We start from the raw sequence: 112,453 nt of genomic DNA on the forward strand, positions 1-112,453 counted from the left end.
CAAGGGTTTCATCGGCAAAGTCCTCGACCGTGAAACCACCGAACGTGCCTTCGGGACTGCGGCAACCGTGGCGCTTGCAGTAGCCGACGGCGCCTCAATTTTCAGAGTTCATGACGTACGGGAGATGCGTGATGTCGTGGATATGGCCTTTGCCATAACGAGGCAGATGACACCTCCACACTAGTCATGAGAGGCAAATTATTTTCTGGTGGAACGAATGACCGAGATACTGCAAAATTCCGGGTGGCTCTTCGATCTACTGGATGTGGCTGTGGTGGCTTTTCTCATCTACAAGTTCCTCCTTCTCATCAGGGGAACTGTCACGTTCCGGCTGGTCCTCGTTCTCGGGTTGTTATTCACACTTTACGCCTCGTCGCAGATCACCGGGCTAAAGACTCTCGGCTGGTTGCTCAACAACCTTTTTTCCTCCGTAATTCTCGTCCTGGTCATCATTTTCCAGCATGACCTGCGTCGTGCTCTCGTCACCATCAGCCGGAAACAGTCAAACCGCGGTGGAGATGAGGGGGGCGAAGTCATCGAGCAGCTTGTGAATGCGGCACAGGCGCTTTCCGATAAGAAGATCGGCGGCTTGATGGTGCTTGAGAGAGAGATGCCTCTCGACGGCTTCCTGGAGGTAGGTACCGAGATTGATGCCAAAGTGACTTCAGAGATCATAACCTCGATATTTCTGCCCTATTCTCCGATCCACGACGGGGCTGTCATTATTCAGAAGGGGAAATTGACCAAGGCCGGATGCTTTCTTCCGCTTACCCAGAACCCGGAGATCAGCAAGACACTTGGAACCCGCCATCGCGCTGCCATCGGGCTCACCGAAATTGTCGACGCAGTTGTCATCGTTGTTTCGGAGGAGACCGGCAAGATATCGGTGGCGATAGGGGGTGGGGTTCTGCGAGATCTGGAGCCGCCCCGCCTTCGCAAGGTGCTCCGGCAACTACTTGAGGGGAGGTGGCTGAAATGAACCTCCCGGCTCGTCTGCCTAAGAATTCCGGGCTTATTGTACTGTCGCTTTCACTCGCGTTTGTGTTGTGGCTGTTCGTTAATTATGATAGAGAATCCGAAACGGAGATGACCGTACCTGTTCGTGTAGTTAATGTCCCGCAAGGGCTGGACGTGACCAACCAGCTCCCCCACCATCTCGTAGTTCGGGTTGCGGGGCCGCGGATACAGCTGATGCGGCTGGTGCCCGAGCGGTTGACCGTTTCTCTCGATCTGGGGAATCTCCGTGAGGGGACTGTTGCCTTTCCGGACCTCGGGAATGCTGTGCCCGTTCCGCGAGAACTTCGGGTTACCAGGATCTATCCCTCGATGATAGAGATCGAGCTCAGGAAGGCGGGGCGACTCCGCCGGAATTAAAACCTCTTCTGTTGCGCGCGCAGCCTGAAGACAAGGAGAGAGTAATGAAGAAGCTTTTCGGGACCGATGGCGTTCGCGGTGTCGCCAACGTCTACCCGATGACAACTGAGATGGCGATGCAGCTCGGAAGAGCAGCGGCGTACATGTTCCGCAACGGCCACAGACGGCACCGTATCGTTATCGGTAAAGATACGAGACTTTCAGGCTACATGATAGAAAACGCCCTTGTGGCCGGTATCTGCTCCATGGGGGTCGATGTTCTTCTGGTCGGTCCACTGCCGACGCCCGGAATTGCCAATATCACTTCCTCCATGAGGGCCGATGCGGGGGTTGTCATCTCCGCCTCACACAACCCGTTCCAGGATAACGGCATCAAGTTCTTTTCACGAGACGGGTTCAAGCTGCCGGACGAGATGGAACTGAAAATGGAGGATCTGATATTCTCCAAGAAGATCGACTCTCTTCGTCCGATTGCGACCGAGGTCGGTAAGGCCTATCGGATTGACGATGCCGCGGGACGTTACGTAGTCTTTTTGAAGAGCACGTTCCCAAAGGATCTCGACCTCGCCGGTATGAAGATCGTCCTGGACTGCGCCAATGGAGCTGCCTACAAAGTCGCGCCGGCGGTTCTCGAGGAACTGGGAGCGGAAGTAATCACCATCGGAGCTAAACCGAACGGAACAAACATCAATGCCGGGTGTGGATCACTTCATCCCGAGGTTATCAGCGAAGCAGTGAAGGAGCACAGGGCGGACCTGGGAATTGCCTTGGATGGAGACGCAGACCGGGTCATCTTCGTGGATGAGTTCGGCAACGAGGTCGATGGGGACCAGATCATGGCTATCTGCGCCACCGAGATGATCCGGCAGAAGAAGCTTCGCAAGAACACAGTAGTAGCTACCGTGATGAGCAATATGGGACTCGACATCGCAATCAAGAAAGCGGGCGGAAAGATCGTCAAGACCGCGGTCGGCGATCGCTATGTAGTTGAGGAGATGCGCAAAGGGGGATACAACCTGGGGGGAGAGCAGTCCGGGCACATGATATTCCTGGATCACAACACTACAGGGGACGGGATGCAGTCGGCGCTCCAGGTTTTGGCCATCATGCGACGCAGGAAACAGACGCTCGCGGAGCTGGCGGAGGTGATGATTCCGCTCCCTCAGGTGCTTGTCAATGTGCGGGTGCCCGAAAAAAAGGACATCATGACCCATCCCGAGATCGCCAAACTCGTGAAGGACATCGAGGCAAAGCTGAAGGACGAAGGTCGCCTGCTGGTGCGTTATTCGGGTACCGAACCGCTTCTGCGCATAATGCTAGAAGGTCAGGACAAGTACCAGATAACCGGCTGGGGCAAAGAGATCGCCGATCTCGTCGAAAAGAAGCTGGGGGGAAAGTAAATGGCGAGACTGGGAGTAAATATCGATCACGTAGCAACGATCCGTCAGGCCCGGGGGGGACGCGAGCCGGACCCGGTCACGGCGGCCGCTATTGCAGAACTGGCGGGTGCTGACGGAATCACCCTCCATCTGCGAGAGGACCGGCGTCATATTCAGGAGCGGGACCTGAAGCTTCTGCGCAGGACTGTCCAGTCACGTCTCAACCTGGAGATGGCTACTGCCCCCGAGATCGTGCAGATCGCACTTGCGGTCAAGCCTGAAATGTGCACCCTGGTACCGGAGAAACGTCAGGAACTTACGACCGAGGGGGGCCTCGATGTGCGGCTCAATATGGAGCAGGTGGTCGAGGCTGTGGACCGGCTTCAGGACGGGGGCATCGCAGTCAGTCTTTTCGTAGACCCAGATCCTGCCCAGGTGAAAGCAGCCCACAAGACCGGGGCTGATTACATCGAGATCCACACCGGTGCCTATGCGGAAGCCGAGACGGCGGAGGAGGAGAACCGGGAGCTGGCGAAGATCGAGGCAGCCATCAAGCTCGCGACGAAGCTCGGCCTCGGGGTCAATGCAGGGCACGGTCTCAACTACCGGAACATCAAGAAGGTAGCCGCACTGGGCGGGATCGAAGAGTTCAATGTAGGTCATTCAATCATTTCACGCGCTGTACTCGTCGGGCTCGACCGGGCCGTGCGGGATATGGTCGAACTGATAAAATATGCCTGACTGGACCTGACATGAGCAAGCCCGTGATTCTCCTCGTCGATGATACGAGGTTGTTCCTGACTCTCGAGATGGAGCTGCTCAAGCAGGCCGGGGCAAACGTCATCACAGCGGACGGTGGCTGTGAGGCGGTGGCAATGGCACGCCGGTACCGACCTGACCTCATATACCTCGACTTCGACATGCCGGGGATGAGTGGTCCGGAGTGCTGCGCAACGCTGAAAGCCGACCCGGTACTGCGTAGAGTGCCGGTGATCATGGTAACGACCGCCGGAAGTGATGACGACGTTGCAGCGGCTCGCAGCGCTGGGTGCGACGCCTGTCTCAGTAAGCCCCTCGACCGTGCCACCTTCCTTGAGGCCGGACGCCGGTTTCTGGCTCAGATCGACCGCCGCGAGATGCGCATCCACTGCCGCATCAATGTCGTCTTCAGAATGAACTACGAGAACTTTTCAGGCACCTGTAACAATCTCGGCATGCGAGGAATGTACATAGGTTTCGATGGGGACGTGGTCAAGGGCGCGCCGGTGGAAGTGAGCTTTATCCTGTCGGGCAGCAATTCCTCACTAATCGAGGCATGGGGGAAGGTCGCCTGGGTCAACAGCGGAGAGCATCGCAACAAACAGGATCTTCCCGAGGGCTTTGGGGTTGAATTTCTCGATATGACCGAAGAATCCCGTGTTCTTATAAGGAACTTCATAGAAAATTGTTCCTGAGGCGTCATGGAGTCAAGCGAGGAGAGATAATGGACTATCAGATTGGTGAAACCGGAAGGGTGGTTGTCGTCCGTTTCTCTGATGGGGATGATTTGCTCGGAGGGCTGGCGGTGCTTGCGAGGAAGGAATATATCAGAGCTGCTGTTATCCACCTGGTGGGAGGGATTCGACGCGGCAAGTTCGTCGTGGGGCCCCGGGGGGAGGAGATGCCCCCGGAACCGGTGTGGCGCGAGCTCGAGGAAAGCCACGAAATGCTCGGTGTCGGCACGCTGTTCTGGGAAGGTGACGAGCCGAAGGTCCACATCCACGGCTCCTTCGGTAAACACGATTTCGTCAAGACAGGGTGCCTGAGGGATGACAGCGAGGTTTTTCTGGTTCTGGAGGCGATTGTGACGGAGGTAAGGGGAGTGAGCGCGGTCCGGCAGCTCGACCCTGTTTCCGGCCTGTCGCTTCTCAAGCTCCGAAACGATGATCATGCGGCGGCGTAGCTTCTGCCTACGGGGAAATCAATGATCTTCGGGACCGGAGTCGATATCGTCGATATCAGCCGCTTCGAGCGTTTCGTTCGGGAGGATAACCAGCCCCTGCTGCAACGGATTTTTACTCCGCGGGAGCACGAATACTGCGTGGCCCGAAAGCAGAGTGCTCAGCACTACGCACTGCGATTCGCTGCGAAGGAAGCATATCTTAAAGCCCTAGGTACCGGACTTAGAGACGGTATATCCTGGCGGGACATGGAAGTCGTAAACGACCACCTGGGCAAGCCGGAGCTTCTTTTATCCGGAAGGGGGGCGGAGGTGTTTCGGGAGCGCGAATTGTCCCGCTGCCATCTTAGCCTCTCTCATGACGGAAATTTCGGTGTAGCCATGGTTATACTGGAGCAGCTGCCATGAAAGTAGTCACAGCCGAGATCATGCAGCAGGTGGATCGGCGGGCGATAACCGAGGCGGGCATTCCGGGGCTTCAGCTCATGGAAAATGCGGGGCGGTGTTGCGCGGCTGAGATCATCTCCCGCTACGGTTCCTCGGGTCGTGCAATCATTGTGGCAGGTAAAGGAAACAACGGTGGTGACGGGTACGTAATCGCGCGGTATCTGCAGGAAGCAGGGTGGCGCACAGATGTCTGTGTCGTGGCGGAGCGGGCGGATATCGCTGGGGATGCCCTTGCCAATCTGGAGCGGCTTGGTAAAGGTTGCCTGAACTTCTGTCCGAATGAAGCGGCGCTTGCCGCGGCAGCCCGATCATGGCGCGAGGGGACCCTGGTCGTGGATGCCCTGTTCGGTACCGGACTCAATACCGACGTCGCCGGCAAACACCTTGCTGCCATCAGGTTGATCAATGGCTCAGGTCTTCCTGTTGTTGCCGTGGATATACCTTCCGGGGTCAACGGGACTACTGCCCGGATCATGGGCGAGGCGGTCATGGCTGATTTTACGGTGGCCTTCGGTTTTCCCAAGCTCGGTCATGTTGTTTATCCGGGCGCAGAGAATTGCGGGGTCGTCGTTACGGTGGATATCGGCATACCCGCGAAAATCCTTGCGGAAACACCCGGATATGATTATCTGGACGCCGCTGCTGCAAGGTCTCTGATCCGCCCTCGCTCTCCTGTTGCTCACAAGGGAAGCTTCGGTCATACATTCATCATAGCGGGGTCCACCGGAAAAACGGGCGCCGCTGCGATGGCGGCCAACAGCGCTGTCAGGGGAGGGAGCGGCCTCGTCACTCTGGCAGTGCCGGCGTCTCTTCACCATATCCTGGAAGTGAAGACGACCGAGTCGATGACGGTCCCGATTGATGACGATGCTACCGGAAGACTGACTGAGGGAGCCTGCGGCGCCCTGATGGATGCAGCAGCTGGGAAAGATGCCGTAGCCCTCGGGCCGGGAATAGGATGGCATCAGAGGACTGCAGGGCTGGTACGCATTCTTTCCGCCGCTCTTTCCAACCCGCTGGTTATCGATGCCGACGGGCTTAACGCACTTTCCGAACAACCGGAAGTGTTGCTGGATCGGTGCGGACGGATAACGGTGCTTACGCCTCATCCGGGGGAAATGGCGAGATTGACCGGCCTTGCTACTACAGCTGTCGAGGCCGACCGCATCGGCGTGGCTCTTAAATTCGCCCGGCAGTATGGTGTGTGGCTGGTGTTGAAGGGTGCCCGGACGGTCGTTGCTGCACCTGATGGACGGCTTGCCATCAACAGCACCGGAAATCCCGGCATGGCGTCCGGCGGCATGGGTGATGTGCTTACGGGTCTTCTGGCTGCACTCCTCTCCCAAGGGTACGAGCCCTTCGATGCCTGTTGTATAGGGGTTTACATCCACGGCCATGCCGCCGATATTGTAGCCGCGGATAAGGGCGAAACCGGTATCTCGGCGGTGGATGTGCAGGAGCGGATACCGTATGCCTTCAAACTCTTGCAGCAGGGTAGCTGACAGTGTTTCGATCTTTCCGTACATGTGTCCCAAACTAAAGAGGAGGCAGTATGCTCAAAGTTGCCGATGTGATGACGACACCTGTCATAAGTGTTCGAAAGGAGCAGAATATCAGGGAGTTGGCGGAGCTGTTTGCTCGTCATCGGATCAGCAGCCTCCCTGTTGTGGATGAAGAGGGAAGGCTCATTGGAATCGTAACCGAAACCGACTTGATAGAGCAGGACCGGAACCTGCACATACCGACGGTGGTCTCCATTTTTGATTGGGTCATCTACCTCGAGAGCGACAAGAAATTCGAGCGAGAGTTGAAGAAGGTAACCGGTCAGACCGTTGAGGACATATACACTGCCGAGGTGGAAGCCGTTACCCCCGAAACGCCTGTAAGCATAGTCGCCGACATGATGAGCAGCAAAAAGATCCATGCCATTCCCGTGGTTGACGGAGACCTCCTGGTGGGTATGGTCGCGCGCATCGACCTTATACGGTCTATGATCCAGCCCGTATGACATCGTGGACTGTCACGAGCCGAAGCTGCTCTGAAACGGTTCTGCTGGGTGAGAGACTCGGCATGCTGGTGGAGCCGGGAGATTTCGTCGCGCTCATAGGGGATCTAGGCGCCGGCAAAACAGAGTTCGCTAAAGGAGTGGCCGCTGGTCTCGGTGTTGACCCGTCAGTTGCAGTCACAAGCCCGACTTACATTCTGATGAACATCTACGAGGGTCGGCTGAAACTCTACCACTTCGATCTCTATCGGTTGTCGGGTGATGAAGACTCGGAAGCCCTTGGATTTCATGAGTATTTTGAAGGAGAAGGTGCGTGCCTGGTAGAATGGGCGGACCGGCTTGATGAGGAATTGCCGGTGGAGCGGCTGGCGGTGCAGATAATATATGAGGGAGAAAAGACCCGTACTCTCAATTTTTCCGCTACTGGAGCGCGCTATGAGGGGCTTCTCGCCGCCCTTGCGGCGCAAGAACTGTAACTGCCAGGCAAGCCTGCTGAAAATGTCACATTGTCATAAAAAAATGTTTTGACGGTACACGAGATTCTTGATAGTAAAAACTATTTCTGCATCCCATTAGTCACTCCCAACTGAAAAAATATTACCCGTTCCAAAGGAGGATTCCAGATGGCTCTCGTGGTCCAAAAGTATGGCGGCACCTCGATGGGTACGATCGAACGCATCCGTAACGTCGCCAAAAGGGTCATCAAGACCTATGATGCAGGCAACGACATGGTGGTCATCGTATCGGCAATGTCGGGAGAGACCAACAAGCTTGTAGCTCTCGCCAACGAAGTGACAGAGTTTCCCGACAATCGTGAGTATGATGTTCTCGTAGCTTCCGGAGAGCAGGTCTCCATTGCGCTACTGGCTATGTGCCTCAAGTCGATGGGTTACAAGGCGAAGTCGTACCATGGGTGGCAGATTCCCATCATCACGGACAATGTGTTCAGCAAGGCTCGTATAGAGGAGATCGACGACAAGAAGGTCCGTGCGGATCTGAAAGAGGGCACTATCATTATTGTGGCCGGTTTTCAGGGGGTTGACCGTGAGGGAAACGTCACGACGCTTGGCCGCGGAGGTTCCGATACGTCTGCAGTCGCCATGGCTGCCGCATTGAAGGCAGATGTCTGTGAAATCTACACTGATGTTGACGGCGTATATACCACTGACCCGAACATCTGTACGGATGCACGGAAAATCGAGAAGGTTTCCTACGACGAAATGCTGGAAATGGCGAGCCTCGGTGCAAAAGTGCTCCAGATCCGCTCGGTGGAGTTCGCCAAGAAGTACAACGTCGATATTCACGTCCGTTCCAGCTTCAACGACAATCCAGGAACTATGGTTACCAAGGAGGATAAGGATATGGAAGCAGTTCTCGTGTCAGGAATCGCCTATGACAAAAATGAAGCCAAGATCGCCGTTATGCGGGTGCCGGACAAACCGGGCATTGCAGCCAAGATACTATCTCCCCTTTCAGAAGCCAACATTTCGGTGGACATGATCGTACAGAACGTCAGCGAGGACAGCTTTACCGACTTCACCTTCACCGTTACTAAGGCTGATTTTAAGAAAGCGCTTGCAATCACCAAAGAGTCGGCCAAGGAAGTGGAAGCCAAGGATGTGATGACTGATGAGAACATCAGCAAAATCTCCATCGTTGGCGTGGGGATGCGCAGCCACGCCGGGGTCGCGACGAAAATGTTCGAGACGCTGGCAAAGGAAGGCATAAACATACAGATGATCTCTACATCGGAGATAAAGGTGTCCGTGGTCGTAGATGCCAAATACACTGAACTGGCTGTCAGGGTACTCCACGATGCTTTCGGTCTTGCCGGCGCTGCTGCCTGATCCGTTCATCCTCAAATGAAAGCAGAAGGTGAAGATATATGAGTCTTGTACGGATTTACGATACCACTCTGCGGGACGGCACCCAGGCAGAAGACATCTCCTTCCTCGTCGAAGATAAAATTCGAATTGCCCATAAGCTCGATGAAATAGGAATTCACTACATCGAGGGGGGGTGGCCGGGGAGTAACCCGAAGGATGTAGCGTTCTTCAAGGACATCAAGAAGGAGAAGCTGCAGCAGGCGAAAATTGCCGCATTCGGTTCCACCCGACGTGCCAAGATAACTCCGGACAAAGACCAGAACATCAGAACATTGGTTCAGGCTGAGCCGGATGTGGTTACTATTTTCGGGAAAACCTGGGACTTTCATGTGCACGAGGCGCTACGGATTTCTCTGGAAGAAAACCTGGAGCTGATTTTCGATTCACTGGAGTACCTCAAGTCCAGGGTTCCGGAGACGGTCTACGATGCTGAGCATTTCTTCGACGGGTACAAGGCTAACCCACAGTATGCGATCAAGACCCTGCAGGCCGCAGAATCCGCCAAGGTAGATTGCATTGTTCTCTGCGATACCAATGGAGGAACCCTTCCTTTCGAAGTGGCGGAAATAATCAGAAATGTTCGAAAGCACATCAAGACCCCTCTCGGCATCCATACCCATAATGATTCCGAATGTGCCGTTGCAAATTCACTGCACGCAGTAAACGAAGGAGTGGTCCATGTGCAGGGGACCATCAACGGCTTCGGTGAGCGATGCGGTAACGCCAATCTCTGCTCCATCATCCCGGCGCTGAAGCTCAAAATGAAGAGGGAGTGCATCAGCGATGAGCAACTGCGGAAGCTGCGGGATCTCTCAAGGTTTGTGTATGAGTTGGCTAACCTTTCGCCGGCCAAGCATCAGGCATATGTAGGCAATTCCGCTTTTGCCCACAAGGGGGGGGTTCACGTCAGCGCAATTCAGCGGCATCCCGAGACTTATGAGCATATGCGTCCGGAAGTAGTGGGGAACACCACCCGAGTTCTCGTTTCCGATCTTTCGGGCAGATCGAATATTCTGGCCAAGGCTGAAGAATTCGACATCAACCTCGACAGCAAAGATCCGGTAACGCTCGAAATTCTGGACAACATAAAAGAGATGGAAAACCGGGGTTATCAGTTTGAGGGCGCGGAAGCTTCCTTCGAACTCCTCATGCGGCGCGCTCTCGGTACTCACCGGAAGTTTTTCTCCGTGATCGGGTTCCGGGTGATAGATGAGAAGCGTCATGAAGACCAGAAGCCCATCTCCGAAGCTACGATAATGGTAAAGGTCGGAGGCAAGATCGAGCATACTGCCGCCGAAGGGAACGGCCCGGTCAACGCTCTCGACAATGCTCTGCGAAAGGCGTTGGAGAAGTTTTATCCGAAACTGAAAGATGTCAAGCTGCTTGATTACAAGGTGCGGGTTCTTCCTGCTGGACAGGGGACGGCGTCAGCGATCCGTGTTCTTATCGAATCCGGTGACAAGGGGACCAGATGGGGCACTGTCGGCGTTTCCGATAACATAGTTGATGCTTCCTATCAGGCCTTGATTGACAGCATCGAATTCAAGCTTCACAAGGAGGACGCCGAGGTAGCGAAAAAGTGAGCGATCGGGCACAGCGCCTGGTACTTCTGCTGGTTGCGGCGATTTTGCTTGTTTCAGTAATAGGCCACGGGACATCTTTTAAACAGATGCCCGTGGCCTTTGTTCGTTCATCCTCCGAAGAGGTGCTAGTGCGGGTAAGTGGTGATCTTCGGGAAGGCATCTATAAAATTCCTGACGGTACTACGGTAGCTGCCGCCATAAAAATGGCGGTCCCTAAAGTTCCTTTCAGTTCTGCCGATATGCCGGTGCTCAGTAGAAAGATATCGGCCGGCGAAATCATCCTCGCGGAATGGAATGACTCTAAACATATGGAAATCAAGGTAGTTAGGATGGGGGCGCGGGAGCGTATGCTTCTTGGGCTGCCCCTGCTCCCGAACGAGATGACCAGGCAGGAATGGGAGGAATTGCCGTCGATCGGGCCTGCTCTCGCACGTGCGATAATGAATCACCGTCAATGTAATGGCGATTTTCAGGGGGTGGCTGACCTTGTCCGGGTACCGGGGATCGGGCATGGCACGCTGGGTGTAATAATGGAAAAATTTTAATCAGATGTAAATGCACGATTTTAAACCGCAACCTCATTTTATTTCTAACTTTCTCTCTAATCCCTTCCCGGTTCTCCCTATTGGCATGCATGGTGAAATCCCTCTCGCTAACCTAACGAAAATAACCATCGAGTGGAGGGATAGTCATGAAATGTCCGAAATGCAAAGGCCGTATGTTCGCTGAAAAATTCTACGACTTCGTCAGATCGTTTGATGCTTGGAAGTGTACCTGCTGCGGCGAGCTCCTCGACCCGACCATCATTGCAAACCGGGCGCGGAACAATAACCTCTTTATCGGCTGAATTGAAAGGGTGTGAAGGAATGGGAGGGGCGGCATCGCCCCTCTTTTTTTTCATGAATAATCTTGAGTCGTCTTGCGCTACAGATACAATTGTAGAATGGCACCAAATATGAGGGGACTGGCAGGAGGAGTCGTTGACAAGTGAGTTGATCGCAAAGTCACGTAAATTTACAGACGATTTACTGGTATGGCTGAGGGGAAGAGGAAAAATCCTCATCATTGTACATGACAATCCCGATCCTGACTGTCTGGCTTCTGCAATGGCCCTGAGGCATCTGTTCGTCATGAAGCTAAACCGGGATGCCACGATTGCCTTTTCGGGAATGATCGGCCGCAGCGAAAACCTTGCGATGGCCAAGAAGCTGGAGATTCCTCTAACTCCCTTTGCCCTTATCGACATCAGCGACTATCAAGTCATCTGCATGTTAGATACGCAACCTGCAACAGGTAACAACTCACTCCCCCCCGGCGTGAAAGTGGATATCGTCATAGATCACCATCCTCCGCGTCCTGCCACCCAGAGCAGCCGATGGGCTGACATAAGGGATGAATACGGAGTTACCGCGACAATTCTATACGAATATCTCCAAGCCCAGGAGGTCATTATCGGCACCAAGCTGGCTACCGCTCTTTTTTATGCAATCAGGTCGGAGACACAGGATCTGGGGCGTGAGGCTAACCAGCCGGACAGGGAGGCTTACCTCCGTCTCTTTCCTCTTACCAACAAGAAGCTGCTCTACGAGATTTCATATCCTAAACTCCCGATAGAATATTTTCTCACAATAAACAGCGCCCTTGAACATTCCCGCATTTATGGTCCGCTTCTCGTGATGAATCTTCAGGAGATAATCTTCCCCGAAGTAGTTGCCGAGATGGCAGATTTCCTCATCAGGCTGGAGGATATAGAGACTGTCCTCAGCATGGGGCAGTACAGTAACGAAATGATCCTGTCCATCCGTACCATTCGCCATGACCTAAATGCAGGTGAAATCATCAGGAGTATAGTCGATGGTATGGGGGCTGCTGGTGGGCATGGCATGATGGCAGGGGGAAAAATAGACAACGTTCCTGCGGATCGGGACGTAATTGAGCGTGTAGAGCGAGAGTTGACTAAACGTCTCCTGCAGGCGTTGGGGATGGAGCAGATCAGGTCCAGGGACCTCATAGGTAAATCCGCTTCGAGACATTGACAATAAGGTCTCGCTGCTATATAAACGCGTTTACCAAACTAATCGGGAGCTTCATGCGAATAGACGGTCGTACTTCAGATCAGCTGAGAGAGATACGCATCACCAGGAATTATGTGAAGCATCCGGAAGGATCGGTTCTTGTTGAATGTGGTGACACCAAGGTGATATGCACTGCTTCCGTAGAAGAGACTGTACCTCCCTTTCTGCGCGGAAAGGGTTCCGGCTGGGTTACAGCGGAATACGCCATGCTGCCGAGGGCTACGCATACCCGCTCTCCCCGCGAGTCTTCCCGGGGCAAGGTAACAGGCCGAACCCATGAGATACAGAGGCTCATCGGACGCTCGCTTCGAGCAGTTACGGATATGTCGCTTCTTGGAGAGCGCACTGTTCTCATCGATTGTGACGTGATTCAAGCCGATGGAGGAACCCGGACTGCTTCTATCACCGGTGCTTATGTTGCTTTGGCAGATGCGCTGAGGTTTCTGCAGGAAAAAGGAGCTGTTGCTGCCTCTCCGCTTAAGGAGGCTGTTGCGGCCATCAGTGTCGGAATCGTAGGAGGGGTGCCGCTGCTCGATCTGAACTATGAGGAAGATTCGGCAGCGGATGTCGACATGAACTATGTCATGACAAGCTCCAGCCGCTTCGTCGAGGTTCAGGGCACAGCCGAGGCGGCCCCCTTTTCAATCGCCGAGATGGATGCCATGAGATCGCTGGCGATCCGAGGGATTTCCCGCCTTCTCGAAATTCAGGCGGAGGCCCTCTCGCGGTGAGGGAGCTTGTTGTCGCTACTGGAAATCAAGGTAAGCTACGGGAGCTTGAGCTTCTTCTGCACGGCACTGTGGAGCATCTGTATTCGCTTAGGGATTATCCGGGAATACCACCTGTCCTTGAGGATGGTATAACGTTCGAAGAAAATGCCATAAAAAAAGCCCGTACGGTTGCAGTTGCTACCGGCAAGCCGACTATTGCCGACGATTCGGGGTTGGTTGTCAATGCTTTGGATGGGCAGCCGGGGGTTTATTCGGCGCGGTTTGCCGGCGAGGATGCCACTGACGATGATAACAACAGAAAGCTTCTTGCGCTGATGGCAGATGTTCCCGATAACTGCAGAAGCGCTCGCTTTCAGTGTGTTATTGCTTATTGCCTTCCTGATGGCGCTTGCCGAAAGTTTTCGGGGGAACTGAGAGGCGTTCTCCTTAAGGAGCCTCGTGGAAAGGATGGATTCGGTTACGACCCGCTCTTTCTCGTGCCGGAGTACGGTAAGACTTTGGCGGAGCTTCCGTTGCACCTGAAGAACCGGGTCAGTCATCGAGGTTGTGCATTGGGTGAGTTTTTGTCCTATATAAAAGAAGCTGGTTGATCTTAAGAAGCTGCACCGTTGATAAAAAGTAGTTGCAAGGGTGCAGATGCTGTGCTATAAGAGGCATTTCCATCGGGGTGTAGCGCAGCCTGGCTAGCGCACCTGCCTTGGGAGCAGGGGGTCGGAGGTTCGAATCCTCTCACCCCGACCAATATGCGCCTGTAGCTCAGCTGGATAGAGCAACGGACTTCTAATCCGTAGGTCAGAGGTTCGAATCCTCTCAGGCGTGCCAGTTTGGCCTTTATGGTGGCTATGGTGAAGCGGTTAACACAAACGACTGTGACTCGTTCATACGTGGGTTCGAATCCCACTAGCCACCCCATGTAACAGCTAAGCCCCGTCAGACAACGGGGCTTATTCATTATCGTTTATAATCGCGAGAGTGGCGGAATTGGCAGACGCACTGGACTTAGGATCCAGCGGGCAACCGTGGGGGTTCAACTCCCCCCTCTCGCACCAGTCAAGCACATCCCGCATGGCTTCTCTCCAGAATAACTTCCGATTGTTCCCAAAGAACATTGCATTCAATTTTCAGTGAGGTCCGAGATGCAGATTACCGTCGAAAAACTCAGCAGCGTCAAAAAGAAAATCAATGTTGAAATACCTGCAGACCGTGTTGGTGCGGAGATCGACAAGGCTTACGATCGAATACGCAAGCACGCCGCAATTAAGGGATTTCGCAAGGGCAAGGTCCCACAGTCGTACCTTGAGAAGTACTATAGCGAGCGGATGCAGGAGGACGTGCTCAAGAACATTGTGAATGACACTTATTTTCAGGCGCTCATGGATCAGAAGATCTATCCTGTATCTCACCCGATGATTGAAAGCGATGACCTGAAAAAGGGGGAAACGTTCAAGTACTCTGCAATTGTAGAAGTTTTTCCTGAGATAGAAGTGAAAGATTACCTGGGCTTGGAGGTTAAGAAGGAAGAGTTTGTTCCTTCTCCGGAGGCGGTAGAAAAACGCTTAACGGAAATGCGTGAGAGCCTTGCACAGCTTAAACCCATAGAGGAAGCGCGTGCTGTGGCCTCTGGCGACTTTGTCACACTTGATTTTACCGGATTTGTAGACGGTGCGCCTATCGATAAGGGATCTGCCGAGGATTTTGTGCTGGAGATCGGTTCCGGCAAGTTCATCCCTGGTTTCGAAGAGCAACTTATAGGCATGGACCGGGGGATCGAGGGGAATATTAGCGTAAACTTCCCCGAGAATTACTCCGCCGCCGAGCTTAGTGGCAAGGAGGCTACCTTTGCTGTTCGTATCAAGGAGATAAAGGTAAAGGAACTCCCTTCTTTGGATGACGACCTAGCCAAGGAATTCGGTGAATATGAGACTCTTGAGCAGCTGAAGGATAAGATTGCCGAACTCTATGAAAAACAGGAGAAGGGTCGGATCGAGGGCGAGTTCCGTGAGCAATTGATTAGAGCGTTGATTGAGAGAAATGATATAGAGGTTCCGGAGGCGCTCGTTGAAAAGCAGGTGCAGTTGATGCTCGACAATGCAAAGAGCCGACTCGCCTCTCAAAATCTCTCTTTAGAAATGATGGGGCTCGACGAAAAGAGGTACAAATCTCAGTTTCGTGGGATTGCAGAGAATCAGGTGAAGGGTTCGCTGCTGCTTGATGCAGTCGCCAAACAGGAGAATGTCAAGGCGGAAGAGAGCGATCTTGATGAAGAGATCACAAAAATCGCCACCGAAAACAACCAGGATGTTGATAAGATCCGTAACTATTTCCAGAGCAATGAGCAGGCGCGGGAGAACCTTCTTGGGCAGATCAGAGAAAACAAGGCGGTTGAATTTCTGATAGCAAAGGCGAAGGTCAGCCTTATGCCCCGCGAGAAGATGACTGAGCAACAGGCCTGAAACAGCTACGGATGACAATTCGAGGGGGCATGCTATGCTTGTACCAATAGTGGTGGAACAGACGGGGAGGGGAGAGCGGTCTTACGACATCTACTCCCGATTGCTGAAAGACCGCATCATCTTTCTCGGCGGCCCGATAGACGACCATATATCGAACCTGGTCGTCGCGCAGCTCCTTTTTCTTGAGGCCGAAGACCCTGACAAGGATATTCATCTCTATATAAATTCTCCGGGAGGAGTTGTCACTTCCGGGATGGCTATTTACGACACGATGCAGTACATCAAGGCTCCGGTTTCTACCATATGTGTCGGACAGGCCGCCTCCATGGCCGCACTGCTTCTGGCTGGTGGAGAACCGGGAAAGCGGTTCGGACTTACGCATTCGCGCATTATGATACATCAGCCGCTTGGTGGATTTCAGGGGCAGGCGACAGACATTCATATTCACGCCCAGGAAATACTCCGCATGAAAAAGCGGCTCAACGAACTGCTTGCCCAGAATACGGGAAAGCCGCTGGAGAAGGTGGAAGCCGATACCGAGCGCGACTACTTTATGTCTAGCGAGGAGGCCAGCGCGTATGGTATCATCGACTCCATTATCAGCAGAAATGCTGCGCCGGGAGGCACCCGATGAGTAGACGCGAAGACCGGACCGACAATCTCATTTGCTCCTTCTGCGGAAAGAGCCAGGATGAGGTGAAAAAGCTTATTGCCGGGCCGACGGTTTACATCTGCGATGAATGCATCGAGTTGTGCAACGACATAATCGCAGAAGAAACCAAGCTTGAAGAGGCAATAGGCCCTGACATCAAGAAGCTGCCGAAACCGCACGAAATCAAGGAAGTCCTGGATGAATACGTTATAGGACAGGACCGTGCGAAGAAGACATTGGCTGTTGCCGTATATAACCATTACAAGCGAATAGAAGCCATGGGAAAGCCCGGTGACGTGGAGATGCAGAAGAGCAACATCCTTCTGCTGGGTCCTACCGGGTCAGGAAAGACGCTCTTGGCCCAGACCCTTGCGAGAATTCTGAGGGTTCCATTTGCCATGGCTGATGCTACGAATCTCACCGAAGCCGGATACGTCGGTGAGGATGTGGAAAATATCATTCTCAATCTGCTGCAAGCTTCCGATTACGATGTGGAGCGGGCACAGAAGGGAATCATCTATATCGACGAGATCGACAAGATTGCCCGCAAGTCTGATTCCCCTTCTATTACCCGCGATGTCTCGGGAGAGGGCGTTCAGCAGGCGCTTCTCAAGATTATCGAGGGGACGGTTGCCAGCGTACCGCCGAAGGGGGGACGGAAGCATCCGCAGCAGGAGTTCCTGAAGGTCGATACGACAAATATTCTTTTTATCTGCGGGGGCGCTTTTGCAGGCCTGGAAAATATCATCCAGCAGCGGATTGGCGTGAAAACCCTTGGGTTTGGGGCTGATGTAAAAAAGCGTATCGAGAAGCGGGCAGGAGAGTTACTTGCGGAAGTAACTCCTGAAGATCTTCTGAAGTTCGGGTTCATTCCTGAGTTTATCGGTCGTCTGCCGGTACTTGCCACCCTCAGCGAACTTGATGAGGAAGCAATGGTTCAGATACTCAAGGAACCGAAAAATGCCCTCGTCAAGCAATACATGAAGCTGTTCGAGATGGAGCACGTCAAACTCAAATTCACGGACGGATCTCTTGTTGCCATTGCAAAAGAGGCTCTGAAAAGAAAGACCGGCGCGCGTGGTCTGCGCTCCATCCTCGAAAATGTCATGCTCGACATTATGTACGAAATTCCCTCGCAGACTATGGTAAAGGAAGTGGTAATAAACGACGATGTGATCATCCGGAAGGAAAAGCCCATCATCGTCTATGAGAACGTGGCTGAGTCCGCCTGAACAGGAAAGAAATGAGCATACGACAACCGAAGACCGGCAAGACTGGAGGGAATCTGCAAAGATTCCCTCTTTTACCATTGAGAGACATCGTTGTATTCCCGCACATGGTAGTGCCCCTCTTTGTAGGGCGTGAGAAATCCGTTCTCGCTCTTGAGGCTGCCATGAATGTGGACAAGACTATTTTTCTAGCCGCTCAGAAAAATGCTCGTACCGAAGATCCCGCACCTGAGGAGATTCACCGCTCAGGAACCATCTGCACGATACTCCAGCTTCTGAAGCTTCCGGACGGGACGATTAAGGTTCTCGTGGAAGGACAAAGCCGAGGTATCATCGCGAACTTTCTTTCAACAGCGGAATTTTTTAGTGTCGACGTTGAAGAAGTCTCCGAGCCTGTCTCTCCAAACCCCGAGATGAAAGCACTGGTACGTAGTGTTTTATCTACATTCGAACAGTATGGGAAACTCACCCGGGATATTTCCGATGAGGTGCTCAACGTGCTGACGGGGATAGATGACCCCTCCAAACTTGCTGACACTGTTGTGGGGCACCTCAATGTGAAGACCCCGGAAAAGCAGCAGCTCCTTGCCACTGCTGATCCTGCGGTGCGCCTGGAAAAGATTCTTTCACTTATGGAGGCCGAAATAGAAATCCTCCAGATTGAAAAGAAGATCCGCGGGCGCGTGAAAAAGCAGATGGAGAAAACCCAGCGCGAGTATTACCTGAATGAACAGATCCGTGCGATCCAGAAAGAGCTTGGAGCAAAGGATGACCTGAAGCAGGAACTAAAGGAGCTGGAAGAGAAGATCGAGAAGATTAAGCTGTCTCGGGAGGCAAAGCAGAAAGCTCTGGCTGAACTGAGAAAGCTGAAGCTTATGTCTCCTATGTCCGCTGAGGCTGCTGTTGTCCGCAACTACATCGACTGGCTCGTGTCGCTTCCCTGGGGGAAAACTACCAGCGAGAAGCGTGATATCTCTATGGCGGAAGCGGTACTTGATGAAGATCACTTCGGGCTTGACAGGGTAAAGCAGCGGATTCTTGAGTATCTCTCCGTTAATGCACTTGTCAAAAACAACAAGGGACCGATTTTGTGCCTTGTGGGGCCTCCAGGCGTAGGAAAGACCTCCCTTGCCCGCTCCATCGCCAGAGCGACCGGTAGGAACTTTGTCAAGATGTCACTAGGTGGTGTTCGTGACGAAGCAGAAATCCGGGGGCATCGGCGGACATACGTAGGCGCCATGCCGGGTAAGATAATTCAGAACCTGAAGAAATGCGGGAGCTGTAATCCTCTCTTTCTTCTAGATGAGATCGATAAATTGAGTTCCGATTTTCGTGGCGACCCCGCGTCTGCGCTCCTTGAGGTGCTTGACCCTGAGCAGAACCATATCTTCAACGATCATTTTCTTGATGTGGACTTCGATCTCTCAAAAGTGATGTTTCTTGCGACAGCAAACTCATTGCATTCGATCCCCCGTCCCCTGCTCGACCGGCTGGAAGTAATCAAGCTCGAAGGCTACACCGAGAACGAAAAGCTGAATATTGCCAGGCACTACCTGATCAAGAAGCAGATCATAGCAAACGGTCTGCAGGAGCATGATGTAACCTTCACCGACCGCGCCATTCAGGAAATCATCCGGCTTTATACGCGGGAGGCAGGGGTCCGAAACCTTGAAAGAGAAATATCAGGGGTCTGTCGCAAGATTGCCCATCGCATCGTCAAGGGAGGCAAGGGCAAGCACCTTGTGCAACCCAGGCAGGTGCGGGAATACCTGGGGGTGCCGAAATACCGGTACGGCATCGCAGGGGAAAAGGATGTTGTCGGGGTAGTGACCGGGCTTGCCTGGACAGAGGTAGGTGGAGAACTCCTCAATATAGAAGTAGCAGTTCTTCCCGGGAAGGGGAAGCTGACGATCACCGGAAAGCTAGGAGAGGTTATGCAGGAGTCTGCCCATGCGGCCATGACCTATGTGCGTTCCCGTGCACAACTTCTGGGACTCGACCGTGATTTTTATCAGAATCTCGACATTCACATTCACATTCCGGAAGGAGCCATTCCTAAAGATGGTCCCTCGGCTGGGATTACAATGGCGACGGCACTTACGTCGGCCCTTACCCGGAAACCGGTGCGTCGGGATCTGGCGATGACCGGAGAGATAACACTTCAGGGAAGGGTTTTGCCGATAGGCGGATTGAAGGAGAAGATTTTTGCTGCAAAGCGAGGGTTCATCAAGACGGTGCTCATACCAAAAGAAAACGAGAAGGATCTGGCCGATCTCCCGCGGGATATCGTGGCAGGTGTAAATATTCACCTTGTCGGGCACATGGATGAAGTCCTTTCCCACGCAGTTCTGGAGGAGCTATCCGCTGAAGGGCAACTCCCGCTGAAAGAGGGTGCAGCTGACGGGCAAAAGGATACAGTTGTGACTCATTGAGAGGGCGACAAAATGTGTTGACAGCCGACACGAAAGCCGGTATAAAGACAGCTTTCGCAGGCATGGTATAATTTTTCAATGGCGGTTATAAGGGGTCGTAGTTAAGTCGGTTATAACGCCGGCCTGTCACGCCGGAGGCCGCGGGTTCGAGTCCCGTCGACCCCGCCATTTAAAAAGGGCGAATAGCTCAGCTGGGAGAGCGCCAGCCTTACAAGCTGGATGTCGGGGGTTCGATCCCCTCTTCGCCCACCATTTAAGCAGTAAGGCAAAAGGTTAACCGTTACCGGTTAACCTTTTGTCGTTTAAAGGGCGGTTCCTGTGTTTTTTGCTTTATGTCATGCTATTTTCTGCAGTTCTGAAATCGCAGGCCCTTCTATGACTTCACCATCCCACCGGAACCGGCTTCCGTGGCATGGGCAGTCCCAGCTTTTTTCAATCCCGTTCCAGTGTACAATGCATCCGAGGTGAGTACAGAAGGGCGAAAGGGCTGTGGTGTTCCCATCTTTGTCCCGGTAAACCGCTACCTGCTTCCCTTCCATTCTCACTATTCCACCCTGTCCAGGTGCGATGTCTTTCAGGTCCACCACCTGTGCCTTCACCAAAAAATCCTTCACATACTGTTTTGCGACGTTGGCGTTTTCTTCGACCAGGCTCGCTCTCCCCTTCAGCGGAGCAACCCTCGTTGCCTTGTACAACTCCTCCCAGCGGTTCGTTTTTCCGCATATCTCATCGGCAATGATCGAAGCGGCTAGCGCCCCGTAGATGAGGCCGTCAGTTTCGAAGCCGCTGGCAATATAGATATCTTTTGATGAAGCGGTCCGGCCGATATACGGCAGGTGGTCGGCTGGACGATAGTGTTGCGCCGACCAGCGATACTCTATAGCGTTCACATCGAAATAGGTGCGTGTGAATTCCTCCACCCTTCCGAGATAATCGACTTCCGGATCATGCTGTCCCGTCTTGTGTTTTTCGCCGATTACGACAAGGTAATGTTTGCCGTTGTGCATATATGATCGAATCGAGTGCCCGGGCTTGTCCATGCTCCAGAAAATCCCGTCCGGGTACCGCTCCGCCTTTAGCGTTGCTGCAAGGCCGTATTCCCGATAGGGACCAAGCTCCGTCTGGATGAGGTTGAAGCCCTTCGGCGTGTGTGTAGCAAGTATTATCTTGCCCGCCTTTACTCTTCCTGCCTTTGTTGCGACCGCAAGTTTCCGCTCATCTATGTCCACTGCCTTTGAATTCTCGAAGATTCGGCACCGCTGGGAAGTGATACCCCGTGCGAGTCCTCGAACGTACGCCAGGGGGTGGAACTGCGCCTGGTTATCAACCCGCAGCCCATGCAGTGCCGGAAGAGGAATTGGGGGTACTGTAACAGCACTAACCTCGAATTCCGCTTCCCTCAACGCTTCATACTCCTTCTGCATCTCAGGAATCTGCGATCGATCCAGAGCGACGAGGTACAGAGGACAGTGCCTGTATCCGCAATCGATCTGAAAGCGAGCGGTATTTGTCTCGATACGTTCCAGCGCATACCGACGTGAGTGCGCGACATCCTTTGCCCGCTCTGGTCCCCACTTTTCACGAATCGGGTAAAGGTAGCTGTCGAGGTTCGCGTAGATGTTTCCTGTGGAGTAGCCGGTGGTTCCGGAGCCGACTGTCAAGGCTTCAAGCACGACTACGGATTTACCTGATTCGGATAGCTCCATGGCGGCAGTAATGCCGGTTATGCCGCCTCCGACAATCACTACGTCAGCTTCAGTCTCACCCGACAGGGAGGGGAAAGAAATGAGGGGTGCTGTTGCCGCCCACAATGATGAAGTCATCATACTGTCCTCCTGCAAAGCCGGATTAACAATACTTTGTAGAAAGCATACAACCAGCCTCGGGACATGCAATCGACACTTGGACTGAGGAACTCTCCGTTGATTTTGCTTCGGATGTGTAAATTCCTGTTGCCATCGACATCATTGTTGTTTTAGTAATGGTGTCTAATTCTAAATCCGTCAGTGATGTCGGGGCAGGGGCTGGGAAACCGCATGATCACCAGGCACATGAAACTCCTCACCGTAGCGCTTTCAGCATTTTTTCTTGTACTGATAGCGACCTATCTCTCAATGGAACGCCTTTACATCAAAAACGTAAACATGGTGGCGAGGGAGCATCTTCAGGAGTCCCAGGACCTGTTCAATGCCCATGTGGCCTTCGATACTGAAAAGCTCACTGCCGTACTGAGCATGTTTCTGGGTAATGAGGAGTTCAAGCAGCTTTTTGCAGAAGGTGACCGTGAGAAGCTCTACAAGAAAGGCCTGCCTCTATACACCATGTTGCACGAGAGGCATGGAATAACGCACTTCTATTTTCATCTTCCCGACGGCACGAATTTCCTTCGGCTGCATGACAGGCAGCTTTACGGGGATGAAATACGCAGGGAAACGCTCAAAACAGCCGTGGTTACCGGCAAGATGGCGGTCGGCATCGAACTGGGGAAAACATCTTTCGCATTACGGATCGTTTCTCCCTATTACCATGGTTCCCGTCTTATCGGCTATGTGGAGATCGGTGAAGAGATCGACCACTTTCTCGATCTCCTTCAAAAGCGCAAGAAAGATGTTTTCGCGATACTTGCGGAGAAATCGGTGCTCAGCCGGGACGAGTGGATCGCTTCCCAGAAGAGACGGGGGCTGCCGGCCGATTGGGACGTGCTCTCGCATCATGCCTGGGTGACATTCCCCGACCAGAAGTTTCTCAAAGGAAGGTACGTAACGGAAGCAGCCATCAAACCTTTTGAATACGAGCTTTCGATCGCTCCAGGGGCGGGGGATCGTGCAGGTGATCTGATCTTCGGCGGGTTTCCCCTCTTCGATATTCAGGGAAAGCATGTGGGGGTGGTGGTGACCCTGATGGACGTTTCGTCCCAGATGCAGGGCCTGGCCCAACTGAGGCTGATGTCGATGATCATCATTTCGGTCCTGCTATTACTTGTCATGGCGCTGGCTGGGTACTGTGTTCGGCGAAGGGGTGTAGGACGGAGGTGGGAAAGGGCGTGAGGTTCCTGGCAGAGGATATCTATGACTATACAGGCACGTCTTGCCTACCGGAACCATAGCCTCCGAGCATGACCATTGCAAACCCCCCTCCCCGTGATAATGTATAGTTGCTGCATTCCCTCCACTACAGCCGTTAAGGAGCGCACCCATGCGAGCCATATGGTCCGGTTCCATCAACTTCGGCCTCGTGAACATACCGGTTAAGCTGTTCAGCGGGTCGGAGAGCAATACACTTGATCTTGACATGCTGCGAAAGAGTGACCTCTGTCCTGTAAGGTACATGAAGGTCTGCAAGTACGATGGTCAGGAGATTCCAAACGCGGAGATCGTCAAGGGATATGAGTATTCCGACGGCAGGTATGTGGTGCTTACGGACCAGGATTTCGAGAGCGCCAACGTTGAGAAGACCCACACCATCGACATCCTCGATTTTGTAGAGGAGCAGGAAATCGACAGCAGATTCTTCGAGAAGCCGTACTACCTGGAGCCGGTGAAGACGGGCATGAAGCCGTACGCCCTTCTACGCGAGGCGCTCAGACAGTCGAAAAAGGTCGGCATTGCCTCGTACGTACTGCGGAACCGGGGTAACATAGGCGTCATCAAGACCGTCGGGGAAGCCATAGTCCTCAACCAGATGCGTTATCAGGAGGAGGTGCGGGGGTACGAAGTGCTGAATCTTCCATCATCGGATAATGTGCGAAAGCAGGAGGTTGACCTTGCCCTCATGCTGATCGACCAGTACACCTCCAAGTTCGATCCCTCCAAGTATAAAGATACATACGTGGAGGATCTCAAGAAGGTTATCGAGGCCAAGGCCCAAGGAATGGAAACCAAACCCGCCGGTAAGGAACCCCGGCCAGCCAAGGTTGTGGACATGATGACCCTCCTCAAGGAGAGCCTGAAGAAGCAGAAGCCGCGGGCAGCCTGATAGCCGACGCCATATTCGCGCCCTTCCGCCGCCGGCTCCTCCTCAGGCTCCTCGACGTAGCGCTGCTACGCCTGCGGGCCATCGATCGTCGCCGACGACGGAATCATCGCGAATCTGGCGCCGCTGACCGGGATTCGATTCAGCGCAGCGCTGCTACGGCTACGTGGGGCTTTCTGCGGGTGCTGACTCGGGCTGATCCGTTCGACAACTGTCAATGCCCTGCTATGCGAGGAGCCGATGGGGCTTGAGGAATATCAGAAGAAAAGAGATTTCGAACGCACCCCCGAGCCCGCCGGCCTGGTAGACGTCTCGGACAACCCGCTCCGCTTCGTGGTGCAGAAGCATGCCGCGTCGCACCTCCACTACGACTTCCGTCTCGAACTCGACGGCGTTCTCAAAAGCTGGGCCATACCGAAGGGGCCTTCCCTCGATCCTTCAGTCAAGCGTCTTGCGATGATGGTGGAGGACCACCCGTACGACTACCGGACCTTCGAAGGGGTGATCCCGAAAGGCAACTATGGCGCCGGCAACGTGATGCTCTGGGACGAGGGCACTTATGCACCCTACGAGAGCCTGGGACGGAAGGAGGACGAAGGGGCACTGCGCGAGGGGCTTCGCCGCGGTGACCTGAAGTTCGAGCTGCACGGGCACAAGCTCAAGGGGAAATTCGCCCTTGTGAAAATAAGGAGCGGGGGAGAGAACTCGTGGCTCCTCATCAAGAAGGAGGACGCTTTTGCCTCCAGGGAGGATGTGACCCGCTTCGACCGCTCGGTTGTCAGCGGCCGGACAATCCAGGAGATAGGCCTGGAGGGTAAGGCCGCCCGGTCGGCGGAGGAAGCGGAAGAGGCCCGGGAGACGGGGGCCGTTGAAGATGTCCGGTGTATACTCAATGCTGCTCCTGCCGGCCCCATGCCCCGCGACATGAAGCCGATGCTCGCCACGCTCACCGACGAACCCTTTGACGGCAGCGAATGGCTTTTTGAGATCAAGCAGGACGGTTACCGGGCCATCGCCGAGGTCTGTGAAGGGAAGGTAATTCTCCACTCACGCAATAACCTTCCATTCAACCGTAAGTTTCCTTCCATAATCCGGGCTCTGGAAGTTATACCCGAGGATGCGGTGCTGGATGGCGAGGTAGTGGTTCTCGACGAGAAGGGGCGTTCCAGCTTTCAGCTCATCCAGAACTATAGCGAGACGGGAAAAGGGGAAGTTACCTACTTTGTCTTCGATCTCATTTACTATGCAGGGAAAGACCTGCGCGAGCTTCCCCTGGAGCGGCGAAAGGAGGTGCTCCGGGCAATACTTCCTGATCACCCTCTCATCAGGTACAACGACCATATCCTACAAACAGGCATTTCATTTTTCAACGCCGCCCGAGACAACAGCCTGGAAGGAATCGTCGGCAAGCGTATAGACAGCCCCTACATCTCGGGTAAACGAACCCGGCAGTGGCTCAAGATCAAGACGAAGCTGCGGCAGGAGGCGGTGATCTGCGGTTTCACTGCGCCCAGGGCGAGTCGCAAGCGCTTCGGCACCCTTGTCCTCGGAGTGTACGAGCATGGGGAGCTCGTTCCCATCGGCCACAGCGGCGGCGGATTCGACGAACGGGCGCTGGAGCATGTTTACGAAATGCTGAAGCCCCTGGTGCAGCACCAATCGCCTTTCCGTGAGCGGCCGAAGACGAACATGCCGGTGACCTGGGTGAAGCCGGTGCTTGTATGTGAAGTTTCCTTCTCCGAATGGACCGATGAGGGGGTCATGCGTCAGCCGGTTTTCATCGGGCTTCGGGAAGACAGAAGCCCGCGAAGCGTCGTGCGGGAGCGGGCGGTCCATGCGGTTCCGAAGAGTTTGCGTCCGGAGTCTCAACCCCCTGATCAGGGGGGGGAGAAGGAGTTTCCGGTGGCGGGAAAGCGCCTCAAGCTCACCAACCTCCATAAGGTCTTCTGGCCCGAGGAGGGGTTCACCAAGGGGGATGTGATCGACTACTACCGGAAGATTGCCCCCTGGATACTCCCCCATCTGCGGGACCGTCCCGAGTCACTCTACCGCACCCCGCACGGCATCGAGGGAAAGGGATTTTTCCAGAAGGAGATCGGCGAGATCGTTCCGGACTGGATAGCTACCCACAAGGTCGACTCTGAATCCCTGAAGAAGTCGATAACTTTTCTCCTCTGTCAGGATGAGGCGGCTCTGACTTACCTCACCAACCTCGGGTGCATCGAGATCAATCCGTGGCTTTCACGGGTTCCGAGTCTCGATTATCCCGACTATTTCGTCATCGATCTTGACCCGGAGGAGATAGGCTACGATAAGGTGGTCGAAGCGGCACTTGCCGTTCACGAAGTGCTGGAGCGGGCAGGCGCGCCTGGCTATCCGAAGACGTCGGGAGCTACAGGCATGCATATTTATATCCCTCTCGGCGCCCGTTACGATTACGATACTGCTACCACCTTCGCCCATATCATCGCGATGTTTGCCCACCAGCTTGTACCGGACATCACGAGCCTGGAGCGGAGCCCCAGCAAAAGGCAGAAAAAAGTGTACCTCGACTACCTCCAGAACCGGAGGGGGCAGACCCTGGCGGCCCCATACAGCATACGTCCGCGAAAAGGAGCGACAGTTTCAACGCCACTTCGCTGGGATGAGGTGCGGGCGGGGCTTGATCCCGGCGAGTTCACCATTTCGACAATCCATCGGAGGGTAGAGAGGGTGGGAGACCTTTTCGCCGGAGTGCTGGGTGAGGGGATCGACATAGAGAAGTGCATCCAGCGGCTGGAGGGATAGCTATTGATGAAAGGTATTTTGCCGCCATAACATTTATAAAGAAATATGAATGATATGCCGAAGGGAAAGCATGAACAGACTCTTCCTCCCGACCTATCCCTGAGAGGCTTACCCGTATGGCAGCCACCCATGTTGCGCGTTGCATGCTTTGCTTCCTCCTCATCACTCTCTTTCCGACTCTCCCCTTAGCGGCATCGCCTGCCGAAAGGATCGTCCGGGTAGGTGCCTTCTCCTACTATCCAGCCATTTTCCAGGATCGCGACGGTTCGGTGAAAGGGTTCTATGTGGATACCCTTGAAGCCGTGGCGAAACGGGAGCATTGGAAGCTCCAGTACATATTCGGGAGCTGGTCGGATGGGCTTGACCGCATCCGTTCCGGGGAAGTGGACCTTCTAACGAGCGTTGCCTATACGGAAGAACGTGCAACGTTTATGGACTATGGAAAGGTGCCGCTTCTGACGGTATGGGGGGAACTGTACGTGCCCCGGCAATCTCCCGTAGTGGATATCCGGGACGTGCGCGGAAAGACAGTTGCCGTAATGAGCGGCGACTTCAATGGGAAAAATTTCCAGAACCAGATGAAGAGCTTCGATATCCCGTGTACATACAGAGAGTACGCCAGCTTCGATGAGGTTTTACAGGCGGTCCGTGACGGGAAGGCTGACGCAGGTGTCGTCAACAACACCTTCGGGTCCGCCATGAGCCATAATTACCAGCTGAAGAGCTCGGGGTTCATCTTCAATCCCTTCGACATCCACTTTGCGGTGGCCAAAGGGAAGAACGGCGACATCATGGCTACGCTAGACCGATACTTGGGAGCGTGGCGGCGGGTGGAAAAATCCCCTTATCACCTGGCTCGGGCAAAGTGGGGACACGGAAGCGCAGGGATGATGCCGGTGCTGCCCAACTGGCTGCCGTATGCCGTCGGAGCAGCCGTTCTGTTGGCCGGGGCGGCCATCTTCTTTATCGCACTTCTGCGCTATGAGATACGCAGAAAGACCTCGTCCCTTCGCAGGAGCAAAGAAGAGCTGGAACTCTTCTTCAATCTCGTTCCTGATCTCGTGTGCATAGCATCCCCGCAGGGGCATTTCCAGGCGGTCAATACTGCCTGGGAGAAGACACTTGGGTACACCCGGGACGAGTTGCTTCAACATCCCTTGATCGATTTCGTTCACCCGGAGGATCGCGGAAAGACGCAGACGGAGATGCAGCGGCAATTAGGCGGGGAGGAGACGATGCAGTTAGTCAACCGCTACCGCGGAAAGGACGGCACATACCGGTGGCTGGAGTGGGCCGCTTCGCCGGCTCTCGGTGGAGTCCTATATGCTGTAGCGCGTGACATAACTGACAGGATGAAGATGGAAGAGCGACTCCGCCACTCCCAGAAAATGGAGGCGGTGGGGCTTCTCGCCGGAGGGGTTGCGCACGATCTCAACAACATTCTCCAGATTGTGCTGGGCAACGCGTATCTCGCCAAATCAAAGCTCGATCATGCAGGGGCTGAGACCCACCACGTCGACCAGATCGCAAGCGCAGTGGAAAGGGGGACTACGCTCACGCAGGGGCTCCTGGCCTTTAGCCGTAAGCAGAACCTTGTCGTCAACCTTACCGATCTAAACACGATAATCAGGCAGAGCATCAGCCTTGGAAGGCGTCTCGTCGAGGAGAGCGTAAAGCTGAATCATAGGCTGGCAGATGAGCCTCTTCCCGTGCGGGCCGATGAGAACCTGCTCCAGCAGGTTATCTTCAATCTCATCACCAATGCGAGGGATTCACTTCCAGGATCGGGAGAAATAACGATCCGGAGCTGGAAAGAGGAGGTCGGCAGCACATTTCCTGAGTCGGGTGTCGTATTCCCGTCCACTCGTCCTGCAGGGTGGTATGCCGGGATCGGTGTTGCCGACAACGGTACCGGAATCCCTCCCGAGAGTCTGCCTAACATTTTCGAACCGTTCTTCACCACGAAGGAGGTAGGGAAGGGGAGCGGCCTCGGTCTTGCCATGGTCCACGGAACCGTAATTCAGCATGGAGGTTTTATCCTCGTCCTTTCGGTCCCCGCAGGTGGAAGTGAGTTCAGGGTCTATCTGCCGTTGCAGGAAGAGAGTGAGGATTGTTTCACTGAGGTTGCCGTCGAAAAGGGAGTGCCCGGGGGGAGAGGTACGATACTCGTCGCCGAGGATGACGCGGATGTCCGTAAGGTTGTGGTTGCTGCTCTTTCGGATGCCGGTTATCGTGTAATCGATGCGGAGGATGGCAACAGGGCCGTGGAGATTTTCCGGCAGCGCGGAGGGGAGATCGATTGTGTCCTGGTCGATGCCATAATGCCGGGACTTAACGGCAAGGAGACACTGGATACGATCAGATGTATCAGGCCCGAGATACCCTACCTTTTTCTCAGCGGCTATAGCCACCAGATACTGTCCAGCCACGGTGTAGGCAACAGCTATACGGTGGTAGCAAAACCGGTGCGAATCCCGGACCTTCTTGTGAAAGTTTCAGAACTGCTGAAATAGATCAACTTTCAGCGCCTTCCTGCCGTGTACTCGGTCACGGCTTCCATGACAATGCCACGTACCGTCCAGACGAAGCTGTCGTTGAGGTGGAGCAGGGTGTAACCTCGCTCGCACCCGGGGACTCCCTTGAGCAGATTCTGAAGCTCGTCGGTAGGTCGTTTTGCCACCCGCACAAGCTGGTCGGTTTCATAGATATCACGGTATCGGCAATAATGAATCAGGGCCACGCACAGATCCCGCGCGTGGTTGACCCAGAACGGGTCGGTGCTTGATGGAATTATCTGTGCCGCCAGGTCTGAAGGATTCATTTTCGGCAACTGTGCCATTGGATGCCCCCTCGTTTTGCAACAATTGCGGAGTAAATTCTCGCCCTGGTTGCCGGAGATTCAGCCGATGCTGCTCAGTCTATCGACTAATGGATAATAAAACTTGAGGGTGATCTGAGGCATTGGAAAAGAACAGGTCAGCAAGCGCGAGAACCGTGCCGGAGCAATCGCTCCGGCGGCTAGGCATCACATTTCGTTGTTCAGCGGTATCTCCCGATCATTCAAACGAGTAAGAAGTGAGGGCGCTGCCCCCGAGGTGCTTTCCCATCCTGTGTGGAGCCTGTGGCCGGCAGTGCCGGAGGGAGCGGGAAGGAGTCTGCCTGCGATGCCTGCGCCCATCGCCGTCAGACTCGGGAAGAGCGCATTGAGGTAGAAGAGGGCCTTGGCCGGGAAGGTTATGATGAGACGTGGCTGGCCGAACCGGCATGCCTGGATGATCTGCCGGGCGGCATGCCGCGGTGTAGTTGAGAGTAGCGGGTTTGCCTGGGAGATGCTGAACCATGCGAATTCTTTCCGGTACTGTCCCTTGAAGTAGGCATTTACGTGGGCACCGGTCCTCATCAGCCCGGGTGCAACGGTCGTCACCTTTATGCCGTCCTTGGCCAATTCCCCTCTGAGGCCGTCAGAGAGTCCTGTGAGTGCGAACTTTCCCATTGTGTAAGCCAGAAGGTGCGGGACTGCAACGACGCCGCCTATGGAGGAGATGTTGACAATGCGGCCGAATTTCTGCCGCTGCATGTGGGGCACGACCCGAGACACCAGGCGGAGTGGCCCCCATGCATGAACGTCCATTGATTCACGATAGTCCTCCGGGTCCAAATTCTCGAACGGAGCTACCTGAACGATCCCCGCATCGTTGATGAGAACGTCGATCCGTCCGCGCCGCCGCACTATGTCGTCAACAGTGGCGCTTACTTCTTCCTCGTCACGAATATCGCATTCATAGGTGAGTACATCAGCGCCCGATCTTGCCAGTTCCGCTTTTGCACGTTCAAGCTCCTTCGGGTCCCGTGCCAGCAGGGAAAGACGAGCTCCTTCCCCGGCCAGTTGCCGTGCAAGCTCAAGCCCCAGTCCTCGGGACCCTCCGCTGATGATAACGGACCTGTTACGAAAGTCGATGCGTCTCAACTGCCTCATCCCCTTGGCGAAGAGGACTGCTCCCGCTCCCAACATAAGCCAGGGTAGCGTGCCTCGTGTCGATCTTCCTTTCATGTTTGCCTCCATGCGACCCGGACTGCCGGTGTCGCCCGTGCAGGAGTATCACCTTTCTCAAAATGATATGATGAGCCCCCGGGAAGTCAAGCTGGTGGAGGGGGCGGTCAACCGTCTTGACGGAGACATGTGAGCCGGTGTAACGTGTTTCCCCTGGAAAGCAATCTGCCGGAAAGGTGGGAAACAAGATGCACCTGCTGTTCAAGATCGTCGCTGTAATTTTCGTGCTGTTCGTACTTATGTTCATCGCCATCGTAATCGAGGAATCCTTCCTGGGCGGGCGTCGGCGCAGGAAGCTCGAACGGCGAGCGCGGGAACTAAATCGCCAGGAGCAGTCGCCGGAAAGTCCATGATCCGCTTCGGCGGGTTAACCTAAACATCGTTTCTTCTTTGTTACCGGCATTTTTGTATTGCATTTTCGCGATACATCCCGTAGGGTGTCCGGCGACTGTTCAAATTCCACGGGCCATTCCGGCCCGTCAGACCCTCATCGCCCACTGTTTCTCTGCCTTCAGCCCCTTCTGCAGTGCAGCATCCCTGGTTGGCGACGATGTCTTAACGTGCCAGTCGGTGATGCCGCAAACCTCATGTTCTGCGGCCGCTCACAATTTTCTTCGTGCCGTTTCCCGGCGGGAGTCCGCTCCAGGGCGCTTTAGCGTCTGCGCGGTGCTTTGCCGGGAGACCGAAAGGATCATTATGACGTTCGCAGAACTGGAGCTTGCTCCGAAAATTCTCAAGGCCGTTGAAGCATGCGGCTACAACCAACCAACCCCGATCCAGGAGCAGGCGATTCCGCTGGCGCTGGCAGGCCGAGATCTTGTTGCAACCGCTCAGACCGGCACCGGCAAGACGGCGGCATTCGTCCTTCCTGCCCTTCAGCGACTTGCCGCTCCTTCGCCTGTTCGGAGCAGAGGCCCTCGGATTCTGGTGCTCACACCGACTCGCGAGCTGGCAGGCCAGGTAACCGACGCTGTGAAGACGTATGGGCGCTTAATGCAGGTCCGCTGCGGCGTTATCCTCGGAGGAATGCCGTACCGGGAGCAGCTGCAGCTCCTTTCTCGTCCTGTCGACATCATCGTTGCGACTCCGGGAAGGCTTATAGATCACCTTGACCGCGGTAAGCTGGACCTTTCCAGGGTCGAGGCGCTGGTTCTCGATGAAGCCGACCGCATGCTCGACATGGGATTCAGCGAGGATGTCGACCGTATCGCTGCAGCGTTGCCTGCGGGACGTCAGACGCTTATGTTCACGGCTACGCTCGACCGCGAAACCCTCCGCCTCGCCGCAAGGCTCCTCAATGATCCGCAGCGGGTGGAGATCGCGCCTGAGCAGGTAACTCACGACCACATCGAGCAGCGCCTCCATCTGGCCGACGACCTTTCCCACAAACAACGGCTGCTTCGCCACCTCATCGGCGACGGTGAAGTGCGCAAGGCAATAATCTTTTCCGCCACGAAAAGAGATGCAGACAGTCTTGCCCTCGCTCTCAAGGAGGAAGGACACTCCGCAGCCGCGCTCCATGGAGATATGAACCAGAGAGCGCGCAACCGGACCATCGACGCCATGAAGCGCGGCAAGATCCGGCTTCTCGTCGCCACCGACGTGGCGGCGCGCGGCCTCGACGTCTCAGGCATCAGCCACGTGATCAACTACGATCTCCCGAAATTTGCAGAAGATTACGTTCATCGGATCGGCCGTACCGGTCGTGCCGGCGCCTCCGGAGTAGCTATTTCCTTTGCTTCCCTTAACGAGCTCAATTACCTAGACCGGATCGAGAAGTACCTGGGACAGAAGCTTCCCGAACAACGTATCGCAGGGCTTGAGCCAGTGCGCTCCTTTCCGCGTCCCGGAAACCGCGGCAGTTCCGGACGATTCAGCACCTCCGAAAAGCGCCACTCCGGGTACGGCTCTTCTTCGCGGAAGAACGACGCTGCTCCTGCCGGCAAGAACCGAAAATGGGGAAAGCCGAAAGCCGCCAATGCGCCGGTTGTAGTTTATCGTCATGGTGCGAGGCAGGGAAGCCAGGCCTCCTGATTTCTCTTCCGTATTGCTGCCAACCGAGGGCCTTCCTGAAAAGGAGGGCCTTTTTTACGTTAATGCCTAAAGTGCCGCAAGCTCCTGCCGATATAAAGAAAAACCCTACCCGTAAAGTACCCGAGTTCCCTTTACAATGCGCCTGAATGTATCCGAAAATTTTCTCTTTGCCTCGCGCAACCAGACCGCGCACTCCCTTACGCGCAGCAAGGCGCTCGAACGTCTTGCCACCGGCCGGCACATCAATTCGGCATCAGACGATGCCGCAGGGCTCGCAATTTCGGTCGGAATGTCGGGGAGGATGCGCAGCCTCAACCAGAACATACGGAACATGAACGACGGAATCTCTCTTCTGCAGACTGCCGACGGTGCTCTCGAAGAGGTGGCCAACATGCTGGTCCGAGGCAGGGAGCTGGCCGTGCAGGCATCCACCGGTACCCTTTCCGCGTCAAACCGGGCCGCGGTCCAGACGGAGCTTGCGCAACTGCTCCAGGAGATAGACCGGATTGCGGAAGGAACTCAGTTCAACGGGATAAACATTCTGAATGCAGCCAAGGTATCTACTGAGGATATGGATGCTATTCTCACTGCTCTCAAGAGTTCCTGGCTGCAGGCAAGCGAGGCGCTCATCGCCGCTCAGTACGGCCTGACGGGGGACGGAGCTACGCTGAGGATCGTGCTCGACCAGAACCCCGGACCCTTCCTCGCCTATGTCAGCGGGTTTGCAGGGGCGGGCGGGAAGGTGGTTAACCAGGAACTTCACATCGACGTCCAGGATTTTCTTCCCGCGACGCTTCCCAACGGAGGAAACGCGCCGATGTACGACGACAGGATCATCGCCCATGAGATGGTACATGCAGTAATGGGGCGCACCATGAATTTTGTCGCGCTCTCCACCTGGTTCAAGGAGGGTGCTGCGGAATTCATTCACGGAGCCGACGAGCGGCTCGCGGCGGACATCACAAATGCCGGCGGTGGCGCCGCTGGAAGAAACGCCGTCGTCGCTGCCATAAACGGCCCCTGGGTCAGCGACAGTCGCCACTATTCCGCTGGTTATGCTGCAGTCAAGTACATGGATTCACAGATAGCCGGGGGAATTCAGGCGGTCCTCAACCACCTCAACACGAATGCCGGATCCACCCTCAGTCAGGCGCTGTCGGCTCTTTCAGGGGGCACCTATGCCGACGAAGCCGCTTTTCTCGCTGATTTCAATGCAAACGGCGCCGCATACATAGCCGGCCTGAATCTGGGTGATGCTGATACCGGTTCCGTTGGAGGGGGCACCGCCACCTCCGTCGTTCCCGATCTGGGCGGCCCGGCCACTGACGACCCCCTGACGGGCTTCACCGAGATTTGGCCCACAGCCGCCGCAACTCCGTCGACAGTTGCCGTTCAGATAGGCGCAGACAGTGGCGACACCTTCGAGCTCAGGCTGGCGGCTGCAGGGGCCTCGGATCTCGGCCTCTCGGGAGTAGATGTGACTGTCGATGCTCGTGATGCTATTGACCGGTTCGATGCAGCCATAAAAACACTGAGCAGCATCAGAGGCGACATGGGTGCCGACCTTAACCGCCTTGGCCATATGCTTGCCACGGCGATGAACGAATACGAGAACCTGGCTGCCAGCAACAGCCGCATTCTGGACGCGGATGCGGCCGAAGAGACGGCACGGCTTACCAGAAGCGACATACTTCTTCAGGCCAGTACGGCTCTCATGTCCAACATCATGAACGCTCCCCGGTACGCCCTTTCCCTCCTTGCAGCATAATCAGCACGCAGGCTGTGCAGAGGTGCGCGTAAAATAGGCACCCTTTGTTTTGTATTAGCTTTACTCCCCATAGTTTTCGAGTCAATGGGGCAATAGAACGTGGATTTCTTCTTGGCATGCCACGTGCTAATTCAATTACCTGAAGCATGTTACCGACTGGCAAAGGCGCCTTCACTTTCGTGGAGGCGCCTTTTTTTTCATTCGAGGATTCTACTATGGCCCGACCAGACTACTACGACGCTCCCGAGTGCGATACCCATCAGGAAAAGGGTGCACCGAAGTTCTGCAAGAAATCCGAGCCGGGTGAGGGGACGGAGCGCTCCTGCGCCTACGACGGGGCCCGCGTCGTCCTCATGCCCGTCACCGACGTCATCCATCTCGTTCACGGTCCCATCGCCTGCGCCGGCAACTCGTGGGACAACCGCGGCGCCCGATCGAGCGGCTCCCAGCTCTACCGCCGCGGATTCACGATGGAGATGCTGGAGAACGACGTCGTCTTCGGAGGCGAGAAGAAGCTCTACCGGGCGATCCTAGACCTGGCGGAGCGCTACCCCGAGGCCCGGGCGATCTTCGTCTACGCCACCTGCGTGACCGCCATGACCGGGGATGACATCGAGGCGGTTTGCAAGGCGGCACAAGAATTTATCAATAAGGATTTTTGTTCAGGCCAAGGCGGCGACGAGGAAGCGACGCAGGCGTACGCGGAAGTACGTCGAGGAGCTTCCGACGGAGCCAACGCCGGGATGGACGAAAAGCCGCCGTTGAGGGTACCGGTCCCTGTTATTCCAGTCAATACCCCCGGCTTCATCGGCGACAAGAACATCGGCAACCGCCTGGCGGGGGAGATCCTCTTCAAACGCGTGATCGGAACTGCTGAGCCCCCCATCCTCGGCGAATATCCGATCAACCTCATCGGGGAGTACAACATCGCCGGTGACCTCTGGGGGATGCAGCCCCTCTTCGACCGGCTCGGGATACAGATACTCTCCTGCTTTTCCGGCGACGCGAAATTCGAGGAGCTCCGCTACGCTCACCGGGCGAAGCTCAACGTGATCATCTGTTCGAAGAGCCTCACCAATCTCGCCAAGAAGATGCAGAAGAATTACGGGATGCCCTACCTGGAGGAGTCGTTCTACGGGATGACCGACACGGCGAAGGCGCTCCGCGACATCGCCCGAGAGCTCGACGACGCGGTTGGGGGGCTCGAGAAGCGGATCATGCAGGACCGGGTGGAGCGGCTCCTCGAAGAGGAAGAGGCGAAGTGCCGGGAGCGGATCTCACCGTACCGTGCGCGCCTCGAGGGGAAGCGGGCCGTTCTCTTCACGGGAGGGGTGAAGACGTGGTCGATGGTGAACGCCCTGCGGGAGCTGGGGGTGGAGATCCTCGCGGCCGGCACCCAGAACTCTACCCTCGAGGACTTCTACCGGATGAAGTCGCTCATGCACAAGGACGCCCGGATCATCGAGGACACTTCGACGGCGGGGCTTCTCGGGGTGATGCGGGAGAAGATGCCCGACCTGATCGTCGCCGGCGGCAAGACCAAGTTCCTCGCGCTCAAGACGAAGACCCCCTTTCTCGACATCAACCATGGCCGTTCCCACCCCTACGCCGGATACGAGGGGATGGTGACCTTCGCGAAGCAGCTCGATCTGACGGTGAACAATCCGATCTGGCCGGTGCTCAACCGCCCGGCTCCCTGGGAGAAGGAGGGGGGAATCGCGGCGGAAGCCGAGCAGGCCGCCTCTCATGCAGAAGCCTTCCTGGCTGAGGATATCTCGGCGTCCCGCGTGGCTGTTTCCACCAAGAAGGCAACGGTAAATCCGCAGAAGAATTCTCCCGCCCTCGGGGCCACCCTTGCCTACCTCGGCATCGACAGCATGCTGGGCCTCCTCCACGGGGCGCAGGGCTGCTCGACCTTCATCCGGCTCCAGCTCTCACGGCACTTCAAGGAATCGATCCCCCTCAACTGCACCGCCATGAGCGAGGACACGGCGATTTTCGGCGGATGGGAGAACCTCAAGAAGGGGCTCAAGCGGGTAATCGAAAAGTTCCATCCCGCTGTGGTCGGTGTGATGACCTCGGGACTGACCGAGACGATGGGGGACGACGTACGGAGCGCCATCGTCCACTTCCGCAAGGAAAACCCGGATCACGACGCGGTGCCCGTGGTGTGGGCTTCCACCCCCGATTACTGCGGATCGCTCCAGGAGGGGTACGCGGCGGCGGTGGAGGGTATCCTCTGCTCCCTTGCGGAGGGTGGAGAGACGATTCCCGGGCAGGTGAATCTCATACCTGGCGCCCACCTCACCCCTGCCGACGTGGAGGAACTGAAGGAGCTAGTTGAGTCGTTCGGGCTCGTACCGCTGACGGTTCCCGACATCTCCAATGCCGTTGACGGGCACATCGACGCCGAGGTCTCGCCGCTGGCCACCGGCGGTATTCCCGTGTCGGAGATCCCGAAGGCTGGAAGGAGCCTCGCCACCATTTACGTCGGCGATTCCCTCGCCAAAGCGGCCGTTGCGCTTCGCGAACGCTTCGGCATCCCCGCGTACGGGTTCACATCTGTCACAGGGCTTTCGGAGGTCGACCGGCTGATGGCGACCCTGTCCGAGATAAGCGGCCGGCCGGTACCGGAAAAGCACCTCCGCTGGAGAAGCCGGCTCATGGACGCGATGGTGGACAGCCACTACCAGTTCGGGACGAAGAAGGTCGCACTCGCCCTGGAGGCGGATCACCTGAAGGCGCTCTCCCGCTTTCTCGACGGGATGGGGTGCGAGATAACCGCCGCCCTTTCCGCCACACGGACCCGGGGACTCGACTCACTACCCAGCGGGAACGTGTTTGTCGGGGACCTGGAGGACCTGGAGACAGCAGGGAAGGGGGCGGACCTCCTCGTGGCCAACTCCAACGGACGGCAGGCGGCGGCGAAGCTCGGGATCAAGGCGCATCTGCGGGCGGGGCTCCCAGTTTTCGACCGCCTCGGTGCCCACCAGAAGGTGTGGGTGGGGTACCGCGGGACGTTGAATCTCGTATTCGAGGTGGCGAATCTGTTCCAGGCTAATGCAAACGAGGCACAGAAGCTGGCACACAATTAAAAAGCAGGTTCAGGTTGAGGTTAAGGTTTAGGAGAAAAATGCTTTCCCTCAACCTCAACCTCAACCTCTACCTGCCTCCGAAGGAGGCTTTATGAAAGTCGCATTTACATCGACGGACGGCCAGATCATCGACCAGCACTTCGGCCAGTGCAGCAGCTTCTTTGTCTGGGAGATCGGCGCAGATGAAGCTGGCTGCGTGGGGAAGGTGGATGCACTCACGACGGCTGAGGACGAGGAGGACCGGATCTCCGCCCGGGCCAATGCAATCGCCGACTGCGCCATCGTCTATACGATGCAGATCGGCGGCCCCGCAGCGGCGAAGCTGGTGGCGCGGAAGATACACCCGATGAAGACCGCCACGGAGCTTCCCGTCTCGGAGATCGTCGCAAAGCTCCAGGAGGTCCTCAAGGGGAACCCCCCGCCGTGGCTCAGGAAAGCGTTGCACAAGGAATCAGCCGGTTCATTTCTCGACGAGGAATAACGTTCGACACGACAACAACCTACTAGTTGTTGAATCACTAAGGTTGTTCAAAAGCAGACAGATCTTTGCACCCTCACGGGCGTAGCAGCAAGGTTCTTGTGTCTGGCAGCGGCGTCAGATTCGCGATGATTCCGTCGTCGGCGACGACCGATGGCCCGCAGGCGTAGCAGCGCTACGTCGAGGAGCCTGCGGAGGAGCCGGCGGCGGAAGGACGCGAATATGGCGTCGCATCCGAACAACAATCCTAAAGGAGGATCAGTATCATGGCTTACATCACCGGACTCAGAAGGAACAAGACGGAATACACCCCGGAATTCATCGTGGACATAGACATGGAGACCTGCATCGGGTGCGCCCGTTGCTACAAGGTGTGCGCCCACGACGTCCTCACCTTCGAGGAACTGGACGAGGACGATTCGGCGAAGATGTACATGAAGGTCGCCCGCCCGGACAACTGCATCGGGTGCCAAGCGTGCGGGAGGACGTGCAGCAAGAAGTGCTTCAGCTTCGCCCCCGTCGAACTTTGACGGCTGCGGCTTTTTGGCAATAGGTTCGTTGGCCTTCCTCCCTCCTTGTACGGCGTAGCGCTGCTACGCCTCCGCGTCGGGACTCGGCCGCCTGCCTCTTGCCGAAAAATCCACAGCCGTCAGGTCTTAACCGGCCGGGTGAAGAGTTTCGGGTTCTGGCAAGGCTTCGCAACGGACTCGGCGGAGGCGTGGCAGCGCCACGCCGCACAACGATGGACGGAAGCGAAACGCCGCCAGGTTCCGGAAATCTTCACCCGTAAAGGAGAAAGCTATGTTATTAGCTGTTGCTTCTAAGGATGGTAGAGAGATCGACCAGCACTTCGGTCATGCCGAGCGTTTCCTTATCTTCGACGTGGAGCCGGATGCGGTGAAGCTCGTGGACGAGAAGCACGTTGAGCGCTACTGCTCCTACGATGCCGACCATCCGCTCCGTGCCCATATCCTCCAGGGGATAGCGAAGGCCCTGGAAGGGTGCCGAGCCGTTGTGTGCGCGCAGATCGGGCAGGCGCCGCAGGTTGAGATGGAGCGGCTCGGCCTCGATGTCTTCGTCGCCGACGGGCCGATCAAGCCGGCCCTGCAGGAGATAGTGAAGATTCTGTAGCCCTCGCTCATTGCGAGACCGATCACAAAGAGGTGATGACTCATGGAGAATTCGGCCTTCAACCACTGCAATCTTCCTCCGTGGGTCATCGCCTCGCGCCACTTCAACGAAAACCCGCACCCCCTCGAGATCCAGGGGGTGCGCCAGGCGAACCATTTCCTCTTCGAGCGCCTTCGCACCATCGCGTCTGCCGAAGAGCGGGCCCACATCTTCAACGACTACATGTCGGTCAAGTTCCAGCTCCACCAGTGGGAGAGCCAGGCAAGCTCGAGCGCCCGCAAGAGCCTGCGCAACAGCTATTTACGGTTTCTCCGTGGCTGGATGATGGACTCCAACTCTGTCGAGGGCGCCGTCCTCAAGGGGTGGGTGGAGAGCCGGATAGGCATCCCCCCCACGTTCCACAGGATACGCATCCCGTCCATCCACTCCGAACAATACATGATCTTTGCCGTCGACCGCACCAAGGGGAGCGCCCGCACGAGTGCCATCAACTCGCAGCTCGACCTGCTCTACGAATACTGCCAGTACGAACTGGCGAGAAAGCTGCCTGAAGAGCGGCACGTGCGCCTTTTCCGCGGGACGAACGACGCCGACGACTACGAGGTTCTCGAGCAGGTGGGGAGGCGGGAGCAGATCGTTCGCCTCAACAACCTCGTCTCCTTCACTTCAAGCGAGGAGAGAGCGTGGGAGTTTGGCGATACGGTATGGGAGATTCGGGCCCCCCTCGTGAAGGTCTTCTTCTTCGGCGGGCTCCTCCCTCAGTCGATCCTGAAAGGGGAGGAGGAATTCCTGGTTATTGGAGGAGAATACCGTGTGCGGCGGATTATGTGCTAGAGCGACGCCATATTCGCGCCCTTCCGCCGCCGGCTCCTCCTCGGGCTCCTCGACGTAGCGCTGCTACGCCTGCGGGCCGTCGGTCGTCGCCGACGACGGAATCATCGCGAATCTGACTCCGCTGGTGGGCCATCTTATGCGCGCTCCGTGGCGCTTTCTGCGGGTGCGACGATCTGACTATTTTTGAACAACCTGGAGTTTTCCAACTACCTCCTTATCCTGAGAAAACAACGGCGAAAGCTTCACCAGGTCCTCCGCCAGCCGCTCCAGTTCGGCCACGAGGCGGCGGTCCATCTTTTTCAGCCACCGCTTCGGGAGCTCCGCCTCGCCGTAGTAGGCGCCGGCGAGGGCGCCCGCGATCGCCCCGGTGGTGTCGGCGTCCCCACCCTGGTTCACCGTCCCCACGACACATTCCTCGAAACTGCGCGATATGAAGAAGTGATGGAAGACCGTCTGGAGGGTGTCGACGACGTACCCGGTGGCAAGGCCGCGGTAGTGGTCGAAGGAAAAGGACGGATGTGACTGGATCAGCGTGTCGACCTCCCGCTTCAGCCTGTTTTTGGAGAAACCGAGGAGTGCAAGGTGAATCAGTCTCCCGAATGTGATGCAGGCGGCATCAGACAGAGGGTGGTTGTGGGTGAGCCTTGCCTGGGACAGGGCACACTGCTCGAGGAGGGTAGCGTCGCCTAGGCAGAAGAGGGCTGTTGGTAGCATCCGCATCACCGCGCCATTCCCGGCATCCCACTGGTTGAACGGTGCCTCCAGCTCACCCTTGAGCATGTAGCGGCGAATCCCCCTCCTGCAGGTCTCCCCAACGTCGACCGGCTTCGACCTGAGCCATGCTGCGAAGCTGTCGGCGATGCCGGTGAGGGACCACCCCCCGGCTGCCACTGTCGCCCGTGCGATGCACAACGACATCTGCGTGTCGTCCGTGACCTCGCCGGGCTTGAGACGTAGCCATCCCCCTCCGACGATGTCGTCGAGGCGGCCGTAGCGGCTTGTAATCTCCCCGGAGGTGAGGAACTCGGCGGGGGCGCCCAGGGCATCACCAAGAGCAAGCCCTACGAAGGCACTACGTGCCCGGGAAAGCATTTCAGTAGTTTGATTCATGTTCCCCGACGGTGCAATTACCGCACCCCGGCGGCCGCTGACCCGGAAGGCCGTGCATGAGTGAAAGGACCTCTTTTTTCGAAGCCGTGGCGCGGTGCAGGTGCACACTTTATAGGCAGACGCCGGAAATGAGGCAGTGCTTTGGCGGCGGAGGGCGGCAGCGCAGGATGTAATTTGCTGGTTATCAGGAGATTACGGAAGCTGGTCCGCGCTGGCATGGTTAATGCCATAGGTGGACAGAAGCATCGACAGTGGCAACGAAGCCCGACGCGAGGAGCGTCGGGCTTTTTTTTCGGCAAGGGCGCCGGGTGAATTTCATCCGGCGCCTTTCTCGTAAGGAGGAACGAATATGGCACACGCATGCGGTTCGGCTAAGAAGGTCCAGGGTCACCCCTGTTTCGGCGGCGATCACAGGAAAAACGGCAGAATGCATCTGGCGGTGGCTCCGAAGTGCAACATACAGTGCGGTTACTGCAGCCGCCGGCACGACTGCGCCAACGAGTCTCGCCCAGGTGTGACGAGCCGGATTCTCACGCCTCAGGAGGCGCTCGTCAAGGTGCGTGAGGTGATGGCGAGTCCGATCCTCGGTCCGATGATAAAAGTGGTGGGGATAGCCGGCCCGGGGGACCCGCTGGCCAACGAGGAGACCTTTGAGACGTTTCGGCTCGTTCGGGAGGAATTCCCCCACCTCATCGCCTGCATGAGCACCAACGGCCTCCTCCTGCCGCAAAAGATCGACCGGCTCGCTGAGCTCGGGCTCTGCAGTCTCACCGTAACAATCAACGCACTCGATCCCGAAGTCGCCGCCGCGATCTATCGCAGCGTGACATTTGGCGGGCACAGGTACACGGGGAGCGAGGGGGCGGCCCTCCTCATCGCGAACCAGCTCGAAGGGCTCAAGCTCGCGGCGCAGCACGGGATGACCATCAAGGTGAATACCGTCCTCATCCCGGGCGTCAATGACGGGGAGGTGCAAAGGGTCGCCCGGAAGGTAAAGGAGCTGGGGGCCCACGTCATGAATGTTCTTCCCCTCATCCCGCAGGCCTCCTTTGCTCACATGACGCCGCCGGACGAGGCGCTTCTTGACAAGATGCGCAGGGAGAACGAGGCTATCATCGGGCAGTTCAAACATTGCCGCCAGTGCCGCGCGGATGCGGTGGGGCTTCTCGATGGAGCGGCTGTTTCCGCCGCCGGTGCCGCGTAAGGAGGCAAATCTGGAGATAGCTCCTTTTAAGAAAGAAGATGCTGCTGTTTTTCTAGTCCATGCATGTGCGGAAGGCTGGTTATGCGAGCCGTGGGAAATTGATTTTCTCCTCAACGCCTTCCCTTCCGGGTGTCTCACCGCTCGGAAGGGGGGTGTTCCGTTCGCTTTCGTTACTGCTGTTTCCTATGGATGTCATGGCTGGATCGGGAACCTTCTGGTTCATCCAGCCGAGCGGGGAAGGGGGGTTGGGCTCACGCTGATGCAGAGAGCGCTGGCAGAACTTCGAAAGGTACGGACGGAAACGGTGTGGCTCACCGCTTCTGCCGCCGGCAGGCCCCTGTACGAGCGGCTTGGTTTCCGGGAAATAGACACGGTAAGGCGATGGGTGGGGGCCGGATGCGGAAACGCCCGAACTCTTCAGGGACAAGGGGACGTACCCGTTTTGCCCGCGGACCGTCTCGGCTGGGGGGAGCCCCGAACCCAACTGGTCGACGCGATTACCGCCCGTGCCGTTGTGTATTCCGGACCCGCAGGTTTTCTCATGGCGCAGCCTGCGGCCGGATATATCCAGATCGGCCCATGGGCTGGAGATAGTCTGCGCCAGACATTCCATCTGTTTGATAAGCTCCTTTCACATTTGGGGAAGAAGCGGGTCGTGCTGGACTCGCCTGCCGGCAATGATATCGAGGGGGATCTCCGCATGCGCAATTTTTATGCTACATCCTCTGCGAGTCTGATGTTCAGGGGGGAAAGGCCGGAGTATCGACCCCACACATCGGTGCCTTGGGCAGCCTCGGAAGCATGGGGTGAGGTCGCCAGTATTTACAGCGACAAAGAGTTGCGGTGAGGGTTAGAAGGGTGTAATCTTGCTTGTCGCATTCAGTATGAATAAAAAAAATTGACTAAAATTTAAGCAATTTAACGGTTGCCTGCTTAAAGAATAATCTGGTATCATTCGGCTGCTCAAAAAGTAGCCGTGGATCGCCAGTTCAGGGGTTCATGTTCTTTGCTGTTTCCGTTCTCCGTTTATCTCAATTTCAGTATCGAGGTTTCAAATGCTCATTGTGGCCTGCATAAAGCAGGTACCCGACACGACCCAGGTGCAGATCGATCCGGTTACCAATACCCTGGTCCGTGAAGGGATACCCTTCATCGTCAACCCGTACGACACACATGCCCTGGAGGAGTCGCTCCGGCTCAAGGACCGTTTCGGCGTGCGCGTGGCCGCCATGTCCATGGGACCTCCCAATGCGGAGGCCACCCTGCGAAAGGCGCTGGCCCTCGGGGTGGACGAGGCTATCCTGCTTTCCGACCGCGTCTTCGGCGGGGCCGACACCCTTGCCACTAGCAATGTCCTGTCCGCAGCCATCACCCGGCTGAACGAGCAGGAGGAGGTCGGTCTCGTCATCTGCGGCAAGCAGACCATCGACGGCGACACGGCCCAGGTGGGTCCCGGCATCGCCACACGTCTTGGTCTCACCCAGCTCACACTGGTGGACCGAATCGAGCATTTCGACCCGAAGGGGCGTACGGTAAGGGTGCGGCGAAAGCTGGAAGGCAGACACGAGATCGTCGAGGCGCCCCTTCCAGCGATGCTCACGGTGGTAAGGGAGCTTAACCGCCCCCGCTACCCGACCGTGCCGATGCGTCTTGCCTCTGCCGATTCCGAGGTCACCGTCTGGAACAATCAGGTCCTCAAGCTCGATGAAATGAGCATCGGCCTGAAAGGCTCTCCCACCTGGGTGAGCAGGATATTTTCTCCCGAGCGGGACAAGGGGGAAATCATCGGCGACGGGTTGAACGATCCGGAGGGAACTGCGAAGTTGCTTATCGACAAGCTTCTCGCCAAGGACCTGCTGGCTCTTTGACGGCTGCGGCTTTTGGCAATAGGTTCGTTGGCCTTCGCTCTTCCTTGTGCGGCGTAGCGCTGCTACGCCTCCGCGTCAGAGCTCGGCCGCCTGCCTCTTGCCGAAAGATCCACAGCCGAAGCTGATAGCTGCAACAATACCGAAAACCTGAAAAGGATTTCTATGACTGAACCGAAGAAGTTGAAGAAGCCCCGCGGCAAGGCGTGTCTCATCGAGGGGAAATGCATTGCCTGTGGTGCCCGTTGCGAAAGCTCCTGCCCTGTCGATGCGGTGACCATGAACGATGCGGGAGAGCCGATCATCGATGCCGAAAAATGTATCGGCTGCGTCAAGTGCGTCAAGGTCTGCCCCGCCCAGGCCATCGAAATGTTCTTCACCCCGGAGGAGCAGAAGATCCTTGACGAGATAATGAAGCAGGAGGGTGGGTCGGCCGAGGAGCCGGACGACGAAGAAGCCGCGCTGGCAAAGACCCTTTCTGCTTATACGGGTGTCTGGGTTTTTGTGGAACAGACCGAAGGGGAGGCCGCCAAGGTTTCGTGGGAGCTGCTCGGCAAGGGGCGGGAGCTTGCTGATGCTCTCGGCGTCGAGTTGTGTGCCCTGGTGGTGGGAGACAAGGTCGAGCATCTATGCAATGAGGCCTTCAGCTGGGGGGCGGACAAGGCGTATCTCGTCGACGCTCCCGTATATAGATTTTACCGCACGGAAACTTACCTTAAAGCTGTCTGCGCCCTCGTTAACAAGTACAAACCCGAAATAATTCTTATGGGTGCGACAGGTCTCGGCCGCGATCTTGCCGGCGCCGTCGCGACAGTTCTCAAGACGGGCCTCACCGCAGATTGTACCGGCCTCGGTATCGACGACAAGCGGAACCTCATGCAGACCCGTCCCGCCTTCGGCGGCAACATCATGGCTACCATCATGTGCGACAAGTTCCGTCCGCAGATGGCGACGGTGAGGCCTCATGTGATGGCGATGCCGGAGCGCAGAGAGGGGACGGGGGAGATCATCCGTGAAGAGTGCCCGGTGAGGGAAGAGGATGTCCTGGTCAAGGTTCTGGAGATCATCAGCGACAAAAAAGGGAAGGAACAGATAGATATCGCCGGAGCCGAGTTCATCATCTCCGGAGGCCGCGGCATGATGGGGAAGGAGAACTTCGCGCTTCTCCAGGAGCTCGCCGACGAGCTGGGAGGTGTTGTCGGAGCTTCCCGCAGCGCCGTGGACGCCGGCTGGATGCCCCAGGAACGGCAGGTGGGGCAGACGGGAAAAACTGTGCGTCCGAAGATATACATCGCCTGCGGCATATCCGGCGCAATTCAGCATCTGGTCGGAATGCAGGACTCCGATTTCGTCATCGCCATCAACCGGGACAAAGAAGCCCCGATCTTCGAGGTCGCAACCTACGGAATCGTAGGCGATCTCTTTCAGGTCGTACCGGCCATCATCAAGCGCGTACGGGAGCTGAAAGCAGAGCGCCAGAAGAACGTAGCCTAGGCAATGCCATAATCAGGTCGCTAAAAAACCAGGTTGCTCAAAAGCGGTCAGATCGTCACACCCGCAGAAAGTTGCCGCGGAGGCGTAGTACCCTCTGGGGCATAAACAGCGCTACGCTGCACAAGGCGGGCTTTCGAGGACGGTGGCGAGATGACTGGTTTTCAGCAACCTGCCGATTCGCAAGAGGTATACATGACACCCAACAACCCCGCAATCTTCGCCCCCCTTTTCATAGCCGCCCTTGTTTTTTTCGCCTGGAGCTGTTACCGGCGTTTCAGGCTCCTGTCGCTGGGACAGTCGGAAAACCGTTTCGAGCGCCCCGACCTGCGCATCTGGGACATGCTCCTCTACGCCTTCGGCCAGAAGAGGGTGGTGGAGAAAGCCTTCGGCATCAATCACTTCGTTATCTTCTGGGGCTTCGTCATACTCCTGCTGGCCAACGCGGATTTCCTGATTCAGGGGATGTTCCCCGGGGTCGGGCTGCATCTTCTCCCGGCGGGGGTGCACCACGCGCTTCTCTTTGCCTTCGATGCCGTTTCGCTCCTTACTCTCGTGAGCATAATGCTCGCTTTCGGACGGCGCATCTTCGTGAATCCGGACTACCTCAACACACCCTATGTCAAGGCCCGGAGCCCCGAAGCTTTCATGATCCTGTCCTTCATCGCTCTGCTCATGATCGCCTACTTCGGTCTTCATGGGGCCGAAATGGCGACGGGTAACGCAGCCGTTACGTCTGCCGCTCCGGTCTCTGCGTTTGTTGCTTCGCTCTTCGCGGGGCTCTCTCCGGAGACCCTCCACATGGTAGCCACGGTATCCTGGTGGGTCCACGCGCTGGTACTCCTGGCATTCATCTGCTACCTGCCGGCAAGCAAGCACATGCATATTCTCACGGCGATACCGAACTGCTTCATGCAGACCCTCGGCCAGCCCAACACGCAGCCCAGGGAAGAGTTTGCTCCGGAAAAGAGTTACGGCGTAGGCCGTGTGGATCAGTTCACCTGGAAGGACATGTTCGACGGATATACCTGTACCGAGTGCGGCCGCTGCCAGGCCGCCTGCCCGGCTACGAATACAGGGAAATCGCTCAATCCTCGCCAGGTGGTGCATACGGTCAAGGCCAACCTGCTCATGAACGGCCCCCTCCTGGAGAGTGGAGGGAAGCCCGTCGTCCCGCTGATCGGCGAGGAGGGGGAGGGGACTAACACCCACGAGACCATCTGGTCGTGCACCACTTGCGGCGCCTGCCTGGAAGCCTGCCCCGTCTTTATCGAGCAGATGCCGAAGATCGTCAAGATGCGCCGCCATCTCGTGCAGATGGAGTCCAGTTTCCCCGAGGAGCTACTGAATCTCTTCGAGAACATGGAGCAGCGAAGCAATCCCTGGGGAATCGCACCGACGGAGCGCACCAAGTGGACCTCCACTATGGACGTGAAGCAGTTCAACGCGGACGAGACAGAGTACCTCTTCTACGTCGGGTGCGCAGGCTCCTTCGATTCCCGCCAGAAGCACGTAACCGTGGCCCTTGCCACCATATTCGACGCAGCAGGCCTTTCCTGGGGAATTCTCGGCCGGGAGGAGAAGTGCTGCGGCGAGAGTCTTCGCAGGCTCGGGAACGAATATGTCTTCGACCGGATGGCGCGGGAGAATGTACAGCTCTTCAAGGAGAAAAAGATCCGTAAGATCATTACCCAGTGTCCTCACTGTTTCTCGACCCTGAAAAACGATTACCGCCAGTACGGCTTGGAGGTGGAGGTTATCCATTATACGGAGCTGCTCCAGGACCTCCTCGGAGAGGGTAAGCTTCGCCTCAAACAGACCGTTAAAAATATGGGGAAAGTAGTCTTCCATGACTCCTGCTACCTGGGAAGGCACAACAATATCTATGACGCTCCACGCAATGTCATAGCGGCGGCTACCGGGACCGCTCCAGTGGAACCGGACCGGAACCGTAAAAACGGCTTCTGCTGCGGCGGCGGCGGCGGCAGAATGTGGATGGAGGAACATACCGGGGAGAGGATCAATATCAACCGCGTGACGGAGATGCTTGAAAAAAATCCGGATACCATCTGCGTCTCCTGCCCCTACTGCCTTACCATGATCGAGGATGGCCTTAAGGACAAGCGAGCGTCCCAGACAAGGGTGAAGGATGTGGCGGAACTCGTTGCCGAAGGTCTTCGCCCCCTCTGACCGGCGGGTCCGGCTGTTGGCCATGCTTGTAATCGTCCAGAATGATCCCCAAGTTCCCCTCGGCGCGTATGCGGATATGCTCCGCGAAGAGGGGACAGGCTTCTCCCTTTTCCGCCCCTTTGCGGGGGAGGAGCTTCCTCCGGCCGCCGAAGTGTCTGCAGCCATCATCCTCGGGGGCGCCATGGGGGTGCATGACTGCGGCCTTCATCCCTTTCTCGTACGAGTGAAACGATTCATCTCGGAACTTGTGGCTGGTGAGATTCCTCTCCTGGGGATCTGCCTGGGAGGGCAGTTGCTGGCCGATGCTCTCGGGGCCGAGGTCATAGCCGGTTCCCCCTGTGGAGAGAAAGGCACCCTTCCGGTGAGCTTGACGGAGGAGGGAGCCTGCGACCCGTTATTTTCCGGCATTCCCAGAGAGTTTGTCACGTTTCAATGGCATCAGGACAGCTTTGCAATCCCCGGGCAGGGGGTCCTGCTTGCATCTTCGATTGTCTGCCCAAACCAGGCCTTCCGGTACGAGAAATGTGCGTACGGCATCCAGTTTCATCCGGAGGTGACCCGCGAGATAGTGGAAGAGTGGGCGCTCTGGAGGCCTGAGACTGCGCAGCATCTTTCCTGCTTTCTGGTTGACTTCGATTCCCATCATTCTGTTTATGCTGCTGCTTCACGGAAACTGCTTAAAAACTTTCTGCGGATTGCCTCCCTGCATCCAGGATGTCTCAAGAACGCGCTGATCGCGCCTGTTTCTGCCTAATATTGCGGCAGCCGTGTCGACACCTTCCGCTCCTGCCGCTCTAACGGCCTTTTCTCTGCTGGCATGCCATGTGCTATCCCCATTTCATGGTTTACAGCGGCAACGAAGCCTCACAGCCATTCCGGCGTGGGGCTTTTTTCGTGGAAAGGAGGCAGCCATGAGAGAATGCACCGGAGAAGTCATTATAACGGACACTACGCTGCGTGACGGCGAACAGGCCGCAGGCGTGGTATTCAGCCTGGGCGAGAAAATGGCCATTGCCAGGATGCTTGATAGCATTGGCGTGCAGGAGCTTGAATGTGGTATACCAGCGATGGGTGAGGAAGAGCGGGCTTCCATACGAGCACTGGTCGATATGGGCCTCTCCGCTCGGCTCATCACGTGGAACAGGGCTGCCAAGGCCGACATAGAAGCAAGTCTCGACTGCGGCGTCAATGCCGTCGATCTCTCTCTGTCCGTCTCCGACATCATGATCGAGCGAAAGCTGCGAAAGAACCGCGAGTGGGTAAGGAATCAGCTGAAAGAAGCCCTCGGTTTCGCGAAGCAGCACAATCTCTATGTCTCCATAGGAGGGGAAGATGCGAGCCGCGCCGACATCTACTTCCTTATAGAACTCCTTGAGATAACGAAGGCGTTCGGTGGCGACCGTTTCCGTTTCTGCGATACCCTCGGTATTCTCGATCCCTTTTCCATGCATGAAAAAATCCGTGCCTTGCGGCGGGCGGTGCCTGACATGGACTTGGAGGTTCACACTCATAACGACCTCGGCATGGCAACGGCCAACGCCATCGCCGGAGCAAGGGGGGGAGCCCGGTTCGTCAGTACTACCGTCAACGGGCTAGGGGAACGGGCTGGAAATGCCGCACTCGAAGAGGTCGTTATGGCGCTCAGGCATGCCTGCGGGACCGATTGCGGCATCGAAACCAGGAGGTTGGGAGAACTCTCACGTCTCGTTGCGGACGCATCACGCAGGGTTGTGTCTGAATGGAAACCGGTGGTCGGAGAGCGCGTGTTTTCGCACGAATCGGGGGTGCACGCAGACGGGGTGCTCAAGGACCCGTCCAATTATGAAGGCTTCGACCCGGCAGAGGTAGGCCTGAGCAGGTTTTTTGTGGCGGGGAAGCACTCCGGTGGGAGCGGCCTGGCCGAGCGGTACCGGCAGCTTGGTATCTCTATCGGCAAGGGTGAGGCCTCCGTTCTCCTGAAGAAGGTGCGAGGGCTTGCCCAGCAGTTGAAGCGCCCACTTGACGACCGCGAGCTCATCGATCTTTATGGCTGTTTTTCGTGCAGACTGCATGCGGCCTGACCGGAGAGGCCGATATCCGGGTGCTGATGAATTCCTCCTTGATTGACCGGAAAAGGAAAGTTACATGAAGCTGATCAAACTGCTGGTCGTGGCCTGCACCTTGTTGACGACTGCGGCTGCACATGCCGAGCAGGTCACCATAGCGGCGGCGGCCGACCTGAAGTTCGCCATGGACGAGATCGTTGCCAGCTTCAGGAAGATGCATCCCGGCGACAAGATCCAGGTTACCTACGGCTCCTCGGGGAAGTTCCATACCCAGATACAACAGGGCGCCCCTTTCGACCTGTTTTTCTCCGCCGACATCACCTTCCCACAGGAGCTGGTGAGGTTGGGACTGGCAGCGTCTGAAGCCGCTCCGTATGCGCTCGGGCGGATCGTGCTCTGGAGCAATACCCTGGACGCGAGCAGGATGACGCTGGTTAGTCTGGCCGATCCCAGAATCACCCGGATCGCCCTGGCGAATCCGAAACATGCGCCGTACGGAAAACGGGCAGAAGAGGCGCTTCGGGCATCTGGCCTCTGGGATAAACTGCAGCCGAAACTGGTATTCGGCGAAAATATCGCTCAGACGGCCCAGTTCGTACAGAGCGGAAATGCACAGATCGGAATCATAGCTCTGTCGCTGGCGCTAAACCTTGAACTGGCAAAAAACGGGGGCTACTACCTCATCCCGGGAAACCTGCACAACCCGCTGGAACAGGGCTTCATCGTCACCAGGAAGGGGGCTGGGAAGGCCTCCGTCGGACGATTTGCCGAGTTTATGGGCACCAAATCAGCACGCGATGTATTGAAGAGGTACGGGTTCATCCCTTTGGGTGAAAAAACAGGCAAATAGGAAGGAACTATTGTGCTGCTGACCGACGGCGATATTCAGGCAATATGGCTTACCCTCAGACTGGCGGCTGTTGTGACAGCCATACTGCTTGTCCTGGGAACTCCTCTCGCGTGGTGGCTGGCAAGCACACGCTCGCGGCTCAAGGGTGCTGTCGGCGCCGTGGTAGCATTGCCTCTGGTGCTGCCCCCTTCAGTGCTCGGTTTTTACCTGCTTCTGGCGATGGGGCCAAACGGCCCGGTCGGCCACCTGACCGATATGATGGGACTCGGTACCTTGCCATTCACCTTCTGGGGGCTCGTGGTCGCCTCTGTTTTCTACTCATTTCCTTTCATGGTGCAGCCGCTGCAGAACGCCTTCGAGTCAATAGGTGATCGTCCCCTGGCGGTAGCTGCGACACTGGGAGCTTCCCGGCTCGATGCTTTCTTTACCGTGGCGGTCCCCCTCGCGCGTCCGGGATTCGTGACCGCCTCCATCCTGACTTTCGCCCACACCGTTGGAGAATTCGGCGTCGTGCTGATGATCGGCGGGAACATCCCTGGAGTTACGAAGGTAGCATCGGTGCAGATCTACGATCACGTAGAAGCCTTGGAGTACGCCCATGCCCACCGGATGTCAGCCGTGATGCTGATCTTTTCTTTCCTGGTGCTGCTCGCTCTCTACGTCTGGCGTCCCAATGCCCGTAGCGTCATCCGGGGGGAATAAATGCACCTTACCCTTAACGTACGGAAAATGTACGGAGACTTCACCCTGGCGGCGGATGTGGTTGTCTCCGGCGAGAGCGTCGGCATCTTCGGTGCCTCAGGCAGCGGCAAATCGACCATTGTTGGGATGCTTGCCGGGCTGGTGAAGCCGGATGCCGGGGAGATCGTGCTGGATGGTGAGTGTCTTTTCAGCAGCGAGAAGGGAATCGACCAGTCCCCCGGCAAGCGCCGCATAGCCGTAGTTTTTCAGCAGCACGAGCTTTTTCCCCATCTGAATGTGAAGAACAATCTGCTCTACGGCTACAGGCGTTGTAAGGCGGAGCATCGAAGGATCGACTTCGATCACCTGGTGGACGTTTTGCAGATCGCTCCATTTCTCGACCGGGAAATCGACAGCCTTTCCGGCGGAGAGAAACAGAGGGTGGCGATCGCTCGTGCAGTTCTTTCCAACCCGCGCCTCCTGCTGATGGACGAGCCACTTTCCGCTCTGGACGACAACCTGCGATTCCAGATCATTCCTTATCTGAAGAGTGTGAGTGAAGAATTCGCCATTCCCTACTTCTTCATCTCTCACTCCCTGGTTGAGATGCGGCTGATGGCGGAGCAGGTGCTCGTGGTGAAGGGAGGGAGTGTTGCCGAACAGACGACGCCGGATCTGCTTGCCCGCTCCAGAATGGGACGAAGCCCGGTAGGATACATAAACCTGCTTCGCCTCACCGACCCTCGCCCGGATAATGGCCTCCATGTCTATCGCTGGGGAGGGACCGATCTGGTTGTTTCAATGGGAGGTACGGCTCAGGAATCGGTTTTCGAGCTCTCTTCGAAAGACATGATCCTCTTCAAGAAGCACCCCGAAGCTATCAGCGCCAGGAACCTCCTCAGATGCAGGGTTACAGGTACTTTCTCCAGTGGAAACCGGGCGGGGGTGGAGCTGGACTGTTCCAGGGAGCGCCTTGTGGCGGAAGTGGTACCCTCTGCACTAGCCGATCTCGATATCTGCGAAGGGAGCGAGGTCTTCGTCGCCATCAAGGCCTCGGCTTTCCGCCCGCTGTTCTAGCTTCGAGTCCCGCCGGTCTGCTGATTTCGTCGCACCGTTTGCATAAAAAAGAGGCATGTTGGGGCCGTAATGGTGATGCGGCCCCTTTTTTCTTTCAAATTTTTTAATTCTGTAACGTCAACTGCCTGTAATTCCAGCAGTGCAAATTAGGTTTACCTAGTGGCATGCCTCGTGCTTTTTGGTTGAAGCAGCAGACGAGAGATTTTGATGTGATACGGACCAGGCAATGGCGCCTTTTCTCCAGGAGGGGAAAGGCGCCTTTTAGTTTGACTTTGGAGGAAAGGGGGTTGAAGACCCGGAGAGGTCGCTGAAGGGCAGTTCCTATTACACATTATTACAAAGGAGTATGACATGAAGAAGACAACCAAGATTGTTACCCTTGCAATGACGCTCATGATGGCTGCCGCAGGCTCGGCGATGGCCACCCCCTCTACCCAGATCTGGATTCCTTCCACGGACATTCAGCCTTTCGGAGTGGTCCACCTCAATATCGACAATTACTTCCGTGCATCCGGCGTCTCGAAAGCGGCATCACCCACCGGGAGGGATGCCAATGTCATGATGATCGGACCTACGGTAGGTATTCTCCCCTTTGAAAAGGTTCAGATGGAGATCGGGGCCGACTACATGGTGGTGGGAGGGGAGCCCAACGACAACCACCCGTTCGCGTTCAACGCAAAGCTGGGTACTCCGGAGAACTCGCTTTTCGATTTTTCGCCTGCTCTTGCGGTGGGGATATACAATGCGGGGCCTTCCCAGTCCGCTGCCAATGCTCCGCTAATCCTGAGCGGCCAGAACATAGTATACGGACTTGCAGCCAAGACCCTGCCCGTCATTGGCAGGATTTCCGCCGGTGGCTACCGCGGCGGCAAATCTGCACTTGTTGACGCCAATAATCCCGCTAAATCCGCAAATGAGGGCGTTCTTCTCTCCTGGGACCGGACCATGAGCGAGATTTCGGATAAGCTCTGGATGGCAGTCGACTACATGAGCGGCAACAACGTCAACGGCGCCATAAATTTCGGTGCTTCCTGGGCCTTCTCCAAGAATGTCTCGGTCATCTTCGCCTACGATGTCTACAAGGAGAAGGCGCTTGCCGGGAATAACACCTTCACCACGCAGGTCGACATCAATTTCCCCTAGTTTCCCGGCATGTGTCGCGGCAGGGGAGAGCAGGTTCCCCTGCCGGGGCAGCAGCGCAACCTGCATAACCACGGAGGCAGGCAATGAAGCTCATAGAAGCGGTAATCAAACCCTTTAAACTCGATGAAGTCAAAGACGCCCTCAACGAGATCGGCATTGAAGGAATTACGGTGAGTGAAGTCAAAGGATTCGGGAGGCAGAAGGGGCATACCGAGCTCTATCGCGGCGCTGAATACGTGGTGGACTTCATCCCGAAAGTGAAACTGGAGATTGCGGTGGACGACGAGCTCGTGCGGAAGGTCATCGACACGATAGAAGCCACTGCAAAGACCGGACGAATCGGCGACGGAAAGATCTTCGTGCTTCCCCTGGAGGAGGCGGTGAGGATCCGCACCGGGGAGACGGGGCATGACGCCATCTAGAGAAGGTTGTTGAAAAACAGCCATCTCGACGCCGTCCTCGAAAGCCGCCGTGTGCGGCGTAGCGCTGCTACGCCTCCGTGGGGCTTCCTGCGGGTGCGACGACCTGGCTATTTTTGAACAACCTCAGTTTTTCAGCAGGCGAACAAGAACCATATAAACGCTGACGGAGGTTCATATGAAGCTTAGAATCTGGATGACATATCTCATTGCTCTGCTTACCCTGGCGGCTCCTGTAGCGGCTTTAGCCGAGGAGGCAAAACCTGCCGCGGTCCAGGCTGTGACTGCCGCGACCGCACAGGAGGCGCCGGCTGCAGCGCCGGCTGCTGCTCCTGCCGATGCGGAGAAGCCCAAAACCGTCGATCCGGTGCTCAACACCGGTGATACTGCATGGATGCTCGTTTCGAGCGCCCTCGTGCTCTTCATGATTCCCGGCCTCGCTTTCTTCTATGGTGGCATGGTGCGGCAGAAGAACGTCCTCTCTACACTGATGCATTCCTTCGTGGCGATGGGGATCGTGGGGGTGCAATGGGCGGTGATAGGCTACTCCCTTGCGTTCGGTCCCGATGTCGGGGGAGGTCTCCTCGGAGATTTTTCCAAGGCCCTCCTGAACGGTCTCATCTCCTTCAAGGATGGCGCCCCCGTCTACACGCTCTTCCAGAACGTGGCCAGCGAGCCCGGCTCCATTCCCGAATACGTCTTCGCAATGTACCAGTGCATGTTCGCCATGATCACGGTTGCTCTGATTTCGGGCGCACTTGCCGAGCGGGTGAAGTTCTCCGCCTACTGCCTCTTCGTCCTGCTCTGGACCACACTGGTATATGATCCGCTGGCTCACTGGGTGTGGATGGTTGATGGCTGGCTCTTCAAGAAAGGCGCCCTCGATTTCGCAGGCGGTACCGTCGTCCATCTTTCATCCGGTATCTCCGCTCTCGCTGTTCTTATATTTCTTGGAAAGCGTCACGGATTCCCGCACGAGAGGATGGCGCCACACAGCCTTCCGCTGACGATGCTCGGAGTCGGAATGCTGTGGTTCGGCTGGTTCGGCTTCAATGCGGGATCCGCGATTGTCGGCGTGAACAACTCGGACGCTGCCGGAGGGCTGGCGGGCCTCGCTTTCGCAACTACAACCATTGCTCCTGCAGCTGCAGGTCTTTCCTGGATGCTCGCCGAATGGATTCATGCAGGCAAGCCTTCTGCCCTGGGCTTCGGATCAGGGGTCGTCGCCGGCCTGGTCGTCATCACTCCCGCCGCCGGATTCGTGCAGCCAGGAGCCGCAATCATCATGGGGCTGGCTGCCGGTGTGGTATGTTACCTGGGTGTCCTAATGAAGGCACGGCTCAAGTATGACGATTCTCTGGATGCCTTCGGTGTGCATGGTATCGGCGGCACCTTCGGCGCGATCCTTACGGGCGTTTTCGCATCGGTCGGTGCTACCGGCCTAATGTCCGGCAATTTCAGCCAGTTCATGACCCAGTTGATTGCCGTTGTTGCTGCAGGCGCCTATGCTTTCCTGGTGACCATCGGCATTGCTTTCCTCCTGGACAAAACCATCGGCCTGCGAGTGGAGAAAGAGGATGAAATCATGGGCCTCGATACGACTCAGCATTCGGAGAGTGCCTATAACTGAAACGTCCGTCCTTCATTGTTATGGCCGCCTTGATGGCGGCCTTTTTTTATAGGAAGGGTGCCGCTTTTTTTAGCACCCACTGCACGAAACGGTGCAGAACAGGGCCGTCATGCCGAAAGTTATGGGCGTGCCGTCAGTCAAATCAAAGGCTTATGCTGATGGCATATCTTATGCCTCTTTCTGAAGCAGCGATTCCTGTCTCGACTGCAGCCCGGCTGGACGGCCCCACGGAGGCCACGGAGCACGATGGAGAACCTGCTCGCGACATACCTGGAACCCGAAGATGGGGACACCGAACGGTTTCTCGATCAATTGGCAGTCAACGAGAAGATGTCGGAGCTGGGGCGGCTGACGGCAGGCATCGTGCACGAGTTGAATACCCCGCTTTCGGTGATAGTTTCCGCGGCGCAGCTGATCCTGCGGGAGCGGGATGTCCCGGAATACGTTGCCGAACTGGTGGAGCGGATCGGGGTCGAAGCGCAACGGCTGGCTCAGTTAACGAGAGGTATTCTCTCCTTTGCGGGCAACGGTGGCGGGAGCTGCGAAGCCGACATCAACGACGTGCTGCGCGAGGTCATGACCTTTCTGAAATACGAGGCGCAAAAGCGATCGATCACCGTGACCGAGTCGCTCGATTACAGCCTCCCTGCCATCACTACCGACAGCAACAGATTGAAGCAGATATTCATCAACCTCATCATGAACGCTCTTCAGGCAATGGAGGGGGGCGGTAATCTCAAACTTCAAACGACGTGGGGAAACGGGCGGGCAGAAATCGTGGTTGCCGATAGCGGGCCGGGGATCCCTGTGGAGCATCTCCACCTGATTTTTGATCCGTTCTTTACGACCAAGGCGCCGGAGAAGGGCACCGGCCTCGGGCTTTACATCACGAAGAGGCTTACGGAATCCCTCGGGGGTGACATCCGTGTGAACAGTACCCCGGGAAGGGGCGCAACATTCGTTATCTCCTTTCCCCTCTCTTCTACTTGACCGGCAATGGGTATCTTTCAGCCGCAGATACCTACCAGATTGACCTTCTCCCATCTCACCTCACAGCTGATCGAGCAGCAGAAGTGGTTCCTGCCGTTGAGCCTGCGTAGAATCATCTTTTCATTAGGTCCCAGCTGACCGCAAACTGCACATTTCACATTCATGATACGCTCCTGAAGTTTTGAATTAATATACTTTAACACGGGCCGCTTTTCAGTCAACGTGAGCCGGGAATTTCTCCACCGGCAGCCGACCTGCGCGGATTGACAGCCGTATGCTGAGGTCTACACTGTAATCAGGTCGACATTACACACCCGAGAGATCGGACGGTCCTATGGAGAAAGGAGGCAGCAATGAAGCGAATCGTACTTTTGTCGGCGGTACTGGTTTCCCTTGCCTTGTCCGGCTGTGCCAGCAAAGCGGGGACCGCGGGGGTGGGGGTTCTCGGAGGGGCGGCAGCCGGTGGGGGCGCCTATGAATACAGGTTGAATCAGGAGATGCAGAGGATCGAAGACGAGCATAAGGCAGGCAAGATGGAGAAGGAGGAGTACGAAGCACGGAAGGACACCATAAACAGGCTGAGTATCATCAAATAGTCCGGATGCAGGGAAGGCAGTGGCCAAGCCACTGCCTCCCCGAACCCTGCTGTCCGGTCATGTCCCCAACGCCTGCCGCAAATCCTGTTCGGGGGTAGTGGTCGGACCCAGTGCATAATTCTCCACCAGGAAGTTCAGCACCGCCGGCGAAACGTACGCCGGCAGCGAAGGCCCGAGCTTGATCCCCTTGATCCCCAGGTGCAGGAGCGTCAGCAGGATAACATGTGCTTTCTGCTCGTACCAGGAGAGGATCATGGAGAGGGGGAGGTCGTTTACCCCGCAATTGAAGGCGTCCGCCAGGGCCAGAGCTATTCTGACGGCGGAATAGGCATCGTTGCATTGACCCACATCGAGCAATCTCGGGATTCCGCCGATATCTCCGAAATCGAGACGGTTGAACCGGTTCTTGCCGCAGGCGAGGGTGAGAATGACGCAGTCTTTCGGAACCTGCTGCGCCAGGTCTGTGTAGTAGTTACGTCCCGGCTTCGCTCCGTCGCACCCTCCTATCAGGAAGAAGTGCCGAACAGCGCCGCTCTTGACGGCATCCACCACCGCTCCCGCCACTTTGAAGACGGCCTCGTGGCCGAATCCTACAAGTATTTCCTTCCCCGGATTTTCCGGGAGGTCGGGAAGAGCCAGTGCTTTCTCTATGACCGGAGTGAAATCGTACCCTTCCAGGTGCGGGATGCCGGGCCAAGCGACCTCTCCCCAGGTAAATACCCGGTCGGCGTAGGAGGCGTCGGGCCTCTGGATGCAGTTGGTGTTGAAGATGACCGCGCCGGGGAAATCGGGAAGTTCCCTGGTCTGGTTCTGCCATGCCCCTCCGAAGTTGCCGGCGAAGTGCTCATATTTTCTGAGGCCGGGATAGCCGTTTGCGGGGAGCATTTCACCATGGGTATACACATTTATGCCCTTTCCCGCGCTCTGTTTCAGGATTTCCTCCAGCATCGGCAGGTCGTGTCCCGAAACCACGATTCCTTTACCCGCACGGGTGCCGAGGTTGACCTTCATCGGCTCCTGGTCTCCGAAGCGCTCCGCATGTCCCTGATATAGGAGTTCCATCGTCCGCAGGTTCATCTTTCCGCACTCCAGGGAGAGCGCCACGAAATCCTTGAGCTGGAGTTTGGGGTCTGCCGTGGCGGCCAGGGCCCGATGGATGAAGGCGTAGATATCCTCATCTTCCTTACCCATTTCCGTTGCGTGCCAGGCGAACGCTCCCATCCCCATAAGCCCGTAGATCAGGATCTCGATGGTGGACAGAACGTCCGGGTCTTGATGCCACGTCAGCACTCCGTGCTTCCGCCCCTGGGCGACCAGCCCCTCTATGTTTTCCGCCGGAGTCCACCTTGCGGGTTCAGCGTCCAGCGGCCGTGCTGGTTCGTTCTTTCGCTCCCGATAGGCCTGCTCATAGAGGGTGCGTGCTTTTTCCTTGATCCTGTAGCAGTTATACAGCCTGCGGGAGATGTCCTCCGGGTCGAAGTTCACGTTCGTCACCCGGGTGAATAGCCCGTCGAGCATGAACAGGTCTATCTCCCGGTCCTTTGCCCCCAGTTCTCTCGCCCGGTGGGCATAAACCGCCACCCCCTTCAGCCCCTGGATCATCAGGTCGAGAAGGGCGGAGACCTTCGGGTCCTTGCCGCAGTTTCCCATTACTTCGCATCCGACTCCACGCGCCGCCTGCTCACACTGTCTGCAGAACATAGCTGATTCCATGGGAAGCTCCTTTATCGCAAATTTCTTTCTGGAAGTATGGCAGGAAGATGCGGATTTTCAATGTCTGCTGCTTCTTCTAAGTTTTTGACATTTTTACCGAAGCATTGTAGTTTGAAAAAAATTTTATTGGAGGGTGCTATGAAAAGAACTGTAGGATTGGTGCTTGTTGGTGCATCGCTTTTTCTCGGCGGCTGTATGGCAAAGATGACGGGGCCAGGCGGTGCCGGGGTCGACGTTTCCAAGATGACGCAGACCGAGATGGACTGCTTCATCCACGTACTCGGATTCGGCCCTTTCAAGAACGCGGTCCTCAAGCAGAAGGCTGATGTTGTCCAGTACAGCTTCGAGAACTATTTCGTTTGGGGAAGAGTCTGCGCGGAAGGGTACAAGAAGTAATTCATAAGAAGTTCCGTCCCGTAACAGCTTCAAGTCAGGAGAGCTGCTGTTACGGGACCTCGATTTCACCTGGAAGCTTCGCATTCCGACAGCCGTTTCTTCAGTTCCTTCTCTTTCTCCCACCTCTCCGACACGTCCCTCATGATTGCGCCGCTCCCGGTGATGGTTCCGTTCCCGTCGCGGAGCAGCACGATGCTGAATTCCGTCGAGAGCCGGCCACCGTCCGTGCGGATAGCGGGTACTGCCAGAAGGCGGGTGGAGTACCTGGTCATTCCCGTCTCCATGACCCGCCGATACCCCTCCCAGTGCCGCACGCGCTGGTTTTCCGGGATGATGAGGTCGAGGGATTTTCCGAGCGCCTCCGCTTCCGAATAGCCGAAGATCCGCTGCGCTCCGCTGTTCCAGAAGCGGATGATCCCATCCACGTCTGCCGCGAGAATTGCATCGGGGGCCTTCTCCACCAGCTGCCTGAGCAGGTCAATGTCCGTCATGATTCTCGGCCCCCGCGTGATCCTGCCCTGCATTGCCGTGACCCACGGGACCTACCGCTGCCTTGTGGAGCCCTTCCAGGTAATGGGTATATTCGACGTACGCAGCTACGAATGCGCGTCCCTTCTCTACGCTCTCGTCCTTATGCAGGAGAGCTTCGGCGACCTTCTCGTAGCGGGTGCGGATGCCCTGCTTGACGGCTTCGGTGAGGCCTTCTACCAGCTGGTCGGCAGATCCTGCGGCGAGACTGCGGTCCCCTGCGGCGATAACCGCATCGATCTCTCCGGCGGGCTTGAGGCCGGTGAAGGGAGCTCCTTCCCCCGCACGATGGATTCTTACCAGCGTCTCGTAGAACCTTTTCCTGGCCCTTTCCTGATCCTTTTTACCCTTTGCGGCGAGTGCTGCGGCGAAGGCTTCCTTCACCTCACTCTCGTCACCGGCATGTACCCATTTGAGCACCGGTGTGACCACTCCCGCTTCCAGCGCAACCTCTGCGTCCCGTACCACCGGTCCGTCCAGGGTGTCGCAGTGCGCGTAAGCATTGCCCTGGAGGCCGAAGATGAGGGCCGCTGCAGCCATTGCCACCGTGAGTCCCCGTATGCATCCGTTGCTTGGTGTCATGTCAATTTCCCTCCTTATCAGAGAATCGAACCTTTTACTGTCAATCAGGATTATACCTCACAACAGGTTCTGACGAAGCCGTCAGCGAGATTTCAAGAGAACCGAGAATTCCTTCTGAAAGCTTGCGGGCTCCATTCCGGCTTTGGACATGAGGCCTCCCCAACTGGTCGATCCGCTTTTCACCTGCTGAAGAAGCTGTCGCGCCGTTTTTTTAGTTTTAATTGCGAGAAGCGAGGAGATGATCACCTCCTGATTGGTTCCACCGGATCTGCGAAGGGCGGAAAGCTCCTGCTCGTCGAGCAGCCGGTTGTTTACGAGGAGGTCGTCGACAACCGCTTCGGCGAGTCTGGCATCGGGCTGCCTTGCGGCTGCTGCCCCCGCCAGCTTCCCTCCGAGACTTTTGGTGTTTATGCCGAGATGTGCGAGGACGTCGTTCCAGCTTGCCTTGGTCTGTTTCGTCTGGAGGAGTGAGTCAGCCGAACGTCCCGACCGGGAAGCAATGCCGTGGGCCAGCCAGAGATCGTCGGAGGAGGTTCCGCGCTGCTTGCTCAGGACGATGCTCTTCTTGTCCACCTTATACGCAGCCGCGAGAAAGGAGTTTTGAGCGTTGGCTAGAAAATAGGGGTCCGCAGCCGTGGGGCGCGCCGCGTCGTAGGAACGGTCGGTGAAGCAGTGGCAGGTGATGGCCGGGGTCGCGAAGACCGGCAGGGGCGCGCAAAGGAAGATGGCCAGACAGAAGTGGTAAGGGATATGTCGGAGGCTGATCATTTTGATTCCTTTCAGGTGTTCCGGTTACAGCCCCGGGGAACGACGAAGGGGGAGCTTGGCGCTCCCCCTTTGTCCTTCTCTGCCTGCACTACCCGAGGATCTGCTTGAGGTCCCCTTCGGCGGTTCCGATGGGGGCGATGTTGAAGTTCTCCACGAGGAAGTTGAGGACGTTGGGGGTGATGAACGCCGGCAGGCTCGGCCCCAGCTTGATGTTCTTGATCCCCAGGTGGAGGAGCGTCAGGAGGATCGCCACCGCCTTCTGCTCGTACCAGGAGAGGATCATCGAGAGGGGGAGGTCGTTGACGCCGCACTTGAATGCCCCCGCCAGGGCCACTGCGATCTGGATGGCACTGTAGGCGTCGTTGCACTGCCCGATGTCGAGGAGCCTTGGAATTCCGCCGATATCGCCAAAATCGAGCTTGTTGAACCGGTACTTCCCGCATGCGAGGGTGAGGATGACGCAGTCGTTGGGGACTTTCTCGGCGAACTCGGTGTAGTAGTTGCGCCCGCTTTTCGCGCCGTCGCACCCCCCGATGAGGAAGAAGTGGCGGATCTGCCCGGCCTTCACCGCGTCGATCACCTTGTCGGCCACGCCCAGGACCGCATTGTGCCCGAAGCCGGTGAGGATCTCCTTGCCGGGGTTGTCGGCGAAGCCGGGGAGTTCCAGAGCTTTTGCGACCACTGCGGAGAAATCCCATCCGTCGATGTGCTTCACGTCGGGCCACTGTACGAGGCCCCAGGTGAAGAGACGGTCCTTGTAGCTGTCGGCCGGGCGCTGGATGCAGTTGGTGTTGAAGATGATGGCGCCGGGGAAGTTGACGAATTCCTTGGCCTGGTCCTGCCATGCTCCGCCGAAGTTCCCTGCCAGGTGCGCGTACTTCTTGAGCCCCGGGTAGCCGTGGGCTGGGAGCATCTCACCGTGGGTGTAGATGTTGATGCCGGTTCCTTCGGTCTGTTTGAGGAGTTCCTCCAGCATCCGAAGGTCGTGCCCCGAGACCAGGATCGCTTTCCCAGCCTTGGTTCCAAGCTGCACCGGGGTCGGCACCGGATGTCCGTAGCTGTCGGTGTTGGCCTTGCTGAGGAGCTCCATCGTTACCAGGTTGATCCGCCCGCACTCCATGGCGAGGCCCACGAAGTCCATCAGCCCCAGGCTCCTGTCCAGGGTGGCGGCAAGGGCCTTGTGGGTAAAAGCGTAGATTTCGTCATTTTCGAGGCCTATCACGAGGGCGTGGTGGGCGTAGGCGGCATATCCCTTCATACCGTAGAGGATGATGTCCTGGACGGATTTTACGTCGGGGTCGATAGTGTCGTCCTTTACTCCGTGCTGAGCCCCGAGAGCCACGAGTTCGGCGGTGGAAGCGGGTGCGAAGGGCTTGGCTGCATCGGGAACTTCACCGGCGAACGCGCCGCCGTTGGCCCTCTCGTAGAGGCTCTGTGCCTTGTCCCGAACACCGGCCGCCTGTCGGACCAGCTTTGCCACTTCTTCGGCGCTGAAGTCGACGTTGGTGACGGTGGTGAAAAGTCCGTCAAGCATGAACCGGTCGATCTCCTGGTCTTTCACCCCTTTGGCGCGCGCCTTGTCGGCCCAGAAGGCGATCCCCTTCATTGCGTAGACAAGCTGGTCCTGAAGAGCCGCCACGTCGGGCTGCTTACCGCAGACCCCGATCTTGCTGCAACCGCCGTTGGCCGCCTGCTCGCACTGGTAACAGAACATGTTCATACTTTTTTCCTCCCTGATTGAATTGGTTGCTTCGGTGGATATTCCGAGCCACTCCATGATTTTTTTCATCCCGTTCTCCTGTCTTACGTCCCGATGCTGCGGAAGGTGTTGTCATCGTATGGGGAGAAATTAGCGGGAATTCGGCGATGCCGCTTTGACCCAAGTCAACAAAACGGATTTCATCGGGTAGGGTTGACCAAAGGGGGCAAAGGGCTTGGAGACATGTAGGATGGCTGGATTCTCTATCCGCCGGGGCAGGGGCGACAGAAGGGCCCGGTAAAACTTCCGTGATCAATTCCTTATCCCCGCTAGCGGAGCAACGGTGTCGGGGAAGAAGGAACATTCTTCAGCGAGGATATTCTTTTCGCGTTGAGCATCGACTGAAGCTTGAAGTTATCGGTGTCCCTGTCATTGGACTTCTGTGCGAGCGTATAGAACTGCAGTGCCTGGTCATATTTCCCGAGGGACTCGTGTACTTTCCCCAGGTAAAAGAGTGCCGGCAGAAAGTCGTTCTTCTTGAACAGTGCTCTTTTCAGTGAATGAATCGCCGTGTAGTAATCACCTTTTTCATAGGACCCGATGGCGTTGCCGATATCGAATTCTATGCTGGAGGGGTTTATCTGGTACGACTTTTTGTACAGCATGCCAGCTTTCTCTATGTCGCCCCTCTGGAGGTAGTAGGCATCTCCGAGTATTCCGTATGCTATGTAATTGTCATCAGAGGCGCTGATCGTGTACTCGAAAAGAGTGAAGGTGTTTTTCCATACCTTCACCTGATAGAATGTCCTCACCCCCAGTGCCAGCAGGATTCCCGCAGCTGCCGCTACAAGAAGTCTCCTGCGCTCCGAGCTCCTTGTGATCTCCTCCAGCCCCCACGCTACCATGATAAAGATTCCTATCAGCGGCACGTATGCGTACCGGTTGGCCATTGCAGCCCACAAGCCGCTTCTCACCAACCCTATCATCGGAACCATGGTACCCAGGTACCAGAGCCATCCGACAAGGAGGTAGGGACGCTTCTGTTTTTCCCTGTACGCATAGAACGAGACTGCCGCGAGCAACAGGAAGGCTCCGGCGACCTGCCAGAGTGGATATTCTTTTGGAAATGGGTAGAAGACCGGAAGTTCCGCAGGCCAGATCATCTTGAGGATGTATCCAATGTAGGAAACGAGAGCGTTGCTGACCTTATCCATTAGTCCGGTCTGACCGTTAACGTCGGATACGCCGAGCCCTTTTGCGGACTGCATCGTGATTATGCATGTGATGCAGGTTATGGCGAGAAGCGGGGCCTTTTCCAGAATCGCCCTGCGCAACACTCTTCCAATGTCGGCCCACGTATCGTGATTACCTGGTTTCATGGCGAGTTCCATCCTGTTCAGCGGCCAGACGTCCAGGAGCAGCAGCAGAAATGGGAGAGTGACCAGCATCGGTTTTGCCAGCAGGCTCAGGATGAAGAAAAGGGTAACCAGGATGTACCAAGCGATATTCCTCTTCCTGACATACTCGACGTAGGAAAGAATGGCCGCCATTCCGAAGAAGCAGCTAAGCAGGTTCTTTCGTTCCGCTACCCACGCGACGCTTTCGACATTGATCGGGTGGATGGCAAAAAGCATGGCAACCAGGAAACTGGGGAATGTCTTTTCAGTCGTCCTGTTAAGAATGAAAAAAAGCAGGAGGGCGTTCAGCAGGTGAAGTGCCAGGTTCTCAAGGTGGTAAAAGGCAGCATTGAACCCGAACAGCTGGTAATCCAGCATGAGGGAGAGCCAGGTGAGCGGGTGCCACACCGATTTATGGGAGGAGATGGAGAAAGCCCACTTTATACTGTCAAAACTGAACCCTTTCTGTATTTCGGGGTTCTGGGTGATGTACAGAAAATCGTCATAACTTACAAAGCCATTGTATGACACCTGCCAATAAGCAAGAATTGTAATACCGACAATTACAGAAACAGCGAGGTAATTGGATCTGTTGCTGAACATAATCATCCTCTTTCTGTATCAGCTTCATACAGCTGTTGACGATGTATTGTATTTCTTTTCCCTGGCTGATCGATCCCCATTCCATCACTATTGCTCAAGCCTTTGACCAACAGCCGGCTTCTGCAAAGGATGATGAAAAACCTTCCGTGTTGACAGGTTATATTACGTTTGCAGGCGTTTTGCAATGACCAGCTCTCCCGGCGAAGCCGGAGAGGGCATTTCCTCCGCTGTTGTATCCCTCCATCGAGATGGTATCATTGGTGATGATTAATAAACAGCGCGGGAAATATGACGGATTCACCCACCTGGTCATCAATGGGGATCATCAATGGACAGAGGCATTCCAGGCATAACGGTACCGGCAGCGACCTACCGGCTCCAGTTCAACAAAGAGTTCACCTTTAATGCGGCCTCCGCCCTGATCCCTTATCTCGCAGAGCTGGGCATAACCCACGTCTATGCTTCCCCCTTCCTGAAAGCTCAGACTGGAAGCCTCCACGGCTACGACATAATCGACCATGGCGCCCTCAATCCAGAGGTGGGTACCGAGGAGGAGTTCGCCCTGTATCTGGCTGCCCTGGAACAGCACGGCATGAGCCAGATTCTCGACATAGTGCCGAACCACATGTGCGTCGAGAGCAGCGAGAATCTATGGTGGCAGGATCTGCTTGAAAACGGCATAGCGTCGCCCCGTGCATCCTATTTCGATGTCAACTGGCAGCCGGTGAAGCGCGACCTCACCAACAAGGTGCTTCTGCCGGTTCTCGGGGCGCAGTTCGGCCGGATACTGGAAAACAAGGAGCTGTGGCTGGTGTATCAGGAAGGGGCCTTCTATGTTTATTACTACGACCACCGGCTTCCCCTGTCTCCCGAATCGTACCCGCTGATCCTGTCCCACAGGCTGGAGGAACTGGGGGAGAGCCTTCCTGAAGCAGAGAGGGAAGCCCTGGAGGACCTGCAGAGCGTCATTGCTGCCTTCGAACGCCTGCCATCGGGGGCAGGGGGGGACGAAGGTGCCGTGGCGGAGCGCATGCGTGAAAAGGAAGTCACCAAGCGACGGTTGTGGAAGCTCTGCTGCGACAACCCTCCGATAAGGGAGTTCATCGACCGGAACGTGGAGATATTCAACGGCATCAAGGGGGAGCCCTCATCGTTCGGTCTCCTGGAGCGTCTTCTTCTTCAGCAGTCCTTCCGCATCGCCCACTGGAGAGTGGCTACGGAGGAGATCAACTACCGCCGTTTTTTCGACATCAACGCTCTCGGCGCGATCCGGGTCGAGCTGGCCCCCGTATTCGAGGAGGTACACCGCCTGGTCCTCGATCTCATAACCAGGGGGAGGGTGTCGGGGCTGCGGGTGGACCATGCCGATGGCCTCTATAATCCGGGAAAATACTTCCATCAGCTCCAGTTTGCGTGCTTCCAGAAGCTGTGGCTTCACCACAATTCACCCGGTCAATCTCCGGACGATTGCACGGAATTGCGTCAGGAGGCGGCATCGGCGTACCAGCAGCTTGTGGAGGCGGACCCTCATTACAAACCCTTCTACGTGGTGGGAGAGAAGATACTGCTGCAGAACGAGTCGATGCCGAAAAACTGGTCTATTCACGGGGAAACGGGATACTCCTTCATCAACAGCATCAACCACCTCTGCGTCCACGGGGAAAGCCTGGAGACATTCGACACATTTTATCGGAACTTCACCGGAATCCAGGACAACTTCCGCAGGATGTTGTACGACAAGAAAAAGCTCGTCATGTACTCCTCCATGGCAAGCGAAGTGAACACTCTGGGGCACCGCCTGAGCAGCATTGCGGAGAACAACAGGCATACCCGGGACTTCACCCTCTACAGCCTGATCAAGGCGCTCGCCGAGGTGATCGCCTATTTCCCCGTCTACCGTACCTACACCAACTCCCTGCTGGTGACGGAAACCGACAGAGAGCAGATACATCGGGCCGTTGACAGGGCGCAGCGCAAGGCCCGCGGCATCGATCCCTCCGTGTTCGGCTTCGTGCGGGACGTACTGACGCTGCAGTTCTACGATGAAATGGAGGATGAGCACAAGTTTCAGTGGCTCGATTTCGTGATGAGGTTCCAGCAGATCACCGGGCCGGTCATGGCCAAAGGCATGGAGGACACGACATTCTATGTCTACAACAGGCTGATCTCCCTGAATGAGGTGGGGGGTGATCTGGACAGTTTCGGCCTTTCCATCGCCGACTTCCATTCGACCAACATCGAGCGGGTGAACCATGCACCTCACGGGATGCTCGCTTCCTCCACCCATGACACGAAAAGGAGTGAGGACGTCCGGGCAAGGATAAACGTTCTCACCGAGATCCCGGACGAATGGATCGGTGCCGTATCCCGCTGGAGCCGCACGAACCGTAAGCACAAGAAGCTTGTGGATGATGAACTGGTTCCCAATGCCAACAAGGAGTATCACCTCTATCAGACCCTTGTGGGGTCCTGGCCGCTCAACAGCGATGATCCCGCCGTATTCGCAAGCTTCAGTGGCAGAATCAGGGAGTACATGCTGAAGGCGCTGCGGGAAGCGAAAGAGCGCACGAGCTGGATAAACCCGAACGAGCAGTACGAACAGGGAATACTTTCCTTCATCGATGCAATACTCTCCGACAGGACTTTCCTCGACGACATGAAGCTGTTCATCGGGCCGGTGGCCCTGTGCGGGATGTATTCATCCCTTTCCGCAACGCTCCTGAAGATGACCTGCCCGGGGGTGCCCGATTTCTATCAGGGAAGCGAGCTGTGGGACCTGCGGCTGGTCGATCCCGACAACCGGCAGCCGGTGGATTACGAGCGCAGGGCAAACCTTCTGCGGCAGATACAGGGGATGGAGAAGGAGGCGGGGGCGCGGGCGGTCGCCGAAAGGCTTGCGGAGAAGATGGAGGACGGAAGGATAAAGCTTTTCCTGATCCACAAGCTGTTGCAGTTCCGCCTCGCCCACCAGGATATCTTCCGTGCCGGAGACTACAAGCCCCTGGAGGCGACCGGGAAGGGCGACCATCTCTGCGTCTTTTCCCGGACATGGGGAGTGGAGGAGATTGTCGTCGTAGCTCCCCGGTTCTTTTCCCGGCTTACCACCAACGGAAAAAGGAAGCCGTGGGGGGGACAGGTAGGGGAAGACGCATCCTTTTCCGTCCCCGGTGGGGGGAGGTACCGCAACATATTCACCGATGAAATTCATGACTCGGAAACGGGTATTCTTCCAGTTGCTGATCTTCTCACTGTTTTTCCCGTCGCCCTTCTTGCGAAGGAACGATAGCCTCACACTGCTTACAGCACCCAGGTTGTTCAAAAACAGACAGATCGACGCACCCGCAGGAGCGACCGCGGAGGCGTAGCGGCGCTACGCCGCACATTTTCGCTTGCTAAAGTGGACCGCAGCTTTAAGCGCCCGAAGGGTGAGGCCGCAGGCCGAAGTCACAAGGAAGCGACGAGGACGGCGGCGAGATGGCTGTTTTTCAACAACCTCTCAGGAGGGTCACATGAAGGTATGGCCGGGTAAACCTTATCCCCTTGGGGCCACATGGGACGGCTTCGGCGTCAACTTCGCCATCTTCGCCGAAAATGCGGATCGGGTGGAACTCTGCCTCTTCGATTCCCCGGAGGTCGATACAGAGACCGCCCGAATCGAGATGACCGAGCGAACGGACCAGGTCTGGCATGTATACCTCCGGGAGTCGCAGCCGGGGCAGCTCTACGGATATCGGGTCCACGGCCCTTTCCTGCCGGAGGAGGGGTTGCGATTCAATCCGAACAAGCTCCTCATAGACCCGTATGCCAAAGCGCTGGCCGGAGACGTGCTCTGGGACGACAGCCTCTTCGGCTACACCATGGGGGCGGAGAATGCGGACCTTTCCTTCGACCCCCGCAACAGCGCCAGGGGAGTGCCGAAGTCGGTGGTGGTGGACCAGACCTTCGACTGGGAGGGGGACCGGCTGCTACGCAACCCGTGGCACGAAACCATCATCTACGAAATGCACGTCAAGGGTTTCACCATGCGCCATCCGGATATCCCGTCGGAGCTGCGGGGGACCTATTCGGGGATTATTTCGCCTGCTTCGCTCTCCTATCTCAGGTCGCTGGGGGTGACCGCCGTGGAACTCATGCCGGTGCACCAGTTCGTATCGGACCGGATCCTGGAGGACCAGGGGCTCTCGAACTACTGGGGGTACAATACCATCGCCTATTTCGCCCCTGCCGTCCAGTATGCGAGCATCGGGCTCATCGGCAAGCAGGTTGCCGAATTCAAGCACATGGTGAAGACCCTCCACCGGGAGGGATTCGAGGTGATCCTGGACGTCGTGTACAACCACACAGCCGAAGGGAACCACTTGGGGCCGACCCTTTCGTTCCGGGGAATCGACAACCGGAGCTATTACCATCTCATGCCGGAGCGTCGCTATTACCTCGATTTCACCGGAACCGGCAACACCCTCTGCACCAACCACCCGCGGGTGCTCCAGCTCATCATGGACAGCCTTCGCTACTGGGTGCAGGAGATGCACGTGGACGGCTTCCGGTTCGACCTCGCTTCCGCGCTGGCGAGGGAACTCCATGAGGTGGACAAACTCTCCTCCTTCTTCGACATCATTCATCAGGATCCCGTCCTCTCCCAGGTAAAACTGATTGCGGAGCCGTGGGACGTAGGTCTGGGCGGGTATCAGGTGGGGAACTTTCCGGTCCTCTGGACCGAGTGGAACGGCCGGTATCGCGACACCGCCCGGCGCTTCTGGCGAAGCGACGAGGGGCAGATGTACGATATGTGCTACCGCCTCACCGGCAGCAGCGATTTATATACCCGGGAAGGAAAACGCCCCTACGCGAGCATCAACTTCATCACCTGCCACGACGGCTTCACGCTACACGACCTGGTGAGTTACAACGAAAAGCACAACGAAGCCAATCTCCAGGGAAACAGCGACGGACCGGACGACAACCTGAGCTGGAACTGCGGAGTAGAGGGGCCTACGGAGGACCAGGCGGTTCGCTCGCTGCGGAACCGCCAGAAGCGGAACTTCCTGGCGACACTCCTTCTTTCCCAGGGGGTTCCGATGATTCAGGCCGGAGACGAAATCGGCCGGACGCAGAAGGGGAACAACAACACTTACTGTCAGGACAACGAGCTGTCCTGGATAGACTGGAATCTGGACGACGAGCGGCGGACGCTGATGGAGTTCACCAGGCTTCTCATCCAGATCCGCAAGAGCCACCCGGTGTTCCGCCGCCGCAATTTTTTCCAGGGAAAGAACGTCCGCAGTTCGGAGATAAAGGACCTGACATGGTTTTATTCCACGGGTGAAGAGGTTGCGTTCGACCGGAGCGATTTCAACATGCGCTGCTTCGGTCTGCGCCTCGCGGGGGACGCTCTGGAGGATGTGGATTCGGAAGGGAACTATCTTAAAGACGACACGTTCCTCATCCTTCTGAACGCCCACGTGGAAGCAGTCCCCTTCGTCCTTCCGGCCCGCAGCGATTCAGTTCGTTGGGAACTGGTGTTCGATACCGCCGACCCGATCGGCAGGGAAAGTATCGTGGGCAGGCTTAGCCAAGGGGAGCTATACACGATACAGGACCCGGAGGAGAAGGGGGGAGTACTTACCATGAGGCGGGGAGAAGTCTTCAACCTGGAGCCGCGCTCGCTGGCTCTTTTTCGTCACAGGCTCACATCTGAACACTCGGTGCTGGGAGACCGGGTTCTTGTATGAAAACAAGGAGGTTTGCTGCAGGTAGAGGTGGTGATTCTTTAGCGGATCGCAAAATAATCTGTTGACAAGAAAAAAAAGATACTTTACCGTTTGAGTACAAAAAAGGGCATACGCCCACAAGCAATTTCTTATCAAGAGCGACCGAGGGACAGGCCTGATGACGTCGCGGCAACCTCCCGTCAGGGAAGGTGCCAATTCCTGCGGAACCAGACGGTTCCGGGAGATAAGGAAGAGCGATGCACCTCCAGGTGTACAATCCTCTTCCAACCCCGGAAGGGGATTTTTCATTTTGGAGGCAACAATGAACATCGCTACCCAGGCAGCACAGATCGGACTCGATTGGGACACCCGCACCGGCGCGGTCACCGTCCCCGTCTATCAGACGGCAACCTTCCGCCACCCCGGGCTAGGGCAGAGCACCGGCTATGATTATTCCCGCTCGGGGAATCCTACCCGCCAGGCTCTTGAGGAGGGAATCGCACGTCTCGACGGCGGCGCGAGAGGCTTCGCCTACGCATCGGGGATGGCCGCCATCGCCAATATCCTCCTCCTTTTCAAAAGCGGCGATCATATCGTCGTCACCGAGGATCTCTATGGCGGTACCTGCCGGCTCTTCGACCAGATCCTCACCCAGTACGGCCTCGCCTTCACCTACGTCGATACGAGCGACACCGCGGCTGTACGCGAAGCGATCCGCCCCGAGACAAAGGCGCTCTTCGTGGAGTCCCTCACCAACCCGCTTCTCAAGGTTGCCGACATTGCCGCCCTCTCAGCCATTTGCCGCCAGCGGGGGCTTCTCTGTATCGTTGATAACACATTCCTTACCCCGTACCTTCTGCGCCCGCTGGATCTTGGGGCGGACATCACCGTCTACAGCGGCACCAAATACCTCTCGGGACATAACGACACCGTTTCAGGTCTGGCGGTGGTGAAAGACCCGACCCTTGCCGAGCGGGTCTACTTCCATCAGAATTCTGTGGGGGCAGTGCTGGGGCCGCAGGATTCCTGGCTAACGATTCGCGGCATGAAGACCCTTTCTGTGCGCCTCGACCGTCAGCAGGAGAACGCCCTGCGGATCGCGGAGTGGCTTTCCGGTCATCCGAAGATCAGAAAGGTGTACTATCCGGGGCTCGCAGAACATCCCGGCCACGATCTCCTGAAGAAGCAGGCGCGCGGATTCGGGGCGATGATCGCCTTTGAGGTGGAGAGCCCCGATCAGGTGGAGCCGTTACTTATGAAGACCGATGTGATATCCTTCGCCGAAAGTCTCGGAGGGGTCGAGACCCTAATCACCTTTCCGCAGGTCCAGACTCATGCGGACATTCCCCCCGAGGTGCGTACGCGGCTGGGCATAAACGACGTGCTCCTGAGGCTTTCGGTGGGGATCGAGGACGCAGACGACCTGATCGCCGACCTGGCCCAGGCATTGGCAGGCTATTGAGAATAGGTCTAATAGGTCCTATGAGACCTATAGGACCTATCAGTTCAGGAGGAATCATCAGCATGAAAATTGGCACCCGCATCATCCACACCGGAGAAACCGACGAAAGGACAGGGGCCGTTTCGGTCCCGATCTACCAGACCTCGACCTTCGCCCAGAAGTCGGTTGACCATTTCGGAAAATATGACTATGCACGCTCTGACAACCCCACGAGGGAAGCCGTGGAGGAGGCCGTGGCGCAGTTGGAGGGGGGGAGCAGAGGCTTTGCCTTTGCCTCGGGAATGGCGGCCATCTCTTCCGCGCTTCTCCTCTTCTCGCCGGGGGATCACCTGGTTGTCTGCGAGGATGTCTACGGCGGGACCTTCCGCGTCCTGACCCAGCTCTTTTCGCGTCTCGGAATCGAATCGACCTTTGTGGATGCGACCGACCCGGCAGCCATAGAGGCTGCATTCAAGCCCCACACGAAAGGGCTCTTCCTGGAGACCCCCTCGAATCCCCTCATGAAGATCATCGATCTGGCTGCTGCTTCCCGCATTGCAAAGGCACACGGCGCCATTACCCTGGTGGACAACACCTTCATGACTCCGTACCTGCAGCGCCCCCTGGAGCTTGGTTGCGACTTGGTGCTTCACAGCGGCACCAAGTTCCTCAACGGCCACAGCGACGTCATCTGCGGCTTTGCAGTCGTTGGGGACGCCGAACTCGGGAAGCGCATCCGCTTCATCCAGAATGCCTTCGGGGCGGTCCTCGGCCCTCAGGATTCTTGGCTTGTGCTTCGCGGGTTGAAGACCCTGAAGGTCCGTATGGAGGAGAGCCAGCGGGGTGCCGAAAAGATCGCACGGTGGCTTGCGGGAGAGAAACGGGTGGACCAGGTGTTCTACCCTGGCTTAAAGGATCATCCAGGATTTGACGTCCACTCCCGTCAGGCTTCCGGCCCGGGCGCCGTGCTCTCCTTCACTCTCGATTCGCTGGAGACTACGCGCCGGCTCCTGGAGGGGATGCGGCTTGCCTCCTTCGCCGTAAGCCTTGGTGGCGTGGAGAGCATCATTTCCTATCCTGCAAAAATGTCGCATGCCGCCATGCCTCCGGCCGAGCGGGCGGCCCGTGGTATCGGAGATAACCTGGTAAGACTTTCCGTTGGTCTGGAGGATGCGGAGGATCTTATAGAAGAAATGGACCGCCTCATCAACTGCTAGCGCGGCGCCATATTCGCGCCCTTCCGCCGTCGGTTCCTCCTCCTGCTCCTCGACGTAGCGCCGCTACGTCTGCGGGCCATCGGTCGTCACCGACGACGGAATCATCGCGAATCTGGCGCCGCACTAAACTTACTCGCCCTTCCGCCGCCGGTTCCTCCTCCTGCTCCTCGATGTTGCACTGCTGTCTCACGTCTGTTGATGTCGCAGCCCTCAAAGCCTCTGGTATACTTGAGGTGAGGAGGGCATGCTATGGCCACCGAGGATCTTGCATCGTATCTGAATGACCACCTGGCAGGCTCCGTGACGGCGCTTGAGCTGTTCGACTTCCTTATCAAGAAACAGGAGGGGACTGCGGCCGGGCAGGTCCTGACCAGGCTTCGGGAGGAGGTCGCGGCTGACCGGCGCGAGCTTGAAGCGCTCATGCTCCGGCTCGATATCTCACAGAGCCGCACCCGGAAGGCGACCGCATACCTTGGAGAGAAGTTCTCGGAGCTGAAGCTTCGGGGGGACGATCCTTCAGGAAACTATCATCTCCTTCAGACTTTGGATGTGCTTTCCGCCGGCATCGAGGGGAAAGCCCTGCTGTGGCGGGCGTTGGCTGCTGCGGCACAGGATGTGCCCGCACTTCAGGTCCTGAAATACGATCTCCTCATCGAACGCGCCGAGACGCAGCGGAACCAGGTGGAGGAACTCCGTATTGCAGCGGCTAGAGCCGCACTGGGCAAATCTGGCTAGTCATCCGCATTTGCCTCCTTCACCCTCTCTCGTTATCAGCCGGACCTGCCGCTCATGGGAAAAGTAGTAGTAGGACCAGTTAAGCAGAACCAGAAGCCGGTTCCGGAACCCGATCAGATAGAAAAGATGAAGTCCGAGCCATAACACCCACGCCATGAATCCGGAAAAGCCTGCTTTCCCTATCTGCGCTACCGCCGCACTTCTGCCGATCGTAGCCATTGTTCCCTTGTCCCGGTATCGGAATGGCGGGATAACGTCTCCACGTTGGCGGGCGAGAATCGCTTTTCCCACGTAATCCCCCTGCTGCATCGCCACGGGGGCCACCATCGGAAGACCCTCACCATCCTGCTCCAGGTAGGCCGCATCCCCTGCGACATAGACGTCGGGGTGTCCGGGAATGGTCAGATCCGGAAGCACCACGATCCTGCCCTGTGGCCCTTTGCGGCAATCTATCGCATCGGTCAGTGGGGCGCCTCTCACCCCGCTCGACCAGAAAAGAGTAGCGGCATCGATGCTGCTGCCATCATCCAGAAACACCCTGTCCGGTTGAGCATCTACGACCCTTCTTCCCAGTACGACCTCAACGCCCATCTCCGTCAGCTTTCGGTGCGCATACTTCTGAAGCCGCTCCGGAAGCGTCTTCAATAGCCTGTCCAGTTCGATCAGCACAATTCGGCAGTCGGGGGTATGAATTCCGGGGTAATCGCGGGCGAGCACGAAATGGATGAGTTCGGCCAGGGCTCCGGCGAATTCAACTCCCGTCGGCCCGCCACCGACAATAACAAAGGTAAGGAGCATCCGGCGCCTTGCCGGATCGGACTCCCGTTCCCCCTTTTCGAAGCAGGAGAGTATCTGGCTTCGAAGATCGGTGGCTTCGTCGAGCCGTTTCAGGTCGTAGGAGAGGCGCCTGATGTTTTCCATTCCGAAGAAGTTGGTGATGCTGCCGGGGGCGATTACGGCGTAGTCGTAGCCGATGGGCCCGTCAGGCGTGAGGATCTCCCGTCGGTCGAAATCGATGCCGCACACCTCGTTCAGCCTGAAGGAGACATGCTCCCGGTGGCGAATGATGGCGCGTGCGGGGTATGCAATCGATTCCTGTTCGAGTCCTGCCGTTGCTACCTGATAGAGGAGGGGCTGGAAGAGGTGAAAATTCTCCCGGTCCACAACGACAACCTCCAACCCCCTCCCTGCGAGTGCCCTTGCCGCATGCAGACCGGCGAATCCTATGCCGACGATGACGACCCGCTTCATATCACCTCCGAAACAACCTCCGGTCGGGTCCGGCCAGACTCCTACCTGCCGACCGGTGCCCCTGTAGCAGCATCGACCTCGACGGTGGTGAGCCAGAGGAGGCCGTTTTCTTTTCCTCCTTCGCTTGCCCGGTACTGGATGGCGAATTCCAGGATATCTCCCTTTTCAGGAGCCCCCTTTTTCAGGATAATCGAGAAGGGTACGATCTCATCCTGCCGCGAGTGTTGCGGTATGGGTATTTCCGTCTCCTTTGCCCGAAGAGCCCCGTCCCTTCCAAGCAGTGAGACCGTCAGCTGAAGACTCTCAATGACGGCGTAACGGACGTTTTTCAATGTTCCTTCGATGGCGAGACCCTCTGGCAGCTGTGTGGTTCTCCAGGCCAGATGGTAGTCGAAGTTGGCGTAGCGGTAGGGAAAGGCAGCCGCATTGTCTACCTGTGCATACCTGGCACCGCATCCTGTCAGAAGAAGTGACATTGCAAGAAGAGTAATTGCATGTGCCGCACGAGCCATATTTACACCTCCGGGGGCTGTATCACTTCAACCATACCGGCGCTTGCCCCTTAGTCAACAACGGAAAGTGAAAATACAGATCCACGCTTCGTTGGGTGCCGTTGAATCGCTGAAGAGGACTGGTGATTATGCCTGCATAAAGGGGTGGGGAAGCTATGCAAAAGAAATGATATCAGAAGGATAGGGATTTGAATTTGCCAGGGAATAAAAATTGCTTAATTTGCAGATTCAAATATTGTGTTGTTGGCTTACTGCTGGCGCGGCTCTGACGTCATTCGATAACGATATCTGCTATTGTGACAGTGCCGGAGCTTACCGTCAGCGTTCCACGAAGGAGAGTAAGCCCGGTTCGTCCCGCGAATGATGAATCGTAGCCGCCATTGAGGGTAACGGCGACGTTCCTGTCCAGTGCAGGATTTTCCGTGAAGAGTGCATCCTGCAGAGCGATCACGGCGCCTTCGGGTGCGGCGGCATATGCTGCGGAGAGGGTGGTGAAGTAAGAAGCCGTGGAGGAGACCATTGCCGGCGGTTTCAACAGGAAGTTTGCGGTAACCTGAGTGTCAGCATTGATCGTGATCTGGCAGGGTCCAGTACCGGCACAGTTTCCGCTCCACCCTGAGAAGAGGGAGTCGCTTGCAGGAGTTGCGGTGAGGATAATTACGGTTCCGGGCGCATAGCCTGCGCTGCACGAGGATCCGCAGGAAATTCCAGCCGGCGTGCCCGCCACCGTTCCGCTACCGTTTCTGTTTACTGTCAGCATGTACCTGCTGGTACCGCTTAGCGGTAGGGATGTCAGCGGGAAATCGGGGTCATTGGAGGGTACTTCCAGGAACGCTGCGTGGCTGCCGCTCGCGGTCGGGCGGTAGTAGACAGAGACGGTGCAGGATGCCTGGGGGGAGAGAGTGGCCCCGGAGCAGCCGTCGGCGGCGAAGGAAAAGAAAGAGGCCCCTGTACCCGAAAGGGAGAGGGTTCCAAGAACGAGAGGCGCAGATCCCGTGTTGGAGATGGTGATGGCCTGCGCCGGTGAAACGTTCCCTGCGGCCACCATGCCGAAGCTTGCCGATGCGGGGGATATGCCGATTTTCTGGTAAGCGAGTGCGTTTTTGAGGTTCAGGCGCGGCTTGACGTACGTCATACCCTGCCGGACGTTGGTGACCTGGTCACCAGTTGATGCGAGGCGGGCGGCTATGCTGTCGGCGGAGAGCAGCGGGTGGGCGCTTTTTAGCAGGGCTACGGCTCCGGCTACATGGGGAGTCGCCTGAGAAGTACCTGCATAGGTATATCCTGCAGCGGAAGACCATGCGCCGGGAGCGAGCATGGATATGAAACCGGCCATATTGGTGAAGCAGGTGACCTGGTCGGCAGCGGTCGATATGTCGGTACAGGCGGACCAGGTGCGCTGGCCGAGGTTGCCGTCGTAGACGGCGCCCACTGAGACTGCACCGGGGATGCAGGCCGGATAGGCGATGTAACCGTTACGGGCTTCGTTTCCGGAAGCGATGACGGAGAGGATGCCGTTCGATTTCAGCGTGCTCACGGCCGTCGCGAGGGAGACGGAGGGGCAGGGAGCGGAGTAGGCGCCTCCACCGAGGCTCATGTTTACGGCGGTGATATTGTAGAGCGCCCTGTTCTGCACGACCCAGTTCAGCGCCGCCAGAAGATCGGAGTCGTAGGCATAGCCGTCGGTTCGAAAGACGTCCAGCGCGAGGATATCGGTCTGAGGTGCGACGCCGAGAACGATGCCGGCAACGTTGGTGCCGTGTCCGTTATCGTCCAGCCGGGCGTCATCCGGTGCGAAATCGCGTGCGAAGGGTACCCTGCAGGTGGAGGGGGCGCCGGGAGCCGTACAGCTGCCGAAAGCGGAGAGTGAATAGTTGACGCCGGTATCGAGGACCGCAACCGATGTGCCGCTCCCCTTGTATCCAGCGGCCTGCATATCGGTGGCACGGACAAGGGGGAGGCTCTGTGACAGAAAATGCGTCATCCGCCGGTTCGGGTTTACCGATACCACACCTGGGTCTTCCAGTAGCGCGGTGAGGGAAGATTCGTCCAGATCCAGATGGATAACCGGAAAGTGGTCATAGTCAGTCAGTTTCAGGGCTGATGGGGGGAGTCTCCTGAGAACCCGGTTCTTCTTTTCTGCAAGACGCTCGGTTCTGGCCGTAAGGTGCTCCGCGTGTCCGGATTCATGCGGCCCGTCCTCACCGGCAGCGGAAAGAGGTTCTTCCGATAGAACCACGAGCACCTCCGCCCGCCCGTGGGACCTGACCCGGTCATCTATCGACGGGTCGAGGCGTCCATGCTGCACGTGGCCCTGCAATCCGGGAGAACGGGAAAGATCCTCAGCGCGCAATTGGGAAGGCAGGACGAAAAGAGCCTGCACCAGGAGGATGAGCAGAATGAAGTTGCAACGTTTATTCATGGCGAGGCGAGTCACACCGACCTAAAAAACATCGGCAATTCATGAAAGAGGCATGACTTGGCGTATCATTAAACATACGCCCAGCTGAATCAACAGATTTATGATGAGACGCTACATATGAATTGGAGTGGTGGTCTCATTGAAAAGCCGGCGTGCAGTGATACTATTTCTGGCGTGACCGAAGCCCGAGACGCGGATTGCTCCGCATGTTCAGAACCAGGAGAAACCTACGATGCCACGAATCACCATTCCCGTCCATCACCGCGCCAATCCCCTGTATCTGCTCTGCCTGCTGGTAGTTCTGAGTGTTGGGGAGGGGAACGCCATGTCGGGACCTCCCGGCCTGCACGGGATCGAGCAGTTCGCCTGCCGCGGCGTGCCGGTGGAACCTGGGGACACGCGGGAAGAGGTGATCGGGAAGTGCGGAGAACCGGCGTGGAGAGATGTCAGGGTTGAGACCCTGGAGGAAGAGGACCTGGATAACGGCCTCATATCCGGGGTCACCGAAGAATGGATCTACGAGTTCGGCCACGACCAGCTGCTCGAGTTCCTGCGGTTCCGCGACGGCCGGCTCGTCACACTCCACACCGGAAACTACGGCTTCGGCGGCAATCGGAGCGGAGACTGCGACTATGGCGGTAACCTGGCACTCGGCGACAGCAAGCTGGAGGTCGTCGCTAAATGCGGAGAGCCACTGGCCGGGCAACTGGGGGAGGACCCGTCCCACCACCCGGGTGTCGAGGATCGTCGGGCCGGTATTCTCTCCAGTGATGAGTGGAGGTACAACTTCGGCCGTGAGCGGCCGGTCCACTATCTCTCGTTTCGCTACGGACGGCTCATGGAGATCCGCTTCGGGGGCTTCGGGAGTTAGACGAGCCTCGACCGGACAAGCCCGCCATTCTCAATTGCGTAAGCAGGTCATGGTTGTCCATAAAGACCTGACCCTGCTATCTTTTCCCTGGCTCCTTTTTGACTTCATCTGCATATCGGATACATTTGTAACTAATGCATTTTCCTGCATCTTCAAAGTCTTATGCCGTGCGGGTGGAAGTACTGCGAGAGGCGCTGATCATCTCATGTACTTGAGGTCGTGCGATGAAAGAAAACAGGGCCCCGATCGACAGGCATTGTCCTGCAGCGGAGGCTGATATCGGCGACAGAGGAACGGCTCACCAACTGGAGAAATGGCTTCTGGGAAAATTTCTCGACGCCATGGGGACTCCCCCCCTGCGTGTTACACTGTGGGACGGGCAGGTCGTGGAGACCGCTAGCGACGCTCCGGTGGGTATGGTCATACATGAGCGAATTTCCCTCTGGAAGCTGATTATCAACCCGCTGCTTTACTTCGGCGAAGAGTACAGCGCCGGCAGGATCGATGTACAGGGCCCGCTGGCATCCTTCATCGAGACCGTCTACCGTGCTGGCGCACCACGGCGGTATCCGCTCGCCTCCAAGCCCGACGCCCACCGGCGCCGCCAGTCTCGCACCAATACTCTTTCCGGCTCGCGTGACAACATCCATCAGCACTACGACATCGGTAATGACTTCTACTGCCTGTGGCTCGACTGGAACATGGTCTATACCTGTGCCTATTTCCCCCATCCCGCTACATCTCTGGAAGAAGCGCAGATCGCCAAGATGGATCTTGTTTGCCGGAAGCTGCGGCTGAATCCCGGGCAGACGGTGGTGGAGGCCGGATGCGGCTGGGGAAGCCTTGCACGCCACATGGCGAGGCGCTACGGCGTGAAGGTCCGCGCGTTCAATATCTCGGGAGAGCAGGTGGCGTATGCCCGCGAGCGTGCCGCGTCCGATGGCCTCTCAGGTCAAGTCGAGTACATAGAGGAGGATTACCGGAACATCACAGGCTCCTACGACGCGTTCGTATCGGTGGGAATGCTGGAGCATGTCGGGCCGGACCACTATCGAGAGCTGGGAGAAGTCATTCGGCGCACGCTCAAGCCTGAGGGCACAGGGCTGATCCATACCATCGGCCAGAATGTGGCCGAGCCGATGGGGCCATGGTTGCTGAAGTACATATTTCCGGGGGGATACCCGCCCACTCTTAGAGAAATGATGGAGGTTTTCGAGCCGTGGGGTTTCAGCGTGCTCGACGTGGAGAACCTGCGGCTCCACTATGCCAGAACGCTGGAGCATTGGCTGGAGCGGTTCGAGCAGAATGCGGAGCGGATCAGGAGACGGTTCGACGACCGTTTCGTCCGCATGTGGCGGCTCTATCTTTCCGGGTCCATCGCCAATTTCAACGTCGGAAACCTCCAGCTGTTTCAGGTTCTTTTCGCCCGCGCCACCAATAACTTCGTTCCCTGGACCCGCTCGCACCTCGCTTTGACCGGCGGGGAAACCTGATGGATACCTGCGACGTCCTCATAATAGGCGGCGGCCCGGCAGGCTCGACCTGTGCGTGGAAGTTGAGGAGTGCCGGACTCGACGTACTGCTCATGGACAGGGCGCAGTTTCCTCGACACAAGCCCTGTGCTGGGTGGATCACCCCGGCCGTGCTGGATGCGCTGGAGGTGGACCCTGTCGAGTACTCCGAGGAGCACGTGCTTCAGGAGATCAGAGGCTTTCGCACCGGCCTCATGTATGGCAGGGACAGGCTCATTTCGTACGGAAGGACCGTAAGCTACGGGATCCGGCGCTACGAATTCGACCACTACCTGCTGCAGCGAAGCGGCGCGCGGCTGATGCCGGGAGTTCCGGTACGCTCGCTGGAACAGCGGGAGGAGGGATGGGTCGTCAACGGGAACATCCGGGCCCGCATGATCGTGGGTGCGGGTGGGCATTTCTGCCCCGTTGCCCGCTTTCTCGGCGCACGTGTCGGCAATGAAGATGCGGTTGTCGCCCAGGTCGCCGAGCTGCCGCTTTCACCTGAAGAGTCAGAGGAGTCGTCACTTCTCCCGGACACTCCCGCCCTTTTTTTCTGCCGCGACATGAAAGGTTACGGATGGGCGCTTCGCAAGGGTGACCATCTGAACGTGGGGCTTGGACGGATCGATTCAAGGGGGCTGCCCCGGCGGATGGCCGATTTTCGCGCCTACCTGGGGAGGATGGGTATAGTACCCGCGGATGTCCAGGCCGATTTCCAGGGGCATGCCTATCTGATATACGAGAAGGAGGGGCGGCGTCGCACCGGGGACGACGTCATCCTCATCGGCGATGCCGCCGGGCTCTCCTACCCGCAGAGCGGGGAAGGAATCCTGCCCGCCGTGGAATCCGCGCTTATGGCTGCCGAGGCCATACTGGAAGCTGATGGGGACTACCGGCGCGAGAGCCTGGAGCCATATGTCGAAAAACTCGCCCAGCGGTTCGGCAACCCTGCTGCCGATGCTTCCTCTGCCGTGCCGTCTGCTGTCAGACGCTTCCTCGGTGCAAGGCTTCTATCCAGCCGCTTCTTTACCCGCAACGTGGTACTGGACCGCTGGTTTCTCCACCCCCATCAGCAGCCCCTAAATTTCTGAATGCGCGTTCCCGCTTCCGGTTTCAACGCAGAGGCTGATCGGTGTGCGCTCCTGCCGAAAAATCCATCACCCTGTCCACCTCGACCACCATTCGGACAAGTATCTGCGGCGTTCCCGGCATCTCCGCCCCGGGAGCGAAGCCGTTCATGACCGCTTCGTCGATGGATCGGCGCACCACCCCCGTCAGTTGATACCCCCGACCGCCGTCGGGGTCCGTGACCGCTACTGCGACCCTGGGGTTCAGGGCAACGTTGCGCAGGGTGGTCGTGCAGAACCAGTTCTCGAAAAGCAGCGTCCTTTCGTCCTGCACCTTCAGGTCCACACCCGCCGCCAGGTGTGGCGCGCCCGCCTCGTCAGTGGAAGCAACGAACGCCACTCTGGCATTCTCTATATATTTCCTGATCTCATCGCTGATGACCACGTTTCCTCCCTTCCCGAATACTCACGGGTGCTTCATCTGATCGGTGATGTTCTGCTTGAAGTGTAACGGGAGGCGGGTGAAGGTCAAACGAAGGGGGAGGTGGAGGCTCAGTTGCCAATCAGGTCCGCAAAGCGCCTGAAAAGCTCGTCGTTGAAAGTGCGTCCGGCTTCGTCCTTCATGATCCGGAGAGCCTCTTCGTGAGATGACGCCTTGCGGTAGGGGCGATTGGAGGTGAGGGCGCAGTATATGTCGCAGATTGCGGCAACCTGGGCCGAACGCGGGATCGCGTTGGCGCGGAGCATGCCCGGATAGCCGCTGCCGTCCCAATGCTCGTGGTGATGCTTGACCACCGTCAGGGCGACCTCGCTGTCAACGCCCACTTTCTGCAGGAACTCATGTCCCAGGACCGGATGCTTCTTGACGGTATTGTACTCGACATCGCTCAGTGCGTCGGGCTTGTCGAGTATGTCGGCGCACAGGAACATCATGCCGATGTCGTGGAGGATGCCGCCGACGCCGATATCGATCATCTCGTCATGCTCGATGGAGAAATGCCGGTCGTGGAAAAGCATGGTCAGGGCTGCGACCTTGACGGAATGTTCCAGTATGTACCGGGGCTCCGATGCAAGCTCTTTCATCAGCCCGAAAATACCGGCGTTGCCGGTGACATGTGCCATGAGGTGACGTATCAGCCTGCGGCACCGGATAAGCTTGTCGTCCACCCCGGTCCGCTTTTCCATCATCTCCGCGATGTACTCCGTGGAAATCTGGCAAAGGATCACGTTCTTCGCCCCCTCGGTGATTTCATCGCTGGCGAGGAACCGGGCGAGGTTTTCCTCCAGGTAGGTTATGAGGTCGCGGAAGTCTTCCGTGTGTACGAACATGCACTTCGTGCCCCCACGGGCAAGGCGCTGGTGATCCTCCGGCGTAAAAGGGCGCTCCGAGTTTTTATAGAGTATGTAGTTGCCGCCGGAGCCTTTGGTGAAAAGCGCCACCGGGGGGAAAGCTTCAGGAATGATGCAGTTGACGATAACGGGCTTGTAAGCGTACTCCTCCATCCAGTTGGACTCCCTTCTCCGGTTACCTGCCTTTAATCCATATCGGCAGCTTGTCCGATCACTTCATCAGGGAATACCCTACGCAGAAGCCTCGGGGAACAGGTCAGGCTTCACCGCATTCGCAGCTTTCTCTTAGATATGACAATCATCAAGATCTGACCCCGCAGTTTTCTTGGCCTCCCTTTCCTCGTCTCGTCAAGCTTCACCGGGGTTTAGATGCAAATGTACTGTTGACGAGGGTTCATGATCCGACTATATTCCGAGGACCAAAAACAGCGGTGTGAGGGGGAAGGCGGGCCTTCTCATTCATCACTCGCGTCACTTGATTCTTTAAAACCGGAGGCAATGAAATGAATGTAAACATCATCAGCAAATCGAACGTCAAAGGCGAGGTACTGGATCTTCTCGCCAAGGAGTTGCCGGCGATTCTTTCGGGAGTTCTGGAGATAGCGGGAGGCAAACTTGCGGTTCTTAAACCGGAGCAGGTTTCCATAGCATTCTCCGAGGCAAGCCCCCGCGATGTAGGCCAGGACATACGGATCCTGGTGCTTGCCCGCATCAACGAGCACAGGGTAAGGGCCAAGAATGTTCATGCGGGAGAGATTCTTGAAAAAGTCGTTGCTCTGATCTCCGGCTCTGGCGTTGAATACTCGGTCAATGTGCGCCTCTACTTCACTGAGATCGGCATGGCGCAGCATTTGCCGGGGGCGGAATAGGCGAATGCAGCCTGGAAAGTCGTGACCGTGGCTGAAGAGATAATAAGGGTTGATACTGAGGAGGAGCAGGGGAAGCCTCCGGCAGAGGTGGGGATCGAGATCCCCCTGGAGAGGATAAACCCCGACACGCTGCGGAACATGCTGGCCGAGTTCGTCACCAGGGAGTGGGTGGATGAGGAGTGCTCCCTGGAGACGAGGATTCAACAGGTTCTGCGCCAGCTCCGGGAGCGCAAGGCGAAGATTGTTTATGATCTGGGGACGGAGAGCTGGAATATTGTCGAGTGCCGGTAAGAGCCTTGCCTCAGTTGCCGTTACCCCCGTTGCTGTTAGAAAGGGTTTCGCATGAAGCTTACAGGAGCACCCAAGCAGGTTGAGTGGGCGGAGAAGGTGAGGAAGGATCGGCTTAAGGTCTGGCATGAGACTTCGCCGGAAGTCTTCAAGGCTATTGAACCGATCCTGGCGCTGGAGACACGCGCGGAATGGTGGATTGCGCACAAGGACAAGGGGCTCGAAGTTGTGTGCAATCAGCTGCTTTCGGGGAAGGGGCAGGGGGCGGGGCAGGGGAAGAGAATTAAGTAAAGGTGTCACCCGAACTCTGTCCTACGACCTGGAGACGGAGACGTGGAATATTGTTGAGTGTCGATGATGTCATGTAGGCTGTACGCTAAAAAGAAATTGGAGCTAGTGTGGCACTGAAAAAATCTGAGCTGTATTCTTCCCTGTGGGCCAGTTGCGATGAGTTGCGCGGCGGCATGGATGCCAGCCAATATAAAGACTATGTCCTTGTCCTTCTCTTTATCAAGTACGTGAGTGACAAGTATGCAGGTGTACCTTACGCTCCGATTAAGATCCCCGACGGTGCGAGTTTCAAGGATATGGTCGCCCTTAAGGGGACCAGTGACATCGGGGACCAGATCAACAAAAAGATCATTGCTCCGCTGGCCAACGCAAACAAGCTGTCCGACATGCCCGATTTTAACGACGGCACCAAGCTTGGCAGCGGCAAGGAGATGGTTGACCGCCTCACCAACCTGATTGCTATCTTTGAGAGTCCCGCTCTGGACTTCTCGAAGAACCGTGCGGACGGCGATGACATCCTTGGCGATGCCTATGAGTACCTCATGCGGCATTTCGCCACTGAGAGCGGGAAGAGCAAGGGCCAGTTCTACACGCCTGCCGAGGTCAGCCGGATCATGGCGCAGATCCTGGGGATACGGGAGGCGAAGACTACAAGCGCCACCACCGTGTACGACCCCACCTGCGGCTCTGGTTCCCTCCTTCTGAAAGTTGCGGACGAGGCCCGGTCTGCCGTCACTCTTTACGGGCAGGAAAAGGATGCCACCACCGCCGGTCTTGCCCGCATGAACATGATCCTGCACAACAACCCGACTGCCCTCATCGTTCAGGGGAACACCCTTGCCGACCCTAGGTTCAACGACGGTGGTGCACTCAAGACCTTCGACTACGTCGTCGCCAATCCCCCTTTTTCCGACAAGCGTTGGAGCAACGGCATCGACCCGCTCTACGACCCTTACGAGCGCTTCAAGCACTTGGGCGTGCCTCCTGGAAAGCAGGGGGATTACGCGTATCTCCTCCACATCGTCCGCTCCCTGAAGAGCGCCGGCAAAGGGGCCTGCATTCTGCCGCACGGGGTGCTCTTTCGGGGGAACTCCGAGGCGGAAATACGCCGCAACCTGATCCGCAAGGGTTACATCAAGGGGATCATCGGCCTTCCTGCAAACCTCTTCTACGGCACCGGCATCCCGGCCTGCATCATCGTCATCGACAAGGAAGACGCCCATAGCCGCAAGGGGATCTTCATGATCGATGCCAGCAGCGGCTACATGAAGGACGGTCCCAAGAACCGCCTGCGGGACCGGGATATACACAAGATCGTGGACGTGTTCAATAGACGCTCCGAGATACCGAAGTACGCCAGGATGGTGAGTTTCGACGAGATCGAGAAGAACGACTTCAACCTCAACCTGCCGCGCTACATCGACAGCCAGCAGGCCGAGGATCTCCAGGATATCGAGGGGCATCTGAAGGGGGGCATTCCGAAGGCCGATGTTGATGCGCTAGAAGCATACTGGGAGGTCTGCCCCCAACTCCGACAGACATTGTTCAGCAACAACCGTCCAGGGTACTTTGATCTGGCGGTGGAAAAAGCGGCCATCAAGCCGGCCATCTACGGTCATCCGGAGTTTGCAGCATTCATCGACCACATGAATGCCCTCTTTGCCGAATGGCGGGACCGCAGCGCCATGTCTTTACGGGAGCTGCAGGCGGGCTGCCATCCGAAGGAAGTCATCGCAGGCCTTTCCGAAGAGCTCCTTGCCCATTACGACCGAGCGCCACTCATCGATCCGTACGCTGTCTACCAGCATCTGATGGACTACTGGGCGGAGACGATGCAGGACGATTGCTATCTTATTGCCGCTGACGGCTGGAAGGCGGAGACCTACCGGGTGGTCGAGACGAAAAAGGGGAAGGACGGCAAGCCGGGCAAGCAGGTGGATAAAGGATGGGCCTGCGACCTCGTGCCAAAGGAACTCATCGTCGCCCGGTATTTCCGGAAAGAGCAGGAGGAAATCGACCGGTTGGCGGCAGAGGTTGAGACGATTTCGGCCACGATGACGGAACTGGAAGAGGAGCATGGTGGTGAAGAGGGAGCATTTTCGGAACTGGAGAAGGTGAACAAGGCCAATGTCGCGGCCCGGCTGAAAGAGGTCAAGGGGGACAAAGAGGCGAAGGACGAGGCGGCTGCGCTGGGAGCGTGGCTGAAGCTGGCGAACGAAGAGGCGAACCTGAAGAAGCGGGTAAAGGAAGCCGAGGCGGCGCTGGATGCAAAGGCATGTGCGAAATATCCCAAACTCACCGAAGATGAGGTAAAGGCACTGGTAGTTGATGATAAGTGGTATGCAGCCCTTGATGCCGCAATACATGGTGAGATGGACCGGGTAAGCCAGGCGCTTGCGGGGCGGGTGAAGGAACTGGCTGAGCGGTATGAAATGCCGGTGCCACGAATGGTTGAGCGCATCACAGACCTTGAGGCGAAGGTCAATGCACACCTTGAGAGGATGGGGTTTGCATGGAATTGAAGCCGGGCTACAAGCAGACAGAGATTGGGGTGATTCCGAAGGACTGGGATGTTTTGCCTTTACAAGATGCCTGTCGAGTTCCTATCACCTATGGCATCGTGCAATGTGGACCACACATTCCGAATGGTGTGCCATATATACGTGTGTCGGATATGGATCGAAGCCAACTTGATGTCTCTGGGATGATGCGAACCTCGTTTGCCATTGCAACACAATTTGGGCGATCCACGGTTGAGGAAAATGATATTGTCTACGCGCTTCGGGGTGCGCTAGGTGAAGTCCGGCTTATAAGTAGAGAGGTGGCTGGCGCAAACTTAACGCAAGGTACTGCTAGAATTGCTCCGAAAAATGATTTAGCGCATCAATACTTACTTTGGGCTATGCGCAGCTCTAACGCAGTTCAACAATCGGAGCTCACTTCTAAAGGAACTACTTTTCGCGAGATCACCCTAGCCGATTTAAGACAAATAACAATCCCCCTTCCCCCCACCAAAGCCGAACAAGAAGCCATCGCCGAGGCTTTGACCGATGCGGATGCCCTCATCGAATCCCTGGAGCAACTCGTCGTCAAAAAGCGTCAGATCAAGCAAGGAGCGATGCAGGAGTTGCTGACCGGCAAGAAGCGCCTGCCGGGGTTCAGCGAGTCCTGGCAAATACGACCTCTAGGTGAAATAGCACCCCTACAAAGAGGGTTTGACTTGCCTAATTCAGAGCTTCAGCAGGGACCCTACCCGGTTGTTTACTCAAATGGGGTGCTGAATAGGCACACCATGTTTAAGGCAAAAGGCCCTGGGGTTGTCACTGGGCGCTCCGGCACAATTGGGGCAGTGACCTTTGTTCCAGAAGATTTCTGGCCACACAACACTGCTCTGTGGGTAACATCCTTCAAAGGGAATGACCCGAAATTTATATTCTACCTCTACACGCGTATTGGCCTCGAAAGGTTTGCTACAGGTTCAGGTGTTCCCACACTAAATCGAAATGATGTTCATGCTTTCAAAGTGAAAGTTCCATCTACCAAAGAAGAGCAAACCGCCATTGCCACCATCCTCTCCGACATGGACACCGAAATCGACGCGCTGGAAGAAAAGCTCACCAAGGCCCGCCAAATCAAACAGGGGATGATGCAGGAACTCCTCACCGGGAGGATTCGATTGGTATGAGAAAGAAACGCCTCTTCATCAGCAGCGTCCAGAAGGAGTTCGAGGCCGAGCGTTCCGCCCTGCGGGACTATCTGCACGCGGACCCGCTGCTGCGGCGTTTCTTCGACGTGTTCCTGTTCGAGGACCTTCCCGCCTCCGACCGCCGCACCGATGCCGTTTATCTGGAGGAAGTGGCTGCGTGCGATCTCTATGTGGGTCTGTTCGGTGATGAATACGGTTATGAGGACGGGGCAGGGATCTCGCCGACGGAGCACGAGTTCAACCGGGCTACGGAGCTGGGCAAACCACGTCTGATCTACGTGAAGGGGGCCGACGACAAGGCCAAGCACCCGAAGATGCAGGCGCTCATCCGGCGGGCCTCTCCACAGTTGATCCGCCGCCGGTTTACCGATGCGGACGAACTTTGTTCGGCGTTGTATGCCAGTCTGATTGAACACCTGGAGCGTACGGGAGCCATCCAATCCCTTCCCTTCGACGAGCAGCCTTGCCGCGACGCAACACTCGACGACCTCGATGCCGAAGCAGTCCGACGATTTATTCGGGAGGCGCACCACAAGCGCCAGTTTTCGCTGTCCGAGAATACGCCGGTTGTTGATGTTCTAACCCATCTCAACCTGATTCGGGACGGACAACCTACCCAGGCAGCTATTCTTTTATTCGGCAAAGACCCACAGCGGTTTCTGTCTTGCTCGGAAGTCCGCTGCATGCATTTTCACGGCGCAGTGATTCAGCGCCCTGCGCCCTATTACCGGATTTTCAAAGGAAATCTGTTTGAACAAGTCGATCAAGCGGTAGATTTCGTGCTTTCCAAGATCGACCTGAGTGTCGGCACTCGTGCATTGAGCACGCAAGCGCCGACCCGTTACGAGCTTCCTCCGGATGTAATCCGCGAAGCTATCGTAAACGCCGTTGCCCATCGGGATTATTCGCACCAGGGCGCCATTCAGGTGTCTGTCTTTGCCGATCGACTGGAGGTGTGGAACCCGGGAGAACTCCTTGCTCCGTTGACTCTCGAACAACTGCGCAAACCGCATCGCTCGTTGACCCGCAATGCACGGGTATGCGAAGCGCTCTACCTTGCAGGCTACATCGAAAAGTATGGCACTGGGACCTTGATGATGATTCAGGAAAGCATCGAGTATTCTCTTCCGGAACCCGATTTCGACCAACCAGCCGGCGAGTTCGTGGCAACCCTCTGGCGCGACTGGCTCACAGCACATGTCCTTGCCGGCCTCGATCTGAATGACCGTCAGCATGCGGTCATCTCTCATCTGAAGGTCAGCCGGCAGATCACTAATGCCGAGTACCGGCGACTAACCGGTGCCACTGACAGGACGGCCGCCCGTGATCTGGAAGATCTGGTGAACAAGGGCCTCCTGAGTAAAACAGCCAAAACCGGGCGCGGCACTGCTTACCGCCTGGTGCAGAAACCAGCCATAAACCCGACAAACCCGACGTCCGGGAACCCGACATAAACCGGACAAAGCAGACAATGCCACCCTGGACAATCTGAAGGGGGAAGTCATGGACACTATCGGCCAGAGCGAGCGCACCACGCAGAATCGAGTGATCGCCCTTTTCAGGGACGAGCTCAACTACCGCTACTTGGGCGACCGGACCGACTACGACAACAGCAACATCGAAGAACCCCTCCTCACTGCCTACCTTGCCGAAAACGGCTATTCGCCTGCTCAGGTCAACAGCGCCATCTACAAACTCAGAACCGAAGCCGACAATCACAACCGCACCCTTTACGGGAACAATCAGGCCGTCTACAGCCTGCTGCGTTATGGCGTGCCGGTAAAGGTCGAGGCTGGGAAGGTTGCGGAGACTGTCCAGCTCATCAATTGGAAGAACCCTGAGAAAAACCAGTTCGCAATCGCCGAGGAGGTGACCCTGCGCGGGAACCACGAGCGGCGGCCCGATATCGTCCTCTATGTTAACGGCATTGCCGTCGGCGTACTGGAACTGAAGAACAGCCGTGTCTCCATAGGTGACGGCATCAGACAGAACATCTCTAACCAGCGCCCGGAGTTCAACGAGTGGTTTTTCAGCACGGTCCAGTTCATCTTCGCCGGCAACGACAGCGAGGGGCTGCAGTACGGCACCATCAGGACGGAGGAGAAGTTTTTCCTCAAGTGGAAGGAGGACGAAGAGGACAACAGCCGCTTCAAGCTCGATAAATACCTCCTCAAGATATGCCGAAAGGATCGCCTGATCGAAATCATGCACGACTTCGTGCTCTTCGACGGGGGAGTTAAAAAGCTGCCGCGCGTCCATCAGTATTTCGGCATCAAAGCGGCTCAGGAGCATGTCAGAGAACGCAAGGGGGGCATCATATGGCATACCCAGGGCTCCGGCAAAAGCATCGTCATGGTGCTCCTGGCAAAGTGGATCCTGGAGAACAATTCCCATGCCCGAGTCGCCATAATTACGGACCGAGACGAGTTGGACGAGCAGATCGAGAGGGTCTTCACGCAAGGAGGAGAGACCATCTACCGCACCAGCAGCGGGCGGGATTTGATGAGCCAGCTCGGGCAGGCAGCGCCCCGCCTGCTCTGTTCCCTGGTGCACAAGTTCGGCAGGAACGGCGTGGACGACTTCGATGCCTTCATCAAAGAGCTTGAGGCGCAGCCGACCCGGACGGTGGGTGAGTTGTTCGTCTTCGTAGACGAGTGCCATCGGACGCAAGGCGGTAAGCTCCACCGCGTCATGAAGGCGATGATGCCGAACGCCGTCTTCATCGGCTTTACCGGTACGCCTCTGCTCAAGAAGGATAAGCAGACCACCCTCGAAGTCTTCGGCAATTACATTCATACGTATAAGTTCAGCGAGGCAGTAGAGGATGAGGTAGTACTCGACCTGATCTATGAGGCACGGGACATCGACCAACGTCTCGGCTCAGTGGAGAAGATCGATGCGTGGTTCGAGGCAAAGACGAAGGGGCTGAACGACTGGCAGAAGGACGAGTTGAAGAAGCAATGGGGGACGATGCAGAAGGTGTTGAGCTCGAAGTCCCGCATGGACCGGGTCGTCAGCGACATCCTCTTCGACTTCAGCGTCAAACCGCGACTCAGCAGCGAACGGGGCAATGCCATTTTGGTTTCACAGCGAATCTACGAGGCCTGCAAGTACTTCACGCTGTTACAGAAGACTCCACTTAGGGGCAAATGCGCACTCGTGACCTCCTATAATCCGCAGACGAGAGATATCACGCTGGAGGATACCGGGGAGAACAGCGAGACCGACAAGGAGTTCATCTACAATACTTATACTGACCTGTTGAAGGACGTGGTTCCGGATACGGGGAAAACAAAGACGGAAACATACGAGGATAAGGCGAAGCTTCTCTTCATAAAGGAGCCGGCCAACATGAAACTCCTTGTGGTCGTGGACAAGCTTCTAACGGGGTTTGACGCCCCTTCCTGTACCTACCTCTACATCGACAAGTCAATGCAGGATCACGGCCTGTTCCAGGCCATCTGCCGCACGAACCGGCTCGACGGTGAGGACAAGGATTTCGGGTACGTCGTCGATTATAAAGACCTGTTCAAGAAATTGGTCAATGACAAGGGGACCGGCGCTCTTCAAGTCTATACCTCGGAACTCGATCATAGTGCCGGTGGGGTTGATCCCGATGTTCTCCTGCAGGACCGCCTCAAGAAAGGGAAGGAGCGGCTCGACAACGCGCTTGAAGCACTTGCTCTCCTGTGCGAGCCGGTGGACCCACCCAAGGGGGAACTGGAGCATATCCATTACTTCTGCGGAAACACAGAGATTGAGACAGACCTCGAAGAACGGGAGCCTCAGCGGGCCGCTCTCTACATGGGTAGTGCCGCCCTCGTACGTGCCTACGCGAATATTGCCGATGAGCTTGAGACTGCCGGTTATGATGAGGGTAAAATAAAGAAGATCAAGCGAGAGCTTGAGCATTACCTGAACCTCCGGGAGATCATTAGGAAGGCGAGCGGCGAAACACTCGATCTGAAGGCGTACGAAGCCGACATGCGGCACCTTATCGACACCTACATCGAGGCAGCTGAACCGAGGAAGATTTCCCCCTTTGACGACATGCCATTGCTTGAGTTGATCGTGAAGAGTGGCATTGCTGACGCCATTGCGACGCAGCTCAGCTCATTCAAAGGTGACAAAAACGCAATTGCCGAAACCATTGAAAACAACGTCCGCAGGAAAATCATCAAGGAGCATTTCAGCGACCCGGCGTACTTCGATAAAATGTCCGCGCTGTTGGACGAGATCATTGGTCTCCGCAAGGCAAAGGCTATTGAGTACGAGGAATATCTGAAACGGATTGCCGAACTGGCTAAACAGGTCGAGGCAGGGCAGGGCGGGAATGTGCCTGCAGTTCTTGATACTCCAGGTCGACGTGCCCTTTACAATAATCTGTTGAAAGCAAGCCCTTCCGGAGTCGCAGACCACTCTCCCGAATGGGAAGGTAAGGATGCCGTGCTTGAATTGACGATTAAAATAGACAAAACCGTGAAGGAAGTGAGGCCGGATGGCTGGCGGGGAGTGCAGGCCCGAGAACAGGTGATAAAGGCTGCACTTTATGGCGTATTGCAGGATGCAGCCGAGGTAGAGCGGATCTTTACGATAGTAGAGAAGCATAGGGAATACTGATGGTCGCAAGGTTAGATCTTGGTGACATAACCGTGGATGTGGTCAAGAAAGACATCAAGAACATCCACCTGAGTGTGTACCCTCCTGTAGGGAAGGTCCGTATATCGGCCCCGCTTAGAATGGATCTCGATACCATCCGCGTCTTTGCTATTAGCAAGCTCGGCTGGATAAAAAAGCAGCAGCAGAAGCTCCGGGAGCAGGAGCGGGAATCACCGCGTGAACTTCTCGACCGTGAAAGTCATTATGCATGGGGTAAAAGATATCTACTGAAGGTGGTAGAGAAAGACCTGCCCCCGTTTGTGAAGCTGGTCCACAACAAGATGTTTCTCCATGTCAGACCAGGAACCATAGAGGAGCGGAAACAAGAGATCCTTGAAGAGTGGTATCGTGAAAGCCTGAAGATTGCCATCCCACCCATTATCGAAAAATGGCAAAAGCGGTTAGGGGTGCAGGTAGAAAGGTTCCATATTCAGCGGATGAAGACGAAGTGGGGGAGTTGCAACGCCGGTGCAGGCGCTATCCGCATTAATACCGAATTGGCGAAGAAGCCACAGGAATGTCTCGAGTATATTGTTGTCCACGAGATGATGCATCTTCTGGAGCCTAGCCATCACGCCCGGTTCATCTCTCTGATGGATAAGCATTTGCCAAAATGGCAGTTCCTTCGGGAGGAACTGAATAGATTGCCAGTGCGGCATGAGGAGTGGGAATACTGAACTTCGCGCTTCCAAGTTTAATTTCCTTTTATGCAGTCGCCGATATTCCTCAGTTGGTAGAGCAGCGGCTGTTAACCATTATGACTGATCGCTACGATACCTCACATTTTCTCGAAGACCAGGACGAGCCAGGCTCAAATGGCACAGTCTTGCGTAATATGCTTGGCATTATAGATCCTGTAGAAATGGGCATTGCCGAGACTGCTGCCCTTTGGCGGGCTCAGGAAACCCTGATATCTGAAATAGCTGCCGATCAGTCTTTTACTGCTCAGGATATCTGCGATATGCACCGTCAATGGCTGGAATCAATTTATCCATGGGCGGGAATGTATCGGCAAGTCAACATTGGCAAAGGTGGCTTTCAATTTGCCATGGCGCACACCATCCCAATCTTGATGGCAGAGCTGGAACGGAACCAGTTGCGAAGATACACGCCTTGTCTTTTCGAATCCTCTGATGACGTGGCGCATGCACTGGCAGAGGTGCATGTGGAGCTGATGCTTATTCATCCTTTCCGGGAGGGAAACGGACGCTTGGGGCGGCTGCTTGCGACTTTGATGGCATTACAGGCTGGGCTGCCGTTGCTTGATTTCAGTGAGTTGGACGGGGCGCGGCGAGAAGAATATTTTTCAGCAGTGCGGGCTGGATTGGATATGGATTATCAGCCGATGAAACGGCTGTTCAAGGATGTTATCGAGAGGTCTTTGAAGTCTTCGCAGGAGTGAGTTCTTTAGATTGTGAAACGAAGCGGCCGCTTGCGGGGTCCCGTTTTACGCGCACTCCCTCAATGGCGGAAGATGACTCAATGTTACGGGCGAGAGCTTTAGTCCGTTTGGCTGCGTCTTTCAGGTAGGGATTTGTTTCGAGCAGTGACTTTTTCATGGCGTCGACTATACCACGTAACCACTGTCGACACGAGGATTTTCAGTCCTCGGTTCCTACGGCCGAGGGATTTTAAGTCCCTTGCGGCGCCACTGCACGACAGCCAGGTGCGGCTGGCTGAGCGGCACAACATATGACTGAGTCCCTTAAACCCGATCCCACCCACCTCGTTGAACTTGCCACGACTCGCATGCCTTTCGGAAAATATCAGGGGCGCCGGCTCATCGACCTTCCGGAGCCGTACGTCGTGTGGTTTGCGGGGCAGGGATTCCCGGAAGGCAAGCTGGGTGACTTGCTCCGTGCTGTCTATGAGATCAAGGTGAACGGCCTTGAGTATCTCTTTGACCCGTTTAGGTGAGACCCGCAGTAGGTAAAGTTCTTAACTTTGGCTACCGAACCTCTCTAAAAAAGCCGGGGAGAGTTATATGAAAAACATTATGGGCAAAAGCTTCCTCCCCCAGCATGGCGGTTTTCGGAAGCTGCGCAGCTTTCAGGCGGCTCAGCTTGCTTACGATGGTACGGTCATCTTCTGCGACCGCTTCATCGACAAGCGCTCCCGCACTAATGATCAGATGGTGCAGGCGGCCCGCAGCGGCGTGCAGAACATCGCCGAAGGGAGCCTTGCTTCCGCAACCTCCAAAGAGACCGAGCTGAAACTGACCAATGTGGCCCGCGCCAGCCTGGGAGAGCTGCTCCTCGACTATGAAGATTTCCTGCGCCAGCGCGGTTTGCGCCAGTGGACGAAGGAATCGCCGGAGGCGCTTGAAGTGAGGAGGCTTTATTTGTCTGACCTGTCCGACATCTATGCCTTTCGCACAGCTTCTGCCGAGGTTGTCGCCAACACTCTCATCTGTCTGGTCAACCAGGCGAGCAGCCTGTTGCACAGGCAGATTCGTCAGCTGGAACAGGAGTTTCTTGCCCAAGGCGGCTTGCGCGAGCGGATGACCAGGGCCAGACTGGAAGTCAGGGGTTGTTGTCCGACAAGTCCGACCTGTCCGACAAGTCTGACGAGTCCGACAGGTCCGACAAAAGCAAACCGCCTTCCTGCCCAAAGTGCGGTAAGCCGATGCGGCAGCGTACCGCCCGAAGCGGGCCGCATGCCGGTGAGTCTTTCTGGGGCTGCACCGGTTATCCCGATTGCAAAGGGATCAGAGCTGTGGAGGAATAACCTGACTCCTCCTCACATAATTGACGCCCCCGCCCGATTCTGCTAAATTCCCAACCCCGTTCCGGCTCCGCTCGGCGTAATTTTTTCAGATCCGAAAGCGATTTCCCCCCTTCATGACGAAAGCAGAACTCCTCCAGGCGATCATCGCCTCCCTTTCCGCCGACCTGTCCGTGCACACCGCCGCTGCGCTGGCTGCCCATGAGGCAGCCACCCACGAGGAATGCATCCCCGACAACAAGTATGATACTACCGCGCTGGAAGCCTCGTATATCGCCCAGGGGCAGGCTAACCGCGCCCAGGAGATCCGCGCCGCGCTGGATAGTTACCGCACCCTTACGCTGCAGGAATTCGACGACGAGAACCCGATCCGGCTGACTGCGCTGGTAGATCTGGAAGACGAAGAGGGGATTGTGCGGCGGTTTTTTCTGGGCCCTCAGGGAGGGGGGATGAAGATCGCCGACGGTGATGGGGAGATCATGATCATAACGCCCGGGTCGCCGCTCGGGCGCCAGCTCCTGGGCCGTGTCACCGGCGACGAGGTGATCGTCGGTGACGCGGCCGCGTCCAGATCCTATACCATAGTTGCAGTCTGCTGAGATCGTTTCCGTTCCGCCGGAAAAGGAATGCTGAATTTACTTTTAGAAGATTACCGCCCCTATACCCCCAAGCACCGCAACTCCGATCGCAATTACTCCCAGTACGAGAGCCGCTATGCTCAGGAGTCCGCCCCCCACCCGGGGTGATGCGGACATCATCAGGCCCATTACCCCAAGGGGGATGGAGAGGAGGGCGCTGAACAGGCCGAAAAAGGGATGGCCTGCGAAGGTAAAGACGAAACCCAGTATTGCCGCGATCATGGCCCCTGTCGCCAGGGCGCCGGTTTTCTGTTCGTTGACGACCATAAGTTTCCTCCTCTTGGCGTTGTAAAGCTGGTGATGAATCGCTTCTCCGCCTTTATGGTAATTATAGCGAATATCGAGGATGGGGTAAGGCAGTCTTGGACTTTGATGGATAGGGAAGGGGAGTGGCGTGGCAGGAGAGGGGGCGGAAGAGAGCGGTGTACAGATATGGAGAACCCCCGCCTTTTAGGGCAGAGGTTCTCTTTTCCGCAGGATCAGGGGGAGCAGACTCATCGCCGCTTCTTCCCCAATTCCTCCAACGGCGTCAGGTCCACGTTTCGCCGCTTGATGACTTTTCCCCGCTCCGAAGCGAATCGCTCCGCCACTTCGGGAAACTCCTTGTTGAGGACCTGTCTCACCGCGTCATGATCGATGGAGAGCAGGTCGTCCGGAAGGAGCCCGCCGCGCCCCTTCAGGAACCTGTCTAGCGGGTCATCCGACTTCCGCAGGAACTCGATCATGTCGAGGACGAACATCCTGCTGGGAGGGAATTTGCCGTTATAGACGCTCTTCAGCTCGTCGAGTTTCAGCTGTTTCCCCGCCAGGTGACGGATCCATTTAAGGCAGTCGCAGCTATGGGCTGTCTCGACGTTGCCGCTGGAAATCGTGAAACGTATCCTGTTCTTGGCCACAATCCTATTCTCCTTGAACTACAGTCTTCATGTCATCGACGATCGTTATCATAGCAGAAAAAAGCCCCGTTTCGAACCCTGAAGGGAAGGAATCGCAGCAGTTACCGATCCGGGCCCATCCTGTTACAATTGTATTGGATGACGGCAAAGGAGGTGCTGTATGGAACGTTGGCTCGGGAAGTATTCGGATATCTGCTACGCGCTCATGCGCATCGTTGCCGGTTTGCTCTTCGCCTGTCATGGCGCGCAGAAACTCTTCGGCGCTTTCGGCGGGATGCCTGCCCCTCCCGGTCCGCTGATGTATGTGGCAGGGGTGATAGAATTCTTCGGCGGCCTGCTCATAGCCGTCGGGTTGTGGGCGGGTTACGCGGCATTCATCGCCAGCGGCCAGATGGCCGCAGCCTATTTCATGGTGCACGCGCCGGAAGCCTTCTGGCCCATCGTCAACAAAGGGGAGCTGGCCGCTCTCTACTGCTTCGTATTCCTCTACGTTGCGACGAGAGGGTCCGGACGCTTCAGCGTCGACTCGCTGATGAAGAACCGGCGATGACGGATGCGGTGGAGTGCGCCCACCGCCCCTACCTGCCTACGACCCGGTAGATATCACCCGTCTCGTAATCGGCCAGGTAGATGTTTCCCGCCTCGTCCTCGCCGAAGGTGGAGATCGATATCTTTTTTTCCAGCAGGACCTTCGACTCCCACACGTCGCCGCTTTTCCTGAGCCCCCTGATCCTGCCGGAGCAGAAGTCGCCGTAGAGGTAGATCCCGGCCAGCTGAGGGAACTCTTTTCCGCGGTAGACGTAGCCGCCGGTGACGGAGCAGTCGGGGCTGGCGGTCGCATATTCCGCAACGGGAAGGGTCAACCCCTTCTTTTCGCAGCTCTCCTTGCGGAAGCAGTGGTTTCCCTCCATGACGTTCCATCCGTAATTTTCACCGCCGCGGCTGGTTTTCGGCTGGAAATCGATCTCTTCCCACTCGTTCTGCCCTACATCCCCGATGAAGAGGTCGCCGGTCGCCCGGTCGAAGGAGAACCTCCATGCGTTACGTATCCCGTAAGCCCATATCTCGTTGCCGAAGGGGTTTCCCTTGGGGTTTTTGTACCCCTTCGTACTGCTCTCGGGATCGATGCGGAGCATCTTACCCAGGAACGTTTTGAGGTTTTGGCCGTTCCCCTGGGGATCGCCTCCCGATCCGCCGTCACCCGTCCCGATGTAGAGGTAGCCGTCGGGTCCGAAGGCAAGCTGCCCCCCGTTGTGGTTCGAATAGGGCTGGCGGATCGTCAGCAGGACCTCTTCGCTCCCCGGGTTGGCGACCTCCCTGTCCCCGGTCATCATGAACCGGGAGACGTAAGTGTCGCCGACCCCCTTGGTCCGTGTGTAGTTAACGTAGAAACGCCCGTTTTTCGCGAAGTCGGGTGGAAAAGCCAGTCCGAGGAGTCCCTGCTCCGAGCCAAAAGACCTGACCCGCTTCCTGATGTCCAGGAACGGCTTGGGGAGGAGCTTTCCATCCTTGAAGATGCGGATCGTCCCTTTCCGTTCCAGGATGAAGAGCCTGCCGCTTCCGTCCCCGGCATGGGTGATGGTGGTCGGTTCCTTCAGCCCGGACATGACTTTTTCCAGGGAGACGGAGGGCCAGCCGCTTTTCTCGGCTGCGTGGACGGTGGTCGAAACAAGAAGAGCCAGCAGGGGCGTAACTAGGAGCAGATGGCGCATGTATCCTCCAGAGCACGCTTCAGCGGTTAATCGGGCAGTGTTTTCCCTTTCATTGTATCAGCTATGGTCACGAAGGCACCTGGAACAGGATATTGTTTCCACCGCAGCCGCTGCCTCTCTGCTTAAACAACTCATTCGATGTTCGGCTTCCGGTCATTTTAATTGATATCACCGAAGCCCTGGTGTATTTCAGGAGATATGCATCCTCGACCATTCACGAGAGGGCTCGGCGTGGGACAGGTTGCTTTCGGTGCGCACTCAACCCATGCGAGGAGATAATGGCAAAAGGTTACCAGGCACACAAGGAACGGCAGGAAGCGTTGAGCACCTTCGGCAAGGCCATAGGCAAACGGGCGGGGTTCGCCTGCGAATGGTGCGGGGAAAAGGAAGACCTGCGGGTGTGGGATTACAGGCCGGAGGATGAGCCTGCCATGGAAACTCTTGCCCTGCTATGCGGCCGGTGCCGCACTCTCGCCGAGGGGGGAAAGGCAGGTTCGGACGAACTCCGCTCGATCCGCAACGCGCTCTGGAGCGACGTGCCGGCGGTGTCGGAAGGGGCTGCACGGGTACTGGCCCGATGCAAGGAGCAATGGGCACGCGAGGCGATAGAGGAGAGTCTTATCGATGAAGAACTGAAAAGCGAGCTGCTCCGGTAGCGCTGCAGCCGTGGTGTGGAAGTCCTGGGGAGAGCTGGTTCGACACGGACTTTTCGGGCACCCTGCCGCAGCCTCGTTATGGTTGTGCGGAAGGTATTTCGTGCCGCTTCCGTATGTATTCGACAAGCGCGGCCTGGTCTTCTTCATCTATCAGGACGTACTTGCCTGCCGTTATGCAGATGAGCTGTGATTTCAGCCGGATCTTCGCGTACATGTAGAACGCCTTGTCCTCCTGGGTCAGATGGAACATTTCAGAGCGGGTGACTTCCATGACGGCGTGCAGCACGGCAGGTTTCGGATACTGTAGAAACATCTGCAATGAAATGAAGCTTCCCCGTTTGATCTCCTCCGCTGTGGTGAAGCGCACTCCTCCGCCGCCGAGATTCACCTTGGAGGGGAGGATGTCGCCTTTGTCCTGCCAGTTTTCGACATAGTAACTTTCCCCATACTCCTTCGGAATGAAGGAGGCGAGCTTCGCGTCGCTTCTCGTCGCACGCCACTTCTTTTCCAGGTCCTTGATGTCCGCGTTCTTCTCTTCGTTGTAGAGGAAGGGGATCAGCACGTCACAGCGCAGAAACTTCCTCAGCATGGTCACGGTCGCTTTCCCATCGAACCTGAGGCACAGGTTGTTGCGATCTGAATTCTTTCCGATAATGACCGGGCAGTCGCACCGGAGATGCCCTGTGATAGCGAGGAGGGAGGCGGAGGTTTCTTTTCCTTTCAGGTCGTTTCCTGCTCCGTTGGAAAGGAGTATCATTTCTGCACCGACGTCGGTGACCTGAACTATCGCTCCATGCAGCTCGTTGATTATCCCCCCTTCCAGCTTCGTGCTGACGACGGCCATCTCGCCGATCCTGAAGTATTTGCCGTACTCGGTGGTCTCGAAGTCCATAGATGCGGTTCCTTTCAGTGTGTGTGGACTTTTCCCCTTATCGGACCTGTTACTGCGTTTCTTGAGAAAAGACCTTCGATATCCCATGTTTGCGTGACTACCCAGGATCAAGACCTGACCCATCAATCTTCTCTCTCTTTCCCTGCATTGGCCGCTGATTGCAAAGAGCAGTGCAAAAACTCTCCGGTTGTGCGCCTGCCACTTGCGTCCGGAGGAAAGCGCTTTACAATATTTTATGCCGGTTTTCTGGTAGTTTCCGATCAGCAAACCTCAGGAAAGGAGAACAATTGAATGGAGAAGCATGGTAGTTCCTCCTTTCGTTCCTATGGGCCCGCTGAATTGAGGGAACTCTACGAGAGGAATCCGGATCTCTTTAACGAACTTGCTGCTGACGCCATCAGGCAGGCGTGCACCGGCAAGAGTCCGGAACAGACGCTCAAGCTCCGGCAAATGCAGTGGGTGATAGACTCACGGCTGCGGAAAGGCAAGACGCCGGTAGACAAGCTGCGGATCATGGAGAATATCTTCTATGACCAGGTGTACGGCGCAGACGGGAAGCTTGCGCAGCTGAGTTCCCACTGGACGGAACTGCTTGCCGTTATCGGCGACGATCATGTCCCAGGCGGGAGGAGGGGAATGCGGGTCGTCAAGAAGGAGAAGCCTCCGTTGCCGGTCACATAGACCGGACCTTCCTGCCAAAATCTCCAAGGTATTCCCTAACCATGAATCCACGGTCGGTCCTGCCTTCTCCTGGACGTCCCCTGCATAGCCTGCCGGGTTTCCAGCGGCTTTTGGCAACAGGAGGTTTCCGCGCATAACACTCCTCATTGACGCATGCCAACACAGGTGGTACGATTTCCGCCGGTTGATAATCCATTTTGAGGGGGAGGAGAGATGAAACGACTGATTGTTGCAGCCATTGCCACGACTCTTGCTGTTCCGGCCTTTGCAGCGGCCAATGAGACCATCGAGAAGGCCGCAAAGGAAAAAGGCGCCGTGAAAACTTCATCCGGAATGGTTTACCGGTCGATAAAGGATGGCGCCGGCAAGTCTCCAACCGCCAGCAGTACCGTCGAAGTCAACTACCGCGGAACGCTGCCCGACGGCAAGGAGTTCGACAGCTCCTACAAGCGCAAGCAGTCGATTAAGTTTCCGCTTTCCGGAGTTATCCCCTGCTGGACCGAGGGCCTGCAGCGGATGAAGGTCGGCGGCAAGGCTCAGCTTGTCTGCCCGCCGGAGTTGGCTTACGGCGCCCGTGGAGCTGGCAGGGATGTTCCGCCGAACGCAACGCTGATCTTCGATGTGGAACTGCTTGATGTGAAGTAGAAACTGCATGACAGCCCGAGCAAAGGCGGCAAAATTTCAGCCGCCTTTCTTCTTTGAAAAGGAGCCGTACCGAATGGTTACAGTCGTAGCAAAGGTCGTAGCAAACAAAAATTCCATCGAAGCCGTGAAAGCCGAATTGCTGAAGCTTGTGGCCCCAACCAGGAAAGAGGCCGGATGCATTGAATACAGACTGCACCAGGATAATACAGATCCGGCGACCTTTATCTTCTACGAGAACTGGGAGAGCATGGAGCACCTGGGGCAGCACATGGAATCTCCCCACTTCAAGGCATATATAGCGGCTGTGGACGGACTCGTGGCCGACAAGACCGTGCACCTGATGACCGAGCTCTAGCTGCGGGTGGAGATGCGATGAGTTCGCAGGCTACGACATTGACAAGATAAGGTCCCGACGGGTATAACTTCGACGTCGCCCAATCCAAAGGCTGCCGAGGATCTGTAATGGAAATAGACACACGCTCGCTGCGCAATCTGCTGAGAACCCGAACCGATGAGATCGAGCGGAGCGTCGCCGGTACCGGTTATCTGCCGAAAACCGTTATCGGAGTATGCACGTTTCTTCTGGACAACGAAGGGGATTTCGACCTGTTGACCTCTAAGCAGCAGGCTATATTCGAGAAGTTCGTAAAGCCGCTTCTGGAATCGCCCCGCAGGTAGCATCGCCTTATCCGGGCCACCTCCCTCTCATCTGCCTGCTCAGGACCACATGCGCACTTCTACGTCATCACTCGCCATAACCTGGTTGCAGCCTGATCCTGCCGAGGAAGCCTGGGAGTTTTTCCATCACCCTGCCAAGCAGGACTTCTACCGGCGACACGGGATCACCTGGGAGCGCATTGTGGAAGGCTTCGAGCATGGTCAGCTGGTTCCTTATCCCCGTTCGGACCTGATCGGGGATTTAACCGTTCTCCTCGCATATCACCGCTATGAGGACTATGAGCGGTACCTTGCCAAAGCGAAGCGGGGGTACCGCGCGAACTACAACAAAATGGAGACCGACCTTCAGCGGTCGGGCAGCCTTACCCTTCCGGCGCCGATCATCCTCTGTCAGGGGCAGGAGGCGCTTCTCTTCTCCGGTTACCGTCGGCTGTGTCTGGCATGGAACTACGGGATGGTGCCGTATGCGTGGCTGGTGCGATATGACTGAATGCATCGGCTCCATGATCCTGCCACCTTGGGAATACAGGCTTTAACCATGATAGGTTGTTTAGAACTACTGCCGTGCAGAACCGAAAGGAAAAACCGATGACAGAACTGGACAAGGCGCTGGAAGTGATGCGCGCAAACCCCACCGACAATGCAGGGCAGTCGGCCTACTACGACCTCTTTCTCAATGCCGCCTTCTGGGTTCCGACCCTGAGCATGGAACAGGCCCGGGAAGTTGCTCCGGAGGCTGCGGCTGCAGGGGAGGCCCTCCCTCTCGTGGTCGAGACTGACGGGAAGGAGTACCTCATGCTCTTCGACACGGAGGAACGGATGCTCGGTTGGACAAAAACAGAGGTCCCATACGTGCAGGTGCCGGGTCACGTCCTTGCCGAGATGAGCGAGCCGCCGCTTCACTGGGCCCTGAACGTCGGCACCGAGTACTCGAAGAGCTTCGTACCCGATGAGATAGCGTGGCTGCGGGAGGTGGTGAAGCAGTGCCAGGCGGAGGCGGAGAATAAATGACCTGGGATAGGATGGCCTGGTGACAGATCAAAATCAGACCCAGCTCACCCACTGCCCCCGTTGCGGCGCCAGGAGTCTCGACTGGCCCCTTCCCAACAACCTCCTGTGCCCCGGCTGCGGCTTCACCCTTTATCTCAATACGGCAGCCGCGGTGGCGGTTATTATCGAGTGGGACGGAAAGATCCTCTTCGGCGTAAGGAAGAACGAGCCGTGCCGCGGAATGCTGGATCTGCCGGGGGGATTTGCCGACCCTGGAGAGACGGCGGAAGAAGCGGGGCGCAGGGAGGTAAGGGAAGAGGTTGGAATCGAGGTGGCGGGGCTTCGCTACCTCTGCTCCTTCCCCAACAGGTACCTTTACCGGGATATCCTCTATAACACCATGGATCTCGTATTCGTAGCCTCATGCGAAGAACTGCCCCAGGTGAAGGCTGCGGACGACCTGGCGGAGGTCCTGTGGGTCGACCGGGACGCAGTGGAGTATGAACGAATCGCCTTCGATTCGCTGCGTCGCGCCGTGAGGCGCTACGTGGAGGAATTCAGCTGCTGATCACCCAGGGTCGCGTTGCCGGCTTCCTGCCGGCGGCAATCACTGCTGCATGTTCCCTTTCGGCTGCCACATGGCGATCGCTGCGCCCGTGGGGTCCATTATCACGCTGAACCACCCGAAGTCGGGAATTTCGGTCACCTCCTTGCAAATGGTGGCGCCGAGAGACCTGGCTTTTTCCGTGGCGGCAACGGCATCGTCGACGTGCACGTACGCCAGCCAGTGGGATGGACCGTCAGGCATCGGGTTTTTCATCATTCCCCCACCGGTTCCTTTTTCGACATTTATGATCGTGTAGTTCATCGTGGGAATTTCTTCCAGCTTCCAGCCGAACAGCTTCGTGTAGAACTCCTTTGCCCTAGGCACATCGTTTGTCAGCAGTTCCACGTGCACAAATGGATTCGCCATCTTCCACCTCCCTCACAAAGTCCGTCAGTCCGAACCGGCCTCTTCTTCACTTTTTACCTGTATCGGGCAGGGTCCTGATATAGGCCATCAGAGATTTCATTTCCTGTGAAGCCGGATTGAGCGCCTTTCCATTCAGAGGTTTCTCTATACACGCATTGATGATCTCGGACAATTTACTGTCCGAAAGCCTGGCTGCGCCTTCCAGTCCTTTCCCGCCCGGATGGCACGTTGCGCAGCTTTTCCCGTTAGTTCCGAGCTTGCTGCTCCCGAAAAGCTCCTTTCCCTTTTCGAGAGACGGCCCCTCTGCAGCCACGGCAAGTGATGCCGCAGCGGCGAGGGCCGCGGCTACTGTCACTGTACATTTCATGTCGTTCCCCCTCCTTTGACTCGCTTACAGGCAGTCTGCAACGGTAGATACGATTAAAGTGTATCAGAAGATGCACCAATGAGAAGCGCAGTTCAGAACCGCTGCGACGGACCCACAGGGATGTACCATTTCGGCTTCAATCTGGCGAGATCCCTCCTGACGTTGGATTTAAGGTTCCTGTCCGGATCGAGAATGACCGGGCCGTTTTCCCGCCGGTGGAACACCGTCCAGTGCCAGCACTCCGATTCGGCACCTGCTTTATGCTTGACGGCAAGTATAGAGGGGGAGGGGACCTCGTTCCAGTTCCTGAAGGAAGTCTTCCTGCCGATGCGGATGTTGTACGACTCCAGCAGGGGCCTTAGATCGGAGATGTCGGAGGAGAGGTTTCGATCGTCAGAAAACAGCGAAAGTTCTTTTGCCCGTCTCTTGGCCGCATGATATGTTTTCCCCGCCAGCATGGCCGCACAGGCTATGCCGCATCCCGTTGCATCCTCCTGTACGACGACCCTCGGCTCTTCGTTCTTCATCACTGCCTCCTCGCGGGCGGAATATATACCCTGATAACTGAATATCATACGTTCAGGCAGAGGCAATTGGAGACGCTTGATCTATTTCTCCCGGACACGCTACACTCTTGTCATGAACAGATTACGCAAGATTCTAGTTTCTATCTGGCTTCTTCTCCTTGTTTCCTGCAGCGACACCCCCACGCTCCCTCCACTGCCGACTGACGGCGCGATTCTGGCGTTTGGCGACAGCCTGACGTACGGGACCGGAGCAGCGGCGGGGGAATCCTACCCGGAGGTTCTTGAGACGCTGATCAGGCGCAGGGTAATCAATGCAGGTATTCCTGGGGAGACGACTGCCGAGGGGCTCGTAAGGCTTCCCGCATTGCTTGAGGAACAGAAACCCCGGCTCATGGTTCTCTGTCTCGGCGGAAACGATTTTCTCCGACGGATGGACGAGGATCAAACCGAGAAGAACCTGAAAGCGATGGTAGGCGCAGCCCGGGAGAGGGGGGTGCCGGTAGTTCTTCTCGGAGTGCCGAAACCGGGCGTGTTCCTTAAGGCACATTCGATGTACTGCAACATTGCCGGGCAATTCGCCCTGCCATACGAGGGAAAGTCTCTGCAGCGGGTGCTTGGGGATACGTCGCTCAAGTCCGATCCGATACATCCGAATGCGGCAGGGTACAGAGAACTGGCGGAAGCAGTGGCGAAGGTGTTAAAGAAGTCGGGGGCGCTTTAGGATTTTTTGGTGGGGGCGTTGCCCCCTTGCCCCCACTTCATTTCTTTTGATTGCCCAAAAGAAACGAAGCAAAGAAAAGGGCACCCCTGCGACCTGGCCGCTTACGCGGTACCCTCGCTGCGAGCACCGACGGCGCGACGATCAGATTCGCTTCGCTCAGGAGATCGTCGAAAACCCGCCGCCGCTGTTCTCACTCGGCCATGCCGAAGGGGGAACTGCTCAAAAAGCTAAAGCTTCAAGCCCTTAGGCCGCGTTCTGCGGCCTCCCCCATTACAGGTTGCTCAAAAACAGTCAGATCGTCGCACCCGCAGAAAACCCCCGCGGAGGCGTAGCAGCGCTACGCCGCACAAGGTGGCTTTCGAGGACGGCGGTGAGATGGCTGTTTTTCAGCAACCTATGCATTTCGCCGAGTGAGGAGGCCGGGCGGGAAGGGGGAGGCTGCCCAGGAGCGGAGCGACTTTGCAGAATCCTCCGCCCGGCTGACGAGGGAGGGAATCCCGAAGGGACGGAATGTTCCGGGGCGGATCTTTCTTTGCGTACTTTCTTTGGAGCCAAGCCAAAGAAAGTGCGTGGGGTACGGGGCGACGCCCCGAAGAGCTCCAAAAGAGAATACGACATAGTTTGACGGGGTCAGATCTTTATCAGTCTTTGCGGGAGTGGTCATGGATAGGAAAAGGCCCTGAAAACAGGGCCTTTTCCTACGGGTTAAACCTAAAACTCTTGGTCTACTCGAAAAAATAGCGGACGCCGAATGTCATCGACAGGCTGGAAGGATCGAAATTACCGATCTTGAACCCGCGATAATCCCTTATATCCGCATCGGGCGCGACAACTGCTTTTAACTGCCCCGTTACGGCCAGCTGCTTCCGAATGAAATAGTCCACCCCGCCCGATGCATGCACACCGGCGACGGTGTCCACGTTCCCGCTGAAGCCCGCGACTGGAGAGAAATCATTGATAAGGATGTCCAGACCTGCGCCGGCGTAGGGAACGAGCTTCTTCACCGGCACGTTGACGAAACGGTACTGGGCTCCCAGGGATATGTTGGTGGTAGCGAAATCACCCCCTTCGAATCCGAACCCGTCATGGGCACTGAATTCCGAATGGGTAATATCAAGCTCCGCGGCCCAGTTCCTGTCGATACCGTAAATGAATCCGCCACCTCCGATAAACCCCGTATCGGTATCGGAGTTGCGACGATACGGAGCATCTGTGAACTCGCTGTCCGCGGGGAGAAGGAACCCGATCCGTCCGGTGACGCCGAATCTCCCCTGAGTGGTATCCGCGGCGGCATTTGCGGCCACGGAGAGGGCAAGGGCGATACATGCACATATGGCAATTCTTTTCATACTATCCTCCAAAGGCAATTATATTTCATTACTGTCTTGATCAAGCCTTTTCAGATGCCGCTCCGCACAGGATCACCTCCTTGCCGGCCCCTGACCGCGGCAATAAAAAAAGCCGGGGGCCGAAATGTGTGTATTTCGGCAACCCGGCTGTCTCGTTGAGACCCTGTAGGCTTTCCGCCCCATCCTCACGGATGGTTTAGTATTATCGTGTACCAATTAAGCTCTTTTTTCAGGTGGCGCATCATAGCCCAACGCGAAGCGGAAATCAACCCTTCATCGGAGAGTTGGCCATCTAGTGGTCCCCTGCGCCTCCACACCTTTATTTCCACGATAAAGTCTGATATGGTGTGCGCCGTTCAACGCAAGACAGAAATTCGAAGGAGAAGAGTCCGTGGGAAATAGTGCAGTGGAAAAAGTATCCGCCTCTCCCGGTCCGGCAGTGGATCTGAGCGGTGAGACCGGCTGGGTTCAGTTCGATGCGCCGTCACTGGTCGGTGAATCGCTTCGTTTCGTCTCGGGTGAGCCTGAAGGTAACCGGTTCCGTGTTCGCTACTACCGTGATGCCGAGCAGCATCTTCATGCCCGTATCTGGTTCGGCCCCGAAACCGAAGGCCCACCGGGCCATGCACACGGCGGCGCTGTATCCGCAGTGATGGATGAGGCGCTGGGGCTGGCCGCATGGGCGGCAGGGTATCCCATCGTAGTTGGAAACCTCAACGTGAGCTTCCGTGCCATGCTCCCCTTGCAGAAAGTGGTAACGGTGGAGAGCCAGGTGGTTTCGGCAGAAGGGCGCAAGATCATGGTGCATGGACGGATCTTCTGCGGGGAGACCGTCTATGCCGAAGCACAGTGCCTCTGCATCACGATCCCGGGGAAATAACCAAGCCCATGGCTCTACCATCCACCATTTACCGTGCCTCGATCCAGCTTTCTCACGTCGATTGCGGTATCTACGACTCTTTACAAACCACCGTTGCCCGGCATCCGTCTGAAACCGCGGAGCGGCTTGTGCTGCGGCTTCTGGCGTACGCCGTCTGCTACACACCAGGACTCGCCTTCACCAGGGGGATATGCGCCGGGGACGAGCCCGACTTATGGGTAAAAGAGAGCGATGACCCGGTGGCTCTCTGGATCGAGGTGGGGACGCCGGAACCGGAGCGGCTCCTGAAGGCGGCGCGCCATGCCGGCCGGGTCCTCCTTCTGGCTTCTGCCGCAAACCGCTTCCGCTGGGACGAACAGCAACTTGGGAAGCTTCGCCCGGCATCGAATGTAACGGTCATAGGACTAGATTTTGACGTTGTGAGGCGGCTTGCGGCCGGGCTGGAGCGATCGGTCAGCTGGGATGTGACGATTACCGGCGGAACTCTCTACGTAACGGCTACCGGGGAAACGCTTGAGGCGCCTCTTGAGCTTTTGGCTGGCCGGTCCATCGATGAGAAATAACAGGTATTCTATTTGTTTGGGAGGCTCCACCGTGAACAGCAGAAAACTCACGCTAGTGGCCCTGTGGTTGCTGATGCTTACAGGCTGCAGCTCTGAAAGGCTTCGTCAGGGGATGTATGAGGGCTTCCGGGTCCGCAATGATCTGCAGACGACTCCGGCGGAAAAGGTCGGGAGGCCGGAATCACCCGACTACGGGGAATACGAACGGTTGCGAACCCAACAGCGGTAAGCTCTACTACTGCATCACCATCTGGAAGGTAAATGTCCGGATTAGAACGCTTTACTAAGCATCTGCTGGTGATACAATCACTATACAATCCAACCTGCATCTGCTAATCTTGCACCACGTTTTGCTCAGCAAAACAATGCTCGACGGGGCCGCTACAGAGTCCCGGCCTCCAGGATCGAAGCAATGGGTGAAGAAAACCAGACCGTAGTTGTCACCTGCCTCGTCAGGAATCCTGTGGGCGATGTCCTGCTGATCAGGCATTTCAGAAGAGGCTGGGAGCTGCCCCAGGGCAGGGTGGAGGCTGGAGAATCGTTGACCGAAGCCGTATGCCGGGAGGTGCTGGAAGAGACTGGCACGACGGTGGAACCGGGGCCGTTGGCAGCGGTTTGGTCGAAGGTTTGCCACCCTCCAGCGATCATTTATGGTTTCATGGGCAGATACCGCAGCGGAGACCTCACCCCCAGTGAGGAGAGCCCGGAAGTCAGCTGGTTTACCGCCGAAACGGCCCTTTCACTGGTCACCCATCAGGTCAACCACGACAGGCTTCGAACCCTTCTCGACCACTCCGGCGGCGTTGTCCGCCGTGCGTATCAGGCTCGCCCTTTCATGCACCTTGATCCCTCCGAGACGACCATAAAGGCAACTGCCCTTGTCTCGGTTGTCGAATAACAAGCTGCCGAAAATACTGCTCCCGATCTCCGTAATCATCCCTTCCTTCCTCCTTCTTCCATTGCCGCAGCGCCTTCCGCGCCCATCTTGACTCCTTCGTCCGGCAACGTAACCTTTTACTATAGTGTTACGCACGAAAGGGGTGCCATGGCCAGAAAGATTTTCATCGCCGCCACCGGGCAGCACTGCGGGAAGACAGTCACAAGCCTTGCCTTGCTGCACCTTGGGCGGCAGAAGTACAAGCGGATCGGCTTCATGAAACCGTTCGGCGCAAGACCTGTTTCCGCACGGGGGATGTTCGTCGACAAGGACGCTGCGCTTATGGCCGAAGTCTTCGGTCTGCGCCGCCAACTCCCGTGGATGTCGCCGGTGGTGATATATCCGGACACGACCCACAGGATGGTCGATGGCGAGATATCGACGGATGCGCTGATCGATCGTATCATGAGCTCGTGCGCGGAAATCGAGAAGCGCTGCGATTTCATGGTCATCGAAGGTTCGGGGCATCCGGGTGTGGGATCGGTGATGAAGCTGTCCAATGCACGTATAGCGTCGCTGCTGAATGTTCCAGTGATGCTTCTGGCCGGCGGCGGGCTGGGGAAAGTCGTCGACGAAGTGCAAATGGGGCTGGCTCTGTTCAGGCAGGAACAGGTTCAGGTGCGGGCATTGCTCGTGAACAAGATAATTCCGGAGAAACGTGAGAGGATGATGGATTATCTGCGCCGCGCCCTGGCCGAGGAGCCTTTTGGCGTCCTGAGCGGATTCGACTGGGAGCCGGTGCTCTCGAACCCGACCCTGCGCCGGATTTCATGGCTGTTGGAGCTCCCCCTGGTGGGGAATCAGCGGGAAGCCGGTCGTATCATCCATCATGTGCAGGTGGCCGCGGCACCGCCTCAACGTGTGGCGGAGCTCCTGAAGGAGGGATCGCTCCTTGTCGTGACGAGCAATCGGGACGAACTTCTGGTGACCCTGTCACATCTTTACATGATGCCGGAGTATCGAAGACGCATCGTCGGCCTGATCATCCCGGGGATAATACCGGTCAACGCCGTCACGCAGCGTATCCTCGATCGGAGCCGGATACCGTACATGCGCACGCAACGCCACACTACGGCGGAACTGTTGCGTATCATCCACGATGACGTATCCAAGATAACCGCAGAGGACAAAGAGAAACTGGAACTCGTTCGCGACCTGGCTGGAAGAACCCTCGATCTGGACGCTATAGAAAGCATCTGTGATGCAGTTCCTCAGGGCCCTTACCCGCACAGACGGTCGCTTTCACACAGCTCGCTGCAGGAAAGAGGCAGCTCTCGGATCAATGCCCCTGGTTCCCCGTAGGACTCCCTGCCCATCATTCACTGCCACTCCGATTGCGGTTGTTCATTATCCGATGCGGCTTCTATACTGAGCAAAAGGAGAGTGCCATGGGACGTTCGTGCATCCATTTTAGTTGTCGCTACTGCGGCGAACAGGTTATCTGCATAGATGCTCGGTTGAACAGCGAAGATCTGCTTACGTGCAGCAAAGGGCACCCGTATTTGCTTACCGAGGAGCAGCGGGAAAAGATTAATTTGGCGTTTAAGGGGTTCGTCGAGGCGAGGATCGATCTTTTTATCTGAATCGGCTCATCCACGAAAAACTCGGAATGGCGGTGGCAAAGTGATATAATTTTTATATATCAAAGAGGCTATAGTTGTTCTGTCCGGGCTCTCCTGAAGCTGTAGGATCTCAGGAATAGCTTGAATTACTTCACGGAGGAGGGGGAGACGAGGGGGCAAAAGCCCCGAAGGGATAGGCAACAGGGAGGTACACGTCATGGCAGGGAAAAACACGGCTGTATTCGGGATTTATCCCAATCGTGATAGTGTGGAGCTGGCGGTGGACGAGTTGAAGGCTGCCGGGTTCCGCAACACTGACATATCGGTACTCTTTCCGGAGAATGTCGGCACAAAAGAATTTGCCCACGAAAAAGAGACAAAGGCTCCTGAAGGGGCGACAGCCGGCGGGGGCACGGGCGCGGTCATAGGCGGCGCGCTGGGCTGGTTGGCCGGAATCGGTGCACTGGCAATACCCGGCATAGGCCCGTTTGTAGCAGCTGGGCCGATAGTTTCAATGCTGGCAGGAGTGGGAGTAGGAGGAGCGGTAGGAGGAATTGCCGGAGCTTTGGTGGGTCTGGGCATTCCTGAATATGAGGCGAAACGGTATGAGGGAATGATCAGGGAAGGGGGTATCCTTCTGTCGGTGCATTCCGACAATTCCGACTGGACGAAACGCGCGAAAGATCTGCTGGAGCGGACCGGTGCCCGTGACGTCGCTTCCAAAGGAGAAGCTACGGCAGACTTCGATAAGACTGACAAACCCAAACATCGTACCCCGACCCACAGGCGGGCTACATTCTAATACGTTGTGGAGGTAGTAAGCGAAGAGCGCCGGAGTCCAGCTGA

111 protein-coding genes, 6 tRNA genes, 1 pseudogene and 2 riboswitches (1 of these 120 only partly in view) are annotated in these 112,453 nt (G+C 56.8%); of the genes and pseudogenes, 94 read left to right on the forward strand and 24 right to left on the reverse strand.

The genetic code is table 11. The annotated features are described in order from the left end of the window. The 28 genes from folP to CFB04_RS02785 form a co-directional block, all read left to right on the forward strand. Positions 1–184, forward strand: the final stretch of a protein-coding gene (gene folP / locus CFB04_RS02650) for a dihydropteroate synthase (protein ID WP_369833204.1). The gene continues 1,019 nt to the left of window position 1, outside the view; only the last 184 of its 1,203 coding nucleotides appear in the window; its start codon lies off the left edge, out of view; its stop codon occupies positions 182–184. A 33-nt stretch (positions 185–217) separates the two neighbouring features. Next, positions 218–979 carry a diadenylate cyclase CdaA gene (cdaA, locus tag CFB04_RS02655; RefSeq protein ID WP_088533838.1) on the forward strand — a complete coding sequence of 254 codons (762 nt, stop codon included), beginning with the start codon at positions 218–220 and terminating at the stop codon, positions 977–979. Further along, positions 976–1,374 (forward strand): YbbR-like domain-containing protein, encoded by a 399-nt coding sequence (locus tag CFB04_RS02660; protein ID WP_088533839.1) that lies wholly within the window; start codon positions 976–978, stop codon positions 1,372–1,374. Before cdaA ends, CFB04_RS02660 begins: the two co-directional genes overlap by 4 nt. A gap of 44 nt (positions 1,375–1,418) precedes the next feature. Next, the gene (gene glmM, locus CFB04_RS02665; protein WP_088533840.1) at positions 1,419–2,774 is read left to right on the forward strand and encodes a phosphoglucosamine mutase; all 1,356 of its coding nucleotides are present in this window, start codon (positions 1,419–1,421) and stop codon (positions 2,772–2,774) included. After that, positions 2,775–3,494: a pyridoxine 5'-phosphate synthase gene (locus tag CFB04_RS02670; protein WP_088533841.1), complete on the forward strand. Its 720-nt coding sequence runs from the start codon at positions 2,775–2,777 to the stop codon at positions 3,492–3,494. Positions 3,495–3,505: 11 nt separating this feature from the next. Further along, on the forward strand, positions 3,506–4,207 hold the full coding sequence (locus CFB04_RS02675) for a response regulator (protein WP_088533842.1): 702 nt from the start codon (positions 3,506–3,508) through the stop codon (positions 4,205–4,207). Positions 4,208–4,236: 29 nt separating this feature from the next. Continuing rightward, positions 4,237–4,695, forward strand: coding sequence for a PPC domain-containing DNA-binding protein (locus CFB04_RS02680; protein WP_088533843.1), 459 nt, complete (start codon positions 4,237–4,239; stop codon positions 4,693–4,695). 21 nt (positions 4,696–4,716) lie between these two features. Next, on the forward strand, positions 4,717–5,100 hold the full coding sequence (locus CFB04_RS02685) for a holo-[acyl-carrier-protein] synthase (RefSeq protein ID WP_088533844.1): 384 nt from the start codon (positions 4,717–4,719) through the stop codon (positions 5,098–5,100). Continuing rightward, entirely contained in the window at positions 5,097–6,641 is a 1,545-nt protein-coding gene (locus tag CFB04_RS02690) for an NAD(P)H-hydrate dehydratase (RefSeq protein WP_088533845.1), read from the forward strand. The genes CFB04_RS02685 and CFB04_RS02690 overlap by 4 nt, the downstream gene beginning before the upstream one ends. Before the next feature lie 50 nt (positions 6,642–6,691). After that, the gene (locus CFB04_RS02695) at positions 6,692–7,147 is read left to right on the forward strand and encodes a CBS domain-containing protein (protein WP_088533846.1); all 456 of its coding nucleotides are present in this window, start codon (positions 6,692–6,694) and stop codon (positions 7,145–7,147) included. Then, positions 7,144–7,620, forward strand: a complete 477-nt coding sequence (gene tsaE, locus CFB04_RS02700; RefSeq protein WP_088533847.1) for a tRNA (adenosine(37)-N6)-threonylcarbamoyltransferase complex ATPase subunit type 1 TsaE — start codon at positions 7,144–7,146, stop codon at positions 7,618–7,620. Before CFB04_RS02695 ends, tsaE begins: the two co-directional genes overlap by 4 nt. A 147-nt stretch (positions 7,621–7,767) precedes the next feature. After that, on the forward strand, positions 7,768–8,991 hold the full coding sequence (locus tag CFB04_RS02705; protein WP_088533848.1) for an aspartate kinase: 1,224 nt from the start codon (positions 7,768–7,770) through the stop codon (positions 8,989–8,991). Between the two features lie 38 nt (positions 8,992–9,029). Continuing rightward, positions 9,030–10,613 carry a citramalate synthase gene (gene cimA, locus CFB04_RS02710; protein WP_088533849.1) on the forward strand — a complete coding sequence of 528 codons (1,584 nt, stop codon included), beginning with the start codon at positions 9,030–9,032 and terminating at the stop codon, positions 10,611–10,613. Further along, a complete protein-coding gene (locus CFB04_RS02715; RefSeq protein WP_088533850.1) occupies positions 10,610–11,158 on the forward strand; it encodes a helix-hairpin-helix domain-containing protein in 549 nt (182 codons plus the stop codon). The genes cimA and CFB04_RS02715 overlap by 4 nt, the downstream gene beginning before the upstream one ends. 146 nt (positions 11,159–11,304) lie before the next feature. Further along, on the forward strand, positions 11,305–11,460 hold the full coding sequence (locus CFB04_RS02720; protein ID WP_088533851.1) for a hypothetical protein: 156 nt from the start codon (positions 11,305–11,307) through the stop codon (positions 11,458–11,460). Positions 11,461–11,593: 133 nt separating this feature from the next. Further along, a complete protein-coding gene (locus CFB04_RS02725; RefSeq protein ID WP_088533852.1) occupies positions 11,594–12,649 on the forward strand; it encodes a bifunctional oligoribonuclease/PAP phosphatase NrnA in 1,056 nt (351 codons plus the stop codon). A 53-nt stretch (positions 12,650–12,702) separates the two neighbouring features. Continuing rightward, positions 12,703–13,419 (forward strand): ribonuclease PH, encoded by a 717-nt coding sequence (gene rph / locus CFB04_RS02730; protein ID WP_088533853.1) that lies wholly within the window; start codon positions 12,703–12,705, stop codon positions 13,417–13,419. Continuing rightward, entirely contained in the window at positions 13,416–14,009 is a 594-nt protein-coding gene (locus CFB04_RS02735) for an XTP/dITP diphosphatase (protein ID WP_088533854.1), read from the forward strand. The genes rph and CFB04_RS02735 overlap by 4 nt, the downstream gene beginning before the upstream one ends. Positions 14,010–14,082: 73 nt before the next feature. Next, positions 14,083–14,160, forward strand: a tRNA-Pro gene (locus CFB04_RS02740). A 4-nt stretch (positions 14,161–14,164) separates the two neighbouring features. Then, positions 14,165–14,241: transfer RNA gene (locus CFB04_RS02745), tRNA-Arg, on the forward strand. Positions 14,242–14,255: 14 nt separating this feature from the next. Beyond that, a tRNA-His gene (locus CFB04_RS02750) sits at positions 14,256–14,331 on the forward strand. A gap of 54 nt (positions 14,332–14,385) precedes the next feature. Beyond that, positions 14,386–14,468: transfer RNA gene (locus CFB04_RS02755), tRNA-Leu, on the forward strand. 87 nt (positions 14,469–14,555) lie between these two features. Beyond that, a complete protein-coding gene (gene tig, locus CFB04_RS02760; RefSeq protein WP_088533855.1) occupies positions 14,556–15,872 on the forward strand; it encodes a trigger factor in 1,317 nt (438 codons plus the stop codon). 34 nt (positions 15,873–15,906) lie between these two features. After that, a complete protein-coding gene (gene clpP, locus CFB04_RS02765; protein ID WP_088533856.1) occupies positions 15,907–16,506 on the forward strand; it encodes an ATP-dependent Clp endopeptidase proteolytic subunit ClpP in 600 nt (199 codons plus the stop codon). After that, the gene (gene clpX, locus CFB04_RS02770) at positions 16,503–17,756 is read left to right on the forward strand and encodes an ATP-dependent Clp protease ATP-binding subunit ClpX (RefSeq protein ID WP_088533857.1); all 1,254 of its coding nucleotides are present in this window, start codon (positions 16,503–16,505) and stop codon (positions 17,754–17,756) included. Before clpP ends, clpX begins: the two co-directional genes overlap by 4 nt. Positions 17,757–17,767: 11 nt before the next feature. Next, positions 17,768–20,185, forward strand: coding sequence for an endopeptidase La (lon, locus tag CFB04_RS02775; protein ID WP_088533858.1), 2,418 nt, complete (start codon positions 17,768–17,770; stop codon positions 20,183–20,185). 91 nt (positions 20,186–20,276) lie between these two features. Continuing rightward, positions 20,277–20,353, forward strand: a tRNA-Asp gene (locus CFB04_RS02780). An 8-nt stretch (positions 20,354–20,361) separates the two neighbouring features. Next, a tRNA-Val gene (locus CFB04_RS02785) sits at positions 20,362–20,437 on the forward strand. An 83-nt stretch (positions 20,438–20,520) separates the two neighbouring features. On the opposite strand, the gene CFB04_RS02790 is transcribed toward CFB04_RS02785, so the two are convergent. Then, the gene (locus tag CFB04_RS02790; RefSeq protein WP_088533859.1) at positions 20,521–22,011 is read right to left on the reverse strand and encodes an FAD-dependent oxidoreductase; all 1,491 of its coding nucleotides are present in this window, start codon (positions 22,009–22,011) and stop codon (positions 20,521–20,523) included. 210 nt (positions 22,012–22,221) lie between these two features. On the opposite strand from CFB04_RS02790, the gene CFB04_RS02795 reads away from it, so the two are divergent. From CFB04_RS02795 to CFB04_RS02810, 4 genes are all read left to right on the forward strand, one after another. Beyond that, a complete protein-coding gene (locus CFB04_RS02795) occupies positions 22,222–23,232 on the forward strand; it encodes a cache domain-containing protein (protein ID WP_157698693.1) in 1,011 nt (336 codons plus the stop codon). A gap of 148 nt (positions 23,233–23,380) precedes the next feature. After that, positions 23,381–24,160, forward strand: a complete 780-nt coding sequence (locus CFB04_RS02800) for a Ku protein (RefSeq protein WP_088533861.1) — start codon at positions 23,381–23,383, stop codon at positions 24,158–24,160. Positions 24,161–24,397: 237 nt separating this feature from the next. Beyond that, positions 24,398–26,944 carry a DNA ligase D gene (ligD, locus tag CFB04_RS02805; protein WP_088533862.1) on the forward strand — a complete coding sequence of 849 codons (2,547 nt, stop codon included), beginning with the start codon at positions 24,398–24,400 and terminating at the stop codon, positions 26,942–26,944. Between the two features lie 116 nt (positions 26,945–27,060). Further along, positions 27,061–29,457, forward strand: coding sequence for a transporter substrate-binding domain-containing protein (locus CFB04_RS02810; protein WP_088533863.1), 2,397 nt, complete (start codon positions 27,061–27,063; stop codon positions 29,455–29,457). A gap of 8 nt (positions 29,458–29,465) precedes the next feature. Here the strand turns inward: CFB04_RS02810 and CFB04_RS02815 are convergent, their stop codons facing one another. Together CFB04_RS02815 and CFB04_RS02820 are read right to left on the reverse strand one after the other, a co-directional pair. Next, on the reverse strand, positions 29,466–29,783 hold the full coding sequence (locus CFB04_RS02815; protein ID WP_088533864.1) for a type IV secretion system DNA-binding domain-containing protein: 318 nt from the start codon (positions 29,781–29,783) through the stop codon (positions 29,466–29,468). Positions 29,784–29,969: 186 nt separating this feature from the next. Then, on the reverse strand, positions 29,970–30,995 hold the full coding sequence (locus tag CFB04_RS02820; RefSeq protein WP_088533865.1) for an SDR family oxidoreductase: 1,026 nt from the start codon (positions 30,993–30,995) through the stop codon (positions 29,970–29,972). A gap of 188 nt (positions 30,996–31,183) precedes the next feature. On the opposite strand from CFB04_RS02820, the gene CFB04_RS18000 reads away from it, so the two are divergent. The 8 genes from CFB04_RS18000 to CFB04_RS02855 all read left to right on the forward strand — a co-directional run bounded on the left by CFB04_RS18000 (position 31,184) and on the right by CFB04_RS02855 (position 40,335). Then, positions 31,184–31,348 (forward strand): hypothetical protein, encoded by a 165-nt coding sequence (locus CFB04_RS18000; RefSeq protein ID WP_172825426.1) that lies wholly within the window; start codon positions 31,184–31,186, stop codon positions 31,346–31,348. Positions 31,349–31,691: 343 nt separating this feature from the next. Next, a complete protein-coding gene (locus tag CFB04_RS02825; protein WP_088533866.1) occupies positions 31,692–33,029 on the forward strand; it encodes a DEAD/DEAH box helicase in 1,338 nt (445 codons plus the stop codon). 136 nt (positions 33,030–33,165) lie between these two features. Next, positions 33,166–34,797 (forward strand): flagellinolysin, encoded by a 1,632-nt coding sequence (locus CFB04_RS02830; protein WP_088533867.1) that lies wholly within the window; start codon positions 33,166–33,168, stop codon positions 34,795–34,797. 215 nt (positions 34,798–35,012) lie between these two features. Beyond that, positions 35,013–37,892: a bifunctional nitrogenase iron-molybdenum cofactor biosynthesis protein NifEN gene (locus CFB04_RS02835; protein ID WP_088533868.1), complete on the forward strand. Its 2,880-nt coding sequence runs from the start codon at positions 35,013–35,015 to the stop codon at positions 37,890–37,892. 91 nt (positions 37,893–37,983) lie between these two features. Next, positions 37,984–38,373, forward strand: coding sequence for a nitrogen fixation protein NifX (nifX, locus tag CFB04_RS02840; protein WP_088533869.1), 390 nt, complete (start codon positions 37,984–37,986; stop codon positions 38,371–38,373). A gap of 263 nt (positions 38,374–38,636) precedes the next feature. Continuing rightward, the gene (gene fdxB / locus CFB04_RS02845) at positions 38,637–38,900 is read left to right on the forward strand and encodes a ferredoxin III, nif-specific (protein WP_088533870.1); all 264 of its coding nucleotides are present in this window, start codon (positions 38,637–38,639) and stop codon (positions 38,898–38,900) included. A 271-nt stretch (positions 38,901–39,171) separates the two neighbouring features. Then, positions 39,172–39,501 carry a NifB/NifX family molybdenum-iron cluster-binding protein gene (locus tag CFB04_RS02850; RefSeq protein WP_088533871.1) on the forward strand — a complete coding sequence of 110 codons (330 nt, stop codon included), beginning with the start codon at positions 39,172–39,174 and terminating at the stop codon, positions 39,499–39,501. A 42-nt stretch (positions 39,502–39,543) separates the two neighbouring features. Continuing rightward, positions 39,544–40,335 carry an NAD(+)--dinitrogen-reductase ADP-D-ribosyltransferase gene (locus CFB04_RS02855; protein WP_088533872.1) on the forward strand — a complete coding sequence of 264 codons (792 nt, stop codon included), beginning with the start codon at positions 39,544–39,546 and terminating at the stop codon, positions 40,333–40,335. Positions 40,336–40,512: 177 nt separating this feature from the next. Here CFB04_RS02855 and draG read toward each other — a convergent pair whose 3' ends face one another. After that, the gene (gene draG / locus CFB04_RS02860) at positions 40,513–41,445 is read right to left on the reverse strand and encodes an ADP-ribosyl-[dinitrogen reductase] hydrolase (protein WP_088533873.1); all 933 of its coding nucleotides are present in this window, start codon (positions 41,443–41,445) and stop codon (positions 40,513–40,515) included. 349 nt (positions 41,446–41,794) lie between these two features. Between draG and CFB04_RS02865 the strand changes: the two genes are divergently transcribed. The 14 genes from CFB04_RS02865 (at position 41,795) to CFB04_RS02930 (ending at position 57,030) form a co-directional block, all read left to right on the forward strand. Then, positions 41,795–42,649, forward strand: coding sequence for a radical SAM protein (locus tag CFB04_RS02865; RefSeq protein WP_088533874.1), 855 nt, complete (start codon positions 41,795–41,797; stop codon positions 42,647–42,649). Beyond that, positions 42,615–43,496, forward strand: a complete 882-nt coding sequence (locus CFB04_RS02870; protein ID WP_157698694.1) for an N-acetyltransferase — start codon at positions 42,615–42,617, stop codon at positions 43,494–43,496. Before CFB04_RS02865 ends, CFB04_RS02870 begins: the two co-directional genes overlap by 35 nt. Before the next feature lie 208 nt (positions 43,497–43,704). Further along, a complete protein-coding gene (locus tag CFB04_RS02875; protein WP_088533876.1) occupies positions 43,705–44,517 on the forward strand; it encodes an electron transfer flavoprotein subunit beta/FixA family protein in 813 nt (270 codons plus the stop codon). Positions 44,518–44,679: 162 nt separating this feature from the next. After that, positions 44,680–46,008 carry an FAD-binding protein gene (locus CFB04_RS02880; RefSeq protein WP_088533877.1) on the forward strand — a complete coding sequence of 443 codons (1,329 nt, stop codon included), beginning with the start codon at positions 44,680–44,682 and terminating at the stop codon, positions 46,006–46,008. Between the two features lie 192 nt (positions 46,009–46,200). Then, positions 46,201–48,195, forward strand: a complete 1,995-nt coding sequence (locus CFB04_RS02885) for a (Fe-S)-binding protein (protein ID WP_088533878.1) — start codon at positions 46,201–46,203, stop codon at positions 48,193–48,195. Next, on the forward strand, positions 48,170–48,949 hold the full coding sequence (locus CFB04_RS02890) for a type 1 glutamine amidotransferase (RefSeq protein ID WP_231934349.1): 780 nt from the start codon (positions 48,170–48,172) through the stop codon (positions 48,947–48,949). Before CFB04_RS02885 ends, CFB04_RS02890 begins: the two co-directional genes overlap by 26 nt. 157 nt (positions 48,950–49,106) lie before the next feature. Next, complete coding sequence (gene nifV / locus CFB04_RS02895; protein ID WP_088533879.1) at positions 49,107–50,255, forward strand: homocitrate synthase; 1,149 nt, start codon at positions 49,107–49,109, stop codon at positions 50,253–50,255. A gap of 64 nt (positions 50,256–50,319) precedes the next feature. Further along, positions 50,320–51,090, forward strand: coding sequence for a molybdate ABC transporter substrate-binding protein (gene modA, locus CFB04_RS02900; RefSeq protein WP_088533880.1), 771 nt, complete (start codon positions 50,320–50,322; stop codon positions 51,088–51,090). A gap of 12 nt (positions 51,091–51,102) precedes the next feature. Next, the gene (gene modB, locus CFB04_RS02905) at positions 51,103–51,792 is read left to right on the forward strand and encodes a molybdate ABC transporter permease subunit (RefSeq protein ID WP_088533881.1); all 690 of its coding nucleotides are present in this window, start codon (positions 51,103–51,105) and stop codon (positions 51,790–51,792) included. Next, positions 51,793–52,848 (forward strand): molybdenum ABC transporter ATP-binding protein, encoded by a 1,056-nt coding sequence (modC, locus tag CFB04_RS02910; RefSeq protein ID WP_088533882.1) that lies wholly within the window; start codon positions 51,793–51,795, stop codon positions 52,846–52,848. It begins immediately after the preceding gene. 351 nt (positions 52,849–53,199) lie between these two features. Beyond that, positions 53,200–53,991 (forward strand): hypothetical protein, encoded by a 792-nt coding sequence (locus CFB04_RS02915; RefSeq protein ID WP_088533883.1) that lies wholly within the window; start codon positions 53,200–53,202, stop codon positions 53,989–53,991. An 83-nt stretch (positions 53,992–54,074) separates the two neighbouring features. After that, positions 54,075–54,413, forward strand: coding sequence for a P-II family nitrogen regulator (locus CFB04_RS02920; protein WP_088533884.1), 339 nt, complete (start codon positions 54,075–54,077; stop codon positions 54,411–54,413). A gap of 175 nt (positions 54,414–54,588) precedes the next feature. Continuing rightward, complete coding sequence (locus tag CFB04_RS02925) at positions 54,589–56,040, forward strand: ammonium transporter (RefSeq protein WP_088533885.1); 1,452 nt, start codon at positions 54,589–54,591, stop codon at positions 56,038–56,040. Between the two features lie 246 nt (positions 56,041–56,286). Then, the gene (locus tag CFB04_RS02930) at positions 56,287–57,030 is read left to right on the forward strand and encodes a sensor histidine kinase (protein WP_088533886.1); all 744 of its coding nucleotides are present in this window, start codon (positions 56,287–56,289) and stop codon (positions 57,028–57,030) included. A 17-nt stretch (positions 57,031–57,047) separates the two neighbouring features. Here the strand turns inward: CFB04_RS02930 and CFB04_RS17760 are convergent, their stop codons facing one another. Beyond that, complete coding sequence (locus tag CFB04_RS17760; RefSeq protein ID WP_157698695.1) at positions 57,048–57,194, reverse strand: hypothetical protein; 147 nt, start codon at positions 57,192–57,194, stop codon at positions 57,048–57,050. A gap of 189 nt (positions 57,195–57,383) precedes the next feature. Here CFB04_RS17760 and CFB04_RS02935 point away from each other — a divergent pair, with 189 nt between their 5' ends. Next, positions 57,384–57,626: a hypothetical protein gene (locus tag CFB04_RS02935; protein WP_088533887.1), complete on the forward strand. Its 243-nt coding sequence runs from the start codon at positions 57,384–57,386 to the stop codon at positions 57,624–57,626. A gap of 57 nt (positions 57,627–57,683) precedes the next feature. On the opposite strand, the gene hcp (CFB04_RS02940) is transcribed toward CFB04_RS02935, so the two are convergent. Then, complete coding sequence (hcp, locus tag CFB04_RS02940; protein ID WP_088533888.1) at positions 57,684–59,339, reverse strand: hydroxylamine reductase; 1,656 nt, start codon at positions 59,337–59,339, stop codon at positions 57,684–57,686. Positions 59,340–59,477: 138 nt separating this feature from the next. Here hcp (CFB04_RS02940) and CFB04_RS02945 point away from each other — a divergent pair, with 138 nt between their 5' ends. Beyond that, positions 59,478–59,735 (forward strand): hypothetical protein, encoded by a 258-nt coding sequence (locus tag CFB04_RS02945; protein WP_088533889.1) that lies wholly within the window; start codon positions 59,478–59,480, stop codon positions 59,733–59,735. 65 nt (positions 59,736–59,800) lie between these two features. On the opposite strand, the gene CFB04_RS02950 is transcribed toward CFB04_RS02945, so the two are convergent. The 5 genes from CFB04_RS02950 to CFB04_RS02970 all read right to left on the reverse strand — a co-directional run bounded on the left by CFB04_RS02950 (position 59,801) and on the right by CFB04_RS02970 (position 65,312). Continuing rightward, a complete protein-coding gene (locus CFB04_RS02950) occupies positions 59,801–60,226 on the reverse strand; it encodes a PAS domain S-box protein (RefSeq protein WP_088533890.1) in 426 nt (141 codons plus the stop codon). Continuing rightward, a complete protein-coding gene (locus tag CFB04_RS02955) occupies positions 60,213–60,845 on the reverse strand; it encodes a DUF6448 family protein (RefSeq protein WP_088533891.1) in 633 nt (210 codons plus the stop codon). The genes CFB04_RS02950 and CFB04_RS02955 overlap by 14 nt, the downstream gene beginning before the upstream one ends. Before the next feature lie 81 nt (positions 60,846–60,926). Then, positions 60,927–61,613, reverse strand: coding sequence for a hypothetical protein (locus CFB04_RS02960; RefSeq protein WP_088533892.1), 687 nt, complete (start codon positions 61,611–61,613; stop codon positions 60,927–60,929). A gap of 88 nt (positions 61,614–61,701) precedes the next feature. Next, positions 61,702–63,327 (reverse strand): hydroxylamine reductase, encoded by a 1,626-nt coding sequence (gene hcp, locus CFB04_RS02965; protein ID WP_369833317.1) that lies wholly within the window; start codon positions 63,325–63,327, stop codon positions 61,702–61,704. Between the two features lie 314 nt (positions 63,328–63,641). Next, positions 63,642–65,312 (reverse strand): tetratricopeptide repeat protein, encoded by a 1,671-nt coding sequence (locus CFB04_RS02970; RefSeq protein WP_088533894.1) that lies wholly within the window; start codon positions 65,310–65,312, stop codon positions 63,642–63,644. Positions 65,313–65,640: 328 nt separating this feature from the next. Here CFB04_RS02970 and treY point away from each other — a divergent pair, with 328 nt between their 5' ends. From treY to CFB04_RS02995, 5 genes are all read left to right on the forward strand, one after another. Further along, complete coding sequence (gene treY, locus CFB04_RS02975; RefSeq protein WP_088533895.1) at positions 65,641–68,598, forward strand: malto-oligosyltrehalose synthase; 2,958 nt, start codon at positions 65,641–65,643, stop codon at positions 68,596–68,598. 223 nt (positions 68,599–68,821) lie between these two features. After that, positions 68,822–71,044 carry a glycogen debranching protein GlgX gene (gene glgX, locus CFB04_RS02980; protein WP_088533896.1) on the forward strand — a complete coding sequence of 741 codons (2,223 nt, stop codon included), beginning with the start codon at positions 68,822–68,824 and terminating at the stop codon, positions 71,042–71,044. A 125-nt stretch (positions 71,045–71,169) separates the two neighbouring features. Next, positions 71,170–71,274: riboswitch (SAM riboswitch) on the forward strand. Positions 71,275–71,345: 71 nt separating this feature from the next. Then, positions 71,346–72,485, forward strand: a complete 1,140-nt coding sequence (locus CFB04_RS02985; protein WP_088533897.1) for a PLP-dependent aspartate aminotransferase family protein — start codon at positions 71,346–71,348, stop codon at positions 72,483–72,485. Between the two features lie 62 nt (positions 72,486–72,547). Then, a complete protein-coding gene (locus tag CFB04_RS02990; protein WP_088533898.1) occupies positions 72,548–73,681 on the forward strand; it encodes a PLP-dependent aspartate aminotransferase family protein in 1,134 nt (377 codons plus the stop codon). 249 nt (positions 73,682–73,930) lie between these two features. Next, positions 73,931–74,416: a hypothetical protein gene (locus CFB04_RS02995; RefSeq protein ID WP_088533899.1), complete on the forward strand. Its 486-nt coding sequence runs from the start codon at positions 73,931–73,933 to the stop codon at positions 74,414–74,416. Here CFB04_RS02995 and CFB04_RS03000 read toward each other — a convergent pair whose 3' ends face one another. From CFB04_RS03000 to CFB04_RS03010, 3 genes are all read right to left on the reverse strand, one after another. Continuing rightward, on the reverse strand, positions 74,417–75,667 hold the full coding sequence (locus tag CFB04_RS03000; RefSeq protein ID WP_088533900.1) for an NAD(P)/FAD-dependent oxidoreductase: 1,251 nt from the start codon (positions 75,665–75,667) through the stop codon (positions 74,417–74,419). A 41-nt stretch (positions 75,668–75,708) separates the two neighbouring features. Next, positions 75,709–76,179, reverse strand: coding sequence for a hypothetical protein (locus CFB04_RS03005; RefSeq protein ID WP_088533901.1), 471 nt, complete (start codon positions 76,177–76,179; stop codon positions 75,709–75,711). Between the two features lie 271 nt (positions 76,180–76,450). Then, complete coding sequence (locus tag CFB04_RS03010) at positions 76,451–78,601, reverse strand: S8 family serine peptidase (protein WP_088533902.1); 2,151 nt, start codon at positions 78,599–78,601, stop codon at positions 76,451–76,453. Between the two features lie 232 nt (positions 78,602–78,833). Between CFB04_RS03010 and CFB04_RS03015 the strand changes: the two genes are divergently transcribed. The 3 genes from CFB04_RS03015 (at position 78,834) to CFB04_RS03025 (ending at position 82,077) form a co-directional block, all read left to right on the forward strand. After that, complete coding sequence (locus CFB04_RS03015) at positions 78,834–79,472, forward strand: DUF2845 domain-containing protein (protein ID WP_088533903.1); 639 nt, start codon at positions 78,834–78,836, stop codon at positions 79,470–79,472. Between the two features lie 224 nt (positions 79,473–79,696). Next, the gene (locus CFB04_RS03020; RefSeq protein WP_088533904.1) at positions 79,697–80,965 is read left to right on the forward strand and encodes a cyclopropane-fatty-acyl-phospholipid synthase family protein; all 1,269 of its coding nucleotides are present in this window, start codon (positions 79,697–79,699) and stop codon (positions 80,963–80,965) included. Continuing rightward, complete coding sequence (locus tag CFB04_RS03025) at positions 80,965–82,077, forward strand: NAD(P)/FAD-dependent oxidoreductase (RefSeq protein ID WP_088533905.1); 1,113 nt, start codon at positions 80,965–80,967, stop codon at positions 82,075–82,077. The genes CFB04_RS03020 and CFB04_RS03025 overlap by 1 nt, the downstream gene beginning before the upstream one ends. A 22-nt stretch (positions 82,078–82,099) precedes the next feature. Here CFB04_RS03025 and CFB04_RS03030 read toward each other — a convergent pair whose 3' ends face one another. Both CFB04_RS03030 and CFB04_RS03035 read right to left on the reverse strand, forming a co-directional pair. After that, positions 82,100–82,498 (reverse strand): pyridoxamine 5'-phosphate oxidase family protein, encoded by a 399-nt coding sequence (locus CFB04_RS03030; protein WP_088533906.1) that lies wholly within the window; start codon positions 82,496–82,498, stop codon positions 82,100–82,102. Between the two features lie 107 nt (positions 82,499–82,605). Beyond that, positions 82,606–83,556, reverse strand: coding sequence for an HD-GYP domain-containing protein (locus CFB04_RS03035; protein WP_088533907.1), 951 nt, complete (start codon positions 83,554–83,556; stop codon positions 82,606–82,608). Positions 83,557–83,906: 350 nt separating this feature from the next. Here CFB04_RS03035 and CFB04_RS03040 point away from each other — a divergent pair, with 350 nt between their 5' ends. From CFB04_RS03040 to CFB04_RS03095, 13 genes and pseudogenes are all read left to right on the forward strand, one after another. Then, positions 83,907–84,272, forward strand: a complete 366-nt coding sequence (locus CFB04_RS03040) for a hypothetical protein (protein WP_088533908.1) — start codon at positions 83,907–83,909, stop codon at positions 84,270–84,272. A gap of 27 nt (positions 84,273–84,299) precedes the next feature. Beyond that, positions 84,300–84,563: a YheU family protein gene (locus CFB04_RS03045; protein WP_088536677.1), complete on the forward strand. Its 264-nt coding sequence runs from the start codon at positions 84,300–84,302 to the stop codon at positions 84,561–84,563. Between the two features lie 51 nt (positions 84,564–84,614). Beyond that, positions 84,615–84,851 carry a hypothetical protein gene (locus CFB04_RS03050; protein WP_088533909.1) on the forward strand — a complete coding sequence of 79 codons (237 nt, stop codon included), beginning with the start codon at positions 84,615–84,617 and terminating at the stop codon, positions 84,849–84,851. Between the two features lie 107 nt (positions 84,852–84,958). After that, a complete protein-coding gene (locus tag CFB04_RS03055) occupies positions 84,959–87,373 on the forward strand; it encodes a type I restriction-modification system subunit M (protein ID WP_088533910.1) in 2,415 nt (804 codons plus the stop codon). Further along, a complete protein-coding gene (locus tag CFB04_RS03060; RefSeq protein ID WP_088533911.1) occupies positions 87,364–88,536 on the forward strand; it encodes a restriction endonuclease subunit S in 1,173 nt (390 codons plus the stop codon). Before CFB04_RS03055 ends, CFB04_RS03060 begins: the two co-directional genes overlap by 10 nt. Next, complete coding sequence (locus tag CFB04_RS03065) at positions 88,533–90,011, forward strand: DUF4062 domain-containing protein (protein WP_088533912.1); 1,479 nt, start codon at positions 88,533–88,535, stop codon at positions 90,009–90,011. Before CFB04_RS03060 ends, CFB04_RS03065 begins: the two co-directional genes overlap by 4 nt. Before the next feature lie 49 nt (positions 90,012–90,060). Further along, positions 90,061–93,177, forward strand: a complete 3,117-nt coding sequence (locus CFB04_RS03070; protein ID WP_088533913.1) for a type I restriction endonuclease subunit R — start codon at positions 90,061–90,063, stop codon at positions 93,175–93,177. Then, complete coding sequence (locus CFB04_RS03075) at positions 93,177–93,893, forward strand: M48 family metallopeptidase (protein WP_088533914.1); 717 nt, start codon at positions 93,177–93,179, stop codon at positions 93,891–93,893. The genes CFB04_RS03070 and CFB04_RS03075 overlap by 1 nt, the downstream gene beginning before the upstream one ends. Further along, positions 93,881–94,618 carry a Fic family protein gene (locus CFB04_RS03080; RefSeq protein ID WP_088533915.1) on the forward strand — a complete coding sequence of 246 codons (738 nt, stop codon included), beginning with the start codon at positions 93,881–93,883 and terminating at the stop codon, positions 94,616–94,618. Before CFB04_RS03075 ends, CFB04_RS03080 begins: the two co-directional genes overlap by 13 nt. Before the next feature lie 290 nt (positions 94,619–94,908). Further along, positions 94,909–95,133, forward strand: coding sequence for a DUF3820 family protein (locus CFB04_RS03085; RefSeq protein ID WP_088533916.1), 225 nt, complete (start codon positions 94,909–94,911; stop codon positions 95,131–95,133). Positions 95,134–95,347: 214 nt separating this feature from the next. After that, a pseudogene (locus CFB04_RS18185) lies at positions 95,348–95,683 on the forward strand (four helix bundle protein); the annotation flags it as partial. A 158-nt stretch (positions 95,684–95,841) separates the two neighbouring features. Then, positions 95,842–95,943, forward strand: a complete 102-nt coding sequence (locus CFB04_RS18280; RefSeq protein WP_304441169.1) for a hypothetical protein — start codon at positions 95,842–95,844, stop codon at positions 95,941–95,943. 113 nt (positions 95,944–96,056) lie between these two features. Continuing rightward, the gene (locus CFB04_RS03095; protein WP_088533917.1) at positions 96,057–96,539 is read left to right on the forward strand and encodes a transcription elongation factor GreAB; all 483 of its coding nucleotides are present in this window, start codon (positions 96,057–96,059) and stop codon (positions 96,537–96,539) included. 42 nt (positions 96,540–96,581) lie between these two features. Here CFB04_RS03095 and CFB04_RS03100 read toward each other — a convergent pair whose 3' ends face one another. Together CFB04_RS03100 and CFB04_RS03105 are read right to left on the reverse strand one after the other, a co-directional pair. Beyond that, positions 96,582–96,845 (reverse strand): hypothetical protein, encoded by a 264-nt coding sequence (locus tag CFB04_RS03100; RefSeq protein WP_088533918.1) that lies wholly within the window; start codon positions 96,843–96,845, stop codon positions 96,582–96,584. A gap of 227 nt (positions 96,846–97,072) precedes the next feature. Beyond that, a complete protein-coding gene (locus CFB04_RS03105) occupies positions 97,073–97,474 on the reverse strand; it encodes a hypothetical protein (RefSeq protein WP_088533919.1) in 402 nt (133 codons plus the stop codon). A 160-nt stretch (positions 97,475–97,634) separates the two neighbouring features. Here CFB04_RS03105 and CFB04_RS03110 point away from each other — a divergent pair, with 160 nt between their 5' ends. Then, entirely contained in the window at positions 97,635–98,024 is a 390-nt protein-coding gene (locus CFB04_RS03110; RefSeq protein WP_088533920.1) for a DoxX family protein, read from the forward strand. Positions 98,025–98,052: 28 nt separating this feature from the next. On the opposite strand, the gene CFB04_RS03115 is transcribed toward CFB04_RS03110, so the two are convergent. Further along, positions 98,053–99,186, reverse strand: coding sequence for a sorbosone dehydrogenase family protein (locus CFB04_RS03115; RefSeq protein WP_088533921.1), 1,134 nt, complete (start codon positions 99,184–99,186; stop codon positions 98,053–98,055). Positions 99,187–99,464: 278 nt separating this feature from the next. Between CFB04_RS03115 and CFB04_RS03120 the strand changes: the two genes are divergently transcribed. After that, positions 99,465–99,842 (forward strand): hypothetical protein, encoded by a 378-nt coding sequence (locus tag CFB04_RS03120; protein ID WP_088533922.1) that lies wholly within the window; start codon positions 99,465–99,467, stop codon positions 99,840–99,842. Between the two features lie 76 nt (positions 99,843–99,918). Here CFB04_RS03120 and CFB04_RS03125 read toward each other — a convergent pair whose 3' ends face one another. Continuing rightward, positions 99,919–100,734, reverse strand: coding sequence for a hypothetical protein (locus CFB04_RS03125; protein WP_088533923.1), 816 nt, complete (start codon positions 100,732–100,734; stop codon positions 99,919–99,921). 291 nt (positions 100,735–101,025) lie between these two features. On the opposite strand from CFB04_RS03125, the gene CFB04_RS03130 reads away from it, so the two are divergent. From CFB04_RS03130 to CFB04_RS03160, 7 genes are all read left to right on the forward strand, one after another. Beyond that, positions 101,026–101,415, forward strand: a complete 390-nt coding sequence (locus tag CFB04_RS03130; RefSeq protein ID WP_088533924.1) for a DUF3135 domain-containing protein — start codon at positions 101,026–101,028, stop codon at positions 101,413–101,415. A 213-nt stretch (positions 101,416–101,628) separates the two neighbouring features. Beyond that, positions 101,629–102,060 carry an FKBP-type peptidyl-prolyl cis-trans isomerase gene (locus tag CFB04_RS03135; protein ID WP_088533925.1) on the forward strand — a complete coding sequence of 144 codons (432 nt, stop codon included), beginning with the start codon at positions 101,629–101,631 and terminating at the stop codon, positions 102,058–102,060. Positions 102,061–102,133: 73 nt separating this feature from the next. Then, positions 102,134–102,415: a putative quinol monooxygenase gene (locus CFB04_RS03140; protein ID WP_088533926.1), complete on the forward strand. Its 282-nt coding sequence runs from the start codon at positions 102,134–102,136 to the stop codon at positions 102,413–102,415. A gap of 107 nt (positions 102,416–102,522) precedes the next feature. Next, positions 102,523–102,738: a hypothetical protein gene (locus CFB04_RS03145; RefSeq protein WP_088533927.1), complete on the forward strand. Its 216-nt coding sequence runs from the start codon at positions 102,523–102,525 to the stop codon at positions 102,736–102,738. Positions 102,739–102,787: 49 nt separating this feature from the next. Beyond that, positions 102,788–103,228, forward strand: coding sequence for a hypothetical protein (locus CFB04_RS03150; protein WP_088533928.1), 441 nt, complete (start codon positions 102,788–102,790; stop codon positions 103,226–103,228). Positions 103,229–103,326: 98 nt separating this feature from the next. Continuing rightward, on the forward strand, positions 103,327–103,749 hold the full coding sequence (locus CFB04_RS03155; protein ID WP_088533929.1) for an SseB family protein: 423 nt from the start codon (positions 103,327–103,329) through the stop codon (positions 103,747–103,749). 19 nt (positions 103,750–103,768) lie between these two features. Then, the gene (locus tag CFB04_RS03160) at positions 103,769–104,296 is read left to right on the forward strand and encodes an NUDIX domain-containing protein (RefSeq protein WP_088533930.1); all 528 of its coding nucleotides are present in this window, start codon (positions 103,769–103,771) and stop codon (positions 104,294–104,296) included. 39 nt (positions 104,297–104,335) lie between these two features. Here CFB04_RS03160 and CFB04_RS03165 read toward each other — a convergent pair whose 3' ends face one another. The 3 genes from CFB04_RS03165 to CFB04_RS03175 form a co-directional block, all read right to left on the reverse strand. Next, positions 104,336–104,701, reverse strand: coding sequence for a VOC family protein (locus tag CFB04_RS03165; protein ID WP_088533931.1), 366 nt, complete (start codon positions 104,699–104,701; stop codon positions 104,336–104,338). A 46-nt stretch (positions 104,702–104,747) separates the two neighbouring features. Then, the gene (locus CFB04_RS03170; protein ID WP_231934351.1) at positions 104,748–105,068 is read right to left on the reverse strand and encodes a c-type cytochrome; all 321 of its coding nucleotides are present in this window, start codon (positions 105,066–105,068) and stop codon (positions 104,748–104,750) included. A 92-nt stretch (positions 105,069–105,160) separates the two neighbouring features. Continuing rightward, entirely contained in the window at positions 105,161–105,595 is a 435-nt protein-coding gene (locus CFB04_RS03175; protein ID WP_157698697.1) for a cysteine peptidase family C39 domain-containing protein, read from the reverse strand. Positions 105,596–105,671: 76 nt separating this feature from the next. On the opposite strand from CFB04_RS03175, the gene CFB04_RS03180 reads away from it, so the two are divergent. After that, on the forward strand, positions 105,672–106,316 hold the full coding sequence (locus tag CFB04_RS03180) for an arylesterase (protein WP_231934353.1): 645 nt from the start codon (positions 105,672–105,674) through the stop codon (positions 106,314–106,316). 725 nt (positions 106,317–107,041) lie between these two features. Here the strand turns inward: CFB04_RS03180 and CFB04_RS03185 are convergent. Continuing rightward, entirely contained in the window at positions 107,042–107,665 is a 624-nt protein-coding gene (locus CFB04_RS03185; RefSeq protein WP_088533933.1) for an outer membrane protein, read from the reverse strand. Positions 107,666–107,799: 134 nt separating this feature from the next. Then, positions 107,800–107,876: riboswitch (cyclic di-GMP riboswitch) on the reverse strand. 180 nt (positions 107,877–108,056) lie between these two features. On the opposite strand from CFB04_RS03185, the gene CFB04_RS03190 reads away from it, so the two are divergent. The 7 genes from CFB04_RS03190 to CFB04_RS03215 all read left to right on the forward strand — a co-directional run bounded on the left by CFB04_RS03190 (position 108,057) and on the right by CFB04_RS03215 (position 112,409). Continuing rightward, the gene (locus tag CFB04_RS03190) at positions 108,057–108,545 is read left to right on the forward strand and encodes a PaaI family thioesterase (RefSeq protein ID WP_088533934.1); all 489 of its coding nucleotides are present in this window, start codon (positions 108,057–108,059) and stop codon (positions 108,543–108,545) included. Positions 108,546–108,553: 8 nt separating this feature from the next. Beyond that, positions 108,554–109,108: a YaeQ family protein gene (locus CFB04_RS03195; protein ID WP_088533935.1), complete on the forward strand. Its 555-nt coding sequence runs from the start codon at positions 108,554–108,556 to the stop codon at positions 109,106–109,108. A gap of 31 nt (positions 109,109–109,139) precedes the next feature. Further along, positions 109,140–109,337: a hypothetical protein gene (locus tag CFB04_RS17765; protein WP_157698698.1), complete on the forward strand. Its 198-nt coding sequence runs from the start codon at positions 109,140–109,142 to the stop codon at positions 109,335–109,337. A gap of 183 nt (positions 109,338–109,520) precedes the next feature. Then, positions 109,521–110,006 carry an NUDIX hydrolase gene (locus tag CFB04_RS03200; protein WP_088533936.1) on the forward strand — a complete coding sequence of 162 codons (486 nt, stop codon included), beginning with the start codon at positions 109,521–109,523 and terminating at the stop codon, positions 110,004–110,006. 147 nt (positions 110,007–110,153) lie between these two features. Beyond that, entirely contained in the window at positions 110,154–111,347 is a 1,194-nt protein-coding gene (locus CFB04_RS03205) for a phosphotransacetylase family protein (RefSeq protein ID WP_088533937.1), read from the forward strand. Between the two features lie 86 nt (positions 111,348–111,433). Further along, positions 111,434–111,628: a hypothetical protein gene (locus tag CFB04_RS03210; protein ID WP_088533938.1), complete on the forward strand. Its 195-nt coding sequence runs from the start codon at positions 111,434–111,436 to the stop codon at positions 111,626–111,628. Between the two features lie 196 nt (positions 111,629–111,824). Next, positions 111,825–112,409, forward strand: a complete 585-nt coding sequence (locus CFB04_RS03215; protein ID WP_088533939.1) for a quinol:electron acceptor oxidoreductase subunit ActD — start codon at positions 111,825–111,827, stop codon at positions 112,407–112,409. Positions 112,410–112,453 lie beyond the last annotated feature (44 nt).

This window comes from Geobacter sp. DSM 9736 (assembly GCF_900187405.1).
GTDB lineage: Bacteria > Desulfobacterota > Desulfuromonadia > Geobacterales > Geobacteraceae > DSM-9736.

What these genes read in the sequence shown, in the direction of transcription:
- cdaA (WP_088533838.1), top strand. Translation starts at nt 218, where the DNA reads ATGACCGAGATACTGCAAAATTCCGGGTGGCTCTTCGATCTACTGGAT.
- CFB04_RS02660 (WP_088533839.1), top strand. Translation starts at nt 976, where the DNA reads ATGAACCTCCCGGCTCGTCTGCCTAAGAATTCCGGGCTTATTGTACTG.
- glmM (WP_088533840.1), top strand. Translation starts at nt 1,419, where the DNA reads ATGAAGAAGCTTTTCGGGACCGATGGCGTTCGCGGTGTCGCCAACGTC.
- CFB04_RS02670 (WP_088533841.1), top strand. Translation starts at nt 2,775, where the DNA reads ATGGCGAGACTGGGAGTAAATATCGATCACGTAGCAACGATCCGTCAG.
- CFB04_RS02675 (WP_088533842.1), top strand. Translation starts at nt 3,506, where the DNA reads ATGAGCAAGCCCGTGATTCTCCTCGTCGATGATACGAGGTTGTTCCTG.
- CFB04_RS02680 (WP_088533843.1), top strand. Translation starts at nt 4,237, where the DNA reads ATGGACTATCAGATTGGTGAAACCGGAAGGGTGGTTGTCGTCCGTTTC.
- CFB04_RS02685 (WP_088533844.1), top strand. Translation starts at nt 4,717, where the DNA reads ATGATCTTCGGGACCGGAGTCGATATCGTCGATATCAGCCGCTTCGAG.
- CFB04_RS02690 (WP_088533845.1), top strand. Translation starts at nt 5,097, where the DNA reads ATGAAAGTAGTCACAGCCGAGATCATGCAGCAGGTGGATCGGCGGGCG.
- CFB04_RS02695 (WP_088533846.1), top strand. Translation starts at nt 6,692, where the DNA reads ATGCTCAAAGTTGCCGATGTGATGACGACACCTGTCATAAGTGTTCGA.
- tsaE (WP_088533847.1), top strand. Translation starts at nt 7,144, where the DNA reads ATGACATCGTGGACTGTCACGAGCCGAAGCTGCTCTGAAACGGTTCTG.
- CFB04_RS02705 (WP_088533848.1), top strand. Translation starts at nt 7,768, where the DNA reads ATGGCTCTCGTGGTCCAAAAGTATGGCGGCACCTCGATGGGTACGATC.
- cimA (WP_088533849.1), top strand. Translation starts at nt 9,030, where the DNA reads ATGAGTCTTGTACGGATTTACGATACCACTCTGCGGGACGGCACCCAG.
- CFB04_RS02720 (WP_088533851.1), top strand. Translation starts at nt 11,305, where the DNA reads ATGAAATGTCCGAAATGCAAAGGCCGTATGTTCGCTGAAAAATTCTAC.
- rph (WP_088533853.1), top strand. Translation starts at nt 12,703, where the DNA reads ATGCGAATAGACGGTCGTACTTCAGATCAGCTGAGAGAGATACGCATC.
- tig (WP_088533855.1), top strand. Translation starts at nt 14,556, where the DNA reads ATGCAGATTACCGTCGAAAAACTCAGCAGCGTCAAAAAGAAAATCAAT.
- clpP (WP_088533856.1), top strand. Translation starts at nt 15,907, where the DNA reads ATGCTTGTACCAATAGTGGTGGAACAGACGGGGAGGGGAGAGCGGTCT.
- clpX (WP_088533857.1), top strand. Translation starts at nt 16,503, where the DNA reads ATGAGTAGACGCGAAGACCGGACCGACAATCTCATTTGCTCCTTCTGC.
- lon (WP_088533858.1), top strand. Translation starts at nt 17,768, where the DNA reads ATGAGCATACGACAACCGAAGACCGGCAAGACTGGAGGGAATCTGCAA.
- CFB04_RS02790 (WP_088533859.1), bottom strand. Translation starts at nt 22,011, where the DNA reads ATGATGACTTCATCATTGTGGGCGGCAACAGCACCCCTCATTTCTTTC.
- CFB04_RS02795 (WP_157698693.1), top strand. Translation starts at nt 22,222, where the DNA reads ATGATCACCAGGCACATGAAACTCCTCACCGTAGCGCTTTCAGCATTT.
- CFB04_RS02800 (WP_088533861.1), top strand. Translation starts at nt 23,381, where the DNA reads ATGCGAGCCATATGGTCCGGTTCCATCAACTTCGGCCTCGTGAACATA.
- ligD (WP_088533862.1), top strand. Translation starts at nt 24,398, where the DNA reads ATGGGGCTTGAGGAATATCAGAAGAAAAGAGATTTCGAACGCACCCCC.
- CFB04_RS02810 (WP_088533863.1), top strand. Translation starts at nt 27,061, where the DNA reads ATGGCAGCCACCCATGTTGCGCGTTGCATGCTTTGCTTCCTCCTCATC.
- CFB04_RS02815 (WP_088533864.1), bottom strand. Translation starts at nt 29,783, where the DNA reads ATGGCACAGTTGCCGAAAATGAATCCTTCAGACCTGGCGGCACAGATA.
- CFB04_RS02820 (WP_088533865.1), bottom strand. Translation starts at nt 30,995, where the DNA reads ATGAAAGGAAGATCGACACGAGGCACGCTACCCTGGCTTATGTTGGGA.
- CFB04_RS18000 (WP_172825426.1), top strand. Translation starts at nt 31,184, where the DNA reads ATGCACCTGCTGTTCAAGATCGTCGCTGTAATTTTCGTGCTGTTCGTA.
- CFB04_RS02825 (WP_088533866.1), top strand. Translation starts at nt 31,692, where the DNA reads ATGACGTTCGCAGAACTGGAGCTTGCTCCGAAAATTCTCAAGGCCGTT.
- CFB04_RS02830 (WP_088533867.1), top strand. Translation starts at nt 33,166, where the DNA reads ATGCGCCTGAATGTATCCGAAAATTTTCTCTTTGCCTCGCGCAACCAG.
- CFB04_RS02835 (WP_088533868.1), top strand. Translation starts at nt 35,013, where the DNA reads ATGGCCCGACCAGACTACTACGACGCTCCCGAGTGCGATACCCATCAG.
- nifX (WP_088533869.1), top strand. Translation starts at nt 37,984, where the DNA reads ATGAAAGTCGCATTTACATCGACGGACGGCCAGATCATCGACCAGCAC.
- fdxB (WP_088533870.1), top strand. Translation starts at nt 38,637, where the DNA reads ATGGCTTACATCACCGGACTCAGAAGGAACAAGACGGAATACACCCCG.
- CFB04_RS02850 (WP_088533871.1), top strand. Translation starts at nt 39,172, where the DNA reads ATGTTATTAGCTGTTGCTTCTAAGGATGGTAGAGAGATCGACCAGCAC.
- CFB04_RS02855 (WP_088533872.1), top strand. Translation starts at nt 39,544, where the DNA reads ATGGAGAATTCGGCCTTCAACCACTGCAATCTTCCTCCGTGGGTCATC.
- draG (WP_088533873.1), bottom strand. Translation starts at nt 41,445, where the DNA reads ATGAATCAAACTACTGAAATGCTTTCCCGGGCACGTAGTGCCTTCGTA.
- CFB04_RS02865 (WP_088533874.1), top strand. Translation starts at nt 41,795, where the DNA reads ATGGCACACGCATGCGGTTCGGCTAAGAAGGTCCAGGGTCACCCCTGT.
- CFB04_RS02870 (WP_157698694.1), top strand. Translation starts at nt 42,615, where the DNA reads ATGGAGCGGCTGTTTCCGCCGCCGGTGCCGCGTAAGGAGGCAAATCTG.
- CFB04_RS02875 (WP_088533876.1), top strand. Translation starts at nt 43,705, where the DNA reads ATGCTCATTGTGGCCTGCATAAAGCAGGTACCCGACACGACCCAGGTG.
- CFB04_RS02880 (WP_088533877.1), top strand. Translation starts at nt 44,680, where the DNA reads ATGACTGAACCGAAGAAGTTGAAGAAGCCCCGCGGCAAGGCGTGTCTC.
- CFB04_RS02885 (WP_088533878.1), top strand. Translation starts at nt 46,201, where the DNA reads ATGACACCCAACAACCCCGCAATCTTCGCCCCCCTTTTCATAGCCGCC.
- nifV (WP_088533879.1), top strand. Translation starts at nt 49,107, where the DNA reads ATGAGAGAATGCACCGGAGAAGTCATTATAACGGACACTACGCTGCGT.
- modA (WP_088533880.1), top strand. Translation starts at nt 50,320, where the DNA reads ATGAAGCTGATCAAACTGCTGGTCGTGGCCTGCACCTTGTTGACGACT.
- modC (WP_088533882.1), top strand. Translation starts at nt 51,793, where the DNA reads ATGCACCTTACCCTTAACGTACGGAAAATGTACGGAGACTTCACCCTG.
- CFB04_RS02915 (WP_088533883.1), top strand. Translation starts at nt 53,200, where the DNA reads ATGAAGAAGACAACCAAGATTGTTACCCTTGCAATGACGCTCATGATG.
- CFB04_RS02920 (WP_088533884.1), top strand. Translation starts at nt 54,075, where the DNA reads ATGAAGCTCATAGAAGCGGTAATCAAACCCTTTAAACTCGATGAAGTC.
- CFB04_RS02925 (WP_088533885.1), top strand. Translation starts at nt 54,589, where the DNA reads ATGAAGCTTAGAATCTGGATGACATATCTCATTGCTCTGCTTACCCTG.
- CFB04_RS02930 (WP_088533886.1), top strand. Translation starts at nt 56,287, where the DNA reads ATGGAGAACCTGCTCGCGACATACCTGGAACCCGAAGATGGGGACACC.
- CFB04_RS17760 (WP_157698695.1), bottom strand. Translation starts at nt 57,194, where the DNA reads ATGAATGTGAAATGTGCAGTTTGCGGTCAGCTGGGACCTAATGAAAAG.
- CFB04_RS02935 (WP_088533887.1), top strand. Translation starts at nt 57,384, where the DNA reads ATGAAGCGAATCGTACTTTTGTCGGCGGTACTGGTTTCCCTTGCCTTG.
- hcp (WP_088533888.1), bottom strand. Translation starts at nt 59,339, where the DNA reads ATGGAATCAGCTATGTTCTGCAGACAGTGTGAGCAGGCGGCGCGTGGA.
- CFB04_RS02945 (WP_088533889.1), top strand. Translation starts at nt 59,478, where the DNA reads ATGAAAAGAACTGTAGGATTGGTGCTTGTTGGTGCATCGCTTTTTCTC.
- CFB04_RS02950 (WP_088533890.1), bottom strand. Translation starts at nt 60,226, where the DNA reads ATGACGGACATTGACCTGCTCAGGCAGCTGGTGGAGAAGGCCCCCGAT.
- CFB04_RS02955 (WP_088533891.1), bottom strand. Translation starts at nt 60,845, where the DNA reads ATGACACCAAGCAACGGATGCATACGGGGACTCACGGTGGCAATGGCT.
- CFB04_RS02960 (WP_088533892.1), bottom strand. Translation starts at nt 61,613, where the DNA reads ATGATCAGCCTCCGACATATCCCTTACCACTTCTGTCTGGCCATCTTC.
- hcp (WP_369833317.1), bottom strand. Translation starts at nt 63,327, where the DNA reads ATGTTCTGTTACCAGTGCGAGCAGGCGGCCAACGGCGGTTGCAGCAAG.
- CFB04_RS02970 (WP_088533894.1), bottom strand. Translation starts at nt 65,312, where the DNA reads ATGTTCAGCAACAGATCCAATTACCTCGCTGTTTCTGTAATTGTCGGT.
- treY (WP_088533895.1), top strand. Translation starts at nt 65,641, where the DNA reads ATGGACAGAGGCATTCCAGGCATAACGGTACCGGCAGCGACCTACCGG.
- glgX (WP_088533896.1), top strand. Translation starts at nt 68,822, where the DNA reads ATGAAGGTATGGCCGGGTAAACCTTATCCCCTTGGGGCCACATGGGAC.
- CFB04_RS02985 (WP_088533897.1), top strand. Translation starts at nt 71,346, where the DNA reads ATGAACATCGCTACCCAGGCAGCACAGATCGGACTCGATTGGGACACC.
- CFB04_RS02990 (WP_088533898.1), top strand. Translation starts at nt 72,548, where the DNA reads ATGAAAATTGGCACCCGCATCATCCACACCGGAGAAACCGACGAAAGG.
- CFB04_RS02995 (WP_088533899.1), top strand. Translation starts at nt 73,931, where the DNA reads ATGGCCACCGAGGATCTTGCATCGTATCTGAATGACCACCTGGCAGGC.
- CFB04_RS03000 (WP_088533900.1), bottom strand. Translation starts at nt 75,667, where the DNA reads ATGAAGCGGGTCGTCATCGTCGGCATAGGATTCGCCGGTCTGCATGCG.
- CFB04_RS03005 (WP_088533901.1), bottom strand. Translation starts at nt 76,179, where the DNA reads ATGGCTCGTGCGGCACATGCAATTACTCTTCTTGCAATGTCACTTCTT.
- CFB04_RS03010 (WP_088533902.1), bottom strand. Translation starts at nt 78,601, where the DNA reads ATGAATAAACGTTGCAACTTCATTCTGCTCATCCTCCTGGTGCAGGCT.
- CFB04_RS03015 (WP_088533903.1), top strand. Translation starts at nt 78,834, where the DNA reads ATGCCACGAATCACCATTCCCGTCCATCACCGCGCCAATCCCCTGTAT.
- CFB04_RS03020 (WP_088533904.1), top strand. Translation starts at nt 79,697, where the DNA reads ATGAAAGAAAACAGGGCCCCGATCGACAGGCATTGTCCTGCAGCGGAG.
- CFB04_RS03025 (WP_088533905.1), top strand. Translation starts at nt 80,965, where the DNA reads ATGGATACCTGCGACGTCCTCATAATAGGCGGCGGCCCGGCAGGCTCG.
- CFB04_RS03035 (WP_088533907.1), bottom strand. Translation starts at nt 83,556, where the DNA reads ATGGAGGAGTACGCTTACAAGCCCGTTATCGTCAACTGCATCATTCCT.
- CFB04_RS03040 (WP_088533908.1), top strand. Translation starts at nt 83,907, where the DNA reads ATGAATGTAAACATCATCAGCAAATCGAACGTCAAAGGCGAGGTACTG.
- CFB04_RS03050 (WP_088533909.1), top strand. Translation starts at nt 84,615, where the DNA reads ATGAAGCTTACAGGAGCACCCAAGCAGGTTGAGTGGGCGGAGAAGGTG.
- CFB04_RS03060 (WP_088533911.1), top strand. Translation starts at nt 87,364, where the DNA reads ATGGAATTGAAGCCGGGCTACAAGCAGACAGAGATTGGGGTGATTCCG.
- CFB04_RS03065 (WP_088533912.1), top strand. Translation starts at nt 88,533, where the DNA reads ATGAGAAAGAAACGCCTCTTCATCAGCAGCGTCCAGAAGGAGTTCGAG.
- CFB04_RS03070 (WP_088533913.1), top strand. Translation starts at nt 90,061, where the DNA reads ATGGACACTATCGGCCAGAGCGAGCGCACCACGCAGAATCGAGTGATC.
- CFB04_RS03075 (WP_088533914.1), top strand. Translation starts at nt 93,177, where the DNA reads ATGGTCGCAAGGTTAGATCTTGGTGACATAACCGTGGATGTGGTCAAG.
- CFB04_RS03085 (WP_088533916.1), top strand. Translation starts at nt 94,909, where the DNA reads ATGACTGAGTCCCTTAAACCCGATCCCACCCACCTCGTTGAACTTGCC.
- CFB04_RS18280 (WP_304441169.1), top strand. Translation starts at nt 95,842, where the DNA reads ATGCGGCAGCGTACCGCCCGAAGCGGGCCGCATGCCGGTGAGTCTTTC.
- CFB04_RS03095 (WP_088533917.1), top strand. Translation starts at nt 96,057, where the DNA reads ATGACGAAAGCAGAACTCCTCCAGGCGATCATCGCCTCCCTTTCCGCC.
- CFB04_RS03100 (WP_088533918.1), bottom strand. Translation starts at nt 96,845, where the DNA reads ATGGTCGTCAACGAACAGAAAACCGGCGCCCTGGCGACAGGGGCCATG.
- CFB04_RS03110 (WP_088533920.1), top strand. Translation starts at nt 97,635, where the DNA reads ATGGAACGTTGGCTCGGGAAGTATTCGGATATCTGCTACGCGCTCATG.
- CFB04_RS03115 (WP_088533921.1), bottom strand. Translation starts at nt 99,186, where the DNA reads ATGCGCCATCTGCTCCTAGTTACGCCCCTGCTGGCTCTTCTTGTTTCG.
- CFB04_RS03120 (WP_088533922.1), top strand. Translation starts at nt 99,465, where the DNA reads ATGGCAAAAGGTTACCAGGCACACAAGGAACGGCAGGAAGCGTTGAGC.
- CFB04_RS03125 (WP_088533923.1), bottom strand. Translation starts at nt 100,734, where the DNA reads ATGGACTTCGAGACCACCGAGTACGGCAAATACTTCAGGATCGGCGAG.
- CFB04_RS03130 (WP_088533924.1), top strand. Translation starts at nt 101,026, where the DNA reads ATGGAGAAGCATGGTAGTTCCTCCTTTCGTTCCTATGGGCCCGCTGAA.
- CFB04_RS03135 (WP_088533925.1), top strand. Translation starts at nt 101,629, where the DNA reads ATGAAACGACTGATTGTTGCAGCCATTGCCACGACTCTTGCTGTTCCG.
- CFB04_RS03140 (WP_088533926.1), top strand. Translation starts at nt 102,134, where the DNA reads ATGGTTACAGTCGTAGCAAAGGTCGTAGCAAACAAAAATTCCATCGAA.
- CFB04_RS03145 (WP_088533927.1), top strand. Translation starts at nt 102,523, where the DNA reads ATGGAAATAGACACACGCTCGCTGCGCAATCTGCTGAGAACCCGAACC.
- CFB04_RS03150 (WP_088533928.1), top strand. Translation starts at nt 102,788, where the DNA reads ATGCGCACTTCTACGTCATCACTCGCCATAACCTGGTTGCAGCCTGAT.
- CFB04_RS03155 (WP_088533929.1), top strand. Translation starts at nt 103,327, where the DNA reads ATGACAGAACTGGACAAGGCGCTGGAAGTGATGCGCGCAAACCCCACC.
- CFB04_RS03165 (WP_088533931.1), bottom strand. Translation starts at nt 104,701, where the DNA reads ATGGCGAATCCATTTGTGCACGTGGAACTGCTGACAAACGATGTGCCT.
- CFB04_RS03170 (WP_231934351.1), bottom strand. Translation starts at nt 105,068, where the DNA reads ATGAAATGTACAGTGACAGTAGCCGCGGCCCTCGCCGCTGCGGCATCA.
- CFB04_RS03175 (WP_157698697.1), bottom strand. Translation starts at nt 105,595, where the DNA reads ATGAAGAACGAAGAGCCGAGGGTCGTCGTACAGGAGGATGCAACGGGA.
- CFB04_RS03185 (WP_088533933.1), bottom strand. Translation starts at nt 107,665, where the DNA reads ATGAAAAGAATTGCCATATGTGCATGTATCGCCCTTGCCCTCTCCGTG.
- CFB04_RS03195 (WP_088533935.1), top strand. Translation starts at nt 108,554, where the DNA reads ATGGCTCTACCATCCACCATTTACCGTGCCTCGATCCAGCTTTCTCAC.
- CFB04_RS03200 (WP_088533936.1), top strand. Translation starts at nt 109,521, where the DNA reads ATGGGTGAAGAAAACCAGACCGTAGTTGTCACCTGCCTCGTCAGGAAT.
- CFB04_RS03205 (WP_088533937.1), top strand. Translation starts at nt 110,154, where the DNA reads ATGGCCAGAAAGATTTTCATCGCCGCCACCGGGCAGCACTGCGGGAAG.
- CFB04_RS03210 (WP_088533938.1), top strand. Translation starts at nt 111,434, where the DNA reads ATGGGACGTTCGTGCATCCATTTTAGTTGTCGCTACTGCGGCGAACAG.
- CFB04_RS03215 (WP_088533939.1), top strand. Translation starts at nt 111,825, where the DNA reads ATGGCAGGGAAAAACACGGCTGTATTCGGGATTTATCCCAATCGTGAT.